General features: G+C 71.3%; 109 protein-coding genes, 4 pseudogenes and 2 riboswitches (2 of these 115 only partly in view). Of the genes and pseudogenes, 56 read left to right on the top strand and 57 right to left on the bottom strand.

Features of this window, described 5'->3' with window-relative positions; genetic code table 11:
* A protein-coding gene (locus tag L942_RS34710) for an acetaldehyde dehydrogenase (acetylating) (RefSeq protein WP_037368365.1) crosses the window boundary here: on the top strand, positions 1 to 122 show its 3' end. Its footprint begins 781 nt before the window's first position; 122 of the gene's 903 nt are visible here — the last part of the coding sequence; the start codon falls outside the window, past its left edge; it ends in the stop codon at positions 120 to 122.
* A complete protein-coding gene (gene dmpG, locus L942_RS34705; RefSeq protein WP_037368363.1) occupies positions 119 to 1,144 on the top strand; it encodes a 4-hydroxy-2-oxovalerate aldolase in 1,026 nt (341 codons plus the stop codon). Before L942_RS34710 ends, dmpG begins: the two co-directional genes overlap by 4 nt.
* On the opposite strand, the gene L942_RS34700 is transcribed toward dmpG, so the two are convergent.
* On the bottom strand, positions 1,138 to 1,743 hold the full coding sequence (locus L942_RS34700) for a TetR/AcrR family transcriptional regulator (RefSeq protein ID WP_037368361.1): 606 nt from the start codon (positions 1,741 to 1,743) through the stop codon (positions 1,138 to 1,140). The genes dmpG and L942_RS34700 overlap by 7 nt on opposite strands.
* Before the next feature lie 91 nt (positions 1,744 to 1,834).
* Here L942_RS34700 and L942_RS34695 point away from each other — a divergent pair, with 91 nt between their 5' ends.
* From L942_RS34695 to L942_RS34680, 4 genes and pseudogenes are all read left to right on the top strand, one after another.
* Positions 1,835 to 2,764 carry an oxygenase MpaB family protein gene (locus tag L942_RS34695; RefSeq protein ID WP_037368360.1) on the top strand — a complete coding sequence of 310 codons (930 nt, stop codon included), beginning with the start codon at positions 1,835 to 1,837 and terminating at the stop codon, positions 2,762 to 2,764.
* Positions 2,765 to 2,821: 57 nt separating this feature from the next.
* Positions 2,822 to 3,847, top strand: a complete 1,026-nt coding sequence (locus tag L942_RS34690; RefSeq protein ID WP_037368358.1) for an LLM class F420-dependent oxidoreductase — start codon at positions 2,822 to 2,824, stop codon at positions 3,845 to 3,847.
* A 174-nt stretch (positions 3,848 to 4,021) separates the two neighbouring features.
* Positions 4,022 to 5,329: an MFS transporter gene (locus L942_RS34685; protein ID WP_037368356.1), complete on the top strand. Its 1,308-nt coding sequence runs from the start codon at positions 4,022 to 4,024 to the stop codon at positions 5,327 to 5,329.
* A gap of 84 nt (positions 5,330 to 5,413) precedes the next feature.
* Positions 5,414 to 6,374, top strand: a pseudogene (locus tag L942_RS34680) (aspartate aminotransferase family protein); the annotation flags it as partial.
* A gap of 48 nt (positions 6,375 to 6,422) precedes the next feature.
* On the opposite strand, the gene L942_RS34675 reads toward L942_RS34680, so the two are convergent.
* Together L942_RS34675 and L942_RS34670 are read right to left on the bottom strand one after the other, a co-directional pair.
* Positions 6,423 to 7,175 (bottom strand): dienelactone hydrolase family protein, encoded by a 753-nt coding sequence (locus tag L942_RS34675; protein ID WP_037368354.1) that lies wholly within the window; start codon positions 7,173 to 7,175, stop codon positions 6,423 to 6,425.
* Positions 7,176 to 7,302: 127 nt separating this feature from the next.
* A complete protein-coding gene (locus L942_RS34670; RefSeq protein WP_200863022.1) occupies positions 7,303 to 9,009 on the bottom strand; it encodes an MFS transporter in 1,707 nt (568 codons plus the stop codon).
* Positions 9,010 to 9,134: 125 nt separating this feature from the next.
* On the opposite strand from L942_RS34670, the gene L942_RS45720 reads away from it, so the two are divergent.
* Complete coding sequence (locus L942_RS45720; protein ID WP_051166455.1) at positions 9,135 to 9,395, top strand: hypothetical protein; 261 nt, start codon at positions 9,135 to 9,137, stop codon at positions 9,393 to 9,395.
* A 605-nt stretch (positions 9,396 to 10,000) separates the two neighbouring features.
* Here L942_RS45720 and L942_RS34660 read toward each other — a convergent pair.
* From L942_RS34660 to mrf, 4 genes are read right to left on the bottom strand one after another with little or no spacing between them, the layout of a single operon-like run.
* Entirely contained in the window at positions 10,001 to 11,095 is a 1,095-nt protein-coding gene (locus tag L942_RS34660; RefSeq protein WP_037368353.1) for a GTP-binding protein, read from the bottom strand.
* On the bottom strand, positions 11,092 to 11,250 hold the full coding sequence (gene rpmF / locus L942_RS34655; protein ID WP_037368350.1) for a 50S ribosomal protein L32: 159 nt from the start codon (positions 11,248 to 11,250) through the stop codon (positions 11,092 to 11,094). The genes L942_RS34660 and rpmF overlap by 4 nt, the downstream gene beginning before the upstream one ends.
* Positions 11,250 to 11,513 (bottom strand): type B 50S ribosomal protein L31, encoded by a 264-nt coding sequence (locus tag L942_RS34650; protein WP_037368348.1) that lies wholly within the window; start codon positions 11,511 to 11,513, stop codon positions 11,250 to 11,252. Before L942_RS34650 ends, rpmF begins: the two co-directional genes overlap by 1 nt.
* Entirely contained in the window at positions 11,510 to 12,760 is a 1,251-nt protein-coding gene (mrf, locus tag L942_RS34645) for a ribosome hibernation factor-recruiting GTPase MRF (RefSeq protein ID WP_037368347.1), read from the bottom strand. Before mrf ends, L942_RS34650 begins: the two co-directional genes overlap by 4 nt.
* A 78-nt stretch (positions 12,761 to 12,838) precedes the next feature.
* On the opposite strand from mrf, the gene rpmB reads away from it, so the two are divergent.
* From rpmB to L942_RS34605, 8 genes are all read left to right on the top strand, one after another.
* Positions 12,839 to 13,075: a 50S ribosomal protein L28 gene (gene rpmB / locus L942_RS34640; RefSeq protein WP_009078885.1), complete on the top strand. Its 237-nt coding sequence runs from the start codon at positions 12,839 to 12,841 to the stop codon at positions 13,073 to 13,075.
* Entirely contained in the window at positions 13,076 to 13,243 is a 168-nt protein-coding gene (gene rpmG, locus L942_RS34635; RefSeq protein ID WP_037368345.1) for a 50S ribosomal protein L33, read from the top strand.
* Positions 13,243 to 13,548, top strand: coding sequence for a 30S ribosomal protein S14 (rpsN, locus tag L942_RS34630; RefSeq protein WP_037368343.1), 306 nt, complete (start codon positions 13,243 to 13,245; stop codon positions 13,546 to 13,548). The genes rpmG and rpsN overlap by 1 nt, the downstream gene beginning before the upstream one ends.
* Positions 13,545 to 13,790 (top strand): 30S ribosomal protein S18, encoded by a 246-nt coding sequence (rpsR, locus tag L942_RS34625; protein WP_037368342.1) that lies wholly within the window; start codon positions 13,545 to 13,547, stop codon positions 13,788 to 13,790. Before rpsN ends, rpsR begins: the two co-directional genes overlap by 4 nt.
* Positions 13,791 to 13,884: 94 nt before the next feature.
* Complete coding sequence (locus L942_RS34620; protein WP_037368339.1) at positions 13,885 to 14,946, top strand: AAA family ATPase; 1,062 nt, start codon at positions 13,885 to 13,887, stop codon at positions 14,944 to 14,946.
* Positions 14,943 to 16,826, top strand: coding sequence for a vWA domain-containing protein (locus L942_RS34615; protein ID WP_037368336.1), 1,884 nt, complete (start codon positions 14,943 to 14,945; stop codon positions 16,824 to 16,826). Before L942_RS34620 ends, L942_RS34615 begins: the two co-directional genes overlap by 4 nt.
* Before the next feature lie 275 nt (positions 16,827 to 17,101).
* Entirely contained in the window at positions 17,102 to 18,328 is a 1,227-nt protein-coding gene (gene cobA / locus L942_RS34610; RefSeq protein ID WP_037368334.1) for a uroporphyrinogen-III C-methyltransferase, read from the top strand.
* Positions 18,329 to 18,365: 37 nt separating this feature from the next.
* Positions 18,366 to 19,124, top strand: a complete 759-nt coding sequence (locus L942_RS34605; RefSeq protein ID WP_037368333.1) for a PIG-L deacetylase family protein — start codon at positions 18,366 to 18,368, stop codon at positions 19,122 to 19,124.
* A 132-nt stretch (positions 19,125 to 19,256) separates the two neighbouring features.
* Here L942_RS34605 and L942_RS34600 read toward each other — a convergent pair whose 3' ends face one another.
* Positions 19,257 to 20,132, bottom strand: a complete 876-nt coding sequence (locus L942_RS34600) for an alpha/beta fold hydrolase (protein WP_037368331.1) — start codon at positions 20,130 to 20,132, stop codon at positions 19,257 to 19,259.
* Positions 20,133 to 20,241: 109 nt separating this feature from the next.
* Between L942_RS34600 and L942_RS34595 the strand changes: the two genes are divergently transcribed.
* Positions 20,242 to 21,084 carry a crotonase/enoyl-CoA hydratase family protein gene (locus L942_RS34595; RefSeq protein WP_037368329.1) on the top strand — a complete coding sequence of 281 codons (843 nt, stop codon included), beginning with the start codon at positions 20,242 to 20,244 and terminating at the stop codon, positions 21,082 to 21,084.
* A gap of 36 nt (positions 21,085 to 21,120) precedes the next feature.
* Positions 21,121 to 22,827, top strand: a complete 1,707-nt coding sequence (locus L942_RS34590) for an AMP-binding protein (RefSeq protein ID WP_037368328.1) — start codon at positions 21,121 to 21,123, stop codon at positions 22,825 to 22,827.
* A gap of 18 nt (positions 22,828 to 22,845) precedes the next feature.
* On the opposite strand, the gene L942_RS45715 is transcribed toward L942_RS34590, so the two are convergent.
* On the bottom strand, positions 22,846 to 23,076 hold the full coding sequence (locus tag L942_RS45715; protein WP_037368326.1) for a hypothetical protein: 231 nt from the start codon (positions 23,074 to 23,076) through the stop codon (positions 22,846 to 22,848).
* 13 nt (positions 23,077 to 23,089) lie between these two features.
* Here L942_RS45715 and L942_RS45710 point away from each other — a divergent pair, with 13 nt between their 5' ends.
* The 7 genes from L942_RS45710 (at position 23,090) to L942_RS34550 (ending at position 27,571) form a co-directional block, all read left to right on the top strand.
* Positions 23,090 to 23,284 carry a hypothetical protein gene (locus L942_RS45710; RefSeq protein WP_037368323.1) on the top strand — a complete coding sequence of 65 codons (195 nt, stop codon included), beginning with the start codon at positions 23,090 to 23,092 and terminating at the stop codon, positions 23,282 to 23,284.
* Positions 23,285 to 23,636: 352 nt separating this feature from the next.
* A complete protein-coding gene (locus tag L942_RS34575) occupies positions 23,637 to 23,870 on the top strand; it encodes a hypothetical protein (RefSeq protein ID WP_037368322.1) in 234 nt (77 codons plus the stop codon).
* Positions 23,871 to 24,495: 625 nt separating this feature from the next.
* A complete protein-coding gene (locus L942_RS34570) occupies positions 24,496 to 25,092 on the top strand; it encodes a CDP-alcohol phosphatidyltransferase family protein (RefSeq protein ID WP_037368320.1) in 597 nt (198 codons plus the stop codon).
* A 46-nt stretch (positions 25,093 to 25,138) separates the two neighbouring features.
* Positions 25,139 to 25,522 carry a glycine cleavage system protein GcvH gene (gcvH, locus tag L942_RS34565; protein ID WP_037368318.1) on the top strand — a complete coding sequence of 128 codons (384 nt, stop codon included), beginning with the start codon at positions 25,139 to 25,141 and terminating at the stop codon, positions 25,520 to 25,522.
* Between the two features lie 125 nt (positions 25,523 to 25,647).
* Entirely contained in the window at positions 25,648 to 26,118 is a 471-nt protein-coding gene (gene garA, locus L942_RS34560) for a glycogen accumulation regulator GarA (RefSeq protein ID WP_009078859.1), read from the top strand.
* Entirely contained in the window at positions 26,115 to 26,885 is a 771-nt protein-coding gene (gene ftsR, locus L942_RS34555) for a transcriptional regulator FtsR (RefSeq protein ID WP_081655355.1), read from the top strand. Before garA ends, ftsR begins: the two co-directional genes overlap by 4 nt.
* Before the next feature lie 212 nt (positions 26,886 to 27,097).
* On the top strand, positions 27,098 to 27,571 hold the full coding sequence (locus L942_RS34550; protein WP_009078856.1) for a bifunctional nuclease family protein: 474 nt from the start codon (positions 27,098 to 27,100) through the stop codon (positions 27,569 to 27,571).
* A gap of 36 nt (positions 27,572 to 27,607) precedes the next feature.
* Here the strand turns inward: L942_RS34550 and L942_RS34545 are convergent, their stop codons facing one another.
* On the bottom strand, positions 27,608 to 28,237 hold the full coding sequence (locus L942_RS34545) for a TetR/AcrR family transcriptional regulator (protein WP_037368316.1): 630 nt from the start codon (positions 28,235 to 28,237) through the stop codon (positions 27,608 to 27,610).
* Between the two features lie 259 nt (positions 28,238 to 28,496).
* Here L942_RS34545 and L942_RS34540 point away from each other — a divergent pair, with 259 nt between their 5' ends.
* Positions 28,497 to 29,078: a MerR family transcriptional regulator gene (locus L942_RS34540; RefSeq protein ID WP_051166453.1), complete on the top strand. Its 582-nt coding sequence runs from the start codon at positions 28,497 to 28,499 to the stop codon at positions 29,076 to 29,078.
* A gap of 33 nt (positions 29,079 to 29,111) precedes the next feature.
* Positions 29,112 to 29,211, top strand: a riboswitch (glycine riboswitch).
* A riboswitch (glycine riboswitch) is annotated at positions 29,212 to 29,331 on the top strand.
* A 100-nt stretch (positions 29,332 to 29,431) separates the two neighbouring features.
* Here L942_RS34540 and L942_RS34535 read toward each other — a convergent pair.
* Positions 29,432 to 29,806 carry a nuclear transport factor 2 family protein gene (locus L942_RS34535; protein ID WP_037368314.1) on the bottom strand — a complete coding sequence of 125 codons (375 nt, stop codon included), beginning with the start codon at positions 29,804 to 29,806 and terminating at the stop codon, positions 29,432 to 29,434.
* Positions 29,807 to 29,970: 164 nt separating this feature from the next.
* On the opposite strand from L942_RS34535, the gene L942_RS34530 reads away from it, so the two are divergent.
* From L942_RS34530 to L942_RS34520, 3 genes are all read left to right on the top strand, one after another.
* Positions 29,971 to 30,516 carry a nucleotidyltransferase family protein gene (locus L942_RS34530; protein ID WP_235079579.1) on the top strand — a complete coding sequence of 182 codons (546 nt, stop codon included), beginning with the start codon at positions 29,971 to 29,973 and terminating at the stop codon, positions 30,514 to 30,516.
* Between the two features lie 128 nt (positions 30,517 to 30,644).
* Positions 30,645 to 31,157: a TetR/AcrR family transcriptional regulator gene (locus tag L942_RS34525; protein WP_235079577.1), complete on the top strand. Its 513-nt coding sequence runs from the start codon at positions 30,645 to 30,647 to the stop codon at positions 31,155 to 31,157.
* On the top strand, positions 31,154 to 31,972 hold the full coding sequence (locus L942_RS34520) for an SDR family oxidoreductase (protein ID WP_037368308.1): 819 nt from the start codon (positions 31,154 to 31,156) through the stop codon (positions 31,970 to 31,972). The genes L942_RS34525 and L942_RS34520 overlap by 4 nt, the downstream gene beginning before the upstream one ends.
* Here L942_RS34520 and L942_RS34515 read toward each other — a convergent pair.
* Positions 31,962 to 32,864 (bottom strand): LysR family transcriptional regulator, encoded by a 903-nt coding sequence (locus L942_RS34515; protein WP_037368307.1) that lies wholly within the window; start codon positions 32,862 to 32,864, stop codon positions 31,962 to 31,964. The genes L942_RS34520 and L942_RS34515 overlap by 11 nt on opposite strands.
* A 70-nt stretch (positions 32,865 to 32,934) precedes the next feature.
* Between L942_RS34515 and L942_RS34510 the strand changes: the two genes are divergently transcribed.
* The 4 genes and pseudogenes from L942_RS34510 to L942_RS34495 all read left to right on the top strand — a co-directional run.
* The gene (locus L942_RS34510) at positions 32,935 to 33,624 is read left to right on the top strand and encodes a nitroreductase family protein (protein WP_037368304.1); all 690 of its coding nucleotides are present in this window, start codon (positions 32,935 to 32,937) and stop codon (positions 33,622 to 33,624) included.
* 36 nt (positions 33,625 to 33,660) lie between these two features.
* Positions 33,661 to 34,458, top strand: coding sequence for a helix-turn-helix domain-containing protein (locus L942_RS34505; RefSeq protein WP_037368302.1), 798 nt, complete (start codon positions 33,661 to 33,663; stop codon positions 34,456 to 34,458).
* A gap of 20 nt (positions 34,459 to 34,478) precedes the next feature.
* On the top strand, positions 34,479 to 35,465 hold the full coding sequence (locus L942_RS34500; protein WP_037368301.1) for a zinc-dependent alcohol dehydrogenase: 987 nt from the start codon (positions 34,479 to 34,481) through the stop codon (positions 35,463 to 35,465).
* A 33-nt stretch (positions 35,466 to 35,498) separates the two neighbouring features.
* Positions 35,499 to 35,999 (top strand): annotated as a pseudogene (locus L942_RS34495) (N-acetyltransferase family protein); the annotation flags it as partial.
* 18 nt (positions 36,000 to 36,017) lie between these two features.
* Here L942_RS34495 and L942_RS34490 read toward each other — a convergent pair.
* The 9 genes from L942_RS34490 to L942_RS34455 all read right to left on the bottom strand — a co-directional run bounded on the left by L942_RS34490 (position 36,018) and on the right by L942_RS34455 (position 41,732).
* Positions 36,018 to 36,458, bottom strand: coding sequence for an SRPBCC family protein (locus tag L942_RS34490; protein WP_037368296.1), 441 nt, complete (start codon positions 36,456 to 36,458; stop codon positions 36,018 to 36,020).
* A 79-nt stretch (positions 36,459 to 36,537) separates the two neighbouring features.
* Positions 36,538 to 36,933, bottom strand: a complete 396-nt coding sequence (locus L942_RS34485) for an STAS domain-containing protein (protein ID WP_051166452.1) — start codon at positions 36,931 to 36,933, stop codon at positions 36,538 to 36,540.
* A 356-nt stretch (positions 36,934 to 37,289) separates the two neighbouring features.
* Positions 37,290 to 37,766: a hypothetical protein gene (locus L942_RS34480; RefSeq protein ID WP_037368294.1), complete on the bottom strand. Its 477-nt coding sequence runs from the start codon at positions 37,764 to 37,766 to the stop codon at positions 37,290 to 37,292.
* Between the two features lie 48 nt (positions 37,767 to 37,814).
* A complete protein-coding gene (locus tag L942_RS34475; protein WP_037368292.1) occupies positions 37,815 to 38,216 on the bottom strand; it encodes an SRPBCC family protein in 402 nt (133 codons plus the stop codon).
* Between the two features lie 9 nt (positions 38,217 to 38,225).
* Positions 38,226 to 38,636, bottom strand: coding sequence for a four-helix bundle copper-binding protein (locus tag L942_RS34470; protein ID WP_037368291.1), 411 nt, complete (start codon positions 38,634 to 38,636; stop codon positions 38,226 to 38,228).
* A gap of 29 nt (positions 38,637 to 38,665) precedes the next feature.
* The gene (locus L942_RS45705) at positions 38,666 to 38,833 is read right to left on the bottom strand and encodes a hypothetical protein (protein WP_235079575.1); all 168 of its coding nucleotides are present in this window, start codon (positions 38,831 to 38,833) and stop codon (positions 38,666 to 38,668) included.
* Positions 38,830 to 39,486: an aldehyde dehydrogenase family protein gene (locus tag L942_RS34465; RefSeq protein ID WP_051166451.1), complete on the bottom strand. Its 657-nt coding sequence runs from the start codon at positions 39,484 to 39,486 to the stop codon at positions 38,830 to 38,832. Before L942_RS34465 ends, L942_RS45705 begins: the two co-directional genes overlap by 4 nt.
* Before the next feature lie 148 nt (positions 39,487 to 39,634).
* Complete coding sequence (locus tag L942_RS34460) at positions 39,635 to 41,017, bottom strand: phenylacetate--CoA ligase family protein (protein ID WP_037368289.1); 1,383 nt, start codon at positions 41,015 to 41,017, stop codon at positions 39,635 to 39,637.
* Entirely contained in the window at positions 41,010 to 41,732 is a 723-nt protein-coding gene (locus tag L942_RS34455) for a TetR/AcrR family transcriptional regulator (RefSeq protein WP_037368287.1), read from the bottom strand. The genes L942_RS34460 and L942_RS34455 overlap by 8 nt, the downstream gene beginning before the upstream one ends.
* A 191-nt stretch (positions 41,733 to 41,923) precedes the next feature.
* On the opposite strand from L942_RS34455, the gene L942_RS34450 reads away from it, so the two are divergent.
* The 3 genes from L942_RS34450 (at position 41,924) to L942_RS45700 (ending at position 46,359) form a co-directional block, all read left to right on the top strand.
* The gene (locus L942_RS34450; protein ID WP_235079573.1) at positions 41,924 to 42,853 is read left to right on the top strand and encodes a sensor histidine kinase; all 930 of its coding nucleotides are present in this window, start codon (positions 41,924 to 41,926) and stop codon (positions 42,851 to 42,853) included.
* Positions 42,854 to 42,921: 68 nt separating this feature from the next.
* The gene (locus tag L942_RS34445) at positions 42,922 to 43,893 is read left to right on the top strand and encodes an L-threonylcarbamoyladenylate synthase (protein WP_037368284.1); all 972 of its coding nucleotides are present in this window, start codon (positions 42,922 to 42,924) and stop codon (positions 43,891 to 43,893) included.
* A gap of 288 nt (positions 43,894 to 44,181) precedes the next feature.
* The gene (locus L942_RS45700; RefSeq protein ID WP_063695835.1) at positions 44,182 to 46,359 is read left to right on the top strand and encodes an ANTAR domain-containing protein; all 2,178 of its coding nucleotides are present in this window, start codon (positions 44,182 to 44,184) and stop codon (positions 46,357 to 46,359) included.
* An 84-nt stretch (positions 46,360 to 46,443) separates the two neighbouring features.
* Here the strand turns inward: L942_RS45700 and L942_RS34430 are convergent, their stop codons facing one another.
* Both L942_RS34430 and L942_RS34425 read right to left on the bottom strand, forming a co-directional pair.
* On the bottom strand, positions 46,444 to 46,620 hold the full coding sequence (locus tag L942_RS34430) for a CsbD family protein (protein ID WP_037368283.1): 177 nt from the start codon (positions 46,618 to 46,620) through the stop codon (positions 46,444 to 46,446).
* Positions 46,621 to 46,729: 109 nt separating this feature from the next.
* Entirely contained in the window at positions 46,730 to 47,221 is a 492-nt protein-coding gene (locus L942_RS34425) for a hypothetical protein (protein WP_037368281.1), read from the bottom strand.
* Between the two features lie 308 nt (positions 47,222 to 47,529).
* Here L942_RS34425 and L942_RS34420 point away from each other — a divergent pair, with 308 nt between their 5' ends.
* Entirely contained in the window at positions 47,530 to 47,964 is a 435-nt protein-coding gene (locus L942_RS34420; RefSeq protein WP_037368280.1) for an ATP-binding protein, read from the top strand.
* 41 nt (positions 47,965 to 48,005) lie between these two features.
* Positions 48,006 to 48,662 carry a hypothetical protein gene (locus tag L942_RS34415; protein ID WP_037368278.1) on the top strand — a complete coding sequence of 219 codons (657 nt, stop codon included), beginning with the start codon at positions 48,006 to 48,008 and terminating at the stop codon, positions 48,660 to 48,662.
* 45 nt (positions 48,663 to 48,707) lie between these two features.
* Here the strand turns inward: L942_RS34415 and L942_RS34410 are convergent, their stop codons facing one another.
* From L942_RS34410 to L942_RS34395, 4 genes are read right to left on the bottom strand one after another with little or no spacing between them, the layout of a single operon-like run.
* Complete coding sequence (locus tag L942_RS34410; protein WP_037368277.1) at positions 48,708 to 50,171, bottom strand: glycoside hydrolase family 3 protein; 1,464 nt, start codon at positions 50,169 to 50,171, stop codon at positions 48,708 to 48,710.
* Positions 50,168 to 50,998, bottom strand: a complete 831-nt coding sequence (locus L942_RS34405; RefSeq protein WP_037368276.1) for a carbohydrate ABC transporter permease — start codon at positions 50,996 to 50,998, stop codon at positions 50,168 to 50,170. The genes L942_RS34410 and L942_RS34405 overlap by 4 nt, the downstream gene beginning before the upstream one ends.
* Positions 50,995 to 51,981 (bottom strand): carbohydrate ABC transporter permease, encoded by a 987-nt coding sequence (locus L942_RS34400; RefSeq protein ID WP_037368275.1) that lies wholly within the window; start codon positions 51,979 to 51,981, stop codon positions 50,995 to 50,997. Before L942_RS34400 ends, L942_RS34405 begins: the two co-directional genes overlap by 4 nt.
* A complete protein-coding gene (locus L942_RS34395; protein ID WP_037368272.1) occupies positions 51,978 to 53,270 on the bottom strand; it encodes a sugar ABC transporter substrate-binding protein in 1,293 nt (430 codons plus the stop codon). Before L942_RS34395 ends, L942_RS34400 begins: the two co-directional genes overlap by 4 nt.
* Before the next feature lie 619 nt (positions 53,271 to 53,889).
* Here L942_RS34395 and L942_RS46065 point away from each other — a divergent pair.
* From L942_RS46065 to L942_RS34380, 3 genes are all read left to right on the top strand, one after another.
* Positions 53,890 to 55,203, top strand: coding sequence for a lysozyme (locus L942_RS46065; protein ID WP_037368270.1), 1,314 nt, complete (start codon positions 53,890 to 53,892; stop codon positions 55,201 to 55,203).
* Between the two features lie 61 nt (positions 55,204 to 55,264).
* Positions 55,265 to 55,630, top strand: coding sequence for a YrdB family protein (locus tag L942_RS34385; RefSeq protein ID WP_037368268.1), 366 nt, complete (start codon positions 55,265 to 55,267; stop codon positions 55,628 to 55,630).
* A gap of 53 nt (positions 55,631 to 55,683) precedes the next feature.
* Positions 55,684 to 56,130: a hypothetical protein gene (locus tag L942_RS34380; protein WP_158684582.1), complete on the top strand. Its 447-nt coding sequence runs from the start codon at positions 55,684 to 55,686 to the stop codon at positions 56,128 to 56,130.
* 4 nt (positions 56,131 to 56,134) lie between these two features.
* On the opposite strand, the gene L942_RS42310 is transcribed toward L942_RS34380, so the two are convergent.
* Positions 56,135 to 58,339, bottom strand: coding sequence for a serine/threonine-protein kinase (locus L942_RS42310; protein ID WP_051166450.1), 2,205 nt, complete (start codon positions 58,337 to 58,339; stop codon positions 56,135 to 56,137).
* An 88-nt stretch (positions 58,340 to 58,427) separates the two neighbouring features.
* Here L942_RS42310 and L942_RS34370 point away from each other — a divergent pair, with 88 nt between their 5' ends.
* Positions 58,428 to 60,023 (top strand): acyl-CoA synthetase, encoded by a 1,596-nt coding sequence (locus L942_RS34370; RefSeq protein WP_037368265.1) that lies wholly within the window; start codon positions 58,428 to 58,430, stop codon positions 60,021 to 60,023.
* A 51-nt stretch (positions 60,024 to 60,074) separates the two neighbouring features.
* Here the strand turns inward: L942_RS34370 and L942_RS34365 are convergent, their stop codons facing one another.
* Positions 60,075 to 60,524 (bottom strand): MarR family winged helix-turn-helix transcriptional regulator, encoded by a 450-nt coding sequence (locus L942_RS34365; RefSeq protein ID WP_037368262.1) that lies wholly within the window; start codon positions 60,522 to 60,524, stop codon positions 60,075 to 60,077.
* Between the two features lie 89 nt (positions 60,525 to 60,613).
* On the opposite strand from L942_RS34365, the gene L942_RS34360 reads away from it, so the two are divergent.
* A complete protein-coding gene (locus L942_RS34360; RefSeq protein WP_158684581.1) occupies positions 60,614 to 62,866 on the top strand; it encodes an FUSC family protein in 2,253 nt (750 codons plus the stop codon).
* 3 nt (positions 62,867 to 62,869) lie between these two features.
* Here the strand turns inward: L942_RS34360 and L942_RS34355 are convergent, their stop codons facing one another.
* Complete coding sequence (locus L942_RS34355; protein WP_037368261.1) at positions 62,870 to 63,511, bottom strand: S1 family peptidase; 642 nt, start codon at positions 63,509 to 63,511, stop codon at positions 62,870 to 62,872.
* A gap of 320 nt (positions 63,512 to 63,831) precedes the next feature.
* Between L942_RS34355 and L942_RS34350 the strand changes: the two genes are divergently transcribed.
* From L942_RS34350 to L942_RS34330, 5 genes are read left to right on the top strand one after another with little or no spacing between them, the layout of a single operon-like run.
* The gene (locus L942_RS34350; RefSeq protein ID WP_037368259.1) at positions 63,832 to 64,773 is read left to right on the top strand and encodes an ABC transporter permease; all 942 of its coding nucleotides are present in this window, start codon (positions 63,832 to 63,834) and stop codon (positions 64,771 to 64,773) included.
* A complete protein-coding gene (locus L942_RS34345) occupies positions 64,770 to 65,771 on the top strand; it encodes an ABC transporter permease (RefSeq protein ID WP_037368257.1) in 1,002 nt (333 codons plus the stop codon). The genes L942_RS34350 and L942_RS34345 overlap by 4 nt, the downstream gene beginning before the upstream one ends.
* 20 nt (positions 65,772 to 65,791) lie before the next feature.
* A complete protein-coding gene (locus L942_RS34340; protein WP_037368256.1) occupies positions 65,792 to 67,480 on the top strand; it encodes an ABC transporter substrate-binding protein in 1,689 nt (562 codons plus the stop codon).
* A gap of 4 nt (positions 67,481 to 67,484) precedes the next feature.
* On the top strand, positions 67,485 to 69,101 hold the full coding sequence (locus tag L942_RS34335) for a dipeptide ABC transporter ATP-binding protein (RefSeq protein WP_037368254.1): 1,617 nt from the start codon (positions 67,485 to 67,487) through the stop codon (positions 69,099 to 69,101).
* Positions 69,102 to 69,161: 60 nt separating this feature from the next.
* Entirely contained in the window at positions 69,162 to 69,683 is a 522-nt protein-coding gene (locus tag L942_RS34330; protein ID WP_037368438.1) for a dihydrofolate reductase family protein, read from the top strand.
* Here the strand turns inward: L942_RS34330 and L942_RS34325 are convergent.
* Positions 69,680 to 70,509 (bottom strand): annotated as a pseudogene (locus tag L942_RS34325) (alpha/beta fold hydrolase). The gene L942_RS34330 and the pseudogene L942_RS34325 overlap by 4 nt on opposite strands.
* 252 nt (positions 70,510 to 70,761) lie before the next feature.
* Here L942_RS34325 and L942_RS34320 point away from each other — a divergent pair.
* Together L942_RS34320 and L942_RS34315 are read left to right on the top strand one after the other, a co-directional pair.
* Positions 70,762 to 71,430 (top strand): hypothetical protein, encoded by a 669-nt coding sequence (locus tag L942_RS34320; RefSeq protein WP_037368252.1) that lies wholly within the window; start codon positions 70,762 to 70,764, stop codon positions 71,428 to 71,430.
* 58 nt (positions 71,431 to 71,488) lie between these two features.
* Complete coding sequence (locus L942_RS34315; protein WP_037368249.1) at positions 71,489 to 72,343, top strand: SAM-dependent methyltransferase; 855 nt, start codon at positions 71,489 to 71,491, stop codon at positions 72,341 to 72,343.
* A 3-nt stretch (positions 72,344 to 72,346) separates the two neighbouring features.
* On the opposite strand, the gene L942_RS34310 is transcribed toward L942_RS34315, so the two are convergent.
* The 6 genes from L942_RS34310 to L942_RS34285 form a co-directional block, all read right to left on the bottom strand.
* On the bottom strand, positions 72,347 to 73,828 hold the full coding sequence (locus L942_RS34310; RefSeq protein WP_037368248.1) for an APC family permease: 1,482 nt from the start codon (positions 73,826 to 73,828) through the stop codon (positions 72,347 to 72,349).
* A 33-nt stretch (positions 73,829 to 73,861) separates the two neighbouring features.
* Complete coding sequence (locus L942_RS34305; RefSeq protein WP_037368246.1) at positions 73,862 to 75,205, bottom strand: MFS transporter; 1,344 nt, start codon at positions 75,203 to 75,205, stop codon at positions 73,862 to 73,864.
* Positions 75,206 to 75,359: 154 nt separating this feature from the next.
* On the bottom strand, positions 75,360 to 76,766 hold the full coding sequence (locus L942_RS34300) for an aspartate ammonia-lyase (RefSeq protein ID WP_037368244.1): 1,407 nt from the start codon (positions 76,764 to 76,766) through the stop codon (positions 75,360 to 75,362).
* Positions 76,767 to 76,789: 23 nt separating this feature from the next.
* A complete protein-coding gene (locus tag L942_RS34295) occupies positions 76,790 to 77,914 on the bottom strand; it encodes a M20 family metallopeptidase (RefSeq protein ID WP_037368242.1) in 1,125 nt (374 codons plus the stop codon).
* On the bottom strand, positions 77,914 to 78,591 hold the full coding sequence (locus tag L942_RS34290; RefSeq protein WP_037368241.1) for a DUF1028 domain-containing protein: 678 nt from the start codon (positions 78,589 to 78,591) through the stop codon (positions 77,914 to 77,916). Before L942_RS34290 ends, L942_RS34295 begins: the two co-directional genes overlap by 1 nt.
* On the bottom strand, positions 78,588 to 79,010 hold the full coding sequence (locus tag L942_RS34285; RefSeq protein WP_037368239.1) for a RidA family protein: 423 nt from the start codon (positions 79,008 to 79,010) through the stop codon (positions 78,588 to 78,590). The genes L942_RS34290 and L942_RS34285 overlap by 4 nt, the downstream gene beginning before the upstream one ends.
* Before the next feature lie 227 nt (positions 79,011 to 79,237).
* Here L942_RS34285 and L942_RS34280 point away from each other — a divergent pair, with 227 nt between their 5' ends.
* Positions 79,238 to 80,479, top strand: a complete 1,242-nt coding sequence (locus tag L942_RS34280) for a flavin-containing monooxygenase (RefSeq protein ID WP_037368237.1) — start codon at positions 79,238 to 79,240, stop codon at positions 80,477 to 80,479.
* A gap of 33 nt (positions 80,480 to 80,512) precedes the next feature.
* Here the strand turns inward: L942_RS34280 and L942_RS34275 are convergent, their stop codons facing one another.
* Positions 80,513 to 81,424, bottom strand: coding sequence for a LysR substrate-binding domain-containing protein (locus L942_RS34275; RefSeq protein WP_037368235.1), 912 nt, complete (start codon positions 81,422 to 81,424; stop codon positions 80,513 to 80,515).
* A gap of 14 nt (positions 81,425 to 81,438) precedes the next feature.
* Positions 81,439 to 83,346: pseudogene (locus L942_RS34270) on the bottom strand (primary-amine oxidase); the annotation flags it as partial.
* A gap of 126 nt (positions 83,347 to 83,472) precedes the next feature.
* On the opposite strand from L942_RS34270, the gene L942_RS34265 reads away from it, so the two are divergent.
* Positions 83,473 to 84,081 carry a TetR/AcrR family transcriptional regulator gene (locus tag L942_RS34265; protein WP_037368232.1) on the top strand — a complete coding sequence of 203 codons (609 nt, stop codon included), beginning with the start codon at positions 83,473 to 83,475 and terminating at the stop codon, positions 84,079 to 84,081.
* Here L942_RS34265 and L942_RS34260 read toward each other — a convergent pair.
* On the bottom strand, positions 84,072 to 85,532 hold the full coding sequence (locus L942_RS34260; protein ID WP_037368230.1) for an aldehyde dehydrogenase family protein: 1,461 nt from the start codon (positions 85,530 to 85,532) through the stop codon (positions 84,072 to 84,074). The genes L942_RS34265 and L942_RS34260 overlap by 10 nt on opposite strands.
* A 102-nt stretch (positions 85,533 to 85,634) precedes the next feature.
* Positions 85,635 to 86,396, bottom strand: a complete 762-nt coding sequence (erm, locus tag L942_RS34255) for a 23S ribosomal RNA methyltransferase Erm (RefSeq protein ID WP_037368229.1) — start codon at positions 86,394 to 86,396, stop codon at positions 85,635 to 85,637.
* A gap of 464 nt (positions 86,397 to 86,860) precedes the next feature.
* On the opposite strand from erm, the gene L942_RS34250 reads away from it, so the two are divergent.
* Positions 86,861 to 87,724: a DUF2382 domain-containing protein gene (locus tag L942_RS34250; protein ID WP_037368228.1), complete on the top strand. Its 864-nt coding sequence runs from the start codon at positions 86,861 to 86,863 to the stop codon at positions 87,722 to 87,724.
* Positions 87,725 to 87,787: 63 nt separating this feature from the next.
* On the opposite strand, the gene L942_RS34245 is transcribed toward L942_RS34250, so the two are convergent.
* Genes L942_RS34245 through L942_RS34235 form a run of 3 tightly spaced genes read right to left on the bottom strand, consistent with a single transcriptional unit; the run spans position 87,788 to position 91,165 of the window.
* Positions 87,788 to 88,531 (bottom strand): succinate dehydrogenase/fumarate reductase iron-sulfur subunit, encoded by a 744-nt coding sequence (locus tag L942_RS34245; protein WP_037368226.1) that lies wholly within the window; start codon positions 88,529 to 88,531, stop codon positions 87,788 to 87,790.
* Positions 88,528 to 90,456 (bottom strand): fumarate reductase/succinate dehydrogenase flavoprotein subunit, encoded by a 1,929-nt coding sequence (locus L942_RS34240; RefSeq protein ID WP_037368225.1) that lies wholly within the window; start codon positions 90,454 to 90,456, stop codon positions 88,528 to 88,530. The genes L942_RS34245 and L942_RS34240 overlap by 4 nt, the downstream gene beginning before the upstream one ends.
* Position 90,457: 1 nt before the next feature.
* Positions 90,458 to 91,165 carry a succinate dehydrogenase cytochrome b subunit gene (locus tag L942_RS34235; RefSeq protein WP_235079571.1) on the bottom strand — a complete coding sequence of 236 codons (708 nt, stop codon included), beginning with the start codon at positions 91,163 to 91,165 and terminating at the stop codon, positions 90,458 to 90,460.
* An 84-nt stretch (positions 91,166 to 91,249) separates the two neighbouring features.
* Here L942_RS34235 and L942_RS34230 point away from each other — a divergent pair, with 84 nt between their 5' ends.
* Positions 91,250 to 92,173: a LysR family transcriptional regulator gene (locus L942_RS34230; protein ID WP_037368436.1), complete on the top strand. Its 924-nt coding sequence runs from the start codon at positions 91,250 to 91,252 to the stop codon at positions 92,171 to 92,173.
* On the opposite strand, the gene L942_RS34225 is transcribed toward L942_RS34230, so the two are convergent.
* Positions 92,163 to 92,723, bottom strand: coding sequence for a TetR/AcrR family transcriptional regulator (locus tag L942_RS34225; RefSeq protein ID WP_037368221.1), 561 nt, complete (start codon positions 92,721 to 92,723; stop codon positions 92,163 to 92,165). The two genes, L942_RS34230 and L942_RS34225, sit on opposite strands and share 11 nt — an antisense overlap.
* Positions 92,724 to 92,814: 91 nt before the next feature.
* Between L942_RS34225 and L942_RS34220 the strand changes: the two genes are divergently transcribed.
* On the top strand, positions 92,815 to 93,627 hold the full coding sequence (locus L942_RS34220) for an SDR family NAD(P)-dependent oxidoreductase (RefSeq protein WP_037368220.1): 813 nt from the start codon (positions 92,815 to 92,817) through the stop codon (positions 93,625 to 93,627).
* Here L942_RS34220 and L942_RS34215 read toward each other — a convergent pair whose 3' ends face one another.
* The 6 genes from L942_RS34215 to L942_RS34190 all read right to left on the bottom strand — a co-directional run bounded on the left by L942_RS34215 (position 93,628) and on the right by L942_RS34190 (position 102,285).
* The gene (locus tag L942_RS34215; RefSeq protein ID WP_037368218.1) at positions 93,628 to 94,008 is read right to left on the bottom strand and encodes a PPOX class F420-dependent oxidoreductase; all 381 of its coding nucleotides are present in this window, start codon (positions 94,006 to 94,008) and stop codon (positions 93,628 to 93,630) included. It lies immediately after the preceding gene.
* A gap of 12 nt (positions 94,009 to 94,020) precedes the next feature.
* A complete protein-coding gene (locus L942_RS34210; RefSeq protein WP_037368215.1) occupies positions 94,021 to 94,623 on the bottom strand; it encodes a dihydrofolate reductase family protein in 603 nt (200 codons plus the stop codon).
* Between the two features lie 19 nt (positions 94,624 to 94,642).
* The gene (locus L942_RS34205) at positions 94,643 to 95,875 is read right to left on the bottom strand and encodes an FAD-binding oxidoreductase (RefSeq protein ID WP_037368434.1); all 1,233 of its coding nucleotides are present in this window, start codon (positions 95,873 to 95,875) and stop codon (positions 94,643 to 94,645) included.
* A gap of 10 nt (positions 95,876 to 95,885) precedes the next feature.
* Positions 95,886 to 96,746 carry a helix-turn-helix transcriptional regulator gene (locus L942_RS34200; protein ID WP_037368213.1) on the bottom strand — a complete coding sequence of 287 codons (861 nt, stop codon included), beginning with the start codon at positions 96,744 to 96,746 and terminating at the stop codon, positions 95,886 to 95,888.
* Positions 96,747 to 97,533: 787 nt separating this feature from the next.
* Complete coding sequence (gene gdhA / locus L942_RS34195; protein ID WP_037368211.1) at positions 97,534 to 98,877, bottom strand: NADP-specific glutamate dehydrogenase; 1,344 nt, start codon at positions 98,875 to 98,877, stop codon at positions 97,534 to 97,536.
* Positions 98,878 to 98,949: 72 nt separating this feature from the next.
* Positions 98,950 to 102,285 carry a molybdopterin-dependent oxidoreductase gene (locus tag L942_RS34190; RefSeq protein ID WP_037368209.1) on the bottom strand — a complete coding sequence of 1,112 codons (3,336 nt, stop codon included), beginning with the start codon at positions 102,283 to 102,285 and terminating at the stop codon, positions 98,950 to 98,952.
* Positions 102,286 to 102,369: 84 nt separating this feature from the next.
* On the opposite strand from L942_RS34190, the gene L942_RS34185 reads away from it, so the two are divergent.
* Entirely contained in the window at positions 102,370 to 103,011 is a 642-nt protein-coding gene (locus L942_RS34185) for a GntR family transcriptional regulator (RefSeq protein ID WP_037368208.1), read from the top strand.
* Between the two features lie 288 nt (positions 103,012 to 103,299).
* Here L942_RS34185 and L942_RS42305 read toward each other — a convergent pair whose 3' ends face one another.
* From L942_RS42305 to L942_RS34155, 6 genes are all read right to left on the bottom strand, one after another.
* Positions 103,300 to 107,112, bottom strand: coding sequence for a beta-propeller fold lactonase family protein (locus L942_RS42305; RefSeq protein ID WP_158684579.1), 3,813 nt, complete (start codon positions 107,110 to 107,112; stop codon positions 103,300 to 103,302).
* Positions 107,113 to 107,421: 309 nt separating this feature from the next.
* Positions 107,422 to 108,615 (bottom strand): TetR/AcrR family transcriptional regulator, encoded by a 1,194-nt coding sequence (locus L942_RS34175; RefSeq protein ID WP_037368207.1) that lies wholly within the window; start codon positions 108,613 to 108,615, stop codon positions 107,422 to 107,424.
* 130 nt (positions 108,616 to 108,745) lie between these two features.
* Positions 108,746 to 109,576 carry an SDR family NAD(P)-dependent oxidoreductase gene (locus tag L942_RS34170; protein WP_037368205.1) on the bottom strand — a complete coding sequence of 277 codons (831 nt, stop codon included), beginning with the start codon at positions 109,574 to 109,576 and terminating at the stop codon, positions 108,746 to 108,748.
* Positions 109,577 to 109,586: 10 nt separating this feature from the next.
* Positions 109,587 to 109,979: a MaoC/PaaZ C-terminal domain-containing protein gene (locus L942_RS34165; RefSeq protein ID WP_037368203.1), complete on the bottom strand. Its 393-nt coding sequence runs from the start codon at positions 109,977 to 109,979 to the stop codon at positions 109,587 to 109,589.
* Positions 109,976 to 110,413 carry an FAS1-like dehydratase domain-containing protein gene (locus tag L942_RS34160; RefSeq protein ID WP_037368201.1) on the bottom strand — a complete coding sequence of 146 codons (438 nt, stop codon included), beginning with the start codon at positions 110,411 to 110,413 and terminating at the stop codon, positions 109,976 to 109,978. The genes L942_RS34165 and L942_RS34160 overlap by 4 nt, the downstream gene beginning before the upstream one ends.
* Positions 110,414 to 110,415: 2 nt before the next feature.
* Complete coding sequence (locus L942_RS34155) at positions 110,416 to 111,600, bottom strand: lipid-transfer protein (RefSeq protein ID WP_037368198.1); 1,185 nt, start codon at positions 111,598 to 111,600, stop codon at positions 110,416 to 110,418.
* A gap of 130 nt (positions 111,601 to 111,730) precedes the next feature.
* Between L942_RS34155 and L942_RS34150 the strand changes: the two genes are divergently transcribed.
* On the top strand, positions 111,731 to 112,108 hold the 5' portion of the coding sequence (locus L942_RS34150) for a long-chain-fatty-acid--CoA ligase (RefSeq protein ID WP_037368196.1). 1,170 nt of this gene lie beyond the right edge of the window; only the first 378 of its 1,548 coding nucleotides appear in the window; its start codon is at positions 111,731 to 111,733; its stop codon lies off the right edge, out of view.

The raw sequence follows: 112,108 nt of genomic DNA, 5'->3' as shown, positions 1-112,108 counted from the left end.
TCTTCCTGGAAGTCGCGGGCAACGGCGACTACCTGCCCAAGTACGCGGGCAACCTCGACATCATGACCGCCGCCGCCGCGCGCGTCGGCGACCTCTTCGCCGCTCAGGAGGTGGCCGCGTGAACAACACCGACGTCCGGCTGGTCGACACCACCCTGCGCGACGGCAGTCACGCCATGGCGCACCAGTTCACCGAAAAGCAGGTGCGCGACACCGTCCGCGCGCTCGACGACGCGGGCGTCTCGCTGATCGAGGTGACCCACGGCGACGGCCTCGGCGGCTCCACCTTCAACTACGGCTTTTCCTTGGTGGACGAGCGAAAGCTGATCGCCGCCGCGGTCGACGAGGCGAAGCAGGCGAAGATCGCCGTGCTTCTCCTGCCCGGCCTCGGCACGGTCACCGACCTCCGCGCGGCGGCCGATCTCGGCGCGGGCGCGGTGCGGATCGCGACGCACTGCACCGAAGCTGACGTGTCCATCCAGCACTTCGGCGCGGCGCGCGACCTCGGCCTGGAAACTGTCGGATTCCTGATGCTGTCGCACATGTCGACGCCGGAGGACTTGGCGAAGCAGGCCCGGATCATGGTCGACGCGGGCTGCCAGTGCGTGTACGTCGTGGACTCCGCGGGCGCGCTGATCCTCGAGGACGCGTCGGAGCGCGTCGCCGCGCTCGTCGCGGAACTCGGCGACGAAGCCCAGGTCGGTTACCACGGGCACCAGAACCTGAGCTTCGGCGTCGCCAACTCGGTGCTCGCGTACCGCGCCGGGGCCCGGCAGATCGACGGCTCGCTCGCCGCGCTCGGGGCCGGCGCGGGCAACTCGCCGACCGAGGTCCTCGCCGCCACGTTCGACCGGCTCGGCATCAAAACCGGCGTGGACAAAGACGTCCTGATGGAAGCCGCGGAGAACGTGGTGAAGAAGTACCTGACCCGGCTGCCGGTGATGGACCGGTCGTCGATCGTCCAGGGCTACGCCGGGGTGTACTCGAGCTTCCTGCTGCACGCCGAACGCGCCGCCGAGCGGTACGGCGTCCCGGCGCACGAAATCCTGTACCAGGTAGGCAAGGAACGCTACGTCGGCGGCCAGGAGGACATGATCATCGACATCGCGCTTCGGCTGCGCGACGAGCGGGCAGCCGCTCAGTGAGCCTCCGAGTCGAAAGCGTCCGCGCCGAGCACCAGCTGCACGCAGTGCTCGACGAGACGCTCGCGGCTCACCCTCAGCGTGCCGTCGAGGTAAGCGATGAACACGTTGCTGAGCGCGCCGACGAGACCGATCGCCACGAGCTGGCGGCCGGTCTCGTCGCCGCGCGACAGCTGTTCGCCGACGAGCGTGGTGAACGCCGGGAGGAGGTGCAGGCCGCGCTGGGTCAGCGCCGGATCGGTCAGCGGCGCGAGCAGCAGCACCCGGCCCTTGCGCGGGTCGTCGAGCATCAGCTCCACGAACGCGGTGACGGCGCGTTCGGCGCGGCGGCTCGGCTCGGCCTCGCCGGACACCGCGTCGGCCAGTGCTTGCCGGGCCTGGTTCCCGACGTCCTCGTAGACCGCGGCGACCAGGCTTTCCCGGTCGGCGAAGCTTTCGTAGAAGTACCGCTCGGTCAGCTTCGCGGACCGGCACACCGCGCGCACGCTCACCGCCGCGCTGCCCTGCGTGCCGAGCAGTTCGAGCCCGGCGGCGAGCAGCTGCGCGCGGCGCTGGGCCTTGCGGTCGTCCAGCGTCGTGCCCGCCCACGTGCGGCCCGGCATACCCGCTCCCGTCCCGAGTTGACCACAGATGTTGTCACATCCTAACCTGACAACAGCTGTAGTCACTTCGCCGACCCGCCGAGGAGCCGCGATGAGCAGGGAAGCCCCCGAACCTCTCGGACCGGACTCGCTGACCTGGAAGTACTTCGGCGACTGGCGCGGGCTGCTGATCGCGCTGTGGGCCGGGTCGATGCAGAACATGCACCCGGGTCTCGGCGCGGGCGTCGAGCAGCATTCGAAGTTCTTCGAAGAACGGTGGCAGCGGCTGTTCCGCTCGCTGTACCCGATCGGCGGGGTGGTCTACGACGGCCCGCTCGCGCACCGCACCGCGCTGGAGGTGCGCGGCTACCACGACCGGATCAAGGGCGTCGACGCGAAAGGCCGCCGCTACCACGCGCTCGACCCGGACACGTATTACTGGGCGCATTCGACGTTCTTCGTCAGCACCATCCTGATCGCCGACAATTTCATGGGCGGCATCGGCGAAGAGGAAAAGCGCGTCCTGTTCGACGAGCACGTGCGCTGGTGGCGGATGTACGACATGACGATGCGGCCGGTGCCGGAGTCGTGGGAGGACTTCCAGCGGTACTGGAAGCACATGTGCGCCGAGGTGCTGGAGGACAACCAGGCCACTCGCGACGTCCTCGACCTGCGCGGGATCGCGAAACCGCCGTTCCTCCCGTGGCTGCCCGATCCGCTGTGGAAACCGGTCGCGAAGATGATCGCGAAACAGTTCGTGTGGCTGACCGTCGGGATGTACGACCCGGAGGTGCGGGAGCTGCTCGGCTTCCGCTGGACCGAGCGGGACGCCCGCCGGCACCGCCGCGTCGGCAAGCTGATCAACGCGGTGTTTTCGCTGGTTCCGCACGATCGCCGCTACCATCCGCGGGCACGGGCGGGCTGGCGGCGCGAACGCGGCGAGCTGGCCCCGGGGACGCCGCCGGTCGAAACCCCGCGCCGCAATCTTCCCCCGCTCGCCGAGCGCGGGAAACCGGAGCACTACTCGCCGGACGTGCCGTGAGCGCCGCGGGAAGCTGATTCCCGCGCCGCGCACGGGCTTCGAGATCAGGAGGGCTGGATGAAGCTGGGCTTTCACCTCGGGTACTGGGGGAGCGGGCCGATCCCGGGCGCGCAGGAGACCGTGCTCGAAGCCGAGCGGCTCGGGTTCGACTCGGTGTGGTCGGCCGAGGCGTACGGGTCGGACGCGTTCACGCCGCTGGCCTGGGTCGGCGCGGCGACCAGCCGGATCAAGCTCGGCACCAACATCGTGCAGATGTCCGCGCGCACCCCGACCGCGACCGCGATGAGCGCGCTGACCATGGACCACCTGTCCGGCGGCCGGTTCGTGCTCGGGCTCGGCGCGTCCGGGCCGCAGGTGGTGGAGGGCTGGTACGGCCAGCCGTACCCGAAGCCGCTGGCGCGCACGCGCGAGTACGTCGAGATCGTGCGCAAGGTGCTGGCCCGCGAGGAACCGGTGACCATCGACGGGCAGTTCTTCCAGCTGCCGCTCAAGGGCGGGACCGGGCTGGGCAAACCGCTCAAGCCGACGGTGCACCCGCTGCGCGCCGACCTGCCGATCTATCTGGCCGCCGAAGGCCCGAAGAACGTCGCGCTGGCCGCGGAGATCTGCGACGGCTGGCTGCCGCTGTTCTTCTCGCCCAAGTCGGACGGGTTCTACCGGGCCGCGCTGGAGGAGGGGTTCGCCCGACCGGGCGCGCGGCGGAGCCTTTCCGATTTCGAGGTGGCCGCGTCGGTGCCGGTGATCGTGCACGACGACGTCGAGGAAGCGGCGAGCTTCATCAAGCCGGCGCTCTCGCTGTACATCGGCGGGATGGGCGCGAAGAGCGTGAACTTCCACCACGACGTCTTCGCCCGGCTCGGCTATGCGGATGTCGCGGACAAGGTGCAGGAGCTGTACCTGGCCGGACGCAAGGAAGAAGCGGTCAAGGCGATCCCGACGTCGCTGGTCGAGGACACCTCGCTGATCGGCCCGGCGGAGAAGATCCGCGAGGAACTGTCGGCGTGGGAAGAGACGGTGGTGACGACGCTGCTGCTGCGCGGGGACGCGGGGTCGCTGGCGAAGGCCGCGAAAGCGCTGTCCTGAAGGAGAGTCGTGAGCGGCGATGCCGGTTAGAACCGGCGTTGCCGCGCACGAGGGCGTAGTCGGCCCGGTACGGCCGGTGCATCACGACGGTGGCACGATTCCTCCCGACCACTACCGGGGACCGGCGAAGATCCATTAGGCATGCGTTCGTCGTTCCGCCTTCGAGGAGGACCTTTGGCGTCGCTGTCCCGCCGCACGAGATTCCGCTACTCGCTCGGCTCCTTCGTCACCGGCGGGTTCGGCACCGTGCCGGGGCTGCTCCTGCTGCCGTACCTCACCGACACCATGGCGGTGCCCGCCGCGGCGGCCGGGATCATCGTCTTCGTGCCCAAGGCGTGGGACGTGCTCTTCAACCCGGTCGCCGGCCGGCTGTCCGACGCCGATCTCGCGCGCACCGGCAGCAGGCGGCGGTTCCTGCTGCGCGGCGGGATCGGCGTCGCGGTCCTCTTCTTCGCGCTGTTCGCGCATCCCGGCTTCGGCACGCCGTTCTGGGACGCGACCTACGTCGTGGTGATGTTCTTCCTGTGCGCCACCGCGTACGCGTTCTTCCAGGTGCCGTTCAACGCGCTGCCGGCCGAGCTGACCGATTCCGCCGAGGAACGCACGAAACTCACCAGCGTCCGGATCGGCGTGCTGGCGGTCGCGGTGCTGGTGTCCGGCGGCGGCGCCCCGGCGATCACCGACCTGCTGCCCGGGGTGGCGGGCTACCGGGTGATGGGCTTGGTGATGGCGGTGATCATCCTGGCCGCGACGCTCGGGGTCTACTTCGGGCTGAAGGGCGCGCCGGTCGGCTCGCTGCGGCCGAACACGGTGCGGCTCAAGGAATTGACGCGCACCATCGCGCAGTGGCGGTCGTTCCGGTGGCTGCTGGGCGTCTACTTCATCCAGGCGCTCGGCATCGGCACCGTGCTGGCCGCGATCCCGTACTTCGCCCAGCACGTCCTCGGCGACCCGAGCTACCGCACTTACCTCTTCGTCGGCTTCGTCGGGCCCGCGCTGGTCACCATGCCGCTGTGGCCGCGGCTGGGCGCGCGCTGGGGCAAGCTCGCCGGCTTCCGGGTCGCCACCACGTCGTTCTTCGTCGGCCTGGTGGCGATGTACTTCGCCGACCAGCTGCCGTTCGCCGCGACGCTGGTGTTCGTCGCGCTCGCCGGCGTCGGCTACGCGGGCATTTCGGTGTTCCCGCTGGCGATCCTGCCGGACCTGATCAGCGCCGAGGAGGAGCGGACCGGCGAAACCCGGGCGGGCGTCACGGCCGGGGTGTGGACCGCGTCCGAGACGCTCGGGCTCGCGCTCGGGCCGGGCCTGTTCGGACTGGTGCTGCAGGCCGGGAGCTACGTGTCGAGCACCGGCGGGACCGCCGTCCCGCAGCCGTCCTCGGCGATCACCGCGATCGTCATCGGCGCGTCGGTGCTGCCCGCGGTGCTGATCGCGCTCGGCATCCCGCTGCTGCGCCGTTCGGTGCTGGAGAAGCAGCCGTGACTGTGTTTGATGGCACCGACTTCGTCGGCGCGATCCCGGGTTGGGTCCGGTTAGCACCGCGATCCCGCGTAGGGGCCCGATCGCACGGTGACCTCCGGCGGCACCGAATCGTGCCTGCTGGCGGTCCTCGCCGCGCGCGACTCCCGACCGGAGATTGCTTCGCCGTCGATCGTGCTGCCGGAAACCGCGCACGCCGCGTTCCACAAGGCAGCGCACCTGCTCGGCGTGCGAAAGGTCGTGGTGCCGGTCGATCCGGGCACCTTCCGCCGTTCGACTTCCGCGTTCCGGGAGTCACCAGCATTTCGGTCGACCTGCACAAATACGCCTACTGCGCCAAGGGCGTCTCGGTGCTGCTGCACGCTTCGGCGGAACTCCGGCGGACGCGCCTCTTCGCGAGCGCGGCCTGGCCCGGATACCCGATGCTCAACCCGACGCTGCAGAGTACCCGCTCCGGCGGTCCGCTCGCCGCCGCGTGGGCCGTCGTCCACCACCTCGGCGAGGACGGTTATCTGCAGCTGGCGTCGCGGGCGAGGGACGCGGTGGCCCGGATTCGCGCGGGGGTGGCTTCGATTCCGGGCTTGCGCGTGCTGGGCGATCCGGTGTCGACGCTGGTCGCGTTCACCGGCTCGGACGGTTTCGATCTCTTCACTGTCGCCGACGAGATGAAGGCGCGCGGCTGGTACGTCCAGCCGCGGTTCGCGCACGGGACTTCTCCGCTGAACCTGCACCTCACCGTCACCGCCGCGAACCACGGCAGCGAACCGGAATTCCTGGCCGATCCGGCGGCCTCTGTCGCGGCGGCGCGGGAGGAAGGCCCGGTGCGGGTCGATCCGGACGTCGCCGCGTTCGCGGCCGCGCTCGACCCGGAAACCCTGACCTCCGGACAGTTCGGCGGTTTGCTCGCCGCGGCGGGCCTGACCGGCGGCGACGGGCTCCCGGCGCGGATGGCGCCGATCAACGCGTTGCTGGCGGCGCGCCGGAACCCCTGCGAGAACGGCTGCTGGTCGAGTTCCTCGGCGCGCTGTACACGCCGTCGCCGGAGTAGCGCAACCGAACGGCCGGTGGGGCTCGGCCGTTCGGTCGGTCTGCGGGATCAGCTGAACAAGTGTGTGCGGGAACCTCCGAGGGCGCGACCCAGGAGCGGCAGCAGCCGTTCCCAATGACGGCGCAGACCGGCGGGATTGAACGCGTCAGTGTCCGCCATGGTGAAACCGTGGAGCGTGCCGGGATAGATCTCGGAGGTGCAGCTGACTCCTGCCGCAGCGAGAGCCTGGTTGAGGTCGTCGAGAGTATCCGGGGTCAGGTCGGATGCGGCATGGCCGAAGTGCGCCTCGGCAGTGATCCGCGAGAGACACCCGGGTCCCGCCGCACCCACCGGCGCGTGGAATCCGGCGACCGCCGCCACCCGGTCCGGATGTGCCGCGGCGGTGCGGACCGCGTGGAGGCCGCCGATGCAGTAACCGGTCACCCCGACCGGTCCGGTCTCGACTTCCGGTTGGGCGGCGAGGAATCCGAGGTAGGCGTCGGCGTCTCGCCGGACCAGCTCGGGAGTGTGCGCTTCGATCATCGGCAGCACCTGCGCGAAGACCCCGGGACGCTCGTCTTCGCCGATGAACTCGGGAAGTTCCAGCACCGGCGCGGGGCCGTGCCGGAAGAAGAAGTTGGGCACGAGGACGTAATAGCCGTGCGAGGCCAGCTCTCGGGCCAGGTCGCGCACCACGGGCCGGAGGCCGAAGCCGTCGGAGTACATCAGCACGCCGGGGTGCTGCTCGCCGTCGTCCGGGAACGCGGCGAACGCGTCGGCCAGTCCGTCGGCGGTGGGGATCTGCAGAGTCTTGTCGGGCATCGATTCTCCTGTCGTCGTGGAAATGCCTGGGATCACGACGAAGGAGGCGGGGCCCGCGCGGCGCTCAGAAGAGCACCGGGTAGCCGATCCGTGAGTGGCGCGAAGCCGTCCCGGTAGTCATCGCCGCCTACCCTATCCCACCGGGCTGGTCCTGATGGAAGTACCGTTTCCCGCGGGACGCCGACGCCAGCGCCGCGACCAAGGCCATCACCGCGGCCGCGACGAACACGGTGACCAGTCCGCGGTGGAACGGCCCGGAGATCAGGTTCGGGAAGAACTCCTTGCCGGTCAGCGCGGCGGAATCGGCGGGGGAGAGCCGGCCGAGCACACCGGGACCGACCAGATGCGCCACCGGGTTGCTGCCCAGGAACGCGGCGAAGAGGGTGCTCACCGGCGGGAGCTGGGCGATGTTCGCGGCGACGTCGGCCGGGACGCCGTGTGCCTGCAGCCCGCCGGTCAGCGTCGCGGGCAGGGAACCGGCCAGTCCGGCGATCATCAGCGAGAAGAACACGCCGATGGACAGCGACGTCCCGGAATTCTGGAACGTCGAGCGCATGCCGGACGCGACGCCGCGCTGGTGGTCCGGCACGCTGCTCATGATCGCCGAGGTGTTGGGCGCGGAGAACATGCCCTGTCCGATCCCGCTCAGCAGGAGCAGCAGCGCGAACGCCGGGTAGCTGAAGTCCACCGGCAGCGCGAGCAGGCCGAGGAACGACCCGGCGACCAGCAGCAGCCCGCCGGTGGAGAACAGCCGCGCGCCGAACCGGTCGGAGAGGAAGCCGGACACCGGCCCGGCGATCAGGAATCCGGCGGTCAGCGGAAGAAGGTAGATCCCGGCCCACAGCGGGGTTTGCTCGTAGTCGTATCCGTGCAGCGGAAGCCAGATCCCCTGCAGCCAGATGATCAGCATGAACTGCATCCCGCCGCGCGCGATCGCGGTGAGCAGGGCGGCGAGGTTCCCGGCGGTGAACGCGCGGATGCGGAACAGCGACAGCTGGAACATCGGGGCCGCCACTCTGGTTTCGATCACGCAGAACCCGGCCAGCAGCGCGATTCCGGCGCCGAGCCCGCCGAGCACCCACGGATTGCCCCAGCCGGTCGCCGCGCCGCCGTGGGGCTGGATGCCGTAGGTGATCGAGGCGAGGATGACCGCGGTGCCGAGCGCGAAGGTGACGTTGCCGCCCCAGTCGATTCGCGACCGTTGCGGCTTGCTGATCTCGCGCAGGCTGCGAATCGACCAGACCGTGCCGAAAACGCCGAACGGCACGCTCACCCAGAACACCGCGCGCCAGTCGAGTTCGGCCAGCAGCCCGCCCGCGACCAGGCCGAGGAACTGCCCGGCCAGCGCGGTGATCTGGTTGACGCCCAACGCCATTCCGCGCTGCTCGCGCGGGAACGCGTCGGTGAGGATCGCCGCTGAGTTCGCGGTGAGCATCGCGCCGCCGACGGCCTGCACCACCCGCCAGCCGATCAGCCACAGCGCGCCGCCGCCGGCGCGGAACGGGTCGAACGACAGCGCCACCGAGGCGACGCTGAACACCACGAATCCGACGTTGTACATCCGGACGCGGCCGAACATGTCGCCCAGCCGGCCGAGCGTCACCACCAGGACCGCGGACACCAGCAGGTAGCCGAGGATCATCCACAGCAGGTAGCCGATGTTGGCCGGGGCCAGCGGGTCGAGCCCGATGCCGCGGAAGATCGCCGGCAGCGAGATGATCACGATCGACCCGTCCAGCGCCGACATCAGCACGCCGAGCGTCGTGTTGGAGAGCGCGACCCATTTGTAGCGCCCGCCGCGGCGCGTCTGGGAGTCGATCGTCCGGTTCGCCACAATCAACAGCCTAGACTGTTCAACCTAGCCTGTTCAACTCGTGCGAAACGGGCGAATCATCCTGGTAGCGGCGGACTCCTGGTTGCCCCCGGGCCGACGATGGGAGCGGGGCGAAGGAGGAGCCGGTGAAGGCTGTCGTGCTGAGGGAGTTCGGGCGCCCGCTGGCGGTCGAGGAGGTCGCGGAACCGGAGCCCGGCACGGGGGAAACGGTCGTGGATGTCGTCGCGGCGCCGGTACCGCACTACACCGCCGAGATGGTCAGCGGCACCCGGAGGTACTCGCTCGGCCTGCCCGGACGCGACGAAACTCAGCCCGGGCGACTTCGTCCGCTGCGACCCGACGGTCCGCTCCCGCGACGACGCTGGACATCGTCCTGCAGGGCTTGACCGCCCGCGGCGACGGGGTTTGGCGCTGCAGCGGCATTTCCGGGACGGCGGGTTCGCCGAGCAGATCATGGTCCCGACCGAGAAAGCGGCTCCGCTGGGCGAAATCGACGAGGCCGACGCGGGCCGGTGGGCTGCGCTCGGCAGGTGCCTGGTGCCCTGCGGCGGCCTGCTCGACGGTGGCTTGCAGCCCTGGGGAGACGGTGCTGGTCAGCGGTGCGACCGGCGCCTACGGCGGCGCGGCGGTCGCGGTGGCGATCGCGATGGGCGAGGTGATCGCGCCGGGCCGGAACCGGACGGCGCTGGCCGATCTGGAGCGGCGCTTCGGCCGTCGAGTCCGACCGGTCGCGTTGTCCGGCAACGAAGACGAGGACCGAGCGGCCATGCTGTCCGTCGCGGGACCAGTGGACCTGACGGTGCGCGGCCGGTGGATGTACCCGCGCGACGCGGTGCCGAAGCTGATCGCCGTGGCGCGGTGCGGACTGCTGGACTTGTCGCAGTTCGAGGTGGACGAGTTCGCGTTGTCCGAGGCGGGCGCGGCGGTGGAGCACGCAGCGGAGGCGGGCGGTTCCGGCTCACGGTGTTGCGGCCGTGAGCCGGAACTGTCCTCAATGGACATGGACCGGTTCCCATTCGGGGAACGGGTCGTCGGTCGCGACCGTGTCGGAAAGGCAGGTTTCGAGCGCGGCGCGCAGTGCGGCGGGTTCGAGGCCCACGCCGATGAACACCAGTTCCTGCCGGGGTTCGTCGACGACTCCCTGCGGTTCGAACCGCGCGACAGTGCCCGCCTGCGACCACAAGCCCAGCGTCCCCGGGCGGGTGCTGAGGCTGAAGAACCCCTTCGACCGCAGCACCGTGCCGAACTCGCCGGAGTCGAGCCGCGTGGTCACGAACTCCCACAACCGCACCGGGTCGAACGCGCGCGCGGAGCGGAACACGACGCTGGAAATGCCGTACTCCTCGGTCTCCGGCACGTGGTCGCCGTTCAGCTCCGCGACCCAGCCCGGCGCTTGCTGCGCGCGTTCGGCGTCGTAGCGCCCGGTGCCGAAGACCCGCTCCAGCGGCACCCGGCCGAACTCGCCGGACACGACGTCGGCGGCCGGATTGAGCCGGCGCAGCGAGGCGGCCAACCGGTCCTGTTCGGACGGCGAAACCAGATCGACCTTGTTCAGCAGCAGCACGTCGGCGAACTCGACCTGGTCCATCAGCAGGTCGCTGACCGTCCGCTCGTCGCCCTCGTACTGGTCCAGCCCGCGCTCGGCGAGGCTGTCCCCGCGGGCCAGTTCCCGGGCGAAATTCGCCGCGTCCACCACGGTCACCATCGTGTCGAGCCGCGCCGACGACAGCACCGGGGAGCCGTCGCCGGCCGGGAAGGAGAACGTCGCGGCCACCGGCATCGGTTCGGAGATCCCGCTGGACTCGATGAGCAGATGGTCGAACCGCCCGTCCTCGCACAGCCGGGCGACCTCGTCGAGCAGATCCTCGCGCAGGGTGCAGCAGATGCACCCGTTCGTCATCTCGACCAGCCGCTCCTCGGTCCGCGACACGCTGTCCCGCACGAGCGCGGCGTCGATGTTGACCTCGCTCATGTCGTTCACGATCACCGCGACGCGCAGGCCTTCGCGATTGGCCAGGATCCGGTTGAGCAGCGTGGTTTTCCCGGCCCCGAGGAATCCGGAAAGGACGGTGACCGGGACGCTCACCGCTCGAGCCGCTGGAAGTGCTTGATCAGCTTGCGCGGCACCAGTTTCCGCTCGCCGTCCACGACGATCGGCACCAGGTCCGGCGCCGCGGCCTTCCACTGCGAGCGCCGGGCACGGGTGTTGCTGCGCGACATTTTCCGCTTCGGGACGGCCATCAGCGGGCGCCTCCGCTCTTGCGCTGCCCGTACCGGCGGTGGAACTTCTCGACCTGGCCTGCCGAGTCGAGGATCCGCTGGGTGCCGGTCCAGAACGGATGCGACCACGCGCTGATGTCGACCACCACGAGCGGGTAGGTGTTCCCGTCCGACCATTCGATCGTCCGGTCGGACGTGGCGGTGGAGCGGGTCAGGAACGCGTCGCCGGTCGACGAGTCCTTGAAGACCACCGGGTGGTAGTCGGGGTGGATGCCGGGCTTCATCGGGTTTCGTCCTTCTGGTTGGCGGCGCTTGCGTGCCGGTCGGTTTCTTCGGTTTCTTCGCAGGGGTCTTCGTGCCAGTTCCCGAACGGGTCGGGGTACTCGCGCCAGGCCGCTTCCCCTTCGGCCAGCTCGGCGTCGGTGAGCAGGGCGGCTTGCAGCGCGGCCTCGATCTCCGCCGGAGCCGCCTGGTCGGTGACGAGCACCAGCTCCTGCGCGCGGTCGCCGTGCACCGGGTCCCAGCGCAGCGAGGCGAGCGTGCGGCGTTCGGGGGAGACGTCGGCCCAGTCCGGCCCGTTCGGCGACGCCAGCCACGGGCCGGCGTGCCCGATGCCGAGCCCGCCGCCGGCCGATTCGATCCAGAACGCGACGTCCGGCTGACTCGCCACCCAGGCCCGGCCGCGGGTGCGGACCACGCCGTCGAGCAGCAGGTCGATCGCCTCGTGCAGCCGCTCGGGATGGAACGGCCGCTGCGCGGTGAACCGCAGCAGTTCGATGCCGCAGTCCGGGTGCAGCGGCGGCGCGCCGCGCAGCAACGCGCCGTGCAGGTCGGTGACCTCGCCGCGGCGGGCGTCGGCCGGGACCGCGGCGAACAGCCCGGCGGCGTCGGTGCGGGCCAGTTCGACGCGTGGGACGGACGGCGCGACCCGGTCCAGCACCGCGGCGGACTTGGCCGCGCACCAGGCGTCCGGCGCGGCTCCGGCCAGCACGAGCACGTCCGCGGATTCCACTTGGGACAGTGCGACCTGGGCGACCGTCCGCTCGTCCTCGGGGCTGCCGTGCAGTCCGCGCTCGGCGAGCAGGTCGTCGCCGGTGACGTCGGCGAGCCACGTCTCGCAGTCCAGCACGGTGAACACCGCTTCGAGTTCGACGTCTTCGCTCACCGGGCGGTCGCCGACCAGGACGTTGCGGATCGCCCAGCTGACCGGTTCGGGCTCCATCGCCTCGTCCAGCCGCACCACGATGCGGTCGACCTGCGGCATCTGAGCCAGCCGGCGCAGCAGCGGCAGCAGGTCCTCGCGCAGCGTGCAGTTGACGCACCCGTGCGCGAGCTCGAGCGGCGTCAGCTCGTCGCGGCCGCGCAGCAGGATCCGGCGGCGGACGACGCCGGAGCCGATGTCGCGCAGATCGTGGTGGACGACGGCGGTGCCGGGGCTCGCTCGGAGCAGGAGCGCGGCGAGGGCATCGGCTTGCGTGGTGCGGGCGATCCCGCTGCACAGCACGAGCGGGACACGCGGACGTTGGGGCACTGGATCTCCAGACGACGGGACGGGGTACGGTGACGAGCGTAGTTGAACATGAATGTCACTATCAACTTGGGAGGGTCCGTGTCAGCCGTGTGCCAGGTCACCGGCCGCAAGCCGGGCTACGGCAAGCAGGTCTCGCATTCGCATCGCCGCACGTCGCGCCGGTGGGAGCCGAACCTGCAGACGCGCCGCTACTACGTGCCGAGCCTCGGCCGCACCGTGCGGCTCAAGGTGTCGGCGAAGGGCATGAAAACGATCGACAAACGCGGCATCGACGCCGTCGTCGCCGACCTCGTCGCGAAGGGAGCGAAGTTCTAGATGGCGAAAAGCACCGACCTGCGGCCGATCATCAAACTGCGGTCGACCGCGGGCACCGGCTACACGTATGTCACCAAGAAAAACCGCCGCAACGACCCGGACCGGATGGTGTTGCGCAAATACGACCCGGTCGCGCGCAAGCACGTCGAATTCAAGGAAGAACGCTGATGGCGAAAAAGTCGAAAATCGCGAAGAACGAGCAGCGGAAGGTGATCGCCGCGCGGTATGCGGAACGCCGGCGCGCGCTCAAGGCGCTGATCGCGTCCCCGTCCTCCTCGCCGGCGGAAAAGGCCGACGCGGTGGTGGCGCTGCAGCGGATGCCGCGCGACGCGAGCCGCACGCGCATCCGCAACCGCGACGCCGCCGACGGCCGCCCGCGCGGATACCTGCGCAAATTCGGCGTGTCCCGGGTGCGCATGCGGCAGATGGCGCACAACGGGGAACTGCCCGGCGTTTCGAAGTCGAGCTGGTGAGCGCGATGCCTAAACCCGATCGCGCGCCGCGCCGCCGCCCGAACCCCTTCCACACGGCCGGAATCACCGCGGTGGACTGGAAAGACGTCGATCTGCTGCGGAAATTCATCTCCGACCGCGGCAAGATCCGGGCCCGCCGGGTCACCGGGTTGACGCCGCAGCAACAGAAACAGGTGGCGACGGCGATCAAGAACGCGAGGGAAATGGCGCTGCTGCCGTACCCGACGGCGGCGCGGAGCTGAAAAACCGGATGCGGGCAGCGGGCCGGGCGCGAGACCATGACGGCACGAAACGGGCGTCGCACGAGGATGTCCCGACACCGGAGAGGTCCACGTTTTGCACGCCCAGCTCACCGTCACGCCTGCCCAGCTGCCCGACATCCTGCTCACGACCGCCGTCGTCCGGCCGGTCTTCCTCTGGGGCGCGCCTGGGATCGGGAAGTCGTCGCTGGTCCGGGAGTTCGCGGCGGCGCTCGGCCTCGAGTGCGTCTCGCTGCTCGGTACCCAGCTTGCGCCCGAGGACCTGATCGGCGTCCCGCAGATCGCCGACGGGCGCAGCCGGTTCTGCCCGCCCGAGCAGATCGCCCGCGACGAGCCGTACTGCCTGTTCCTGGACGAGCTGAACGCCGCCTCGCCGGACGTGCAGAAGGCGTTCTATTCGCTGATCCTCGACCGGCGCATCGGCTCCTACGAGCTGCCGCCCGGTTCGGTGGTGATCGGGGCCGGCAACCGCGCGACCGACCAGGCGCTCGCCCGGCCGATGGCCTCGGCGCTGGTGAACCGGCTGGTGCACCTGCACCTGCGCGCGTCGGCGGGCGACTGGCTGGCCTGGGCGGCGGGCCACGGCATCCACCCGGCGGTGGTCGAGTACCTCACCCAGCGCCCGGACCACCTGTGGAGCCAGCCGCCGAAGACCGAGGAACCGTTCTCCACGCCCCGGTCCTGGCACATGCTGTCCGACCTGCTGCATTCCGCGGGCGACCCGCTCGACGACGAGACGGTCGGGCTGTTCGCGTACGCCACGCTCACCCCGCAGCACGCGGGCGCGTTCCGGTCCTATCTGAAGGTCGCCCGGCACGCCTTCGATCTGGAAGCCATCCTCAAGGGCGACGCGCGCTGGCCCGCCGAGCCGGGCGAGCGCGACCTGCTCTACTTCCTCGCCGAGACGTTCCGCGTCCGGCTCTCCCGCGACCTGCCCGCGGACAAGCGGCACGCGTCGGCGGCGGTGCGGCAGTTCGCGTTCCGCGCGAAGAGCCTGCTGGTCGAACTGGCGGAGATCTCGCTGGAGATGGCGCAGCTGGTGATCGCGGACGACGAGGCGGGCAACCCGCGCTTGCCGTCCTGGTTCCTGGTCGAGGCCGCGCGCGACCTGCCGCGCCTGGTGGCGGCTCGGGCATGAGCTCCGACGCGCGCCATCGCGAACGCCGGAACAAGGCGATCGACGCGGGCTGGGCGCTGGTCCGCGCGAACACTGTTTTGAAACGGCTCGCGGAGCGCGCGAGCCTGGACCGCACCAGCCTGACCGGGCCCGAGGCGTGGGCAGTCGTCGCCGACAGCGGCCTGATCACCGCGAACCGCGCCCGCGACGCCGAACCGGCCGAGTGGGCCTGGGTGTTCGCGCATCTGCTGCTGCACCTCGGCCTCGGCCACCTGGACGAGGAACAGCTTGCCGAGGCGGACGCGATCACCGCGGACCGGCACGTGGACGCGAGCTACAGCGCGGCGTGCTGCGTCGCGGTGCACCGGTTCGCGGAGGCGGTACGGGTCGGCGCCCCGCTGACGCTCTTGCCCGAGCTTCCCGGGACGGACGAGCTTTCCCTCGCCCGCGCTTGGCGCGAAACCGGCGTGCCCGAGGTCTTCCGTGCGCTGGGCACCGGCGGCGATCGGCCGTGTCTCGCGCTCGCGGAGCCGCCGAGCCGCTGGCACGTGCGGTACCACGGGAAATCCGCGCCGTGGACCGAGCGGTTCGCGCACGGCCTGATCGCTTCGGCCACCGAGGCGATGGAGCAGGCCGCCGACGCGCGCGGTCAGACCCGGCACCGCCGGAGCCTGGGGGAGTGGGACCGCGCGCTGGGCTGGTTCGCGTCGTCGTTCCCGCTGCTCGGCGCGGTCGCCGCCGGGTTCACCCTGGTCGCCGACCCGGAAGTGGTCCGCGCCTGGGACATCTCGGTCGCCGCGGTCGACGCCGAGCACGGCGAGATCTACGTGAACCCGAACGCCGCGCTGAGCGCCGAGGAATGGCGGTTCGTGCTCGCCCACGAGATGCTGCACGCCGCGCTCCGGCACGACCGCCGGGCACTGGGCCGCGACCCGTATCTGTGGAACGTCGCCTGCGATTACGTGATCAACGGCTGGCTGGTCGCCCTCGGCGTCGGCGAGTTGCCCGGCGACGGCCTGCACGATCCGCGGCTCGCCGGGCTGTCGGCGGAATCGGTGTACGACACGCTGACCACCGACCTGCGCCGCGCCCGCAAACTGCGCACGCTGGGCGGTCGCGAAGCGGGCGACGTGCTGGGCGGCTGGCTGTCCGAACCGGACGCCGCCGCCCGCCGTTCCTCGCGCCGGAGCGAGTCCAAGCCGCTCCCGTGGCGCGACGGCGACCGGACCGGCGGTGTCGACCTGGACGAGTTCTATCGCCGCGCGCTCAGCCAAGGCCTCGTCTACCACCAGGCACAGGGCCGCGGCCTGCTGCCGCTCGGGCTGGAGCAGGAGATCCGCGCGCTCGACCATCCGCCGCTGCCGTGGGACGCGCGGCTGGCCCAGTGGTTCGACGAGCACGTCCGCGCGGAGCAGCCGGTGCGCAGCTACGCACGGGCGTCGCGGCGCCAGTCGGCGACCCCGGACATCCCGCGCCCGGGCCGGGTCCGTCCGGAAAGGACCGAACGCCGGGCCACCTTCGGCGTCGTGCTGGACACGTCCGGCTCGATGAACGCGGAACTGCTGGGCAAAGCGCTCGGCGCGATCGCGTCGTACGCGCGGGCGCGCGACGTCCCGGCGGCCCGGGTGGTTTTCTGCGACGCGGCCGCCTACGACGCCGGATACCTTGCGGTGGAAGACATCGCGGGCCGGGTGAAGGTCCGCGGCCGCGGCGGCACCCGCCTGCAGCCCGGAGTGGACCTGCTGCGCCGCGCCCCGGACTTCCCGGCGGACGGCCCGGTCCTGATCATCACCGACGCGCAGTGCGACCACGTCCGTCCAGGGCGGGCACACGCGTTCCTGGTCCCGCGCGGCACCCGGTTGCCGTTCCCGCCGCGCGGTCCGGTTTTCCGGGTGGAGTGATCGGCCGCCTGCCCGGATTTCCGGCCACCGCGTGCGTTGGTGCCGAGTGGGGTCAGCACTCCCGACCGGCATTCCCGCCGGCGGGGATCCGCTCCGCCCGGCAGGACCCGGAATCGCGAGACTCCGCGAAGCCTCACCGCGGTCCCGTTCGAGGCGAACCCGCGAGGGCGCCGTCGATCATTGACCGCCCGCGCCGTCCGGTCCGGGGCGTGGCATGACCCACGCTCGGCGTGCAAAGCGGCGGAGGCGGTTCGCTCCGCTGTTAGATTCCCAGCATGGACGACCCGCACTACCTTTCCGGCCTGAACCTGACCGGCCGCCGCGTCGTGGTGTTCGGCGGCGGTTCCGTGGCCCAGCGCCGGCTGCCCCGGCTGATCAGCGCGGGCGCCCGCGTCGAACTGGTGTCGCCGCACACGACGCCGTCGGTGCAGGGGATGGCGGACGCGGGCGAGCTGGTGTGGCATCAGCGCCGTTACGCCGAGGGCGATCTGCGCGCCGCGTGGTACGCGCTGGCCTGCACGAACGACCCGGAGACCAACGCGGCGATCTGTGCCGAGGCGGAGCGGGAACGCGTCTTCTGCGTCCGCGCGGACGAGGGCGAGTCCGGTTCGGCGGTGACCCCGGCGACCGGACGGCACGGCGGTCTCCTGTTCGGCGTCCTGTCCGGCGGCGAGCCGCTCCGCTCGGCCGCGGTCCGCGATTCGATGCTGGACGGCCTGCACGCGGGTGCCATCGAGGACGGCCGCCAGCCGCATCCGGACGGTGCCCTGCCCGGGGTCGCGCTGGTCGGCGGCGGGCCAGGTGACCCGGACCTGATCACCGTCCGCGCCCGGCGGCTGCTGTCGCGCGCCGACGTCGTGGTGGTCGACCGGCTCGGCCCGCGCGATCTGCTGGACGAACTCGCGCCGGAAGTCGAGGTGATCGACGCGGCGAAGATCCCGTACGGGCGCGCGGCGAGCCAGGACGTGATCAACCGGACGCTCGTCGAGAAGGCCAAGGAAGGCAAGTTCGTCGTCCGGCTCAAGGGCGGCGACCCGTACCTGTTCGGCCGCGGCTTCGAAGAGGTCCAGGCCTGCGCCGAAGCCGGTGTCCCGGTGACCATGGTCCCGGGCATCACCTCGGCGTTCGCGGTGCCCGCGGTGGCGGACGTGCCGGTGACGCACCGCGGGGTCGCGCACGAGGTGGTCGTCGTGTCCGGGCACGTCGCGCCGGGAGACGAGCGGTCGCTGGTCGACTGGTCGCTGCTGGCCCGGATGCGCGGGACGATCGTGCTGATGATGGGCGTCGAACGGCTGCCGAAGTTCGCCGCCGCCCTGCTCGAAGGCGGCCGGCCGGGCGACACGCCGGTCGCGGTGATCGAGGACGGGACGATGCGGACCCAGCGGGTGCTGCGGTCCACGCTCGCCTCGGTGGCCGAGGAGGCGGCGGCCGCCGGGGTCCGGCCGCCCGCGGTGATCGTGTTCGGCCCGGTCGCCGGACTGGACCGGAATCAGGCCGGATAACGCAGACAGCGGGCCGCCGGAGCGCGAAGATGGCCGCATGACCCTGCCTGCTTTGCCCGAAGAGTCGTTCCGGCGGGTGCTCTGCGTCGTCGCGCACCCGGACGACATGGAGTACGGCACGTCCGCGGCCGTCGCGCGCTGGACCGCGCGCGGCATCGAGGTCGGCTACCTCCTGCTCACCCGCGGCGAGGCGGGCATGCCGAACCCGCCGGAGGAGACGGCCCGGCTGCGCGTCGCCGAGCAGCGCACCGCGTGCGCCGCGGTCGGCGTCGAGCACCTGACGATCCTCGAGCATCCGGACGGCGTGCTCGTCTACGGCCTCGACCTGCGCCGGGACATCGCCCGCGAGATCCGCCGGTTCCAGCCCGACGTCGTGCTCGGCTGCGGCTTCGACGTCGAAACGCCCTACGGCTTCGACCAGGCCGACCACCGCGCGGCCGGCCTCGAGACCCTCGACGCGATCCGCGACGCGGGCAACCGGTGGGTCTTCCCGGAGCAGATCGACGACGAGGGCCTGGCCCCGCATTCGGCGCGCTGGTATCTCGTGCCCGGCCTCCCGGGTTCCGGCGCGACCCATGGCGTCGACGTCACCGGCGAGCCGCTGCGGCGCGGCGTGGCGTCCCTGGAGGCGCACGCCGCGTACCTGGCCGCGCTTCCGGACCATCCGGCGCCGGCGGACTTCATCCCGCAGTTCGCGGCGATGAGCGGGAAGGCGATGGGGGTCGAGCACGCGGTCTTGTTCCGCGCCCACGACCTGCAGGCTCCGCCGCAGTTCCCGGATCCCGACGAGGACTGACCTGGGCGGCGTCCGCACGGGGACCCGCACGGCCAGTCGCGCGGCGTGCGGCACCAGCGCAGCCGCCGTCCTGCCGGTGCACCGCGGCTGCATTCGGCTTCGCCTGTTCCCGCCGGAGCGAGTCCGCGCGGCTCAGGCCGGATAGCGCCGGAAGGCGAAGTCCCGGATCGCCGCACTCAGCCGCTTCGGGTCGAACCGCAGCTCGACCGGGCTGCGGGCCTGCACGAACTCGGCGTTCGGCAGGTCCTCGGCCAGGCTGCCCGCGTCGCCGAACGGGTGGATCGGGTCGCCCTCGTGCCCGATCACCAGGGTCGGCGCGGTGATCGTGCCGCGGATCGACTTGGGCGGCGCGATCCGGCCGAACAGCACGCCGTGCAGCAGCGCGGCCATCGGGGCCGGTTCCTGGCTCAGGGTGTCCGTGATCACGTCCACCCACTGGTTCCCGTGCGGCACCAGGTGTGCGGCCAGCGCCACCCCGCGCACCGTCGCGGGCAGGAAGCGCGCGGCGAACAGCAGCGGCGCGAAGGTCAGCAGCCCGGCGATGATCGCGTTGTCCAGCACCGGCATTTCGACCACCAGCCCGCGCACCCGCGAAGGGGCGGCCACCGCCACCTCCAGCGCCACGTTCGCGCCCAGCGACGTGCCGCCGACCACCGCGTCCTCGATCTCCAGATGGTCGAGCAGCGCGACGGCCTGCTCGCCGAACGCGGGCATCGAATAGCGCCACGACTGCGTCGGCCGGTCCGAATCGCCGTGGCCGAGCAGGTCGAGGGTCACCACGCGGAATCCGGCGCGGGCGAGCCGCCGGGCCAGCGGCGCGTGCATCCGGCGGGTGAACATGATCCCGTGCATCAGCACCACGACGCGGTCGCCGCTGCCGTATTCGGTGTAGCACAGGCGCTGGCCCTCGTGCCGGAACGAGCCGGACAGCTCGATCGGCCGGGTCCTGCGGGCCGTCGCGGGTTCCGCCGGCGGGGCGTCGGCGACGGGCACGGGTGCCGGGTCCATACCGGTGCCTCCTCTCCACCTCGGGTCTCCAGGAAAGCATCTCGCGGCCGCGTTGGCACAGTGTCAACTCCGATGAGCTGGGGTCGCCGCGATGAGCAAAGATGACCGCATGACCGAACCAGTAGCCGCCCTGCCCGAACTCGCCTCGCTCCGCGTCGCCCTCGACGGACCGGTCGCCGAGGTGACCCTGCTCGGCCCCGGCAAGGGCAACGCCATGGGCCCCGACTTCTGGCGCGAGCTGCCGCTGGTGTTCGCCGCCCTCGACGCCGACGCGCGCGTGCGCGCCGTCGTGCTGTCCGGCAGCGGCAAGCACTTCTCCTACGGGCTTGACCTCCCGGCGATGATGGGCGGCTGGGCCCCGCTGCTGGCCGGCGACGCGCTGGCCGGGCCGCGCACCGAGTTCCACCGCGAGATCCAGCGGCTGCAGCAGGCGGTCAGCTCGATCGCCGAATGCCGCAAACCGGTCGTCGCGGCCGTGTCCGGCTGGTGCATCGGCGGCGGCGTGGACGTCATCACCGCCGCCGACATCCGCCTGGCCAGCGCGGACGCCAAGTTCAGCGTCCGCGAGGTCAAGGTCGCGATCGTGGCCGACATCGGCAGCCTGCAGCGGCTCGCGCCGATCATCGGCGAGGGCCACGTCCGCGAACTCGCCCTGACCGGCAAGGACGTCGACGCCGCGCGGGCGGAGAAGATCGGCCTGGTCAACGACGTGTACCCGGACCAGGAGACGCTGCTGGCCAAGGCCCGCGAACTGGCCGCGGAGATCGCCGCGAACCCGCCGCTGGTCGTCCAGGGCACCAAGCAGGTGCTGTCCGCGAACACCGAACGCCAGGTCGCCGAGGGCCTGCGCTACGTCGCCGCCTGGAACTCCGCGTTCCTGCCGAGCAAGGACCTCCAGGAGGCCGTGCAGGCCTTCATGGAGCGACGAGCGCCGGAGTTCAAGGGCGAGTAAAACAGGCACGGGGAAAGCGAGCACGAGGAGTACGACGTGAGCAACGGCGCTGAGGTCACCGGCTACCGGGCATTCCGCGCGGCGCGGGATTATCTGCTGGCCCACCGCGAGGACTACGAAACCGCCTACCGCGAGTTCGCGTGGCCGCAGCTGGACGAGTTCAACTGGGCCACGGACTGGTTCGACCGGATCGCGGCCGACCCGGCGAACGCGCAGCGGTACGCGTTGTGGATCGTCGAAGAGGACGGCGCCGAGAACCGCTGGACGTTCCCGGAGATGTCGGCCCGGTCCAACCAGGTCGCGAACTGGCTGCGCGGCCTCGGCGTCTCGCGCGGCGACCGGGTGATCGTCATGCTCGGCAACCAGGGCGAACTGTGGGAGACCATCCTCGCGGCGATCAAGCTGGGCGCGGTCGTGATCCCGGCGTCCACGCTGCTCGGCCCGGCCGACCTGGCGGACCGGGTGGAGCGCGGCAACGCGAAGCACGTGATCGTGCGTTCGGCCGACACGGAGAAGTTCGCCGAGGTCGCGGGCGACTACACGCGGATCGCGGTCGGCGAACCGGTTTCCGGCTGGCACGCCTTCGAAACCGCGTACGCCTCGGCCGCCGAATTCACCCCGGACGGGGTCACCCGCGCCGAGGACCCGCTGCTGCTCTACTTCACCTCGGGCACTACCGCGAAGCCGAAACTCGTGCAGCACACGCACGTTTCGTACCCGGTCGGCCATCTGTCCACAATGTACTGGATCGGGCTGGAGCCGGGCGACGTCCACCTCAACATCTCGTCGCCGGGCTGGGCCAAGCACGCGTGGAGCAACTTCTTCGCGCCGTGGAACGCCGAAGCGACCGTGTTCCTGTACAACTACTCGCGGTTCGACGCGGCCGCTCTGATGGCGCAGATGGACCGCTGCGGGATCACCAGCTTCTGCGCGCCGCCGACGGTGTGGCGGATGCTGATCCAGGCCGACCTGAGCGTGCTGCGGACGCCGCCGAAGAAGGTCGTGGGCGCGGGGGAGCCGCTCAACCCCGAGGTGATCGAGCAGGTCGAGAAGGCGTGGGGCGTCACCATCCGGGACGGCTTCGGGCAGACCGAGACCAGCGTCCAGGTCGCGAACACGCCGGGCCAGGACGTCGTGGCCGGTTCGATGGGCCGTCCGCTGCCCGGCTTCGTCGTCGCCCTGGTCGACCCGGTCACCGGCGAGCGCGCGAGCGAGGGCGAGATCTGCCTCGACCTCGCGCACCGGCCGGTCGGCCTGATGGCGGGCTACGCGGACGACGACGAACGCACGTCGGCGGCCTTCGCGAACGGCTACTACCACACCGGCGACGTCGGGTCGATCGACGAACGCGGCTACATCACCTACGTCGGCCGCACCGACGACGTCTTCAAGGCGTCGGACTACCGGATCTCGCCGTTCGAGCTGGAGAGCGTCCTGCTGGAGCACGAGGCGGTCGCCGAGGCGGCCGTGGTGCCCGCTCCGGACCCGATCCGGCTGGCCGTGCCCAAGGCGTACGTCGTGCTCGCTTCCGGGCACGAGCCGAACGCCGACACCGCCCGGGAGATCCTCGCGTACGCGCGGGAGCATCTCGCGCCGTACAAGCGGATCCGGCGGCTGCAGTTCGCGGACCTGCCGAAGACCATCTCGGGCAAGATCCGCCGGGTCGAACTGCGCGGCCGCGAGGGCGGCGAGCGGCCCGAGGGCGAGTTCCGCGAGGACGACTTCCCGGACCTCAAGTCCTGAGCCGCGGTGGTGCCGGCCTCACTCGGCCGGCACCACCGCCGCCAGCACGGTCTGCTCGCCCTTGCTGCACGTGGTGCCGCCCTGCGCGGCGGGCGGGCCGGAAACGCACAGCCAGCCGTCGACGGTCGCGTTGACCGGGTTGTTCGAGCCCGCCGCCTGCCGGCCGTTGATCGCCTGGTGGAACTTCTTGACCAGCGCCATCGCGTCCGCGCACGGGATGGCCTTGCTGTCGTAGACGTACAAGGTCATCCCGCTCGCCGCGGTGACCGTGCCGCAGGTGCCCGGAGCGGACGGCGGCGCCTGCTTCGACGGCTTCGGCGCGGCCGGAGCGCTGCTGGGCGGCGCGGGCGGACTGCTCGGGCTCCCGGTCTGCGGCAGCGGCGGGGGAGCGTGCGTGCTCGGCGCGGCCGAGGCGATCGCGGAGGGCGCCGACGAGGCGGCAGCCGGTGGCGCTTGATCCCCCGAACAGGCGGTGAGCGTGGGCAAAACCACCACAGCCGCGCACAGCGGCCCGTACACGGTTTTCGACGGGAGCACCGCGATCCTTTCTCCGGGGTCGCGCCCATTCTGGCCCCTCGCGCCCCCGCTGAGCGGCACCGACACACCGGAGCGGACGGTGTCGAGTCTATTGTGGACGGTGGGTTTCGGGTTCCGGACTGGGAAATCCGCATCGCCGGGACGCATCGTTCGGAGGAATCCGGCCCGGGGCGGTTAACGCCCGGCGGCCCCGCGCCGACGTAGAGGACAGGCGCCCCGCGCGTTCCAGGTCCCCGAAGCCCCGACGCCAGAGAGCACGAGTCACCGAGAGCATGAGCACCGAAACCGCCCCCGCAGCCGAGAACGACGCCCCGACCGACCCGCCGACCGAACCCTGCAGCGTGGTGTGGTGCGGCGGCCGCCCCTACGTCCTCGAAGCCGGCGGCATGCGCCCGCGCTGGGTGGGCACCGACGGCCGCGGCCGCCCGGAAACGCTGAGCACCGCGCAGCTGCGCCGCCGCGGATGGAGCCACCGCCGCGCGGCCTCCCGGCGGCACACCCGCTGAGCCGTCCGCCGGACGGCGGCCGGTCCCGGGGAGGGATTCCGGTCCGCCGTCCGGCGGATTCGCGTTTCCCTTCGCCCGCGCCGACGTTTCCCTTCGCCCGCACCGAATCGCCCGGTTGCCTGGCTTGGCGGCGGTGCGGAGTCGGCTGGTTGCCCGGCTTGCTGGCGGTGTGGAGGCGACCGGTCGCCCGGCTTGGCGGCGGTGTGGAGTCGGCTGGTTGTCTTGCTTGGCGGCGGTGCGAAAGCGACCGGTCGCCCGGCTTGCTCGGGGCGGCGACTCGCCTCGGTTGCCCGGCTCGCTCGCCGCGTCGGCTCGGCCGGAGGCCCGGCTCGCTCGCCCCGCCGATGCACCCGCCGCAGCGGCTCGTTCGCTGCTCCGCCGGAATCGTTCCAGTGCGGGGCCGACCGAATCCAGCCGAGCCATTCGCCGAGTGCTCGCGCGCAAGCGAAGCCAGGCGGCCCGGTCCGCCAGCCGGTGCTCCGCACGGCCCCGACGAGCGCCGCAGCCCCGAGAAGTCATTCCGGTAGCGCCGAGCGAGCCCCGCTCCCGGACCGGCGATCACCGCGGCGCCCGTTTCACCCCGCCAGGACACACCTCGCGAGCCCGTCCGCTCTAGGCTGACCGCGTGACGACGGTCCCCGACGAGCCCACGACCGAGCCCTCCCTCTGGCGGCAGGCGCTCAACGTGCCCAACCTGCTTTCCCTGCTGCGCCTGGCCGGCGTCCCGGTCTTCCTCTGGCTGCTGCTCGGCCCGAAAGAAGACGGCTGGGCGCTCGCGGTCCTCGTCTTCTCCGCGCTCACCGACTGGCTCGACGGGAAACTCGCCCGCTGGCTGGACCAGATGTCGCGGCTCGGGCAGCTGCTCGACCCCGCCGCGGACCGGCTCTACATCCTCGCCACGCTCGTCGCTTTCCTGATCCGCGACATCGTCCCGTGGTGGGTGGTCGCCCCGCTGGTGCTGCGCGAAGCGGTCCTCGGCGTCTGCGTGCTGCTGCTGCGCCGCGGCGGGTTCGCGCCGCCCGAGGTCACTTACATCGGCAAGGGCGCGACCTTCGTCCTCATGTACGCCTTCCCGTTCCTGCTGCTCACGCAGGGCGGCTCGGACGTCGCCGCGGTCGCCCGGCCGATCGCGTACGCGTTCATGGTCTGGGGCGGCGTCCTGTATGTCTGGTCCGGCGCGCTCTACGTCGTGCAGGCGGCTCGCGCGCTGCGCACCCGGTGATGGAAGATTGTCGGCAGGAAAGCCAGCACCAGGAAGGGGAGCGGCGTTGACCACTCCGGAAGAACTGCGCTACACCGAGGAGCACGAGTGGGTCGCGACCCGCGAGGGTTCGCTCGTGCGGGTGGGCATCACCGAATACGCGCAGGACCAGCTCGGCGACGTCGTGTTCGTCGACCTGCCCGAGGTCGGCAAGCAGGTCGGGGCGGGCGACCCGTTCGGCGAGGTCGAGTCCACGAAGAGCGTCTCGGAGCTGTTCGCGCCGGTCGACGGCGAGATCGTCGCGGTCAACGACGCGGTCGCCGAGTCGCCGGAGCTCATCAACTCCGATCCCTACGGCGAGGGCTGGCTCGTGGAGATCCGGCTCGACGACCCGGCCGGTCTCGAGGCGCTGCTCGAGGCCGAGGCGTACCAGGCGCTCATCAAGGGCTGAGCCGCCCGGCCCGGCGCCCGGGGCCGCAAGGGGAGCCCCAGGCTCCCGGGCCGGTCGGGCACGGTACGTTGACAGCTACACGTTCTTGGTCGATGACAACACATCATGCGTAGAGGAGAGCTCAGGTGAGCACGAACGACGGGCCCGGCGTTCCCCCGGAGCAGTCTCCGGAGCGGACCTCTGTCTTCCGGGCCGATTTCCTGGCCGACATGGAAGGCCAGCAGGAGTCCGCGCCGGCCGCCGAGGCACCGGTGCAGGGCGTCGACGCCCTCCCGCCGGGTTCCGCCCTCCTGGTCGTGAAGCGCGGGCCCAACGCGGGCTCCCGCTTCCTGCTCGACCGCGACACCACCAGCGCGGGACGGCACCCCGACAGCGACATCTTCCTCGACGACGTCACGGTTTCCCGCCGGCACGCGGAATTCCGGCGCGAGGGCGGGGAGTTCGTCGTGATCGACGTCGGCAGCCTGAACGGCACCTACGTCAACCGCGAGCCGGTCGACCAGGCCGTCCTCGCCGGGGGCGACGAGGTGCAGATCGGCAAGTTCCGCCTGGTCTTCCTGACCGGCCCGGGGCACGGGGGCCAGGGGGCGCAGTGACGGCGGCCGGGCAGCCCGGTCGTCAGGAGGCCCGGCGGGACGGGTTGAGCATCGGGGCGGTGCTCGCGCAGCTGCGCGGGGACTTCCCCGATGTCACGATTTCCAAGATCCGCTTCCTCGAGGCGGAAGGCCTGGTCCGCCCGGGCCGCACGCCCTCGGGGTACCGGCAGTTCTCGCCGGCGGACGTGGAGCGCCTGCGGTACGTGCTGTCCGCGCAGCGCGACCACTACCTCCCGCTCAAGGTCATCAAGGAGCAGCTCGACGCGGCCGACGCGGGCGTGCCGCCGCCCGCGCCGGTCCCGGCGGCCCCTCAGCTGCCGCGGCGGCTCGTGCCGCTCGGCGACGGGTGCGATCCGGCGGGACTGCCCGCGGCGGCGGACTTCGAGACCGGGCCGGACGTCCGGCTCACCCAGGAAGACCTGCTGGCCCAGGCGGGCATCGACGACGCGATGCTCGCCGAGCTGTGCCAGTACGGCCTGCTGCGCCCCGGCGCGGCGGGTTTTTTCGGCCCGGAGTCGGTGCTGATCGCGCGCACCGTCAAGGCGATGACCGAATTCGGGCTGGAACCACGGCATCTGCGCGCGTTCCGCGCCGCGGCCGACCGCGAGGTCGGCCTGCTGGAGCAGATCGTGACCCCGGCGTACCGGCATCGTGACGCGGACGCGAAGGCGCGCGCGGACGAGGTCGTGCGCGAACTGGCCGCGCTGTCGGTCACGCTGCACACCTTGCTCGTCAAGGCCGGGATCCGCGGCGTCGCCGGCGACTGACCCGGATTCCCGAGACGCGTCGTCCGTCACTTGTCAATGACTGAACCTCAGCGCCGGGATGCCGTACCGTGAGAGACGGTTCGCGAGACCACGAACCGAGAATGTCCGCTGCGAGCGAGCACAGCGCCCGGATGACGGGTAGCGTCGGAGACAACGGTCGTCAGCCGTCGCGAGCGCTGCGGCCCGTGTGCACGAGAGGGAGGCGAAGCCCGATGAGCGAGATGCGCGTCGTCGGCGTGCGGGTGGAACTGCCTGCCAATCAGCCGATCTTGTTGCTGCGGGAGACCGAGGGCGAGCGGTACCTGCCGATCTGGATCGGCTCGGTCGAAGCCACCGCGATCGCCCTGGAACAGCAAGGCGTCCGGCCCGCCCGGCCGCTGACCCACGATCTGCTCAAAGAGGTCATCGGCGCGCTCGGCCGCGAGCTCGAGCAGGTCGTGATCACCGACCTCAAGGAAGGCACGTTCTTCGCCGAGCTGGTCTTCGACGGCGACATCCGGGTCTCGGCCCGCCCGAGCGACTCGGTCGCGCTGGCGCTGCGGATCGGCGTCCCGATCCACGCGGTCGACGCGGTGCTCGAGGAGGCCGGGCTGATCATCCCGGACGAGCAGGAGGACGAGGTCGAGAAGTTCCGCGAGTTCCTCGACTCCGTGTCCCCGGAAGACTTCCGCGGCGCCGACACCTGAGCGGCCCGGCCCGGCGGTTTCCCGCCGGGCAAGCGCTCACCGTGCCGTGGCGCGGGCGAACAGGTCGGCCAGCTCCCGGCCGTACCGGTCCAGGTCGATCCCCGGATCGGCGGCGTAGGCGGCCGCCACCCCGTCGATGGCCTGCGCGATCGACAGCGCCACGATCTCCGGCGAGATGTCGCCGAAGGCCCCCTCCGCGCGGCCCTGTTCCAGCTGCCGTCGCAGCGCGCCGGTGCGCAGCTGCCCGACCATGACGCCGGTCATCGCCCAGCCGTCGCGGTCGTCGGCGTGCGCGGCCATCTCGACCAGCACCCGCTCGCATTGCGGGTAGTCGCGCAGGAACGCGACCGAAGTTTCGATGTACGCGCGCAGGTTCCCCGGCCGGTCCGCCGGGTCGACGCCCTCGCTGCGCTTGCGCAGGTATTCCGATTTGGTCTCGGACACCGTGCTCAGCACCGCCTGCATGAGGCCGGCCTTGTTCGTGAAGTGGTACGAGATCAGCCGGGTGCTGCTGAGCCCGGCCCGTTCCTTGATGCGCGCGAAGGTGGTGCGCGCGTACCCGTGGTCGGCGATCGTGGCGATGGTCGCGCCGATGATCTGCGCCCGGGTGGTGGCCTCGGTGACGCTGAGGCCGAGTTCGGCTTGCGTGTCAATGCTTACTTGCATGAGTAACAAGTTACTCGACTGAGTAAAAAATGGCAATCCCGTACGGCGAACGGGCCAAAGCCTCGACACGGCCTTGAGGTCCGCCGCGCGTCGCGTTGACCGGTTCGCGGCGCAGCCTTACCGTCAAAGGCGGTAAATCGCCACGATGTGATTCGCCGACCCGGCGCGCTCGTGGCAGTTTTCCCCGGCCGAACCCGATCCTGGGCTCGACCGGCCTGTCGAACGCCCCGCCGCGAGGCCGGGCGAGGGGAGGCTTGCGGTGGTCGAGGCTGGTCGTCCGGAGATACCTGCCGGACCTGTCGCCGACGGCGAGCAGGGCGAGCTGTTCCCCGACGCCTCGCTGCCCGACGAGCTGGTCGGCTACCGCGGTCCCGCGGCCTGCCAGATCGCCGGGATCACCTACCGCCAGCTGGACTACTGGGCGCGCACGAAGCTGGTCGCGCCCAGCATCCGGACGGCGCACGGTTCGGGGTCGCAGCGGCTGTACTCGTTCAAGGACATCCTGGTCCTCAAGGTCGTGAAGCGCCTGCTGGACACCGGGGTCTCGCTGCAGAACATCCGCGTGGCGGTGGACCACCTGCGCGTGCGCGGGGTGCGCGACCTGGCGAAGGTCACGCTGTTCTCCGACGGCGCCACGGTGTACGAATGCACGTCGCCGGAGGAGATCGTGGATCTGCTCCAGGGCGGCCAGGGCGTGTTCGGCATCGCGGTCAGCGGGGCGATGCAGGAGATCAGCGGCACGATCCACGAGTTCCCGGCCGAGCGCGCGGACGGCGGAGTGGTCGAGACCGCCGTGCCGGACGAGCTGACCCAGCGCCGCAACGCCCGCCGCACCGGCTGATCTTGGCGCGCGCTAGACTGAGCGCGCGATCGACGAACCCGCGCGGGAGAGACCGAACCGGCATCCCCGGTCCGGCGCCGAAGGAGCAAGTCCTCCCCGGAACCTCTCAGGCACCCTGGACCGCGCGGACGAGACGCCTCTGGAAAGCGCATCGGCAGGAGACCACCAGCCGATGCCGCCGACGGTGCAAGCCCGGCTATCCACGCGGGTGAAACTCTCAGGCGCCTCGCGGGGTACGGACAGAGTGGGGAGGACCACGCCTTCGCGCGTGGGCGCGCCGGTGAGGTTCAGACCTCCCGGGTGGTCTGAACCTCCGCGCTGTGGTCAAGACCACATCCCTGGTTTTCGGCGCGTCAGCCCGGGATCTTGTCCAGGAAGCCGTGCACCTTGGCGATCCGGCCGTCCGCGATCTCGATCACGTCGAACCCGATCGCGACGGGTTCCGGAGCGCCCGGAGCCGAGAGGTGCCACTGGAACCGCGCGAGGTCGTGGTGCGCGTCCGGGTCCGCGGGCAGGCTGAAGACCAGTCCGGCGAACTGCTCCTGCGCGCCGCCGATGAACCCGTCGATCTCGTCCTGCCCGGCGACGGCGCCGAGCGGATCGGTGTAGGTCGCGCCCGGGGCGAAGACCTCCGAGACGAGCCGGCGCCGCCGCTGCGGGTCGGTCTCGTTCCAGACCTCGACGTAACGGCGGGCGAGGTCGGTCGCGGTCGGTGCGGTGGTGGTCATTTCGGGGTTCTCCTTGTGTCGTCCCGTTTTCGGTAGGGCCAAGCCTGGCCGACGATCGGCGGCTGGTCGATCACGCGGGAGGTAATCGGTTCGCCGTGCTAAACCGGGGCATGGACTGCGGCCGCCTGCCGATCGATGGGCAACTCCGGAAATTCCGCGAGATCGTGACTCGCAACGACCTGGTGCCGGAAGTGCTGGCGCGGGCGGCGGAGCTGAATCTTCCCGGCTGGTACCTGACCGCGGGCTGCCTGTGCCAGACCGTGTGGAACGCGGTGACCGGACGCCCGCCCGCCGAGGGCGTCAAGGACTACGACCTGTTCTATTTCGACGACTCGGATCTCAGCTGGGAAGCGGAGAACGCGGTCATCGAGGAGGGGAAGCGGAGATTCGGGGATCTCCCGGTCATGGCGGAAATCCGCAACGAGGCGCGAGTGCATCTCTGGTACGAGGCCCGCTTCGGCGTGCCGTGCGCGCCGTACCCGTCGACCGAGGCGGCCATCGACTCGTTCCCGTCCACGACGTCCTGCCTCGGGATCCGGCTGGACGACCGAGGGGAGTGGCAGGTCTATGCTCCGCACGGGTTCGCTGATGTGTTCAACCTGGTCGTACGGCCCAATCCCGGACGCGCGCCGCGAAGCAGTTACGAGGCGAAAGCCCGGCGCTGGCAGGAACAGTGGCCGGAGCTGACCGTGCTGCCGTGGCCCAGTTGACGCGAGCCCCGGCTGCGGCGTAGTTTCGATACGAAACGGTAGCGTAGCGAAATGGGGGGCCGGTGGAAACCTCAGGCGTGGGCAGGCCGCGTGATGCGCGAAGGGATGCCGCGATTCACGAGGCAGCCGTGGCCCTGCTGACTGACGTGGGTTACGACCAGCTGTCCATCGAGTCCGTCGCCGCGCGGGCGGGCGTGGCCAAGACGACGATTTACCGCCGGTACCGCGACAAAGCGGCCCTCGTCGCGGCAGCGGTGGAGCAGCGGCAGGCTCCGGCTCCGCCCGCGCCGGGGTCCGGTGGGCTCCGGGAGAACCTGCTGGCGGTCGTGCGGTGGCTGGCGCGCGAGATCGCCGAGCAGGAACTCGGAGTGCTCGGTGCGCTGTTCGCGGGAATGCGCGGTGATTCCCGGCTCGCCGACGAGATGCGCCGGATCCTGCGCCGCGACGGAGCGGCGATGACGGAGTCGTTGCGGGGCGGGGAAACAGCGCCGGGCGCGGCGGCGCTGTTCGCCGAGGTCGCACCGGCGGTGATCGTGCACCGGATCGTTTTCGTCGGAGAGCCGTGCGACGACCGGTTTCTGCGGCATCTCGTGGACGACATCCTGCTGCCTTTGCTGGAACAGAAGGAGTTTCGGAGATGATCGTGATCACGGGAGCCACCGGCGCGCTCAACGGGGCGACGGTGGAGCACCTGCTCAAGCGCGTGCCGGCGGGGGAGGTCGGCGTCAGCGTCCGGGAGGTGGCCAAGGCACGGCACTTCGCGGAGCGCGGGGTACGGGTGCGCCAAGGGTCCTATGAGGACCCGAAGGCGTTGAGGAAGTCGTTTGAGGGGGCGGAAAAAGTTCTGCTGGTGTCCTCGAACGATCCGCGCGCGGACGGGGTGGGCTTGCATCGCGCAGGCATCGAGGCCGCGGTAGAGGCCGGGGCGCAACGGATCGTGTACACCAGTCATCAGAACTCCCGGATGGACACTCCGTTCCCGCCAGGGCCGGACCACGCGGCGACCGAGCGGATCCTCGCCGGGTGCGGCGTCGCGTGGACGGCGCTGCGCAACGGGTTCTACGCGCACAGCATCGGCTGGCTGCTCGGGAACTGGCGGGAGGACGGGGTGATCAAGGCCCCGGTGGACGGGCCGGTCTCCTGGACCGAGCGGGCCGACGTCGCCGAAGCGGCGGCGGTGATCCTGGCCGGGGACCAAGCATTCGACGGGCCGGTGACGCTGACCGCGCCACAGGCGGTGACGTTCGACGACGTCGCCGAACTCGCCTCGCGGGCCAGCGGAAAAAAGGTGGAGCGGGCCGTCGTGGCGGACGACGAGTGGATCGCGGGCGAACCGGAGGAGGTCGCGCGCATGAAGCTCACCTTCTTCCAGGCGGCCCGCCAAGGCCACTTCGCCGGGACAAGTCCGCTGCTGGCCGAGCTTCTCGGGCGCGAACCGCGCGGCATTACGCTCTAGACCCGAAGAACTCCCGGCAGAAGGCGCGGAACGTTTCGGCACGGCGGGTCAGCCGGGCGCCCTCCGCGCGGGCCAGCACCACGGGCGTAGTCGGGACTCGCTCGCGCAACGGGCGCACCGCGAATGGTGTGCCCTCGACGGAAAGTTCCAGCGGCGGGCGCTGCACCGACAGCGTGTAGCCGAGTCCTCGGGCGACCAACGCGCGCGCGAGCTCGAAGCTCGTCGTGCGGTGCGCGACCGGCATGGGCAGGCCGACCGACGCGAAGACGTCCCGGAAATAGCGCTCCGACGGCGGTACGTCCAGGAGGATGAACGGCTCGTCGGCCAAGGCGGGCAACGAAACCGTCTTCCGGCGAGCCAGAGGATGCGCGACCGGAAGGAGCACGCTTGGCGGCTGGTCGTACAGCTGGTCCACCGCGATCCCGGGCACGAGGTCTTGCCGGTACAGCACGGCGAGGTCGCAGCGTCCCTCCAGCAGGAGGTGCTGCAGGTCCGGCAAGGTGCCTTCGACGAAGCTGACCTCGACTTCCGGATGCTGGGTGCGGAAGGTCGCGAGCGCAGCGGGCACGTGCAGCGGTGCGAGGGGCGTGTAGCAGCCGAAGTTCAGGTGTCCGGCGAGGTCTTGGCCGTAGTCGCGGGCGAGGGTGCCGAGTTCGGCGACCGAGGTGAGCACCGCGCGGGCCTCGCCGACGACCTGGCGCCCGGCGTCGGTGAGCGCGGTCGTCCGGCCGGGGCCGCGCAGGATGAGCTGCACGCCCAAAGTCCGTTCCAGCGAAGCGAGCGCCAGCGACACCGCCGACTGCGACACGTGGCAGCTTTCCGCAGCCGAGGTGAGCCCGCCGGTGTCCGCGACCGCGACCAGATACTCGAGCTGGCGCAACGAGGGAGACATCAGCTCAGCTTATGTCCTTCACCAGATATGCGAACTGGACCGATGACCGCCGACGCGGCAGGGTCGGAGCATGACCCGGCACCAGCACCCGTTCGTCCCGTACGCGCCGCCGCGGCTGTCACCCGAGGAGAGCCTCGCGCGCGGGCAAGAGCTGTACCGGCTGCTCGACCGGCGCCGGTCGGTCCGCTGGTTCTCCCCGGACCCGGTGCCGCTCGAAGCGATCGAGACCGCGGTCCGGATCGCGAACACCGCGCCGAGCGGGGCGCACCACCAGCCGTGGACGTTCGTCGCGACCGCCGATCCGGACGTGAAGCGCGCGGTCCGGGAAGCGGCCGAGGTCGAGGAGCGGAAGTTCTACCGGGAGCGCAGCGCGCCGGACTGGCACGCCGCGCTCGCCCGGCTCGAGACCGACGAGCACAAGGAGTTCCTCGAGATCGCGCCGTGGCTGGTGGTCGCGTTCGCGCAGAAGAGCACTCCGCGGCCGGACGGTTCGCTGCGGAAGAACTACTACGTCAACGAAAGCGTCGGCATCGCGTGCGGCATGTTCATCACCGCGCTGCACACGATGGGCCTGGCGACGCTCACCCACACCCCCAACCCGATGGGCTTCCTCAACGAGGTCTTCGAGCGCCCGGCGACCGAGCGGGCGTACATCCTGTTCCCAGTCGGCTATCCGGCGCCGGACTGCGAGGTGCCGGACCTCGAACGCAAACCGCTCGCCGAGGCGCTGGTGGTGCACTCGCCGTTACCTCGGGGGTAATGGTCTCGCGCCCGGCGACGCCGTAGCGTCGGGCGGGTGACGACCACGGTGAAGGCCCCGATCGGCGAACTGCTCCGGGAATGGCGCGACCGCCGCCGCATCAGCCAGCTCGACCTCGCGATCTCCGCGGACATCTCCACCCGCCACCTGAGCTTCGTGGAGACCGGCCGGTCCAAGCCGAGCCGCGACATGGTGCTGCGGCTGGGCGAGCACCTCGACATCCCGCTGCGCGAACGCAACCGCCTGCTGCTCGCCGCGGGCTACGCGCCGGCTTACGGCGAGTCCGACCTCGGAGCGCCGGAAATGACCGTGATCCGGGAGGCGGTCCGGCGGCTGCTCGCCGGGCACGACCCGTACCCGGCGGCGGTGGTCGACCGCGGCTGGAATCTCGTCGACGCGAACCTCAGCCTCGGCGTGCTCACCGAAGGCATCTCGCCGGAGCTGCTGACCGGTCCGGTGAACGTCCTGCGCGCGACGCTGCATCCGGACGGGATGGCGCCGCGGGTGCTGAATCTGGGGGAGTGGCGGGCCCATCTGCTGGGCCGGTTGCGCCGCCAGGTCGAGCAGACCGCCGACGCGGGGCTGGCCGAGCTGCTGGAAGAACTGCGCGGGTATCCCTGCGACGACGAGGTCCCGGAAGTCGAGATCCCCGGTCCGGGCGACATCTTCGTGCCGTTGCGCTACCGGCACGGGGAGCTGGAGCTGACGTTCTTCAGCACAGTCGCGACCTTCGGGACTCCGCTGGACGTGACGCTCGCCGAGCTGGTGATCGAGTCGTTCTACCCGGCCGATCCGGCGACGGCGGCGTTCTTGCGCGAACGCGTGACCGGCTGAGCGACGCTACGATCGGGCCCATGCGGGCGTTCGTGGTGACCGGACCGGGGGAGGCCGGTCCGGCCGAGGTGCCGGAGCCGGTCGCCGGGGTCGGCGAAGTCGTCGTGGACGTCGAGCGGGCCGGAGTGTGCGGCACCGACGTCGAGTTCTTCACCGGCGAAATGCAGTACCTCGCCGACGGGCACGCCCGCTACCCGATGCGGCTCGGCCACGAATGGTGCGGCCGGGTCTCCGAGGCAGGCCCGGGCGTGCATCCGGCGTGGGTCGGCCGCCGCGTCACCGGAGACACGATGCTCGGATGCGGGGACTGCCGCCGCTGCCGGGCCGGGCGCCAGCACGTCTGCGCGGACCGGCAGGAGGTCGGCATCCGCGGCGGCCGGGCGGGGGCGCTCGCCGAACGCCTCGCGGTGCCGGTGCGCTCGCTGCACGAACTGCCGGACACGCTGGATCCGGCCGCGGGCGCGCTGGTCGAACCGGGCGGCAACGCCTGCCGCGCGGCGCGAGCGGCCGCGGGCGAGCGGGTGCTGGTGCTCGGGCCGGGGACCATCGGACTGCTCACCGCGCTGTTCCTCCGCGCCGCGGGCAGCGAGGTGCATCTGGTCGGTGCGACGCCGTGGTCGGTGGAATTCGCGCGCGGCTTGGGGTTTTCCGCCGGGACGAGCGTTCCGGAGCCGCCGTTCGACGCGGTGGTCGACGCGACCGGCGATCCCGAGGCGCCCGCCCTCGCGGCCGAGGTGGTCGAACCGGCGGGGCGGATCGTCTGCATCGGACTGGCCGGGCGGCCGAGCCTGCTCGACACGCGGACGTTGGCGTTGAAGGACGTCACCGCGATCGGCGTGCTGAGCGGTTCGCCGGGCTTGGCGCAGGCGATCGACGCGTACGCGTCCGGCGAAGTGGACCCGCGGCCGCTGGTGGCGGCGACGGTCGGGCTGGGCGAGGTCGCGGCGGTGCTCGGCGGACAGCGGCCTGCCGGCGCGCCGAAAATCCACGTCGACCCGCGGCGATAACCGGTTGCCCGGCGGGAGCGAAGGCGAAAGGGTCAGGGCATGAGCGCCGACCTGACTTTCCGCCAGCCGACCGAAGAAGACCACCCGCGCGTGCTCGCCGCGCTCGGGCCGTGGTGGGGCGGGTTGAAGGGCGAGGCCGGTGCGCGGGAGCGGGCATCGCTGGTGCCGCGCCTGTATTTCCAGCACTTCACCACGACGAGCCGGCTGGCGGAACGCCCGGACGGGACGCTGGCGGCCTTCCTGATCGGCTTCGTCTCGCAGACCGACCCGGAGACCGCCTACATCCACTTCGTCGGCGTCGATCCGGAGCTGCACGGGCGGGGGCTCGGCCGGTCCCTGTACGAGTGGTTCTTCGCGCAGGTGCGGAAAGCGGGCGTGCGGACGGTGAAGTGCGTCACCAGTCCGCAGAACACCGCTTCGCAGGCCTACCACGCCCGGCTCGGGTTCGAGGTTTCCGACGTGCTCCCGGACTACGACGGGCCAGGGCTGGACCGGGTCGCGTTCACTCGCCGCCTGGCCGACGACCCGGCCTGACCCGGCGCCCGGTAAGCGTCAGCGGGCCTCGATGACCGTCTGGAACTGTTCGGCGGCCCGCTCGACCTTCTTCTGCGGGTCGGCCAGCAGCGACGCGACCGCCTCGCCCAGTTTGCCCGCCGGGGGCTGGTATTCCAGCGAAATCTCGACGCCGGTGCGGCTGTGGCCCTTGTCCTCGAACCGGACCACGCCGGAGTTGCGCACGTCCGGATCGGCGTCGTCCACCGTGGTCCAGGCGATTTTCCGCGGCGGCGCGTCCTCGACGATCCGGGCCTCCCATTCCACTGTGGACCCGGCCGGGCCGTCGACCTTCCAGCGGGTGCGCGTCCCGTCGCCGTCCAGGGCCTCGACCGACTGGACGTCGGAGAACAGCTCCGGCAGCCGGGTCAGCGGACGCCACCAGTCGTAGCACGCCTGCGCGGGAGCGTTGACCTCGACGTAATGCGCTGCAGCAGCCATGAGCACCTTTCCTCGGAGTTCAGCGAGTCTTGCCGGACTCCTCGGCTACCCGGCGGGCCGGCCGGGCAAACGCCGCCGGCTACGAGATTTCCTTGCGGGGCAGGGGAACGAGGCCGGTGCCGACGCGCAGGTCGAGGGCCCGGTCGAGGCCGAGCAGCCGGAGCGGGCGGAGCACCGCGCGCTGGTGCGCGATCACGGTGAAGGGCACTTCCGCGCGGCGAGTCGCGCGTTCGGCCGCCATCAGCGCGGACAGCCCGCGGCAGCTGCAGAAGGTCACCGCTCCCAAATCGGCGATCACCCCGGCGGGCGAGCGGGGGATCGCCGCGGCAGTTCGCTCGAGGAATGCCTCCGCGCTGGAAGAATCGAGGTCTCCGGACACGGCGACGACCGTGTGGTCTCCGGCGGTGCGGACGGTGATGTCCGCGAGCGGCACCGAGCGGGCGGGCGAGGTGGGGGAACGGACGGGGCGAGTCATCGCGGGGGCCTCCTGCGGACCGGCGGAGGCGGACCGGCGCTGGACTGCCTCGCTGTGCTGGGCGGGCGGCTGCTGGCTGAACCGTGCTGCCGCCACGGTAACTCCGCCGCGGGATCCCGACAACCAGATCGCCGGTCGCGGGGGAGTCAGCCGTCGCGAGCAGGGCCGGGGCCGCGGCTGCGGGCGAATTCCCCGCCCGTGCACTGGACATGGCACGCGGACACGGTGCTGGCCGCAGGCACCGGGGCGGCGGCGCGGCGATCCGGCCGGGACTGTGCCCTAGCGCCTCGATCGCCCACAGCAGTGTCGGCACGAGGCGGGCCGACCGGTCGTCGTCCTCGCAGAAGTCGATGCGTTCACGCGAACGCCTCCGCGCCCGCCCGCACCCGCGCCGGCTCCAGCAGCGAGCGTTGCCGGTCCGCGCGGACGAGCAGGGCGCCGAAATCCACGTCGGCCAGCCGGTTTCCGAGGTTCGCCGCGTCGCGCAGCGTGGTCCAGAGGATCTTCTTGCCTTCGATGCCCATGGCCAGCGCTTCGAGTTCCCAGAACCGGCTCAGCGGCGAGTACGACGCGATCCTGCCGTTCGGCTTGAACCGGCTCAGCCGTTCGGCCGCGACGGCGAGCCCGGCCTTCAGCGGGTTCGCGCGCACCGGCACTGCCCGCATGACTCCGCGGAACGTGCGCACGTCCTCCGCGATCGCCGAGGCCGCTTCCCGAAGCGGCACCTCGAATTCCGTGCCGCGGTGGCGGCGGGCGGCCCGGCGGGCCAGTTCGCGCCACGCCAGTCCCATCGCCAGCTGGTCGTTGAGGTAAATGCCGAGCAACGTGTCCATCCGGCCGAGGTACCCGGCCCGGCCTCGGGCAACCGGGAAAGCGGCTGCTCAGCCCTCGACCAGTGCGGCCAGCCGGTCGAGGGATTCGCGCAGCTGCCGGTCGACGTGCTCGGCCGGTTCGCCGCCGTGGTTGCGCGGATCGTCGCCGAGGAACGACAGGTGCAGCGTCGCGTAGCTGGTGCCGCCCTCGGCGGAGGCCACCTGGAGCCAGCCGCTGTAGTCCGGGCTGCCCCGCCGTCCCCATTCGAGCCGGAACTGGTCGCGGCGTTCCCGCAGCAGGCCGGGTTCGCCGGTGGCGCCGGCCACGTCGACGTCGACGCCGGGCGGTTCGGCCGGGTGGACCGACACGGTGCCGGGCAGCCAGCGGTCCAAAGTGGACCGGTCCGCGGCGGTGCGGAACACGGTGCCCGCGTCGGCGGCGATTCGTCGTTCGCATTCGAATTCGGCCATGGCCGCGGATCACTTCCCGGTGCCGACGAGATGGGCGCTCAGTTGCTGGCAAGCGTCCGCGCAACTGCGGCAGGCTTCCTCGCACAGCGCGCAATGCCGGTGGTGCGCGGCGTGCCGGCCGCATTCGTCGGCGCAAGTCCGGCACGCCTGTTCGCAGGCCCGCAGCAGCGCGTCCAGTACGCCGTTCGTCCCGGTCCGGCGGGACAGCACGCGAGCCGTCGTGGCGCAGAGGTCCGCGCAGTCGAGGTCGGTGCGGATGCAGTGGACGAGGCTGGCCGGGTCTCGTTCGGACAGGCAGGCGTCGGCGCACCCGGTGCACGTGCGGGAGCAGGCGAGGCATTCGTCGACGCAGTTCGCGATGGCGGTCGGGTCGAGACCGCCCAGCTGTTCCGGGTGGCTTTCGATCAGGGGCAGCGTCATGGCGTGTTTCTCCTTTCGCGGGGCCGGGTTCAGAGCCGGGGGCGGCTTTGCTCGTCCCGGACCGTCACCCATTGCCAGCGGGTGAACTCGTCGAGGTTGACGAAGGAGCCGAACCGGCTGCTCCCGCCGGAATCGCCGATCCCGCCGAACGGCGCGAGGGTTTCGTCGTTCACGGTCTGGTCGTTGACGTGGGTCATGACGGCTTCGATCCGGTCGGCCTGGCCGGAGTCGACGACCGGGCCCAGATCGACGTCCTCGCGGGAATCGCCGACTCGCAGGCCGTCGGCGAGGCGGGCAATACGCCCGAGGGCAGCCCGGCCTCCTCGAAGAGCCGCGCGATGACCACGCCGCAGCAGATCGTCGTGTCGCTGGCGGTCTTGAGGACGACCGCGTTGCCGGTCGCGAGCGCCGGGGCGACCGAGCGCAGGGCCAGGACGAGCGGGAAGTTCCCCGGTGCCATCACCGCGACCACGCCGAAGGGGACGCGCCGGGCAATGCTGGTGCGGCCTTCCTGGGTGGTGGGCAGCAGCGTGCCCCACGGCGCGCTCGCCAGCGCCGCGGCTGCGTGCAGTTCGTCGAGGGCGAGGTCCAGTTCGAGTTCGACCGCCGAGGCGGTCTTTCCGGCCTCCCGGGCGATCCAGCCGGCGATCTCGTCGCGGTGGCGGCCGAACAGGGCGGCGCGGGACGCGGGCGCGCTCGCGGTAGTCGGCGTGGGCCCAGGCCTGCCCGCGGTCGGCCGCCGCGGCTGCGGAACGGGCGAGGTAGTCGGCGGCGGGCCGTGTCGACCTGGCCGAGTTCGTCGCCGGTGGCGGGTTCGGTCGAGGGCGCGGCGCCGCCGGTGTGCGTCCACTCGCCGGTGAACACCCGGCCGGACCAGCGGCCCCGGTCGTCGAGCAGTCCCACGTGCCGTCCTTTCGTCCGGATACGCGGGGTCGGCTACCCGGGTGCGGCGCAGGCAAACGCCGACGGCGGGCGTCGGGGCGCAGCCGGTCCCGCTGTCAGCGGTACGGGACGACCGCCCGGTACTTGCCCCCGCCGGGTTCCTGCCGCGGCGGTTCCTCGGCCCGTTCCAGGGCGACGGAGCGGAGCCCGTTGTCGGCGAGCAGCCCTTCCGCCTCGGACCGGATCCGCTGCCACACCTGCTCGGGTTCGGTGCCGTCGGCGAGCAGCAGGCGAATCCGCAGCGTCGTCGGGGCGGTCTGCTCGACCTGGAACAGTTCCACCCCCGGAATCCGGTCGAACAGCGTGCTGAACACCATCGGCGCGAGCGCGACGGATTCGCCGCGCCCGCTGGGGAAAGACAGGATGTCGCCCGCCCGGCCGTGCACGCGGACCGCCGGGAGCGGGTTGCCGCACGGACACGGGTCGGGGCGCGGCAGGACGGAGTCGCCGAGGTTGTAGCGCAGGAACGGCTGGACCCGGTTGGCGAGATTGGTCAGCAGCACGGTGTGCGAAACCTGCCCGGGCGGTGTCGGCCGGAACTCGGCGTCGACCGGTTCCAGCACCGCCCAGTCGCTGTTGACGTGGTACCAGCCGTGGGCGCAGCCGTTGCTGAGGTAGGTGCACTCGGTGCACGAGTAGATCGGGCGGACGGCGGTCCGGAACGCGGCCGCGATGCGCTCGGTGTCCGCGGTGGTCATCGCGTCGCCGGCCGGTTGCACCAGCGCCGGCCTGATCCGCAGCCGGCCGGCTTCCTGCTCGGCGGCCAGCAGCCGGATGACGCTGGCGTACCCGATGACGGCGGCGGGCCGGTAGGCGTTGAGCCGGGCGACGAGCTCCGGCATCGGCAGGTGCACCGAGAAAGCCCGCAGAATCCTTCTGCGCCAAGCGCTTTCCCGGGTCGCCTGGGTGTACCCGGCGAAACTGACGTAGTGGCCGCCGGTCGCGCCCACCAGCGCGAGCCGGAAACCCCGGGCCAGCATCCCGGCGATCGGGCCCGCGCCGAGCGAGGCGTACGCGACGAGCCCCAGCGCGCCGGCGACGTTCTGGTACCGCTCGTCGAGCGCGAACACGCCGCGGTGGCCGCTGGTGCCCGACGTCGTCGCGATCGAGTACTTGCCGAGGAACCGCCTTCCGATCCGGTCCGGGTCGTCGACGAAGGCGGTCACGGCGGAGAAGGTGACGTCGCGGTCGGTCACCCAGTCGTCGAAATGCCGGGTCAACGTCGTCTTGTCGGTGACCGGCAGCAATGCCGGATCGTCCACTCGGTCCGGCAACCCCTGGTACAGCTTCGCGTAGTAGGGCGACTGGGCGCGCGCGTACGCGACGAGGTCGGCCAGCCGCTCCCGCTGCCGCTGGGCGAGCGGGGCCGTTCCGGATGCCCGCGCTTCCTTGCGAGCCCGCCGGGCGTCGCGCCTCAGCCACGAGATCTTTTCAGTCATTCTCGTCCGCACCCCCGTGCTCGTTCGTCCGGTGGTTTCGAGGCGCGAACCCGGCCCGGGCTTTGTCCAGCCCCTCGACCAGGATCGCCTTGCCCGCGGCGAGATCCGCCCCGGGCGGGGTCAGCGTGCGGTCGAGCAGGTCGACCAGCGTTTCCAGCACCTGCTCCCACGACGGCTGCTCCGGGTCCGCGGGAGCGTCGCCGCCGCGGAGGAAGGCGCGCCGGACGGCCGGGGTCAGCGCATCGGTGAGGAAAGCCATGGCGCGGGTGTCGACCTCGGGACGGAGCACGCCCGCGTCGCGCATCGCGTCGAGGAATTCCCGGGTCCGCGCCGCCGGGGGCTGCCGCTGGAAATGGCTCCCGGGCTTGCGGAGGTATTTGCCGAAGACCTCCTCGTCCCGGGCGACGATCGCCGCGGCGAGCGGCAACGTCTTCAGCGCGCCCAGCATGGCCCGGGCCATGCTCCCGACGCTGCCGCCTTCGGGGTCGGCCTCCAGCCGCTCGCGCCACGCCGTCGCGTACCGGTCGAGTTCGCGGGCGACCACGGCGTCGACGAGGTCGTCCTTCGACTTGAAGCACAGATAGACCAGGCCGCGGTGGAGATCGACGGCGCCGGCGACATCGCCCATCGTCAGCTTCGCGTAGCCGAACCGGAGCAACAGCCCGGCCGCCGCGTCGAGGATCGCCTGTTCCCGCTCGGTCTCGTTCACGCTCACCAGTACAGGTTTGACGATTTGAAGAAAGTTGTCAATGTGTCAGAGCAAGGTTCGGCGCGCTGGCGATGCATGGCCTCGCCCAAGCTGGGTAGCCTGGCCGGGCAAGGTGAACCGAGCCGTCCGGCGGACGGCAGAGCCGAGGTAGTGATCGTGGTGCCCGCGGAGAAGCGGCGGTTTCCGGCGGGGTGTCTGTGACGTACGCGGACCAGGCGTTTCTGCATCCAGCGCTGTTCTACCGGAGCGACGGCGAATTCGTGGCCGGGGTGAGCTCGTTCGTGCGCGAGGGGCTCGCCGCGGACGAACCGGTCGCGGTCGCCGCGCCGCCGGAGCACGTGCGCCTCGTGCGGGCCGAGCTGGGCGCCGACGCCGAGCGGGTGCTGCTGGTCGACATGACCGAGGCGGGCCGCAATCCGGGGCGGATCATCCCGGGCGTGCTGCGCGCGTTCGCCGACGGGCATCCGGACCGGCACGTGCGGATCGTCGGGGAGCCGGTCTGGGCGGGCCGCTCCGCGGCGGAGTACCCGGCGTGCGCCCAGCACGAAGCGTTGATCAATGTGGCGTTCGAGGGCCGCTGGGCGACCATTCTGTGCCCGTACGACGCCGAAGCGCTGGGCGCGACCGAACTGTCGGATGCGCTGCGGACGCATCCGTGGCTGATCGACGGCGCGGGGGAGTGGCACGCGAGCGGCGACTACGCCCCGGACGCCGTGGTCGCCGACTACAACCGCGCACTGCCGCCCCCGCCTGGCGCCCAGTCGTGGGTCGTCGCGGAACCCGACCTGGTCGAGCTCCGCCGGGTGACCGCCGAGACGGCGCGGCGGCACGGTCTCGCCGAGGACCGGGTCGAGGACGTGGTGATGGCGGTGTCGGAGCTGGCGGTCAACAGCGTGGAGCACGGCAGCGGGGCCGCGCTGGTGCGGCTGGGGTTCGCCGACGGCGACCTGGTGTGCCAGGTCCGGGACGAGGGGTGGCTCGCGGATCCGATGGCCGGCCGCCTCCCGGCGGCGCCGGACCAGGTCCGGGGCCGCGGACTGCTGCTGGTCAACCATCTCGCGGACCTGGTGCGGATCCATGCGGACCCGGCCGGGTCGACGCTGGAGGCGAGGTTCGCCGCCGGGTGAAGCGCCCCGGCGCGCGCGGCTTACGCTGGTAGGCGAGAAAGCTATCCGTCTGGCAGGAAAGGGCGAGCGTGACCGCGGCAGCTGGCGACATCGAGAAGGCGGCCGGGGTGCTGCGCGGAGGGGGCCTGGTGGCCTTCCCGACCGAGACGGTCTACGGCCTCGGCGCCGACGCCTCGGATCCGGCCGCCGTCGCCCGCATCTTCCAGGCGAAAGGCCGCCCGCCCACGCATCCGCTGATCGTGCACGTGGCCGGCGCCGAGTATCTGGACGGCTGGGTCGAGAAGGTGCCCGAGCCCGCCCGGCTGCTGGCCGAGCGGTTCTGGCCGGGGCCGCTGACCTTGGTGCTGCGGCGCGGCCCGCGGGTCTCGTCGGCGGCGACCGGCGGCCTGGAGACGGTGGGGGTGCGCGTTCCGGGCCATCCGGTGGCGCTGGAGCTGCTGACGGCGTTCGGCGGCGGCGCCGCGGCCCCCTCGGCCAACCGGTTCGGCTCGGTCAGCCCGACCACGGCCGACCACGTCCGCGCGGAGCTGGGCGACGCGGTCGATTTCGTGCTCGACGGCGGGCCCTGCCAGGTCGGCGTCGAGTCCACCATCGTCGACGCCACCGGCGACACCCTCAGCGTGCTGCGTCCCGGCGGCGTGCCCCGGGAGGACCTCGAGGCGGTGCTCGGCGGCTCGCTCGAGGTGCCGTCGGTGAGCCCGATCCGGGTGCCTGGCCAGCATCCGTCGCATTACGCGCCGCGGGCGAGGGTTGTTCTCGTCGAGCCCGGCCAGGTGGTCGCCGAAGCCGAGAGCGCGCGGGAACGCGGGCATCAAGTGGGCGTCTTCCTGCCGCCTTCGCACAACGGTGCGGCGCCGCAGGTCCGGGCCGTGGTCGAGGTTCCGGCTTCGCCGGCCGAGTACGCCCGCGGCCTTTACGGCTTCCTTCGCGAGCTGGACCGGCAGGGCTGCGACCTGATCGTCGCGTCGCTCCCGGAGGAAACGGGCCTCGGCCTCGCGATCGCGAACCGCCTCCGCCGGGCCGCGGGGCCGCGCGGCTGAGCTTCCCGGCGGTCGGCGGCGGAGCTGGTCAGTCCACAGTGAACAGTCCGGTGTTCGCTCCGGCGTGCCCCGCTCCGGCCGGAGATCGTGCCCAGTAAGCTCTTTCGTTGGTGCGTTAAGCAGGCAGCGTCCACGACCCCCTGGCTGAGGTGCGCCCCGCGCCCGGTCAGGCCCGCTCCTAGGAGTGCGAGTGGCGACCGCCGAGTGCCGAGAATCCCGTTGCGCGCGCAGCCGCGCAGACCAGCCCGCCCCGGGCGGCTTCGCGCGAAACGGGGCCGTGCGGCTGTCGTGACCGAGCTGAAGATCACGCCTCGGCAGTTCGGGAAGGCCGTGGTGCTGACCCTGCCGGACCGGCTCGCGACGACCCACTCGGCCGAAGTCGTCGAGGCCCTGCACGCGGCGGACCGCACCCTCGCGCCGGGTACGCGCGTGGTGGTCGACCTGCGAGCTGCCAGTCCGCTGCCCGCCCAGCTGGCCCGCGCGCTGGTCTCGTTCGCCCGCGACCGCGACTGCGTGCTGGTGGCGGCGCTGGACCAGGCCACGACCGCGGTGCTGGACGAGGCCGATCCCGGCGCGGCAGTCCGGCGGGCCTCGTCGCTGGGGGAGGCGCTGGCCGAGGCCGCGGAGGTCCCGCCGCCGTTCGCGACCGGCGAAGCGGTGCGGTCGCTCGCCTTCGACAGCGACGATCTCGGCCGCACCGAGGCGTTCCTGAGCAGCGCGTACGCCCCGATGCGGATCGGCAGCGACACCGGACACGCGGGCACGCACCTCAGCCGGCACGCGGTGAGCGGGCTGAGCGCCGACCGGCTCGACCTGTCGTTCGAGATGAGCTACGACGTCGAGCCGCTGGGCATGATCTGCCTGTGCGACGTCGAGTCGGGCACGATCGAGGATCACCGCGTCGACGGCTGGGCGGAAGCCGAGACGTACGGCCCCGGGGAGCTGGTGTCTTTCTCGCCGCCGGACCGGCCCTGCACCGGACGGGTCGCGCGCGCCAAGTACAGCATCACCTTGCTCGATCCGGTCCTGCTGAGCCAGGCCGCGGGCGTCGAGCGGCCGGTGCGGCTGCTCGACCACCGGCCGGTCGACGCCACCGCCGCCCAGCACCTGCGGTCGGCGGTCGCGCATCTGCGCGACGACGTGCTCGGCGTGCCCGGGGTCGGGGAGAATCCGCTGGCCGTGGCGACGGTGGCGCGCTACCTCGCGGTGGCCGTGCTGAATACGTTCCCGCACACGGCGTCGGCCGAGCAGCCCGGGGATGGGCTCGACGCCCATTCGCGGACGCTTCGCCGCGCGATCTCGTTCATCGAAGCCAATCTGCACCGGCCCCTCGACATCGCGGAGATCGCCGCGGTGGCCCGGGTTTCGGCCCGCGCGGTCCAGCTGGCGTTCCGCCGGCACCTCGGCACGACCCCGATGGCCTACCTGCGCCGGGCCCGCCTGGACCGCGCCCGGGCGGAACTGCGCGCCGCCGTGCCGGAGCAGGACAGCGTCGCCCGGATCGCCGCCCGGTGGGGCTACGCGCCGAGCGTGTTCGCCGCCCACTACCGGGCCGCCTACGGCGAGTCGCCGTCGGCGACGCTGCACCGGGACACCGTGCCGGAGGTTCGTTTTCCCGGCAGCCGGAGTTTCGTTCGGACCGCCGTCGCGCTGAAGACCGAACCCGGTGCGGCGGAACCGAACGCGCGGACGGCCGGCCGCGCCACGGCGACGGGCGGCCTGGTGCGGCCCGGCGATCCGGGCCGGGCCGAGCCGGACGCCGCGGGCCGGTTCGAGTCGCTGAGCAAGGCGCTGCTGTCCGCGACTTCGGTCGCGGAGGTGTTGCGACTGGTCGTGGAAGCGACCGCGACGGCGGTTGCCGGGGCGGACTGGGTCAGCGTCACGGTGCTGGATGCCGGCGGTCGCTTCTCCACCGCCGCCCGGACCGGAAAGACCGCTGCCGACCTCGACCGGATCCAGTACCGCGCCGGCGAAGGCCCCTGCGTGGAGGCGGCGCGCCCGGACGGCCCCGGCTACGTCGCGAGCGCGGACCTGGCGCTCGAGACCCGGTGGCCCCGGTTCGCCGCCGCCGCGCGCGAACACGGCTGCCGCGCGGCGTTTTCCACCGAACTCCCGGCGGCGCCCGGCCTCGACCGGGCGGCGGGCGCGCTCACCGTGTACTCCCGCCGTCCAGAGCCCCTGTCCGAGACCGATCGCCGCATCGCGCTGCTGCTGGCGACGCACGCGTCGCTGGCACTGGCGAACACCCACCTGCGCAAGACCGCCGAACGGCGGCACGCCGAGTTCCGCCGGGCCGTCGACAGCCGGGACGTCATCGGCCAGGCGAAGGGCATCCTGATGAACCGGGAGGGCCTCACCGCCGACGAGGCGTTCGACCTGCTGCGCCGGACTTCGCAGGACCTGAACGTGAAACTGGTCGAGCTGGCCCGCACCATCACGCGCCGGCACGGGGAACTCGACCAGTGAGGCGGCGGGAACCGCGGTGCGGCCGCCCGGAGGGCACGAAGCGGCGGCCGGAACCGAAGTCCCGGCCGCCGATCGGTGGTGCAGTCAGTCTTTCACGCCTTTCACGGCGTCCTTGACTTTTTCTCCCGCTTGCTTGAGCGCGCCTTTGGCCTGCTCGGTTTTCCCTTCGGCCTGCCACTGTTCGTTCCCGGTGGCATTGCCGAGCGCTTCCTTGGCCTTGCCCTTGAGTTCCTCGGCCTTGTGTCCGGCGGTGTCGCTCATGTCGATACCTCTCTTGTGTCCGGGGTTTTCTTCGTCCGCGGCGGAACCGGAAACGCGATCTTCGCGATGATCGCGGGTTACCCGGCCGGAGATGCGCGCAAACCGCCGTTCAGTGCCGCGCCTTCGCGGCGGCGACGTACTGATTGGCTTCCGGGAGAAAGGACAGGACCACGCCGAGCACGGCCAGCGCGGTGCTGACGTAGCCGATGACGGTGCCCTGCCCGGCCAGCAGGGAGACGACCTGGAGCGCGGTGAGCACAGTGAGCACGATCCTCGCCCAGTTGCGCCCGGCGCGGAGTTTGAACGCGAACAGCAGGCGCAGCAAGGCGATCGCGACGGCGATCACGGCTCCGACGGCGATGCCGATGGTGACCGCCTGGTCGATCTGGGCGTCGGTGAGGCGGGCGGCGTTCTGCCCGTTCGCTCTTCGCATCGCGTCGGTCAGCGCGTCTCGCGCGAAGAACAAGAACACCGCGCCGACGAGGCCGACGAGCGTCGCGGCGACGAACGCCCAGAACGCTCCGGTGATCGCCGCGGGGCGCGGCGGCGTTTCGGCGGGAGTTCCGGCGGAAGAGGACGGGTAAGGAGGGATGTCAGTCATGGAAAAACGGTGGCACAGCGCGGGAATGCGCGCACCGCAAGAGCGAAACTGCGGCCGAAAGACCGTGCCGTGAGCTAGTTCGCACTCCGGTGCCCGGCTTTTCGGTTTGACGTCTCCGGGCCGCGGGTATCCGGCGTCCGGGGAACTGCCAGGAAATCGCGGCGGAACGCGCAGGGGAACCGCTCGCGGCGAGGGGAGTGCTGGGGAGTTATGCCGCGGTGGGAGTGGACCGGCATGCGCGCGGGTACCTTCTGCTTGCCGCGGGTGCCCGCGGACCGGCGCACCCCCGGCCGAGGAGGAGGTCAAGCGTGAGTGTGGACGAATTCCAGCGCAGCCGCTTGCCCGCGCGCGACGCGTCGCCGGACGGCGCGGGGCCTCGGCTGGACGTGGTGCTCGAGCAGAATCCGACCACGCTGCGCCGGATCCGGGACCAGGCGACCGCGTTCGTGTCCGGCCATCGCCCGCACGCCGACCCGGACGCGGTGGCCGACGTGCGCCTGGTGCTCGACGAGATGGCCAGCAACGCGATGCGGCACGCGCGCCCGCCGTACGGGCTGGCCCTGTCCTTGCGCGGAGACCGGCTCCTCATCGAGGTGTCCGACTCGCTGCCGGAACCCGCCCGGTACCGGGAAGGCTACGAGGGCGGAGGCCGCGGGCTGGCCCTGATCGACGCGATCGCCGCCCGCTGGGGCCAGACGCCGCGCGAAGACGGGAAGACGGTCTGGGCCGAGCTGGCTCTCTGAGACGCGGTCGGCGCGGACTGCCGATCCGATAGGTTGCGGCAGTGGAGATCCAGGTGGTGGAGGGCGCGCTGACCGAAGCGCCGACGGCGGCGGTCACCGGAATGGACCGGAGGGCCTTCGGGGAGTTCGTGGGGCCGCGGGGAGAACTGGCCTCGTACGCGTTCGGCTGGACGACCGGCTCGGACCCGCACGTCGCCCGGCTGTCGGTCGGGATCGGCGCGGGCAATCCCGGCGGCGGGACTTTTCACGCGGTCGTCTTCGAGAACGGCAACGGGCACGCGTTTTCGCTGACCGACGATCCGTTCGAGCGGGTGCCCGAAGGCGGTCCGGACCTGACCGCGGACCAGGCGCGGGCGCACCCGGATCTGCCGTTCGTCTGGGCGGTCGCCGATCTGGTCTTCCAGCGCGACCGCCGGGCGTGGTGGATGCTGCACTGGCTGCTGCGGACGCCGGGTGTGCAGACCGCCGAGGTGTTCGAGCGCCAGGAGCCGATCCTGCACGTGCGGCACGACGCGGGCGACGGGGTCTGGCACCTCTCGGGCGCCTCCCGCGCGGACCGCGGCACCGCCAAGGCCGGGCACCTGAACCACGCCATCGACGAGGACCCGAGCCTGCTTGCCGTGCTCGACCTGGCACCCGGGGGCAGCGCGACGAGAACGGGCGCCGGCTCCCCGTGGAGCGGGCGCTTTCCGGCGTAGGAAGGTCCGGGCGGGGAACCGGTCGGGTTCCCCGCCCGGAGGGCCTCAGGCGCGGGCCAGGTGCTCCGCCGCGGCCCGCAGGCTCACGTACGAACCGCTGAACGTGTCGATCCGCGGCCGGTCGCCGGTTTCCGGCCCGGGCACCCCGGTTTCGACCCGGATGTAGTCCACAGTGGACAAACCGGCCAGGAATTCCCGCACCGCCGGGTGCCGGTGCGCTCCCCGGGTCACGACCACGACGCTCTCCGCCGACGCGGCCTCGGCCACCACCGTCGCGACGTCGTCCGGCGAAACCGAGAGCGTCCGGGTGCCCGGGGCCAGTTCCGCCAGATGCGCCCCGAGGCCCCACGGCATCGGCCCGGCGGCGATGCCCGGCTCGGTCTGCACGTCCACCACCAGGGCCGGTCCGGTGAGCTTGGGCGCACCGGTGATCCGCAAGGCGGCTCGCGCGGCGGAAAGGCCGAGCGGGTAGTCCACCGGCCGGACCGTCGCCGGAGCCGGCGAGGTGCCCAGCGAAGCGGTCCGGGCAGCGGCGTCAGCCAGCCGCTCCACCGAAAGCCGCCCCTCAGTCACCGCCGCGACGATCGCCTCGGCAGTCCGGTCCAGGGTCTCCGTATCGAACGCGGCCCCGCCGAGGCACAGCGCGTCCGCGCCGCCCAGCAGCGCCCGGACCGACGCCTCGCCGAGACCGTCGTGCCGTCCGTACGCCCCGGAGATCGCTCCCATTTCCAGCGCGTCGGTGATGACCGCGCCGGTGAACCCCAGCTCGCCGCGCAGCACGTCGACGAGCGCGGTCCGGTTGAACGTTGCCGGTTCCTCGCCCCACTCCCGCACGACGAGGTGCCCGGACATGACCGCCCGGACGCCCGCCCCGATCGCGGCGGCGAACGGCACCAGCTCGACTTCCCGGAGCTCGGCCGCCGTCCGCGGCAGCACCGGCAGCGAGAGGTGCGAATCCTCGGTCGCCGCGCCGTGCCCGGGGAAGTGCTTCGCGCACGCGGCGACGCCGTACTTCTGCATCCCGGTCACGTACGCCGCGACGTGCGGCGAAGCCGCGTCCGGAGCCGAACCGAACGCCCGCACGCCGATGCCCGGATCCTCCGCCGCGAGCGTGAGATCCGCGCACGGCGCGAGATTGACCGTGATTCCGCACGCGGCCAGCCGCTCGCCGAGCGCGGCCGCGACGGACGCGGTCAGCTCCGGATCCCCGGCCGCGCCCAGCGCGAGCGGGCCGGGCACGAACGAGCCCGTGCCGACGTCGAGACGGGTGACGTCGCCGCCCTCCTCGTCGATCCCGACCACCACGTCGTCCCGCGCGGACCGCAGCGCGGCGGAGAGCGCGGCGACCTGCTCGTCGTCGACCACGTTGCGCCCGAACAGGATCACGCCGCCCAGGCCCTCGGCGAGGCGCCGACGGACCCAGTCCGGCGCGGTGGTCCCGGCGAATCCGGGCAGCAGCACGGCTTCGGCCAGCCGGCGGGGGTCGTCGGACAGGTCAGCCACCGTCATCCCTTCACCGCGCCGGCGGTCATGCCGGACACGAGTTTCCGTTGCACGATCAGGAAGAAGACCACCGCGGGGATCGCGTAGACCACGGACGCGGCCATGACGCCGCCCCAGTCGATCGAGAACGCCGTCTTGAACGACGAGAGCCACACCGGCAGCGTCTGCTTCGTCTGGTCCCGCATGAACACCAGGGCGAACAGGAACTCGTTCCACGCCGTGATGAAGCTGAACACCGACGTGGTCACCAGCCCCGGGCCGAGCAGCGGCAGCGTGACCCGGCGGAACGCGCCGACCCGGCTGCAGCCATCGATCATCGCCGCCTCTTCGAGGTCGTACGGGATGCCGTTGACGAACCCGTAGAGCATCCACACGGTGAACGGCAGCGACGTCGCGAAGTACACCAGCAGCAGCGACGGCAGCGTGTTCAGCAGCCCGATGTCGCGCATCAGCAGGTACATCGGGATGAACAGCGCCGAGAGCGGGGCCAGCTGCGCGACCAGGATCAGCAGCAGGAACCCCTTGCGGCCGCGGAAGCGGAAGCGCGCCAGCGGGATCGCCGCGAGCACGCCCACGACCAGCGCGGCGAGCACCGCGCCGAGCGTCACGATCAGGCTGTTGGCCAGGTACGTGACGAACCCGGGCTTGGTCAGCGCCGACGCGAAGTTCGACAGCGTCGCCGACGTCGGGATCAGGTCGTACTTCGGCGACAGCACGTCGCCCGGCGTCTTCAGCGACGTCGTGAACATCCAGTACGTCGGGAACAGGAACAGCAGCCCCACGAGAAGGCCGGCGGCCGACACCAGCACGCGGGCGGGCAGGGACTTCCTCATGCGATCTCCCCGTCCTTGGTCCGGACCAGCAGCTGCACGTACCGGCCGGTGACCAGCAAAAGCAGCACCAGCATGATGGTGGCGATGGCCGCGGCGGAGCCGAAGTGGCTGCCCGCGATGCCCTTGAGGTACTGCAGGATCGCCAGGGTCGTGCTCGCGCCGTCCGGGCCGCCCTGGCGGATGGCCCACACCTGGGCGAACATGTTGAAGTCCCACAGGACCGACAGGAACGTCACCATCGTCAGGATCGGCCGGATCGCCGGCCAGCTGACCGCGCGGAACGTCTGCCACGGCCCGGCGCCGTCGATGCCGGCCGCCTCGTACTGCTCGCGCGGCACGCCGATGAGGCCCGCGTAGAGCGTGAACGCGACGAACGGCACGGCCTGCCACAGCACCAGCAGCCCGATCACCACGAGCGTGCTCGTGCCGGTGGAGAACCACGAGTAGCCGATGAACGAATGGAAGCCCAGCCGGTCCAGCGTCTTGTTGAGAATGCCGTACTGCTGGTCGAAGATCCACTGGAACACCGTGGTGGTGGCGATGACCGGCACCGCCCACGCGAGCACCAGGGAAATCTGCACGAAGATCCGCAGCGCTGGGTGCAGATGCCGCATCAGCACCGCGATCAGCAGCGCCACGAGCAGCGTTCCGGCGACGAGGGCTCCGGTGAAGAGGACCGTGCGGACCGCGACTGCCCAGAACTCGGGATCGGACAGCACGTCGGTGTAGTTCTTGAAGCCGATCCACGCCATCTTGCCGGTCACCAGCTCGCGCAGGTCGAGCCTGCGGAGGCTGATGCCGAGCATCTGGACGGTGGGCCAGCCGAGCAGCACCAGCACGGCGGCGAGCGCGGGCAGGATCAGCAGGTACGGCACGAGCCGTTCGCTGAACCAGCCGCTGCCTCGCCGGCGCGCCGCACCGGCGTGCGCCGGTGCCGGCGGGGTCGCCCCCGCCGGCACCGGCTTGTCCTTCGTCGCGGTCATCCGCCGATGATCTTGTCGAGGGCCGTGTTCGCGTCGGCCGCGGCCTGGTCCAGGGGCTTCTTCCCGGTCAGGTAGGCGGTCAGCATGTCCTTCAGCGGGTTCTGGCCGGATTCGACCTCGCCCCACTTCGGGCTGGCCGGCATCGCGCGGCCGTTCTTCGACGCCTTCGCCATCACCGAGCCCAGCGGGTCCTTGTCGAGCGCGCTGACGTCGGCGGAGGTGCCCGGCACGTAGCCGGCCGCGGCGAGCTGCGTCATGTACTTGGTGCTGGTGAGCAGCTTCAGGTAGTCCTTGGCGAGGTCCTGGTGCTTGCTGTTGAGCGGGACGACCAGGTTCGAGCCGCCGAGGAACACCGGCGCGGTCTGGCCCGCGTTCTTCGACGGGATCGGGAACGCGCCGGTCTTGGCGGTGATGCCCGGGTCGGTCTTGGCCGCGGTCGCCACCTCGTTCGGGGTGCCGATGAACATCGCGACCTTGCCCCCGCCGTAGATGCCCGCCTGCTGCGGCGTGGCCTCGTCGTTGTCCTTCGGCGCGGTGGTGCCCGAGGAGTCCACGAGCTTCTTGTAGAACTCGAGGCCCGCCTTGGCCTCCGGCGTGTTCAGCGTCGACTTGAAGGACTTGCCCTCGGCCTTGGCGATGTCGCCGCCGTTGTCCCAGATGAACGACGACAGCGCGTACCAGTTCTGGCCCGGCAGGTACAGCGGCTGGAACTGCGGGTCGCTGCCGAACTTCGTCTTCAGCTTCGCGATGTCGGCGAGCCATTCGTCGTTCGAGGCCGGCGGCTGGGCGATGCCGGCCTGCTCGAACATGTCCTTGCGGTACATGACGACGCGGTTGGCGGCGTAGAACGGCACTCCGACGGTCTTGCCGTCGTACTGGCCGGACGCCTTGAGCCCGGCGAGCCACTGCCCGCCGTTGAGGTTGCCGACGTCGCCGGAGAGGTCGGCCAGCACGCCCTGCGCGGCGAACGCGGGCGTCTGCGTGTTGCCGACCTCGATGACGTCCGGCGGGGTGTCGCTCGCCAGCGCGGTGGTCAGCTTCTGCTGGATGCCGTTCCACGGCTGGATCTGGTAGTCGACCTTGACGCCGGGGTGGGCGGCCTCGAATTCCTTGTTCAGGGCGGCGGTCAGGCTGTCCGGCGCGGAGCCGGTCATCAGCCACACCGTCAGCTTGCCGTCCTGCGCGCCCCCAGCGCTCGAGGCGTTCTCACTCCCGCCGGAGCCGGCGCACCCGGCCGTGGCGAGCGTGATGGCGGCGGCTCCCGCCGCCAGCTTGAGCCAGCGCTTCACGTGTCTCGTCCTTTCGGTGCCCGGTCGTCGGCGACCGGGGCTGAATGACAAATGGTGTAGACCAATGTCCAGCAGAGTGGTCCGGACCACAGCCGGTGTCAAGCCGGTTGCCAAGATGTTGCGAAGACGGCCGCCGGGTTGACGCTGCGTGTCCGGGCGATTACCGATGTCGCGGCGAAAAGCGCTGGCGGCGGCCGGTTTCGGCAGTGCGGGCAAGGGTTTCCGGTGCGGGGGAGTTGTTCGTGAACGCCTCGCCGGGCCCGGGGCGCCGGAGGCGGCGCGCGGGTCTCCGGCGGACCCGCGCGAACGACTTTCGGCCCTGGCGCGAGGACGGAACGGTCTTGCTCGCGCGTGCTGATCACTCACCGCGACCGGTGGCGAATTGGCCGCCGGCAGTGACCCGGGGTGGGTGAGTTTCGTCCCGGCCGGAGACCGTCGTACCCCCGGTGACCTCGGAAAACCTCCTGTGTACCACGAGTCACATCACTCCCAGTGGTTTACAGGCGTCCCGCGTGTCGCACACACTGGGGCTCGCCCAGGTGATCCGGTGCCGCTCTTGGGGAAGAGAAGCGGACGGCCGGAGCGCTCCCCGGGCGGGAAAAAGACGAGGGAGTAGAGGATGACGGGCTCCGGGCGGATAGCGGCTCGGGCGGGTGCGGTCGTCGCGGCGGCAGCGGTGGCCGCGGTCGGAGCGCTGGGGCTGCTGCACGCGCCCCGCGCGGCGGCGGCGCCTGCCGAGGTGCCGGGCATGGACGTGTCCGGCCATCAGGGCAATGTGGACTGGAAAGCGGCTTGGAACGCCGGCGCGCGCTTCGCGTACGTCAAGGCGACCGAGGGCACTGGGTACCGAAACCCGTATTTCGCGCAGCAGTACGACGGCTCTTACGACGTCGGGATGATCCGCGGCGCGTACCACTTCGCGCGTCCGGACGTGTCCGACGGCGCGACGCAGGCGGACTACTTCGTCGCGCACGGCGGAGGCTGGTCGGCGGACGGCCGCACCATGCCGCCGATGCTGGACATCGAGTACAACCCGTACGGCTCCACCTGCTTCGGCCTGTCGCAGTCCGCGATGGTGTCGTGGGTGCGGTCGTTCTCCGAGCGGGTGCACGCGAAAACGTCGCGCTGGCCGATGCTCTACACCACCACCGACTGGTGGAAGACCTGCACCGGTGACTCCGCAGCGTTCGGCGACACGCATCCGCTGTTCATCGCCCGGTACGCGCAGAGCGCGGGGCCGCTGCCCTCGGGCTGGCGCTACTACACGATCTGGCAGTACTCGGACTCCGGCAACAAACCCGGCGACCAGGATTCGTTCAACGGCTCGATGGAGCAGCTGATCAAGCTCGCCGGCGGCGACGCCCCGAAGAGCGAGGCCCCGGCGCCGCCGAAACCGACCACCTCGACGAAGCCGCCGACGTCGGCCACGCCGACCACGAGCGCGCCGCCGACCTCCTCGGCGACCAAGACGCCGACGAAGACGCCGACCAGTTCGGCCACGACCTCGCCGACGACGACCACGAAGGCGAGCCCGACGACGTCCAGCAGCCCGACGTCCAGCAGCCCGACGTCCTCGGCGACGAAGCCGCCGGCGTCCACCTCGTCGCCCGCGGCGAAGAAGGACATCAGCGGTCTCGTCTGGGCCGGCGGCATGCAGGCGAACCCGCCCGGCTCGCTGTCGGACGCCACGCACGCCGGCTCGCTCACCGCCCGCGTGCACGAGGTCGCGAAGGTGACGCCGAAGGCCTCGGCCCCGCAGGAGGTCGCGACCAGCCAGCCGGCGCAGACCTCCGCGCCGGAGGCCAGCCAGCCGAAGCAGCAGGCACTGGCGAAAACCGGCGTGAGCACCCCGCGGCTCGCGGTGTTCGGGGCGGCGCTGCTGGTGTTCGGGGCGATCCTGATGACGCTCTCCCGGATGGTCGCCCGGCGCTAGCTTCCGGCCGGGTCCGCGACTCCGCGCACGGAGCGCGGGCCCGGCCGTTAGGCTTCCCGGCGTGACCACGACTCGACCCGAATTGCGCGGTTTCCCCGGCGCGGTGCTCGTTCTCCGCTTCCTGACCGAACTGGCGCTGCTGGCCGGGCTCGCGGTCGCCGGTGCGCGGCTCGGCGGGAGCACGTTCCTCGACATCCTGTCCGCGGTGCTGTGGCCGGCGCTCGCCGGGGCGATCTGGTGGCTGGTGATCGCGCCGAAGGCGAAACGGCGCAGTCCGGAGCCGACCCGGTTCTTCCTCGAGGTCGGGCTGTTCGCGGTGGCCGCGCTCGGGTTGATCGCCTCCGGACTGCTGGTCGCCGGGATCGTGCTCGGCACCGCCGGGATCGCCGTCGCGGCGGCCGTGCGGGTGTGGGCGAAGGACGGCTGAGCGGATTTCCCGGGCCGGGACCGGTCCCGGCGATCGCTCAGTACGGTGCGCGCATGGACTTTCGCACCTCGGCCCGGACGGCCTTCGTGCCGGTCGCGTTCCTCGCCGCGGCGACCGCGTGCTCGGGCAGCCCGGCCTCGCCTCCCGCACCCGCGCCGCCTTCTTCCTCGGCCGCGCCGGTGAGGGAACAGGTGCCGGACCGCGAGCCGCACACGCTCGTGCTGAACGCGACCGGTTCCGGTTCGCTGAAACAGGTCTCCTACACCCTGGACGGCGCGGCCAAGGAAACCGGGCCGGTGAAGATGCCGTGGCGGCAGTCGCTCACCGTGCCCGCGGACGGGAAACCGCACCAGTGGACGTTGGAGATCACCTACTCCGGCGCGAGCGGACACGTGGAGATGTACTCCGTCGTGGACGGCAAGGAATCCGTGCACACCGCGAGCGGCGGGTCCGGGAACGTCACCGGGTCGGCCTCGATCGGCGGCTCGGTGCAGGGCTGAGCGCTCAGGACGGGCCCGCGTCGTGAGTCCACCAGTCGATCATCGCGAACGGCTCGGCGCCGCGATGCGCGATCGCTAGGATGTCCGACTGGTCGTCCGTCCACTTCAGAATGCGCTCGCCGCCGGGCGTGAGGGTCGCGCAGGCGAGCCGTCCGGTGCGGCCGCCGCGCGAGTACGGGCGGTCGGCGGCGAAGTCCGGCGGCTGGTCGGTGCACGCCTTTTCGGTGGTCTGGGTGCTGTTGAAGACCTGCTTCATCGTGGCCGCGTCGGGCAGTTGGTAGTAGACGACCAGTCCGGCCCCGCTGGTGCGTCCGCAGGCGACGGCCGCGCCGGCCGGCGCCACGCCGATGTCCTGCCATCGCTGGTCCGCAGACGGGCGCACGCAGTTGAGCCGGGACGCGGCGGGAATCCGTTGCAGCAGAGCGTTTTCCGCCGGATTCGGGAACGCGGCGTCGCGGTTGACCTGCGCGACGATCTGGCTCAGCGGCGCGAGGTGCCACTGCGACCACCATCCGCCGACAGTTGCCGGGACAGTGCCGGCGACGTGGCCGATGACGCGGAGGGGTTCGAGGCTCCAGTCGATCGCGACGGTGCTTTCCTGGCCCGGATGGCAGAGCACCTGTCCGAGGTCGACGCTCAGCCAGTCGAAGCGGGTCGTGCTCAGGAAAGAACCCGGGCAAGGTCCGCCGCTCGGGGCCTTCGCGGCGGCGACCAGACTGTCGAAGCTCTTGCGCACTGCCGCGGCGTCAGCGAAACGGTAGTAGGAGACGTCGCGAGCGCCGGTGCCGCTCGGCGTGCAGGAGACCCCGGCGACGGCGCCGGGGTAGCCGCTGAGGTCCCCAGGTGTCGCGCGGCGGCACTGGTTCCCGGCGCCGAGGCTGATGAGCGCGGTTTCGTCCGGGGTCGGGAAAGCCGGTGCGCCGGTCCAGCCGACCCAGGCCGCCCGCAACGCGGCGTCGTCGTTCGCCGAGGTGTGGGCGGTGGTGACGGTGCGGGCGGCGTCGTCCTTCCAGACCAGCAGGGACAGGGAGGGCCCGGCCCAGCAGAAGACGCGGCCGAGGGCGGGTCCGGTTGCCGGGTAACGGTGTTCGGCCCCGGCGGCCGACGCGCAGTCTCCCTGCCCGGGTGACACCCCGGTGCGGGACAGCGCGGCCGAGTAGGCGTCGTCGGCCTGTTTCTGGTCGGCGTACAGCGCGGTCGTGGCGGCGCGGCCGGACGGGTCGCGACAGGTGACGGTCGCGGTCGCGCCGGAAACCGCCGAGTCTGCTGGGGAGCAGTCCGCGCGGAGCGCCGCGGGCAGTCGGGCGAGGGTGGCGTCGTCGATTCCGGACGGGTTCGCGACGATCAGCCCGGCGAGGAGCAGCGCCGCGCCGGCGACCGCCGGGATTCCCGCGCGCAGCGCCCGCCGCCTCCGCCGGTCCCGGCGTTCGGCCGCGACCAGGTCCTCGACCAATGCGGTGCACGTCGGATGCCGCGCGTCCGGGTCGGTGCTGAGCGACCGGCGAAGCGCGGAGAACCCGGGCCGGTCGAGGTCGGCGGGGTGGCCCGGGGGAGCGCCGGTCAGGCATTCGCAGAGCACGCAGGCGAGCGAGTACACGTCGGCGGCCGGTCCGGCCGGTTTGCCCTGGCGTTGTTCGGGCGCGGCGTAGCCGACTGTGCCGAGGAACGCCCCGGTCGCGGTGAGCTGGGTCAGGTCGAGCTGGCGGGCGATGCCGAAGTCGCACAGGTATGCCCGGCCGTCGGCGTCGAGCAGGATGTTGCCGGGTTTGACGTCCCGGTGCACGAGCCGGCGTTCGTGCGCCGCGTCGAGAGCGGCCGCGATCCCGCGTCCGATTTCGACAGTCTCCGGAAAAGACAGCGGACCGCGGTCGGCGAGCAGCCGGGCGAGGTTCGTGCCGCGGACGTACTCCATCGCCAGGTAGCCCAGGTAGCCGTCGTCGGTGAACCCGGCGTCCAGCACCGGGACGACGTTCGGGTGCACGAGGTCGCGCGCGATCCGCGTTTCGCGTTCGAACCGGGTACGGAAACCGGGCACCGCCATGAACTCCGGGCCGACGACCTTGAGCGCCACCGCGCGGTCTTCCGCCGTGTCGAGCGCCTCGAAGACCTCGCTCATCCTGGTGCGCGCGAGCTGGCGGACGAGCCGGTACCGGGGCAGCCGGGCGCTGATGTCCGGCCGGTCCAGCGTCGGTGCTTCGGTTTCGTCCACGCGCCTCTCCCCAGGTGTGCCGAAAGCCTACCGAGACCGGCCGCCGGCCCTGCTTGCGCGCGCCGCGCCGGTGGATGAGACTCCCGCTATGCCGAGCCCGTTCAGCGCCGAAACGGCGGAAGCGATCCAGCACGCCCGCCAGCATTCCGTCGGGGATCTCCTGCGGCGCACCGCGTTGCGCCTCCCGGACAAGCTCGCGATCGTCTCCGGCGAGCGCCGGGCGACCTACCGCGAGTTCGACGCGGCGGTCAACCGCTGCGCGCACCGGCTCGCCGAACGCGGCCTCGCCAAGGGCGACCGGCTCGCGCTGCTCAGCCGCAACTGCTGGGAGTACGCGGTGCTCGTGTTCGCCACGGCCAAGCTGGGCGTGGTGCTCGTGCCGGTGAACTTCATGCTCGGCGCGGAGGAGGTCGCGTTCATCCTCGGGCACGCCGGGGTGTCCGGGCTGATCGCCGAGGACGCGCTGCTCGACACCGCGGCGGAGGCCTTGGCCCGCTCCGGCCGCACCGGCGCCCTGCGCGCGCGGATCGGCGGCAGCGGCGGCGGATGGGAGAGCGTCGCGGACTGGATCGACCAGCCCGGCGACGAAACCGCGCCCGCGGTGCCGGTGGCGGACGACGATCCGCTGCGGCTGATGTACACCTCCGGAACCGAATCGCGGCCGAAGGGCGTGCTGCTGTCGAGCCGGTCGCTGATCGCGCAGTACGTCTCGTGCGCGATCGACGGCAGCATGACCGGCGACGACATCGAGGTGCATTCCCTGCCGCTCTACCACTGCGCGCAGCTGGACTGTTTCCTGTCGGTCGACGTCTACCTCGGCGCGACGAGCGTGATCCTGCCCGGTCCGGACCCGGCGGCGCTGCTGGCCGCGGTGGAACGGGAACGGGCGACGAAGCTGTTCGCGCCGCCGACGGTGTGGATTTCGCTGCTGCGCCACCCGGCGTTCGACACGACGGACCTGTCCAGCCTGCGCAAGGGCTACTACGGCGCGTCGCCGATGCCCGCCGAGGTGCTGCGCGAACTCGCGCGCCGGCTGCCGGACGTGCAGCTGTGGAACTTCTACGGCCAGACCGAAATGGCCCCGCTCGCCACGATCCTGCGCCCGCACGAACAACTCGCGAAGGCGGGTTCGGCGGGCCGGGCCTCGATCAACGTCGAGACCCGGATCGTGGACGAGGACGGCCGCGAACTGCCGCCCGGCGAGGTCGGCGAGATCGTGCACCGCAGCCCGCACGCGACGCTCGGCTACTACGAGGACGAGGAGAAAACCGCCGCGGCCTTCGCCGGCGGCTGGTTCCACTCCGGCGACCTCGGCGTGCTCGACGAAGAGGGTTACCTCTCGGTGGTCGACCGGAAGAAGGACATGATCAAGACCGGCGGCGAGAACGTCGCGAGCCGCGAGGTCGAGGAAGCGCTGTACCTGCACGACGGCATCGCCGAGGTCGCCGTGTTCGGCGTCGCGCACCCGCACTGGATCGAGGCGGTGACCGCGGCGGTCGTGCCCCGCGAGGGCGTCACGCTCACCGCGGACGAGGTGCTCGCGCACGCCCGCAAGCACCTGGCCGGGTACAAGTGCCCGAAGTACGTGGTGTTCGTGGACGCGCTGCCGAAGAACCCGAGCGGGAAGATCGTCAAGCGCGCGCTTCGGGAGGGGCACGCCAACCTGGCGCGGGACGCCTCGTGAGCGGCGGACTGGTGCTCGCTGCCTGCTGAGTCGGCGCCGCACCCGAGACCGTCAGGCGCGCAGGTACTTGCGGGCGACGGCGGCGTTGTAGCGGTCGAGGAATCCGGCGAAGGCGCGGACCTCGTCCGGTGTCCAATCGTCCAGCAGGTCGCCGACCGACGAGCGGCGCCGCGCGCGCGTCAGGTGCATGAGCTCCCGGCCGCGCTCGGTGGGAGTGATCACACAGCGGCGGCGATCGTCGCTGGCGTGGCTGCGTTCGACGAGGTCCTTGCCGAGCAGGGCCGACACTTGCCGTCCGGCGGTGGACGGGTCCAGGCCCAGCGCGCCGGCGAGCGTGCCGATGTCGGCCGAGCCCAGGCCGTCGAGGGTGCGCAGGAGCAGGTACTCCGCCTGGTCCAGTTCGGCGTACACGTCCGTGCGGCGGCGCAGCAGCTCGAAGTTGCGCACCAGCACCGCGGTGGCGCGTTCCAGCACGTCGAGCGCCTCGCTGGTCTGCTCCATGCCCAGGTCCTCCGATGAGCCGAAGAAGCGTCGCGGAAATACCGGTATCATACCGATGATTGGCGCGCGGCGGATCGGAAGGCGGGTGGATGCTGTCCAGGGGCACGGAGATCCGGGACCGCGTCGTCTCGTCGGATCCGGGGCTGAGCAGGCTGCGCTCGGCGCTCGCGGCGACCGTCTCGATGGCCACCGCGCTGGGCGTCGAGTACCTGCTGGCCCATCTCACCGGCGCGGATGCGAAGGGCGCGCTGGTCGGGATGCTGCTCGGCGCGGTGGTCGCGATGATGGGATCGATGGCCCTCGGCGACGCGGGCGCGTGGGCGAAGGTCAAGACCGCGGTGTTCTTCCCGGTCGCGTTCGCGGCCGGGATGGCTCCGGGCGCGGCGGTCGGCGCGCATCCGGACCTGATGCTCGTCGTCTTCGTCGTGGTGATGTTCCTGGCGGTGTTCGTCCGCCGCTTCGGACCGGCGTTCTTCTTCTACGGCTTCATGGCCTGGATGGGCTACTTCTTCGCGTCCTTCCTGCACGCGACCATGGCGGCGCTGCCCGCGATGCTGCTGGCCGTCACGGTCGCGTCCGCGTGGGTGCTGCTGCTTTCGCTGACGTTGCTGCGCACCAATCCGAAACGGACCCTCGGCCAGGTGGTCCGCTCGTTCGACGCGCGCGGCCGGTCGCTCGCGCGCGCCTGCGCCGACCTGCTGGCCAACCGGGACCCGCGGCAGGAAACCCGGCTGCGGCGGCGGGTCCAGGCGCACCAGGCGAGGATCGCCGAAGCGGCGCTGATGATCGAGGCCTGGTCGGCGCAGCCCGGCGCGGTCCCGGCCGGGTTCTCCGCAGCAGCGCTCCGCCGGGCGATGGTGGACGCGCATCACCTGCTGGACCAGCTGGCCACCGCCGCGTGCGCACTGGTCGACAGCGGGTCCGGGCTCGCCGTGCCGGCCGCCGAGGCGGCGGACCGGCTGGCGCGGCACGACGACCGGGGCGCGGCGGAGGTCGCGTATCGGCTGGCTGCGCTGGCCGAACGCGCGGGCGGCACGGCGGGCGGCTGGTGGCCCGCGCGGCACTTCGCGGCGGCCGCGCTGGAAATCGCGCCGGTGCTGGAGCGCGCGCGGAAGCCGGGCGCGGCTGGCGCCGAGCCGGTCGACGACTTCGAACCGGCGGTCGGGCTGGTCTTCGGCGCGCTGCCGGGTTCCGCCGCCGCCGCGGGCGAGGTGCCAGCGCGGCACGCGCGGTGGAACCCGTTGTCGCGCTTGGACTTCGTCTCCCGGCAAGCGGTGCAGGGCGCGATCGCCGGCACGCTGGCCATCGTTGCCGGGAAACAGCTGTCGGACGCCCGCTACTACTGGGCGGTGCTGGCCGCGTTCATCATGTTCACCGGCACCGCGACCCGCACCGAAACGTTCCTCAAAGGCTTCAACCGGGTGCTCGGCACTCTGGTCGGACTGGCCGCGTCGATCGGGCTGGCCGAGCTGACCGCGGGCAGCACCGCCGCGGTGCTCGGGGTGATCTGCGGGAGCATGTTCCTCGGCTTCTACCTGATCCGGCTCTCGTACGCGTACATGATCTTCTTCATCACCATCATGGTCGGCCAGCTCTATAGCGTGCTGCACGAGTTCTCGCCCGGCTTGCTCCTGCTGCGCCTGGAGGAGACCGCGATCGGCGCGGCGGTCGGCTTGGTGGTGGCGATGCTGGTCACCCCGCTGTCCACTCGCGACACTGTGCGCACGGTGCGGAACAACCTGCTCGAAGCGCTGCGCGAAGTGCTGACCGCGGCCGCCGCCCGGCTGGAACAGCAGCACTCCGATCCGCCGCCGGACTTCGACGCGCTCGCCCGTGTTCTGGACCACCGGCTTTACCAGCTCGCGCTGGTCGCCCGGCCGCTCACCCGCCCGGTGCTGGGCGGCACCACCTCCCCGCGGCTGCGGCACCGGTTGTCGCTCTACGCCGCGCTGACGACGCACGGTCGCGCGCTCGCCGTCGCGATGCGGACGCCACCAGGTTCGTGCGCCCGGCACCCGGACGGCCCGGCGGCGGCGTGCGCCGCGCTTGCCGAAGCGGTCGAGGAACTGACCGCGGCGCCGCCGGGCACCGGCCGTCCGGCTGCCGAGGGCTCGCTGGCCCGTGCGGACGTGGCGTTGTTCGCCTACACTCCGGCCGCTCCCGGCGACCGGGCGAACGACCCGGCGCTGCGCGCGTTGAGCCACCTGTACCACGTGCTGTGCGATCTCGCGGCGACCGGACCGGCGGGTCCGCGCCGGCTGCGCGCCCTGCCCGCGCCGACCGTGCCCCGGCTGTATCGGCAGGTCCGCGCGGGCGTGCCGGGGGAGCGTTCGGCCGGGTGACGGTCAGGCGAGCGTGGCCCCGTACGCGGCCAGCACCGCGGGCAGCGGCTGGAAGAAGCTGACCTGGTTGTTCCCGCCGGACAGCACGCCGTAGCCGACCCCGGCGTAGAACAACGGCCCGCCGCTGTCGCCGGCCCCGACCGGGATGTCGGTGGCGATGGTGCCGACGACCTGTTTGCCGTTGCCGTAGTTCACAGTCTGGTTGAGGCCGAGGACATCCCCGCAGGTTTTCTTCGTGGTCATGCCGCTTTTGCAGCCGACCTGGCCGACCTGCGGGGTGCCTGCGCGCAGGATCGGCTGGGTGCTGCCGTCGTACCGGTCGACGCGGCTGTGCCCGGATCCGGAAAGGTCCTCGACGCGGCCGTAGTCGGTCACCGGGAAATGGCTGTCGACGTTGCGGCCGATGTCTTTCCAGTCGAGTCCGTGCTCAGTGCAGTGCCCGGCGGTAAGGAGGTATCGGACGCCCTTGACGAGGATCGCGAACCCGGCGGAGCAGTAGTACGGCTCGCGGCCGGGCCCCGGGGAGACGGTGTACATCGCGTCGCCGCCGTGCACCGCCGCACCGGCGGCCGAGGCGGGCGGGCTCGCCGCCACGGCGGCTGCGGTCAGGGAAAGCAGCACTCCGGCCAGAGAGCGGCGAAACATCGGCGGGTCCTTCCGTCCACAGGAGACTGGCTGCGTGCGCCCAGTCCAGTGCCGGGTCGGCGGCGGCACAAACGGACTCAGCCGACCGTCCCGGGAGTGCCTCCGAACGGGTGACAACAACGCGCGCCTGGCCGCTGTGCGCGCGGCGCGTGAGCCGGGCCGCCGAACCGCCGGTGACCTGCGTGAACGTCGTGGATCTCCGGGGAGCCGCGACGGCGGCGGCGTCTCACGATCCGGAACGGGCGCCGCCGTCGTGGTGAATTTCCTTCGGGTTCTCTACTGTCACGTCGTCAAGTAACGCTGATCTGCATAGGGAACCGTTGTCCGACATCCTGTCGCCGGGCGGCGCTGGGGTCCCGGCGGCCGCTCCGGCCTCCCGGAACCTGTGGCGCGCGCTGCGGCACGACCGCTGGGCCCAGGCCAGCGCGGTCGTCATCGTGCTGGTGATCGTCACCGCTCTGGCGGCTCCTCTGCTCGCCCTGATCGAGGGCCAGGATCCGTACACCTACCACACCGAACTGCTGAATCCGGCCGACGGAACCGGCGCGGGATTCCTCGGCGGGATCAGCGGCGGCCACTGGTTCGGCGTCGAACCGCTGACCGGACGGGACCTCTTCGCGGTCGTCGCGTACGGCGCGCGCACGTCGTTCCTGATCGGGCTCGCCGCGACCGCGGTTTCGGTGCTTCTGGGCGTGCTGCTCGGGGCGAGCGCCGGGTACGCCGGCGGCTGGTGGGACACCGTGGTGAGCCGGGTGACCGACGTGCTGCTCGGGTTCCCGCAGCTGATCTTCATGATCGCGCTCGGCGCGGTCGCTCCGCAGTCGATTCCGCGCCCGCTGCTGCTGATCGCGGTGATCGGCCTGTTCAGCTGGCCGCGCGTGGCCCGGGTGGTCCGCGCGCAGACGCTGAGCCTGCGCAACCGCGACTTCGTCAAGGCCGCGCGGGCGCTCGGCGCGGGCGGCGGGCACGTGTTCCGCCGCGAGCTGCTGCCGAACCTGTGGGCGCCGATCATCGTGCTGGCGACGGTGAGCATCCCGGCCAACATCGGGCTGGAGGCCGCGCTGTCGTTCCTCGGCGTCGGCATCCCGCCGCCCACGCCGAGCTGGGGCCGATCCATCAGCGACGCGATCAACTGGGTGCAGACCGATCCGATGTTCCTCATTTTCCCGGGCGCCGCGCTGTTCGTCGCGACGCTCGCGTTCAACATGCTCGGCGACGGGCTCCGCGACGCGCTCGACCCGAAGACGGCGGTGCGCCGGTGAACCGCACCCTGCGCTTCGTGGGCATCCGCCTGCTGGGCATGCTCGGCGTGCTGCTCGTCGTCAGCTTCGGCACCTTCGCGGTGTTCTACCTGCTGCCCACCGACCCGGCGTACATGTCCTGCGGCAAGCCGTGCACGCCGGAGAACCTGGCGCTGGCCCGGGAGTTCATGGGCTTCGACAAACCGTGGATCCAGCAGTACTTCGACTTCCTCGGCGGCATCTTCACCGGACGCACGTTCGGCGCCGGCGTGACCGCGATCGTCTGCTCCGCGCCGTGCTTCGGCTATTCGTTCCAGCAGAGCGAACCGGTGCTGACGCTGATCGGGGACCGGTTGCCGATCACCGTGTCGCTGGCCGTCGGCGCGTCGGTGATCTGGCTGGCCGCCGGCGTCGCGACCGGCGTGTTCTCCGCGCTGCGCCGCGGGAAGTTCGCCGACCGGGCGGCGATGACCGTGACGCTCGCCGGGGTGTCCGCGCCCGCGTATCTGGTGGGGCTGCTGGGAATCCTGCTGTTCGGCTTCACGCTCGACGTGGTGCCGGTGAGCGGCTACGTGGAGTTCGCGCAAAGCCCGGTCGACTGGGCGTGGCACCTCGTGCTGCCGTGGCTGGTGCTGGCGTTCATCAACGCCGCGGTGTACGCCCGGCTCTCGCGCGGGCAGATGCTCGAGATCATGGGCGAGGACTTCATCCGCACCGCGCGGGCGGTCGGCCTGCCGGAGCGGACCGTCGTCGGGAAATACGCGCTGCGCAACGTGTTGCTGCCGGTCGTCACGGTATTCGCGGTCGACCTCGGCGCGCTGCTCGGCGGCGCGGTGATCACCGAGCGGGTGTTCGCGCTGCCCGGGCTCGGCGGGCTGCTCGTCGACGCGGTGCACCAGGTGGACCTGCCGGTGCTGATGGGCGTCAGCCTGTTCGCCGCCTTCTTCGTCGTCCTCGCGAACTTCGCGGTGGACGTGCTCTACGGGGTCCTCGACCCCCGCGCTCGGCTCGGTTCTTGAGAAAGGGAACGGAAAAAACCATGGATCGCAGGGACTTCCTGAAGGCGCTGGGCATCACCGCGACGGTCACCGGGGCCGGGGCGTTCCTCGCCGCGTGCAACGCGAACGAGCAGTCCGGCGGCGGGGGTTCGGTCGCGGTGTCGTCCGGCGGGACGCTGTACATCCTGAGCGACACCACGACGCAGCACCTCGACCCGGCGAAGAGCCAGAACCTGGCGATCACCACGATCAGCCTGATCCACCGGCGGCTCACCGCGTGGAAGACCTCCGCGGACGGCCCGGCCACCGTGGTCCCGGACCTCGCCACCGACACCGGCCGGGCGAGCGCGGACGGGAAGACCTGGACCTACACGCTCAAGGACGGCCTGAAGATGGCCGACGGCACGCCGATCACCAGCGCCGAGATCAAGTACGGCATCGAGCGGTCGTTCGATTCGGCGTTCTCCGGCGGCCTCGGCTACCACAAGAACCTGCTCGCCGGCGGCCCGGGCTACAAGGGCCCGTTCAAGGGCGGCGAACTGGCGTCGATCGAGACTCCGGACCCGAAGACGATCGTGTTCCGCCTCGCCCGCCCGTACGGCGACTGGCCGTGGATCGCGAGCATGCCCGCGTTCGCCCCGGTGCCGAAGGGCAAGGGCACCGACGCGACCTACGACACGAAGCCGGTCGCGTCCGGCCCGTACCAGGTCGAGTCGTACCAGAAGGGCGTGCAGGTCAAGTTCGTCCGGAACCCGAACTGGGACGCCAAGACCGACCTCGCGCGCACCGGGCTGCCGGACGCGGTCGTGATCCAGATGGGCCAGGACACCGGCGTCGTCGCGAAGCGGCTGCTGGCCAGCCAGGGCAACGACGCGTTCGCGTTCGGCTCGTCCTTCGTGAACCCCGCGCAGCTGGCGCAGATCCGCACGAACCCGGCGGCGAAGAACCAGCTCGTCACGTCGAAGTCCGGCGCGCTGGCCTACCTCGCGCTGAACACCAAACGCGGCCCGCTGGCCAATCCCAAGGTGCGCCAGGCCTTCCAGTACGCCGTGGACAAGACCGCCTACCAGGTCGCCGCCGCGGGCAGCGCGGACCTGGCCGGGCCGATCGCCACCACGCTGATCACCGAGGGCATCGCCGGGCGCGAGGTGTACGACCTGTACCCGGCGCCGCCTTCCGGAGATGTCGCGAAGGCCAAGCAGCTGCTCGCCGAGGCGGGTTTCCCGAACGGCATCGACAACCTGGACTTCCCGGTGTCGACGGCGAACAACGAGGCGGACAAGGCGCAGGCGATCCAGGCCGCGCTGCAGCGCGCCGGCATCCGCACCAAGCTGCGCCCGCTCGACGACGAGGCCTGGACCACGCTGGTCACCGGCAACGACGGCAACTACGACCTGACCCTGGGTTCGTGGCAGCCGGACTTCCCGAGCGCCAACGCCAACATCGAGCCGCTGTTCGGCACGTCGGAGATCGGCAACGGCGGCTACAACGAGTCGCGCTACTCGGTGCCTGAGGTGGACGCGCTGATCGCGGAAGCGCAGGGCACGGTCGACCCGGTCGCGGCCGGGAAGCTGTGGGCGAAGGCGGACAAGCGGATCATGCAGGACTCTCCGGTGGTGCCGCTGATCTACACGCGCAACTCGTTCCTGCACGGCGCGAAGGTCGGCAATTTCGCGATCGGCGCGTTCCCGGCGTACCCGAACTACCTCCAGATGGGCCTGGCGAAGTAATCCCGTGACCGAGCAGCTGCTGTCCCTGCGCGACGTCTCGATCCGGTTCGGCGACACCGCCGCCGTTCGAGAGGTGAGCTTCGAGGTGCGCCCCGGCGAGGTCGTCGCCCTCGTCGGGGAATCCGGTTCCGGCAAGTCGGTCACCGCGTTGTCGCTGCTCGGCCTTCTGCCGGACACCGCGACGGTGACCGGTTCCGCGGTGCTCGACGGCCGTGATCTGTACACAGTGGACGGTCCGGCGCTGCGCGCGGTGCGCGGCGGCGAAATCGGCATGGTGTTCCAGGAGCCGATGAGCGCGCTGAACCCGGTGTTCCGGATCGGCACGCAGCTCGTGGACGCGGTCCGGGCGCACCGGAAGGTGTCGCGGGCCGCGGCGCGCGAGCGGGCCCGCGAACTGCTGGACCTCGTGGAACTGGACGCACGCCGCGTGTTGCGCGCGTACCCGCACGAGCTGTCCGGCGGGCAGCTGCAGCGGGTGGTGATCGCGCTCGCGCTGCTCCACGACCCGAAGCTGCTGATCGCGGACGAGCCGACGACGGCGCTCGACGTCACGGTGCAAGCCGGGATCCTGCAGCTGCTGCGGTCGCTGCGGGACCGGCTCGGCACGGCGATTCTGCTGGTGACGCACGACATGGGCGTGGTCGCGGACGTCGCGGACCGGGTGGTGGTGCTGCGCGACGGCGAGGTCGTCGAGCAGAACACGGCGGCGGGGCTGTTCGCCTCGCCGGGCGCGGACTACACGCGGGAACTGCTGGATTCGGTGCTGTCGCTGGGTGCCGAGCCGGGCGGCGCGGCGCCGAAGACGTCCGCGCCGCTCGTGGCGGTGACGGATCTGGCGGTGACTTACCGGGTCGGCGGCGGCGCTCCGCCGGTGCGCGCGGTCGACGGCGTGTCGCTGACGATCGGGACCGACGAGGTGCTCGGTCTCGTCGGCGAATCCGGCTCCGGCAAAAGCACGATCTCGTCGGTGCTGACCGGCTTGGTCGCGCCGTCGGCGGGTGCGGTGCGGATCGACGGCGTGGACCTCGCGCGGGCGTCGGCCCGGCAGCGGCGGGAGCTCCGGCGGCAGATCGGGATCGTGTTCCAGAACCCGGCCTCCGCGCTCAACCCGCGCGCGACGATCGGCGCGAGCATCGCCGAGCCCTTGGTGGTGCACGGCGAACGCGGCCAGCACCGGGAGCGGGTCGCGGAACTGCTCGCCGCGGTGCGCCTGGACCCCGGCTGGAGCGGCCGGTACCCGCACGAGCTGTCCGGCGGCCAGCGGCAGCGGGTCGGGATCGCCCGGGCGCTGGCCCTGCGGCCGCGGCTGCTGATCGCCGACGAACCGACGAGCGCGCTCGACGTGTCGGTGCAGGCCTCGGTGCTGGACCTCCTGGCGGACCTCCAGCGGGAACTGGCTTTCGCGTGCCTGTTCATCAGCCACGACCTGGCGGTGGTGGAGCGCGTCGCGGACCGGGTCGTCGTGCTGCATCACGGCCGCGTGGTCGAGGAGGGCCCGGTGGCGACGGTGCTGGGCTCGCCGCGGGAGGACTACACGCGAAGGCTGGTCGCCGCGGCGCCGGCGGCGGATCCGGAACGGCAGCGGGAACGCCGGGAGGCTTGGCGGGCGCTGTCGGGGTGACCGATGAGTTTTCCGTTCGTGCGGAGTCGGTACGGACAACCGACTGTGGAGGTGCACGAAGTGGGAAAGCTGCTGTATTCGGCCGCGATGTCGCTGGACGGGTTCATCGCCGGGCCCGGCGGGGACATGGGCTGGCTCGCGTCGTACACCGGGGACGCCTCGGCGGAGGACTTGGCCGCGGAGGTCGGCGCGCTGCTGGTCGGCCGCCGGACCTTCTCCGGCGATGATCCGTACCGCGGCACCGAGGGCGAGGGCAAGGCGTTCGGCGGCGGATGGGACGGGCCGCAGGTGGTGCTGACCCGGGGAAGCGCTCCGACAGTGCCCGGGGTGACGTTCTGTTCGTCGCTGGAGGAAGGGGTCGCGGCGGCGCGGGCGGCGGCGGGGGACAAGACGGTGAACGTGCTGGGCGCTTCAGTGGGGCGGGCCTGCGTGGAGGCCGGTCTGCTCGACGAGGTCGAGGTGCTCGTGATGCCGGTGCTGCTCGGCGCCGGGGTGCGGCTGTTCGAGCGGCCGGGCCCGCCGGTGCGGCTGGAATTGCTGGCGCAGCGCGGAACGAGCCTCCGCTACCGCGTGCTGCGCTAGGGCTCCTCGAAGCGGGCGATCGCCTCCAGCACCGCCGTCCCCATCGACGGGCTCCCGGTGTGCCCCGCGTCGTCGATCACGACCAGCTCGGCGTCCGGCCACGCCTGAGCGAGCTGCCACGCTTTCCGCAATGGCGCGCTCAGGTCGGCCCGGCCGTGGATCAGCACCGCCGGAATGCCGTGCAGCAGATGGATGTCGCGCAGCAGCTGGTCGTCCTCGAGCCAGGCGTGGTGGCCGTAGTAGTGCGCGCACAGGCGGGCGAGCGTGAGCAGTTCGTCGTCCGTGCCCGCGCTGAACTGGCCGCTGTCCCGTTCGTGCGGGATGACCGCGTCTTCCCAAGCGCACCAGTCGCGTGCGGCGCGGAGCCGCACCTCGCGGTCGGGGCTCGCGAGCAGCCGCGAGTACCCGGCGAGGAGGTCGCCGTCCGGGTCGGGCGCGCCCGCGCGGAACGCTTCCCACTGCGCGGGCAGCAGCCGCCGGACCCCGCGGTAGAGCCAGTCGATCTCGTCCGGCGACGAGGTGAACGTGGCGACCAGCACGAGTCCGCTGACCCGTTCCGGATGCCGCTGCGCGTAGGCGAGCGCCAGCGTCGTGCCCCAAGACCCGCCGTAGAGCAGCCATTTTCCGACGCCGAGTGGACGCGCAGCTTCTCCATGTCGGCGATCAGGTGCTCGGTGGTCTGGTGCTCCAGGCTCACCGCCGGGTCCGCGACGCTCGGCGTGCTCCGCCCGCAGCCGCGCTGGTCGAACACCACGACCCGGAACTTCTCCGGGTCGAACCCGCTGCGGCCGAAGCTGCTCCCTCCGCCGCCCGGGCCGCCGTGCACGCACAGCACCGGCCGGCCGGCCGGCGCCGCTGGCGTCCCAGTAGATCCGCTGTCCGTCGCCGGCGTCGAGCATGCCGGTCGCGTCGGGTTCGACCGAAAACGGCCGCATCGCGGGCCTCCTCCCCAGGCGGGCAGGGCCTCGAGCGTAGTGGATCACGGTCGAGGCGGGTTTACAGCTCGGACCGGGGGTCCCTAGGATCTGGCGCGCCGGAAGCGCCGCGGACGCGCGGCCCCGGCGGGGTGGAGGTCTGGATGGGGAACCCGGAGTCCGGCAGCGACCTCGAATCGGTCGCGAAGCTCGTGCGGCTGTCCGAGACGGCGCCGATGCCCCGGATCGACGGCAGCGAACCCCCGCCGCTGGTGCGTCCCCGGCCGGCCCTGGCGGACGACACGACGTCCGCGTTCGGCGGGGTCCTCGACGTCTCGACCGGCTCCCCGGCCGAACAGCTCGCCAAACGCGGCCCGGCACCCGCCGCCGCCCCGCCCGCGCCGCCCGCCGAGACCGCGCCGCCGGCGCAGCGGAGGCCGGCGCGCTACGGCGTCTTCGCCGGCGCGGCCGTGCTGGTGTGCGCCGGCCTGGGTGCCTGGGCGTTGTGGCCCTCGGCCTCCGGCGGGACCGATCCGCAGCCCGCGCCGCCGCCCCCTCCGGTCCGCTCCACGTCGTCCGCACCGCCCGCGGTGAGCACGCTGAGCGCGTCCCCGGCCCCGGCCAGCGACCAGGTGCGGGACACGGTGATCCGCGCCAGCAGCCGTCCCGCGACGACCGCGCCGCCGCCCGTCCAGCCGACGCAGGCCCCGCGGCAGGACAGCCAGGACCAGCCCCGCGACCCGATGGGAGACGCGTTCCGCTCGGCGGTGAGCTCGTATCTCGAGCAATGGGGCGAGGACGACGGCTACCGGCCGCGCCGCTGGCACGGCTGAGCGGCGGCAGTACTACTCTGCGTAGGTCTCTGTCGACCGACTGCTTCGCGAGGTGTCCATGACCGGCTCGTCGTCCCCGTTGTCGCCCAGCCAGGTGCCGGTGGGGGTGGACCCGAACCGCCCGAGCATCGCGCGGATCTACGACGGGTTCCTCGGCGGCAGCCACCACTACGAGGTGGACCGCGCGGTGATGGAGAAGATCAGCTCGGCGGTCCCCGAGGCGGTGGACATCGCCCGCGGCAACCGCGGGTTCCACAACCGCGTGCTGCGGATGCTGGCCAGCCAGACCGACATCCGGCAGTTCCTCGACTGCGGCTCCGGGCTGCCGACCGCGGAGAACACCCATCAGATCGTGCAGCGCTACCACCGCGACGCGCACGTGGTGTACGTCGACAACGACCCGGTGGTGCTCGCGCACGGCCGCGCGCTGCTGGAGGACAACGACTTCACGCACATGGTCGAGGCCGACATCTTCGAACCGCGGGCGGTGCTGCAGCACGAAACGGTGCGCGAGTACCTCGACTTCTCGGAGCCGGTCGCGCTCCTGCACATCGGCACGATGCACCACTACGAAGGCGACGGCGCGGTCGACATCATGCGCGAGTACATCGACGCCCTCGCGCCCGGTTCGTACGTCGCCCTGGCGCACTTCTACGACCCCGAGGTGCCGGAGCTGACCGCGGTGGCGAAGCGGATCGAGGACATCCTCGTGTCCGGACCGCTGGGAGCCGGGCGGTTCCGGACGCGCGCGGAGATCGAGGCGATGCTGCCCGGCCTGGAGCTGCTCCCGCCGAGCCGCACGGACGGTCCCGGCCTGTCGGTGGCCGACGAGTGGTGGCAGGACGGTCCGCGCTTGAAGCCGCTGAGCGATGCCGCGAAGTGCGTCGCGGGCGTGGTGGGCCGGAAGGTCTGACCGTCAGGTCGCGGCCGGCTGCGGGATTTCCGCCGCCGGCGCGGGCTGCCTGCGTGCGATGAGGTAGCCGGCGAACCCGAACCCGATCAGCACGGCCAGCGTCCCGGCGGTGAACAGCTCGAAGGTCAGCCGCGACACGCCCCAGGCGCCCTCGAAGTCGTAGTGCGCGCCGAGAGCCTGGTCGAGCACCCCGGGTACCACTGTCTGCCACGCACCGAGCAGGATCCACGCGTAGATCAGCACCGAGCTGACCCACAGCCCGACGCGTCCGCCCGGCACCCGGAACGGGCGATCGGCGGCCGGGTATTTCCGCCGCAGCACCAGGATCGTCGGGAAGATCAGCAGGTACGACAGCAGCAGCGTGCTCACCGCGATGTTGAGCACGACCGCGAACACGGCCGACGCCGAACTGCTCTGCACGATCGTCGCCACGACGGTGAACGCGGTCGCGACCACGCCGGAGAGCAGGTTGACCCGCAGCGGGGTGTTCAGCTTCGGGTGGAAAGCGCCGAACCAGCGCGGGAAGGCGCCGTCGACGGCGGCCATCGCCTGGATGCGGTCCGAGGCGATCATCCACGAGCAGCCCTGGTTCAGCAGGACGAAGACGAACACGACGGCGGCGAGCGTCAGCATCGCGCCCGATGCGCCGCCGTAGACGGAGAACACCTGGCGAACCGCGTCGAGGAAGCCGCCGAGGCCGTTGATCTTGTCCGCCGGCATCACGAGCACGATGCCGAAGACCGGCACCAGATAGCACAACGCCGACACGAGACCGGAGACGCCGACGGTGACCGGGACGTCCCGCCGCGGATTGTGCATCTCCTCCGCGGCGCCGTTGGGAGCTTCGAACCCGACCAGGGCGAACATCAGAACCGGGACCACGGCGAGGAATCCGCCGATCGTCGGGGAGAAGGCCAGCGAGCCGTGCACGCCGTTGCGGGCCGCGTAGATCGCCGCGGTGACGGCGAAAAGCACCACGAGACCGACTTTGAGCACGGCTCCGGCGGCGACGAACCATTTGCCGTAGCGCAGGCTCACCACCGCGCCGAGGATCGCCAGCCAGATGAACCCGAGCTTGAACGCGTAGTCCGCGAACCCGCCCGGCGCGGCCGGAACGAGGTACTGCTGCCAGGTCGCCGCGGCGAGGAAGGTGATCGAGCCGCCCAGCCACACCGGGTTGGTGATCCAGTACAGCAGCGTGCCGAGCGCGGCGGGCAGCCTCCCGAACGCGAGCCGCAGCCAGACGAACGGCCCGCCCTCCGCCGGGAACGCGCTGCCGAGTTCGGCCATGACCAGCCCGTACGGGAACAGGAACAGCACCAGGAGCACGGCGGTCCAGGTGACCGCCTCGGCCCCCGACGTCGCGATCTGGCCGATGGTGTCCACCGAGATGATGGCCGCGACCGCGAGGAAGATCGAGTCGATCCGGCGCAGATTCCGGCGCAGGTTTCCGGATTCGCTGTTGACGAAGGTGGGTTCGGACACGCTTCACCGCCTTTGGTGAATCGAGGGGAGGGGTCAGGCTTCGGGGTGCTCCAGGTCTTCCTTGTGCAGCAACGGGGTTCCGGCGGTCTCGCGCATGGAGAACGCGGCGAGGAGACCGACGGCCGCCGCGACCATGAGGTACGGACCGGGCACGAGAGTGCTGCCGGTCGCGGAAATCAAAACAGTCATCAGGTACGGCACGGTGCCGGCGAACAGCGCGGCGGTGAGGTTGTACGCGATCGAGAGCCCGCTCTGCCGGGTGCGGGTCGGGAAGATCTCCGCGGACCAGACCGCGTAGGTTCCGAGGATCGCCGCCAGGATCGCGCCGAGGGCCAGCCCGCCGATCCAGGTGCCGACCAGTCCGGTGCGCATCAGCAGGTACGCGGGGATGGCGAGGACGAACAGCGCGCCGCCCGCGCCGATCAGGACCGGCCGGCGGCCGACGCGGTCGGAGAGGCGGCCGAAGAACGGCACGAGCACCAGGCCGACGAGCGAGATCACAGTGGACAGTGCCGCCGCGCTGCCGGACGAGTGGCCGAGGTAGTCGGTCTCGTAGGTGACGAGATAGGTGAGCACGGCGTAGAACGGCACGTGCATCATCGTCATCAGCCCGGCCGCCTGGAGCAGCTGCTTCTTGTTGCGGCGGAACAGTTCCCGGACCGGGCTGCGCGGCACGTTGTCGGTCGCTTCGAGGGCGCGGTACTCCGGGGTGTCCTCGATCTTGCTGCGGATGACGAACCCGATGACGCCGAGCGGCGCGGCGATGAGGAACGGGACGCGCCAGCCCCACGACGCCAGCTGCGCGCCGGTCAGGCCGATCGACAGCAGCAGGAACACGAACGAACCGGCGAGGGAGCCCAGCAGCGAACCGACTTCCAGCCAGCTGACGCCGAACCCGCGGCGCCGCCGCGGCGCGTACTCGGCGAGGAAGCTCGCCGCGCTGCCGAATTCGCCGCCCGCGGCGAGGCCCTGCAGCAGGCGCAGCAGCACCAGCAGGATCGGGGCCGCGATGCCGATCGTGGAGTAGCCGGGCAGCAGCCCGATCACGAGGGTGGCCCCGGACATCACGAAGATGACCACCGAGAGCGTGCGCTTGCGGCCTATCTTGTCGCCCAGCGGCCCGAAGATCAGCGCGCCGATCGGCCGGATCCCGAACGACACCGCGAAGACGCCGAACACCGCGAGCAGTCCGGCGGTCGAGTCGCCCGCCGGGAAGAACACCGAGGCGATGGTGCCGGCGAGGTAGGCGTAGGCGGCCCAGTCGAACCAGTGCACGAAGACGCCGACGGCGCCGGCGGCGACGCTGCGGCGCAAGGCCGCGGGATCGGCGTGCTGTTCGACGAGCTCGGGCGCCGGGGAAGCGTCGGATGCGGTCATGGGTGGCCTCCTTGGACCGGTTCTCCGGGAGGACGCTAAGAGCGGCCCGCGGCATCTAACAAGAAGTAATAAGCAAAGCAAGGCATCTGTTCGGGTTATGCAGAGGCGCTGAGCTGTATCGACACGAAGGTCTGACGGCGGGGAAACACAGCGTTCACGGGCGGGACGGCCCGCCGGTGAGGGCTTGCGGGGCGAGCAGCGCGCCCATCTGGTCTTCGGGCAGCAGCCGCCGCTCCCGTACGAGTTCCAGCGCGGGACGGCCGGTTCGGTGCGCTTCCCGGGCGAGCGTGCACGCGGTCTCGTAGCCGAGCGCCGGACTCAGCGCGGTGACCAGCCCGGTCGAGGTCGCGACGAGATCAGCCAGGTGTTCCCGGCGTGCGGTGATGCCGCGAACGCAGTGTTCGGCCAGCACTCGCGCACCGGCCGTGAGGTGGTCGAGCCCGGCGGTCAGCGCACGCGCGATGATCGGTTCGAAGGCGTTGAGCTGCAGCTGCCCGCCCTCGGCGGCGAGGGTGACGGTGACGTCGTGGCCGATGATCTCGAAGGCGATCTGGTTGACCGCCTCCGGGATCACCGGGTTGACCTTGCCCGGCATGATCGACGATCCGGCCTGCCGCGCCGGCAGTTCGATCTCGCCGAGCCCGGCCTGCGGGCCGGAGGAGAGCAGCCGGAGATCGTTGCAGATCTTGGACAATTTGACCGCCACGCGTTTCAGCACGCCGGACAGCTGCACGAACACGCCGACGTCCTGGGTCGCCTCGATCAGGTCGGGCGCGGAGACGAGCGTGGCGATGCCCGTCAGTTCGCGCAGGCGCGCGACCGCCCGCTCGCGATACCCGGGACGCGCGTTGAGGCCGGTGCCGATTGCCGTGCCGCCGAGGTTCAGCTCGTGCAGCAGCAACCGGGCTTCGGCGAGGCGTTGTTCGTCCTCGCCGAGCGTGGCGGCGAACGCGGCGAACTCCTGGCCCAGCGTCATCGGCACGGCGTCCTGCAGCTGGGTGCGGCCCATCTTGAGGACGTCGGCGAACTCGGCCGCCTTGTCCGCGAAGGCTTCCCGCAGTCCGGAGAGCGCGGCGAGAAGTTCGGCGAGATGGCGGTCGAGGGCGAGTTTGACCGCGGTGGGGTAGACGTCGTTGGTGCTCTGGCCCAGGTTGACGTGGTCGAGCGGATGCAGTGCGGCGTAGTCGCCGCGCGCGCGGCCGAGCAGTTCCAGGGCTCGGTTGGCGATGACCTCGTTGGCGTTCATGTTCGTCGAGGTGCCGGCACCGCCTTGGATCAGGTCGACGACGAACTGGTCGTGCCACTGCCCGGCCCGGATCTCCGCACACGCCTGCTCGATCGCCGCGGCTCGCTCCGGCGAAAGCGCACCGACCTCCGCGTTGGCGCGCGCGGCGGCTTCCTTGACGGTGGCCAGCGCGGCGACGAGGTGCGGCCGGTCGGCGAGGGTCTCGCCGGTGATGGGGAAATTGACCAGCGCACGGGCGGTGTGCGCGCCGTAGCGGGCATCGGCGGGCACGCTGATCTCGCCGAGCATGTCGTGTTCGGAGCGGGTGCGGGACATCGGTGTCCTTCCCGGAGAGGGGGTCAGGAGGCTCGGTCGACGCCGGTCCACGCCAGCGCGATCGCGCCGTCGAGCAAGGCCCGTTCGGCGGTGCCGCCGACGCAGTGCGCGGCGAACCCGCGCTGGTGGTTGATCGCGGGCAGCGAGCCGATGCCGATATACGGATGGATCGCGGGAACGACCTGCGACACATTGCCCATGTCGGTGGAGGCGCGGTTCATCCGGGACGCGGTGCCGTCCGGTGCGAACTCGCGGCCGAGTTCGAGCGCGTTGGCGCGGTAGGCGGCCAACGCGGTTTCGTCGGCGCGGAATTCGGCGTAGGGCTTGCTTTCCGGCTCGACGCTCAGCTCGCAGCCGGTGGCCAGCGCCCCGGCCTCGAAGGCCCGCAGGACGCGCGGCTCCACTTCGGACAGTTCCGCCAGCGTCTCGGCCCGCACGTACCACCGGCCGGACGCGTGTTCGGGGATCGCGTTGGGGGCGTCCCCGGCTCGCGTCACGATCCCGTGCACGCGCACCGACGCCGGAAGCTGCTGCCGCAGCAGGCCGATCGCGACCTGGGCGACGGTGAACGCGTCGGCCGCGTTGACCCCGGCTTCGGGATACGCGGCGGCGTGCGCGGATTTGCCGGTGTAGGAAATCTTCGAATGGCTGACCGCGAACGGCCGGGCTTCGGCGACGTCGACCGGGGCCGGATGGACCATCATCGCGAGATCGGCACCCCGGAAAGCGCCGCGTTCCAGCAGTTCGATCTTCCCGCCGCCGCCCTCTTCGGCCGGCGTCCCGTAGACCTCGACGGTGATTCCGAGGTCGTCGGCGACTTCGGCGAGCCCGAGCGCGGCCCCGACGGAGCTGGCCGCGATGAGGTTGTGCCCGCACGCGTGACCGAGGCCGGGCAGTGCGTCGTATTCGGCGCACAGCGCGATCCGCCTCGGCCCGGAGCCGAAACTCGCGTGGAACGCGGTGTCCAGGCCGAGGTACTTCGGCGTGATGGCGAACCCGGCCCGGTCCAGCAGCTCCGGCACCGCGGCCGCCGCGCGGTGTTCCTCCCATGCCGTTTCCGGGTCGGCGTGCAGCCGCTCGGAAAGCTGGATCAGCCCGTCGGCGTGCTTTTCGACCGCGGCGCGGGCGGCCGCTTTGCTCGCGCCCATCACTCGTCTCCCGGCACGCCGTAGGACGGCGCGGCCGCCGGGTCGAGGCCGCGGGCGACGTAGTCGTCGCGCTGGGGGAGCCAGACCTCGAGGAGCCCGGCGAGCTGCTCGATCGGCTCGTCCGCCCAGTCCACGCGCAGATCCGTGACGGGCCACTCCGCGTCGGACACCACGACGAGCCCGGCGGACCGCACCGGTCCCTCCTCGCCGCCAGCCGCGAGCCCGGCCCGCATCGCCGCGACGAGACGCTGTTCCAGTTCGCCGGTCGCGGCGGCGAAAGCGTCCACCATGGACTGCGGAATGCGGGCACCGGCCAGCATGTTGCCCGCGGCGACCACGCCGTCCGCCGTCGCCGACGCGTGGGTGCCGAGGGTTTTCGAACCGCTGTAAGCGAAACCTGGTCCAGCCGCGCCGAGCACGGTGAGCTGCCGGTACTCGATGTTCTCCGCCGCCGACGTGACCTCGGCCAGCGCCTTCTCCGGGTCCCCGTGCTCGGCGAGCCGGTCCAGCAGCCGCCCGCCGAGTCTCGGGTCGGTGATGTTCTGCGAGGCCGCCGCGCCGAGGCCCGGGCGCAGGTGCGCGACGCGGGCGACGACCGCCGGACTGGACGAGCTGGCCGCGACGCCGAACCGGACGGCGCCGCCGGACGTGTCGCGGGCGACGATCGAAAAGGTCACTTCTCCTCCTCCGGGATGACCGCGATCGCGTCGATCTCGCACAGCCATTCCGGCCGGGCGAGCGCGGACACGACCACGCCGGTCGAGATCGGGTGCACGCCCTTGGTCCAGCGCCCGACGGTGCGGTAGACCGCCTCGCGGTAACGCGGGTCGACCAGGTAGATGGTGAGCTTGACCAGGTGCTCCATCCGGCTGCCCGCTTCTTCGAGCAGCATCTTGATGTTCGCCATCGCCCGCTCGGCCTGCGCGGCGACGTCGCCGATCCCGACCGACTCGCTCGTGTCGAGGTCCTGCCCGATCTGGCCGCGGACGTAGACCGTTCCGCCCGCGACGACGGCCTGGCAGAGATCGTTGTCGAGGTTCTGCTCCGGGTAGGTGTCCCGCGTGTTGAACGGGCGGATGCGACGGTGGACAGTCACTGCGTGGCCTTCCGTGCGGCGGTGGTCGGACGCCTCAGCCTGACCGCGCGGCCGAGGTTCTGTCCAGTAGATGTTTTCGGACCAATGCATCGTTTTCGCTGATGCAGATCTGCATCGACAAAACAGATCTTGAGTGCCGGAAACATCTGTTGGACACGGGCAGCACGGGCCGTGAGGATCCGGGGAAACGGCGCTGAACCGCGCCGAAGCCGGAGCGGAGGTCTGGGATGTCGAGCGAACAGGTGGAGGCCCTCGTCGTGGGCGGGGGGCAGGCCGGCCTGGCGATGAGCGAGCACCTGAGCGAATGCGGCGTGCCGCACCTCGTCCTGGAACGGAACCGGATCGCCGAACGCTGGCGGACGGAGCGGTGGGACTCGCTCGTCGCGAACGGCCCCGCGTGGCACGACCGCTTCCCCGGTCTCGAGTTCCCCGACGTGGCACCGCACGAATTCGCGTCCAAGGACCAGATCGCGGCCTATTTCGAGGCGTACGCGGAGAAAATCGCCGCCCCGGTCCGCACCGGGGTCGAGGTCACGGCGGTGCGGCGGCACGAGGGCAGGCCCGGATTCCGGGTCGAGACCTCGGAAGGAACCCTCGACGCCCGGTACGTGATCGCCGCGACCGGCCCGTTCCAGCGCCCGGCGATCCCGCCGATCGTGCCCGCGGACGCCGGTCCGCTGCAGCTGCACTCCAGCGGCTACCGGAACCCGGAGCAGCTCCCCGAAGGCGCGGTGCTGGTCGTCGGCGCGGGCTCGTCGGGCGTGCAGATCGCCGAGGAACTCCGCCGGGCCGGACGCGAGGTGTACCTGTCGGTCGGCCCGCACGACCGCCCGCCGCGCAGCTACCGCGACCGCGACTTCTGCTGGTGGCTCGGCGTCCTGGGCAAGTGGGACGCCGAAACGCCGCCCGCCGGGGCCGAACACGTGACCATCGCGGTCAGCGGCGCGCGCGGCGGGCACACGGTGGATTTCCGCGCGCTGGCCGGGCTCGGCATCACGCTCGTCGGCATGACCGGCGGGTACGCCGACGGCAAGCTCGCCTTCGCGCCCGACCTGGGGAAGAACATCGCGGCGGGCGACGAGAATTACCTCGCCTTGCTTGCCGAAGCCGATGCCTACGTGGCCCGCAACGGCCTCGACCTGCCCGAGGAGCCGTCCGCCCGGGAGCTGGGCCCGGCCCCGGCGTGCGTCACCGATCCGGTGCTGGAGCTGGATCTGGCCGCGGCCGGGGTGACCTCGATCGTGTGGGCCACGGGTTACGCCGTCGACTACAGCTGGCTGCGGGTCGACGCGTTCGACGAGAACGGACGGCCCCGGCACCGCCGCGGAGTGTCCGCGGAACCGGGCGTGTACTTCATCGGCCTGCCGTGGCTGGCGCGGCGCGGGTCGAGCTTCATCTGGGGGGTGTGGCACGACGCGAAGTTCGTCGCCGATCACATCGCGATCCAGCGCGGGTACCAGAGCTGCTGATCGCGCGGGCGGCGCGGGGGTTCGCCCGCGCCGCTATCGCGAGTACATCGCGCGGCACAGCTCCCGGAACTCTTGTGCCCGCCGGGTGAGCCGCACTCCGCGCATCGTCGCGAGCACGATCTCCAGCGACGGGACATCGTCGGTCAGCGCAAGCGGCACGACGCTGGCGCCCGCGTAAGTCGTGTCGTTGGGCGGCCGCTGGTTGAGCAACGCGAACCCGTGTCCGGAAGCCACCAGCGCCCGCACCGTCTCGTATCCGCTCGTCCGGTGCCGGACGCGCGGGGAAACCCCGGCATCGCTCAGGATCGACTGCAGGTACTCCCGGCTGTGCGGCAGATCGAGCAGCACCATCGGCTCGTCCGCCAGCTCCCGCAGCGACACCTTGCGGCTCTTCCGCCGAGCGAGCCGGTGGTCCTCGGAGACGAGAGCGTACGGCGCGGCGGTGCCTACCGCTTCGCGGTCGATGTCGTCGTCGAGGTCGTAGCCGTAGAGCATCGCCAGCTCGGTCTCCCCGGCCCGCAAAGCGGCTTTGAGCGCCTTGTGCTCGCCCTCGCGCAGGGACACGTGCACGCGCGGATGCCGGGTTTCGAACTCGGCGAGCAGGCTCGGCAGGCGGAACGGCGCGAGCGTGGTGAAGCAGCCGACGGTGAGCGTGCCGACCAGGTCGGTGCCGGATTGCCGGGCCGTTTCGACCAGTTCCGCGCCGTGCGCGAGGAAGTCCAGCACCCGCTTGTAGAACTCCTCGCCGGCCGTGGTCAGGCTGAGCCCGCGGGCGTGGTGGCGAAGCAGGAACTGCACGCCCATTTCCTTCTCCAGCTGCGCGATCGCCGTCGAAACGGCCGACTGCGACACCATCAGCTCCTTCGACGCGGCCGTCATGCTCAGGTGCCGCGCCGCCGCCTCGAAGTAGCGCAGCTGCACGAGGGTGAAGGAAGGCTCGCTCATGCGGACATCCTGCCTCAGCGGCAGCAACCGGGATGCTGCGGTTTCGGCGCGGGCGTGTCCAGCGCGGGATTGGCGTCGAAGAATCCGCTCGGCTTGAGCGTGAAGCCGGTGCGGTCGACAGGCATGATCGGCCAGTCCTCGGTGCGCGGGTAGTGGGTGAGCCCGAAGGTGTGCCACACGACGAGGTCGGCGCCGTCGAGGTCGCGGTCGGCCTGGATCCAGGTGTCGATGCCGGTCTTGCCGTCGTTCTGGTTCACGTACTCGCCGGCCGGGAAGCGCTCGTCCTCGGCGTACGCGGTGACCCAGAGGTGCTTGCGAGTGAACGCGGCGCGGCGGGCGATGGAGGACGCGTCGTCGGCCAGCAGGGGCGGCAGGCCTTCCGGATGCAAGGTGTAGCCGACCGGGCGGCCGAGTGCGTTGCGGGACCCGGGATTGCTGATCCGCCAGGTGCGGCCGAGGTTCCCATCGGCGAGCCGGGCGGCCTCGGATTCCTTGGCCAGCCGGGTGATCTTCCGGGTGAAGGCGTTGCCGTACGGGTTGCCCGGGCCGATCGGGACGCGCTGCACGTCGATCTCGTCGACGGCGTTGGCGAGGCCGTCGACCATCATGTCCAGGCGCGCGGAGAACAGGTGCTGATGAAACGGCGCGCCGACGCCGGGGGCGATTTCGGCGGCCCAGGGGTACTCCGGATCGCCGGCCGGGAAGGCGGAAGCGAAGACGATGCCGGTGGCCTTGCACTCGAGTTCGATCGTGCCGTCGAGGTAGAGGTACCAGTAGAAGCCGTAGTCGTAATTGCCGACTGTCACGAAGAACGAGATGACCAGCCGCCGCTGCCGGCGGGTGGAAACACTGCCGTTGTAATGGTCTGTGTGCTTCCACAGCACGCCGGCGTCTTCCTCGTGCATGCAGATCGCGTTCGCGATGGTGTGCGGCCGGCCGTCGTCGTGCAGGACAGCGTCGAAATAGCGGATCTCGCCGAGGCAATCGCAGCCCAGGGTGAGCGAATTGGCTTCCTTGCCGAGCGAGTACTCGCCGGCGTCGAAATAGTTCTGCCAGAACCGGACCGGGCTGGGATCGCCGTACGGCACGACCATTTCGGCGACCGAAGCGCGGTACACGACCGGACGCAGCCGATCGCCGTCCTGGAAGCCGATTTGGTGCAGGGTAAGGCCTTCGACCGCGTTGAAGCCGATCCGGAACTGCCACTTCTCCCAGGTGACGACATCGTCCTCGACGGTGAAACTCGGCCCCTCGGGCTGGGTGATCACGATGGGCTTCTGCGTGTCCCGGGCCGGACGGTCGAGGTGGTAGTCGTAGGCGGTGCGCGGGATGTCCGCCGGGCCGTCGTCGACGAGGTCGTGCACGCGGCCGGCGATGAGGTCGACGTAGGCCACGACGCCGTCGACCGGGTGCGCCCAGAGGTTGTCGTCCTGGTTCAACTGCAGGAACGCCAAGCAGCGCACGAGCCGCCGTCCGGTCTCGCCGGGGAGGTCGAAGCACCCGGCGCTCAGCGCGGAGATCCGGACCGAACGGGGCTCGTCGACGCCGCGGCGGCGCATCGCCGCGTTCCACGCCTCGTCTTTCCAGAGGATCTCCTCGACCAGGTCGAATTCCTCGTGCAGGATCGGCGGCTGCCCCTCGGCGACGACGTCCACCGCCCGGTCGGCCACGACCTCGCCGCTGGCCAGTGACACGACCGTTTCGCGCACGGCGCCGGTCTTCCGGTCGAGAAGCAGCGACCGGACGCGGCGGTCGACCGGGTCGCCCGGCCGCCAGGCCAGCACGGCAGCCTTGGCCGGTTCGAGCAGCGAGACGAGCGCGAACCGGGTGCTCTCGGTCGCGATCCCGGCGCCGGTCAGCAGCGCGCGGTTGCGGGCGACCTCGTCTTCGGTCAGGCGCGAGAGGGGGTGGGCCATGCGCGTCTCCTCATTCTTTGCGGTTCAGCGCAAAGAATGCGCGCTGTCCGCCCGGGAAGCAAGGCCCTGGGCGGTCTGGCTCGCCGGAACCGGTACTGGGTTTTTCGATGCATGTCATCAATAATCCTGGACGTGGCACGACCGAAGGACCAGGCGAAGCGGCGCGACGAGCTGGTGGCGGCGGCCGCCCGCGCGATCCGGAAGCGGGGGCTGGCCGGGCTCCGCGTGCGCGACGTCGCCGAAGAGGCCGGGCTGTCGGCGGGCTCGGTCAGCTACTACTACCCGGACCTCGACGACCTGCTGTTCGAGCTGCACCGCGACGCCGTCGATCGCTTCTACTGGGCACGGGCGCGCGCGGCGGAGGCCGAGGACGATCCGGTCCGGCGGCTGGTGCGGCTGGCCGACGCGGGACTCCCGGCCGCGGAAGGAGATCCGCTGAGCAGGGTGCTGTACGAAATGCACGTCCACGCGGCCCGCAACCCGGCGCATGCGGTGTTGATGACCGCGCTGTGGGATCGCGAGGTGTCGCTGTACTCGGCTGCGCTCGCGCACGGCAAGGACACCGGGGCGTTCGAGCTGCGCTCGCCCGCGGCGGACATCGCGGCGAACGCGGTGGCGCTGGAAGACGCCTACGGCCTGCATCTCGCCGGGCGCAACACCAGCCTGTCCGCGGCCAGGGCGCGGGAGCTGCTGCTCGGCTACCTGGCCGCGGAAACGGGACGAGACCTCGCTCAGGCGTAGGCCGTCCACACCGTCTTGAGACCGGTGTATTTGTCGAACGAATGCAGGGAAAGGTCGCGCCCGAATCCGGACTGCTTGAACCCGCCGAACGGGGTCGCGGTGCTGAGTGCGTCCACTGTGTTCACCGAGACCGTGCCGGCGTGGATGCCGTCCGAGACGCGGTGCGCGCGGGCGAGGTCGCGAGTCCAGACTGACGCGGCGAGGCCGTACGGCGTGTCGTTCGCCAGCCGGATCGCCTCCGCCTCCGAGTCGAACGAGAGCGCGGCGAGCACCGGCCCGAACAGTTCTTCGGTGACCAGCGGGTCGTCGGCGGCCAGGCCGGTCACGACGGTCGGGTCCAGGAACGCGCCCTGGCGGGTGCCGCCGACGAGGACGGTCCCGCTGCTGGCTTCGACGGCGGCCAGCACCCGCGCCGCCGCGGCCTCGTCGATCATCGGGCCCAGTTTCGTGGCCGGGTCCAGCGGATCGCCGGGCACCCACTCGGCGACCTTCTCCAGCAACCGGGCGAGGAATTCGCCGGCCGCCGGCGCCTCGACGAGCAGCCGGGTGGTCGCCGAGCAGACCTGGCCGGAGTTCGCGCAGAAACCGAACGCGACCAGCTCCGCGGCGGCGTCGAGGTCCGCGTCGGCGAACACCACGACCGGGCTCTTGCCGCCGCATTCGAGCCAGACCTGCTTGAGGTTCGACTCCCCGGCGTAGCGCAGGAACAGCCCGCCCACCGGCGTCGACCCGGTGAAGGCGAGCACGTCGACGTCCGGATGCCGGCCCAGCGCCTGGCCCGCGGTCTCGCCGAAGCCCGGCACGACGTTCAGCACGCCGTCCGGAATTCCCGCCTCGGCCGCCAGCTCTCCCAGCCGCAGCGCCGAGAGCGGCGATTGTTCGGCGGGTTTGAGGACGACGCTGTTGCCCGCGGCGAGCGCGGGGGCGAGTTTCCACCCCGCGATGTCGAGCGGGAAGTTCCACGGCACGACCGCGCCCACCACTCCGAGCGGCACGCGCCGGATCGCGGCGAAATTGCCCGGAGGGGCGGGCGCGACCTCGTCGTAGCGTTTGTCGAGCGCCTCGGCGTGCCAGGCGAAGCACTCGGCGGTCGCGGGCACGTCCTGGCCGGAGGTGTCCGAGATCGGACGGCCGACGTCGAGGGTGTCGCAGAGCGCCAGCTCCCGGCCGTGCGCCCGGATGAGGCCGGCCAGCTTCAGCAGGCGGTTTTTGCGCTCGGCCGCGGCGAGCCGCGACCAGCGGCCGTCCTCGAAGGCCCGGCGCGCGGCGGCGACCGCGAGGTCGATCTCGTCCTGGCCGCCTTCGGCCACGTGCGCGACCGGGTGCCCGGTGGCCGGGTTGACGTCGGCGAAAGTCTTGCCCGACTTGGCTTCCAGCCAGTCACCGTCCACAAAGGCCGCGGTGCGCGGGCGCAGTCGCGCGGCCTCGAGCACCCAGTCGCCGTGGTTCATTCCGGGAACCGCCTTTCGTCGTATCCGTTCACTATCGCCAGGCGCCGGGAAACGGGAAAGCAGAGCTTTTCGCTGCCCTGCATCGGGCGAGCCGATGCAGGGTCACCGCACCAGCTCCCACAGCGCCGCCCACTGTCCGGCGGTCAGGTCGCGCGGGAGCGCTTGCGGCGACAGGCGGTTCCGGGCGAGCCACGCGCGTGCCGCACGCGCGCTGACCCGGCCCGTCCGGGGCAGGATCCCGGCGAGCCCGCGACCGCGTCCGGTGAAGACTTCGCGCACGAACTCCTGGTACTCCGCCCGGTCGGCGACCAGCGGCGTGCGTCGGCGGGTGATCACGAGGATCCCGGCGTCCACTGCCGGGCGGGGGCGGAACGCGTGCGCCGGGACCCGTGCGGGGACGGCGAACTCGAACCACGGCCACCACGCGGCGGTCATCTGGGACGCGCCGCCGATTCCGGCCCGGCGGCGGGCGACTTCCCATTGCACCAGCAGCACCGCGAGTTCCCAGTGCGGCTGCCGGAACAGCCGGCGCAGGGTGGCGGTGGTGAGGTGGAAGGGGAGGTTGCCGACGACGGTGTGCGGAACGTCGGGCAGCCGGTGCCGGAGCAGGTCGCCGTGCACCACCTGGACGTGGTCGCCGGTTCGCCGGGCCAGGCGGCGGGCGCGGCGGGGATCGAGTTCGACCGCGGTCAGCGGGCGGCCGGTGCGGCTGAGCGGGATGGTGAGGGCGCCATCGCCCGCGGCCAGTTCGACGAGGGGGCCGGCGGTGCGGTCGGCGGCGGCGCAGACAGCGGCGATGACGGCGGGGTCGGCCAGGAAATTCTGGCCGAGCTCGTGCCGTCCGCCGTAAGGCTGGACAGACATACAGGTGCGGACTCCGCGCATGAGGAGGCGACCCGAGCGCCAGGACAGGCAGCCCGGACGGACAACGGGGAAGAGCGCGGCGGAGCGGTGTGCTTCCGGCGCTCAGACGTTGCGCAGGCGAGTCACTGCGTACGCGGCGAATGCGGCACCCATGGGCCCGAGCCTAGCCGACTGGCGCGGGCGAGCGCATCCGGGTTTGCGCGCAGGAATCGCTGCCGGGCCGCGCGGCGCTTCCCGAATTCGCCGGCCGCCTTTCTTGCCCGGCAGATGAACAATTTTCGGCAATTCCCGGATCGTCTCGCCGGACGGACCGGTTGCGACGGAAGTACCCGCTGATTCCGGCCCGCAAACTGACACGAAACGGGGTCGCTCGCTTGAGGGGTGCGGTGCTTGCGCTGCACTTTGCCCAGCCGGACAGTGGGAACCGAAGCGCATATTCCGATTCGGGGAAATGGAGTGGATCCATGGTACGCGCAATCCAGCCGCAGGAACTCGTCGACAGCACCGTGATGGACAATTCCGGCAGCAAGATCGGCAAGGTGGGCACGGTATATCTCGCCGACGACACGAGGCGGCCGGAGTGGGTGACGGTGAAAACCGGCCTGTTCGGGCAGAAGGAGAGCTTCGTGCCGCTGCAGGGCGCCGGGATGGAGAACGACGGCCTGCACGTCCAGGTCGCGAAGGACCAGGTCTCCGACGCGCCGCGGATCGACGCCGGCGGGCATCTGTCCGAAAAGGAAAGCGTCGAGCTGTACAAGTACTACGGCTTGCCCGCTCCGCGCGCCGGGGACGGTGAGAAAGCCGGGAACCGCGGACGCGACGCGGCGGCAGGCGGTGCCGCGGGCGGCGCGGCAGGAGGTGCCGCGGGCCGGGGCCGCGAGGCCGCGATGGGCGGCACTGCGGGCCGGGGCCACGCGACCGGCCAGGAGACGGGCGGACGACACGAGGCGTCCGGCACCGGTGACGTCGTGCGGTCCGAAGAACGCCTGCGGGTCGGCACCGAAGAGGTCGAAACCGGCCGCGTCCGGCTGCGCAAGTACGTGGTGACCGAGGACGAGCAGGTGACCGTGCCGGTCACGCACGAGGAAGTGCGCGTCGAGCGGGAGCCGATCACCGACGCCAAGGCGGCCGGCAAGGCCGAGATCGGCGAGGCCGAGCAGGACGTCGTGCTGCACGCCGAGAAGCCGGTGGTGCAGAAGGAAACCGTGCCGGTGGAGCGCGTGCGCCTCGGCACCGAGCAGGTCACCGAAGAGCAGACCGTCCAGGGGAAGGTCCGCAAGGAGCAGATCGACATCGACGACGACACCAAGCGGGGCAAGAAGTCCTGACCCTGCCCGCGCTGCTGCTGTCTCCCGCCGGACCGGTTCCGGCCGGGAGACAGCGCGCGCCGGCTACCGCCGCGAGCGGCTGGCCTTCAGGAACTCCCGGTTGAGGTTGGCGATGCTGGTCAGCGGGATGCCCTTGGGACACGACGCGACGCATTCGCCGGTGTTCGTGCAGCCGCCGAAGTCGGCCGCGTCCATGGCTTCGACCATGTCGAGCACCCGCTGGGCGCGTTCCGGCTGGCCCTGCGGCAGGGAGTTCAGGTGGGCCACCTTCGCCGAGGCGAACAGCATCGCGGACCCGTTCGGACAGGCCGCGACGCAGGCGCCGCAGCCGATACAGGTGGCGTTGTCGAAGGCGAGATCGGCGTCCGGCTTCGGCACCGGCGTCGCGTGCGCTTCGGGGGCGCTGCCGGTCGGGGCGGTGATGTAGCCGCCCGCCTCGATGATCCGGTCGAACGCCGACCGGTCGACCACGAGATCCTTGATCACCGGAAAACCCTTGGCGCGCCACGGTTCCACGTCGAGCACGTCGCCGTCCCGGAAGGACCGCAGGTGCAGCTGGCAGGTCGTGGTGCGTTCGGGGCCGTGCGCCCGCCCGTTGATCACGACGCCGCACGAGCCGCAGATGCCCTCGCGGCAGTCGTGGTCGAACGCGATCGGCTCGGCGCCGTCCTCGATGAGGTGCTGGTTGAGGACGTCGAGCAGTTCCAGGAAGGACATGTCCGGGCTCGCGTCGTCGACCGGGTAGTCGACCAGCCTGCCGTCGTCGTCCGGGCCGGACTGGCGCCAGACCCGCAGGGTGAGTTTCACGTGTAGCTCCGCTGGGTGGGGTGGACGTGCTCGAAGTTCAGGAATTCCCGGTGCAGCACCGGCTTCTCGCCGTGCTCCCAGGCCGAGACATAGGAGAACCGCTCGTCGTCGCGCTGCGCCTCGCCGTCCGCGGTCTGGTGTTCCTCGCGGAAATGGCCGCCGCACGATTCTTCGCGGACCAGGGCGTCGAGCAGCAGCAGTTCGGCGAGCTCGAGAAAATCGGCGACGCGACCGGCTTTCTCCAGTTCCTGGTTCAGCTCGGCGCCGGCGCCCGGAATGCGGACGTCCCGCCAGAATTCGGCCCGCAGCTCCGGAACGCGGTCGAGCGCTTTCCGCAGGCCCTCGGCGGAACGGGACATGCCGCAGTAGTCCCACATCAGGTGGCCCAGCTCGCGGTGGAACGAGTCGACGCTGCGGGTGCCGCGCACGGACAGCAGCCGCTCCAGCCGGGCGCGGACCGCGGCCTCCGCCTCCGCGATCGCCGGATCCGCCGCGTCCAGCGCGGGGAAGCCGCCGCGGGCGATGTAGTCGTTGAGCGTGGCCGGGAGCACGAAGTAGCCGTCGGCGAGGCCCTGCATCAGCGCGGACGCGCCGAGCCGGTTCGCGCCGTGGTCGGAGAAGTTGGCCTCGCCGATCACGAACAGGCCGGGCACGGTGCTCTGCAGGTCGTAGTCGACCCACAAACCGCCCATCGTGTAGTGGATCGCCGGGTAGATCCGCATCGGGACCTCGTACGGGTTCTCCGCGGTGATCCGCTCGTACATCTCGAACAGGTTGCCGTACTTGGCTTCCACCGCCGGACGGCCCATCCGCTCGATCGCGTCCGCGAAGTCGAGGTACACGCCGAGCCCGCCCGGGCCGACGCCGAGCCCCGCGTCGCAGACGTTCTTCGCGGCCCGGGAGGCGATGTCGCGCGGCACCAGGTTGCCGAAGCTCGGGTACATCCGTTCCAGGTAGTAATCCCGTTCGGACTCCGGGATTTCCCGCGGCGGCCGCGGGTCGCGGGGCTGCTTCGGCACCCAGATCCGCCCGTCGTTGCGCAGCGATTCGCTCATCAGCGTCAGCTTCGACTGGTGCTCGCCCGAGCGCGGGATGCAGGTCGGGTGGATCTGCGTGAAGCACGGGTTGGCGAAGTACGCGCCGCGTTTGTGCGCGCGCCAGATCGCGGTGGCGTTGGAGCCTTTCGCGTTGGTGGACAGGTAAAAGACGTTGCCGTAGCCGCCGGTCGCGAGCACGACGGCGTCCGCGAGATGGGTGGTCACCTCGCCGGTCACCAGGTCGCGGGCGACGATCCCGCGCGCTTTGCCGTCGGACACGATCAGGTCCAGCATTTCGGTCCGCGGATGCATCTCGACGCCGCCCGCGTCGATCTGCCGCGCCAGCGCCTGGTACGCGCCGAGCAGCAGCTGCTGACCGGTTTGGCCGCGGGCGTAGAACGTGCGCTGCACCTGGACGCCGCCGAACGAGCGGGTGTCGAGGAGCCCGCCGTACTCCCGGGCGAACGGCACGCCTTGCGCGACCGCCTGGTCGATGATCTGCGTGGACACCTGAGCCAGCCGGTACACATTGGACTCGCGGGACCGGAAGTCGCCGCCCTTCACCGTGTCGTAGAAGAGCCGGTAGACCGAATCGCCGTCGTTGCGGTAGTTCTTCGCGGCGTTGATGCCGCCCTGCGCGGCGACCGAATGCGCGCGCCGCGGCGAATCCTGGAAGCAGAACTGGACCACGTGGTAACCCTGTTCGGCGAGCGTCGCTCCGGCGGACGCTCCGGCGAGCCCGGTGCCGACCACGATCACCCGGTGCCGCCTCCGGTTGGCCGGGTTGACCAGCTTCGCGCCGAAGCGGCGGCGGTCCCAGCGGTCCTCGATGGGACCGGTCGGGGCTTGCGTGTCGGCGATCGGCTCGCCGACCGTGTAGTCGCTCATGTCAAGCCACCCATCCCGCCATCACGGCGATCGGCACGATCAGGAAGCCGCCGGTGATCACGACGGCGAGCACGGTCCCCACGGTCTTGAGCGCGCGGTCGCGGGCTTTGCTGGTGATGCCGAGGGTCTGCGCCGCGCTCCAGAAGCCGTGGTTGATGTGCAGGCCGAGCATCAGCAGCGCGACGATGTAGATCAGGTTGACCCACCAGACCTGGAAATCCGCGACGACGTTGTGGTACGGCTGTCCGTCCCGGAAGTCCTGGTTGGCCACGCCGACCGTGAGGTCCAGGATGTGCCACACGAGGTAGAGCGCGAGTGTCGCGCCGCCCCAGCGCATGGTGTGCGTCGCGAAACTGGCCTTGCGCCGCTGGCCGTGCGCGTATTTCACCGGGCGGGCCTGCCGGTCCCGTTTGGACAGTTGCACGGCCGCGACCACGTGCAGCACCAACGCGATCAGCAGCACGACCCGCTGGATCGAAAGGTACCAGGCGTTCTGCAGCACGGGTTCGCCGATGGTGCGCAGCCAGGCCGCGTAGTCGTCGAAATGCCGCGGTCCCAGGAAAACCTTCAGGTTCCCGACCATGTGCACGAACAGGAACGCGACGAACATCAGCCCGGTGACGGCCATGACGACTTTCTTGCCGATGGTCGAACGCCAGAACATCACGATCGCCGGGCGCCGGCGGGGCGGAGCGGGTGCGAGTGCCACGCCAACGACGGTAAGTCGGCGGCTAACGAGAGGGCAAACACATGATTTCTCTCGAAACGATAGCCAGTGTCTATCATGGTGGTCATGCAGTTCCAGCAGCTGGCGTATTTCCTGGCCGTGGCCGAGACGCGGCACTTCACCCGGGCCGCCGAGCAGGTGCGGGTGGCGCAGCCCTCGCTGTCGCAGCAGATCCGCGCGCTGGAACGGGACGTCGGCGCGGCGCTGTTCCATCGGATCCGCGGGAACGTCACGCTCACCGAGGCGGGGGAGACGCTGCTGCCGATCGCGCGCCGGATCCTCGCCGAGACGGAAACCGCGTACCGGGCGATCCGCGAACTGGACGAACTGGGCCGCGGCCGGGTGCGGCTCGGCGCGACCCCGAGCCTCTGCACCGGCCTGCTGCCCGCGATGCTCGCCGCGTTCCGCCGGGACTACCCGGGGATCGAGCTGGTGCTGCACGAAAGCGGGTCCCGCGACCTGCAGACCGCGCTGTCGGAAGGCGGGCTGGACCTGGCGATGATCGTGGACAGCCGGGTGCACGACGATTCCCGGCTGTCCAGCCGCGCGCTGTTCGTCGAGGACCTGGTGGTGATCTCGCCGAAGGACGCGCCCGCACCGGTGCGCGGCCGGATGCCGATCGCCGCGCTGCGGGACCGGCCGCTGGTGATGTTCCGGCAGGGCTACGACCTGCGCGAGGCGACCGTGGCCGCCTGCCGCGCCGAGGGCTTCGACCCGCTCTTCGCGATCGAAGGCGGCGAGATGGACGCGGTGCTGGAGCTGGTCCAGGCCGGGCTGGGCCTGGCGGTGGTGCCGAGCACCGTGGTCGGCGACCGGTTCCGCCGCACGCGGTTCACCGAGCCCGGCTTGAGCCGCGTGGTGCGGCTGGCGTATCGGCGGGATGTCGAGCAGCCGCGTGCGGTGCGGGCGCTGCAGGAGGCGGTGGTGCGGTACCTGGGCGGCGGGGTGGCGCGGCTGCCGCCGGGCACGCGTCCGCTGGTCAGGGGGTGAGCGCGGCCAGCACCAGGCCGATCAACCGCTGTGCTTGCGGTTTTTCGCAGTGCTGCGCGGAGTAGGCGAGCCCGCCGATCAGGACCAAGACGTCGTCGGCGGACACGTCGGCGCGGAGCGTGCCGTCCTCCGCGCCCGCGGAGAGCAGTTCGCCGACGGCGTCGACGAGCATCTTCTTGCTGTCGGAGTAAGGGTCGACGCCGGACGCGATGACCGCGTTGAGCGCCTCGGACATCCCGTGTTTCGCGCTCACGTAGCCGAGGAAGTGCGTCAGCCACTCCCGCAGCGCTTGCCCGGCCGGGTGCTGCGCGAGAAGCGTCGGGGCCTGCTCGCAGACCAGCGCGAGCTGATGCCGGTAAGCGGCGTCGATCAGGGCTTCGCGGGTCGGGAAGTGCCGGTAGAGCGTCCCGACGCCGACGCCGGCCTGCTTGGCGATCGCCGCCGGCGCCGCGTCGAGGCCTTCCTCGGCGAAAGTCCGCGCGGCGACCTCCAGCAGCCGGGCGCGGTTCTCGAGCGCGTCTCGCCGGATGCGGCGCGGGGCGTCGGGCATCGGGTTCCCTCCGGAGTTGCTAACCGGAATGGATTCCGGATAACGTAGCGGAACACATTCCGGTTAACCTTACCTCCGGGAGGACCCCGTCATGTCCGCACGGCATTGGTTCGTCACCGGCGCGTCCGGCGGTATGGGCCGGCATCTGGTCGAGGAGGCGCTGCGGCGGGGCGAGCACGTCACCGCGACAGTCCGGCGGCCGGACGCGCTGCCGGATTCGCCGCGCCTGACCGTGGAACGGCTCGATCTCACGCGCCCGGACGACGTCGCCGCGGCGGTCGAACGGACGCTCCGGCGGAGGCCGGTGGACGTGGTCGTGAACAACGCGGGCTATGCCCTTGTCGGCGCGGCCGAGGAAATGACGCCCGAGCAGATCCGGGAGCAGATCGAGGTGCTGCTGCTCGCCCCGATCCTGATCACCCGTGCGTTCCTCGGCCCGATGCGCCGGCAGGGCGGCGGCCGGATCGTCCAGATCTCCAGCATGGGCGGGCAGATCGGTTCTCCGACGCACAGCGCGTACCACGCGGGCAAATGGGGACTGGAGGGGTACACCGAGAGCGTCCGCCGGGAGGTCGCCGATTTCGGCATCCACCTGACGCTGGCCCAGCTCGGCGGGACCCGGACCGGCTTCGCGTCCGCGCTCCGGTACACCGCCGAAACGGCTCCCTACCGGGACAATGCGGTCGGCCGGACCCGGCGTCGCCTGGAGTCGCTCGACGACCGCGATCTTCCCGGCGACCCGGCGAAAATCGCCGCGCTGCTCTACGAGACGACGCTCCAGCCGAACCCGCCGCTGCGCCTCTCGCTGGGCCTGGACACCTACGACGCCGTCCACCATGCACTCACCGAGCGACTGAACATGCTCGAGTCGCAACGGGAACTGGCCGCGTCGATCGCTTTCTGACTACATCCCCACCGATTGCGTTTCCGGCTCGATCAGGCCGACGATCCGAACCTGCTCGCGGGTATAGGGCTGGCCGATGTACTTCTTGGCGACCTCGTCGATGATCTCCCACGCCGGATCTCCCTCGATCCACTCGGCCACCCGGCCGCGGATGACGACCGGCTCGAACGGATTGTCCGGCGGGGTAAGGGAAATCGCCACGCGCGGGTCGCGGCGGAGGTTGCGGGCCTTGCGGCTGTCCGGCCCGGTCAGGAACACGATCCGGTCGCCGCGCGTGCCGATCCACACCGGGACTACGTGCGGCGACCCATCCGGGAGCACGGTCGCGAGGTGGGCGATCGGGGTGCCGTCGAGGACCCGGCGGACATCGGGGTTCAGCATCGGAATTTCCTTTCAGCGGAGGATTTCGTAGTGAAGATGGGTTACGCCAGGTGCCGGGACGGCCTCGACCAGCCGCAGCCGCACGTGCTCCGGCAGCTCGCCGAAGAAGCGCCGCCCGCCGCCCAGCAGGATCGGGACCTGGTGCAAGACGACCTCGTCGACCAGTCCGGCCTTGATCGCCTCGGTGACGAGAACGCCGCCCATGAGCGCGACGTCCTTGCCGCCGGCCGCGGCCCGCGCGCCGGCGACGGCCTCTTCGACGCTGGTCGCCTGGGTCTGCGCCGCGCTCAGCTCCGCTACTGGCTGGTGGCTGACCACGAACAACGGTGCCGTCGGATGCGGACCACTACCGCCGAAGTGGCTTGAATGGTCGTAGGTGGCGTGCCCGACCACAGTCGCCCCTACGCGGGCCGCGAGCGCGTCGAAAACCCGCGCGCTGGGCCCAGCGAGCTTGAATCCGTCGAAGACTTCGCTGGGCGTTTCGCCGGTGAAATACCAGTCGAACAGCTCCCCGGCGTCGCCGAGTCCGCTCCCGACGTCGTCGGCCCCCTCCGGGCGGCGGCCGCTGATGTAGCCGTCGACCGAGACGGAGAGGGCGCTGAACACTTTGGTCATGACGCTCCTTGGTAGTCGCTCAGAGGGCCTGAGGAAAGTCGAAAACCCGATCCGGGTCGTAGCTTTTCTTGAGCGCGGCGAGCCGGGCGTGATTGCCCGCGTAGTACGCCGTGGCGGGATCCTCGAGCGCGAGGTCCGGGAAGTTCGGGTACACCCGGCCGGACCCCTCCGCGTGCGCCGCGTGCCATGCCTCGTCCACCCACGGATCGTCGGGGTCGCCAGTCTCCTCCAGCAGAAACCGCTGCCCGCGATGGGCGAACGCGGTAGCGTCCTCCGCGGTCCGGCGGTAGGCCCCGCCCATGGCGGTGAACGCCAGCCGCCGGTTGCCCGTGAGCCGCTGGAGGAGCTCGCCGGTGGTCCGCTCCGAGACCGGACGAGCGAAGAACTCCGACCGGACCCGGCGGCGCGTCCCGGCCTGGTCGGTCCCGCGGAATGTCGGCTTCACCATGCTGTAGGGAACATCCCGTCGGATGCCTATTGCATACAAAACACCGGCCCGAGCAGCGAAGTCCCTGAGCAGGCCTTCGGTTTCCGCCGGATGGAGCGTGGAAGCGCCGAAAAGGGTGATCCGTCGCGGTTGGACGGTGAGGTTCACGGTCATCCCGTCCGGTGCGTCGGGTGCCCAGTCCTGCCAGGCCGGGACGAGGTTTCCTTCCGGCCAGTTCCCTTCGATCCGGCAGACCGACGGCTCCGGAACGGTCGCGAACCGCAACTCGGTGACGATGCCGAACTGGCCGCCACCCGCGCCGCGCAACGCCCAGAACAGGTCGGCTTCCGAGTGTTCGTCGCACTCGACGACGCTCCGGTCGGCGAGCACCGCCTGCGCGCCGACGAGCCGGTCGCAGGTCAGCCCGTACTGACGGCCGAGCAGCCCGATCCCGCCGCCGAGCGTCAGCCCTGCGATGCCGACAGTGTCGCCGCAACCAGCCGGAATCGTGCGGCCCGAGGCGTGCAACGCCGCGTACACCGCCCCCAGTCGCGCCCCGGCGCCGACCGTCGCCACGCCGCTGTCGTCGACCGTGATCCGGTTGAGCCCGGACAGGTCCACCACGATCCCGTCGGCCGGGCACCGGTCCACAAAGCAATGCCCGCCGCCGCGCGGCATGATGCGCGCGCCGGTCGCGTCCGCGTAGGACAGGACCTGAACGACGTCCGAAACCGAGTGGCAGCGGACCACCAGCCTCGCTCGGGGACTGGCCTCGTACCCCGGCGAACCGGGGGAGAGGACGTCGAGCGCGGCGAGTTCGGGCATGGCGCAGACGCTACGGAGGTCCGGCGCGCCGTTCTTGAACAAAACGCGCACGCGACGCGCTTGGCGGCTGTCGCCGGGCAGCGAGGAACGGCGCGTACGAAGCGGAATGGTCGTGCCCGCACGCGCACCGGTCGAGGTCGCCGCCGAGCAGTTGTCGCGGCGTAACCCCGGTCAGCCGAAGACATTCGCGGCTCAGATGCGCCTGGTCCGCATAACCGGCGTCGACGGCCAATCTCGCCATCCCGTCCGCACCCCGCCGCGCGATCGCTCCCGCCTGGGCGAGCGCGAGAAACCCTTGAAACCGCAACGTCCGCTGCAGCACCTTCGGACTCATGCCCACCGCGTGCAGACACCGTCGACGCAGCTGACTAGCGGAAAGCGCCAAATGCGCGGCGACCGCGTCCACCCCGACCGGGTCCCACGGCATCAGCACCCGCACCGCTTCCCCGAGCAGCGGATCCGCCCCGCCGGCGAGCCGGAATTCCCGCACGAGGTGCGCCTGCAACGCAGCGAGCCCCAGCTCCGGCGTCGCGGTGACAGTCTCCACCAGCCGCTCCACCGCCCCACCCCACAGTTCGGCCAGCCCGACGTGCTGATCAGCCAACTCGTCGAGCCCGACCGGCAGGGGAGGCGCGGCCCCCGGCCGGAACCGCACGCCGACGACCGTCGTACGCGCCGGAATGACCTCGATCCGAGGCCCGGTCAACGGCCCGAGCAACCGCGGCCGCCCGCCGGCCGGAACGTGGATCTCGACCCCGCCGGTCGGCAGATGCCGCTGCACGTAGGGCACGTCGCCGGTGTGCTGGATCCACACCGTGCGTACGACCCCCGCCAGCTCCGGTACCGGCGGACGCTCGACATACGCGGTCATCCCCGTACCGAAGCGTTCCGCCGGGGCCGCGTCAAGCGCCGTCGCTCTTGCGGACGGGAAGCGCGGTGATCGTTAGTCGCGAGGGTTGGATGGCAGGCACCTTGCGCCGGCGCCCAATCCGGGTGCGCGCGCCGCGGGAACCGCAACCCGGGTTTCTGAGAGCCGCAAGGCAGGCACCAGCCGGTGCTTCGAGCGAGCCGCGACAATCCGTGGTCCTTTCTTGACCGGTACACCCGGCACCGCAAACCCCAATCGCTCCGCCGCCGAAACTGCTCCGGCGCCCCTACCCCCGGATGGCCCACCCCCCCCGGTGCCCCAGCGGGCCCGACACTGCCCCAGCGGGCCCGACACTGCCCCAGCGGGCCTGACACTGCCCCAGCGGGCCTGACACTGCCCCAGCGGGCCTGACACCCCAGCTAGCCCAATAACCCAACCGCTCCGGCTGCCCAACTCCCGGTGCCCAACCGCCAGGCACGCCAACCGCTCCGGGCCTCAACCGCTCCGGCGGCCCAGTCACCAGCACCCCGGCCGCCCCGGCACCTCGAACGCCGCGAAGAATCCGGCCCGCAGCCCGCAGCCCGCAGCCCGCAGCCCGCAGCCCGCAGCCCGCAGCCCGCAGCCCGCAGCCCGCAGCCCGCAGCCCGCAGCCCGCAGCCCACAACCCACAACCCACAACCCACAACCCACAACCCACAGCCGACAGCATCCAGCACTCAGCCGACCAGCACACCACCGACCAAATACTGCATACAAAATCCCCGACCGAAGACCGTCCACCCGGACCGGCTCAGATGTACCCGCACGCGTCCATCGCGGCGGCCACCTTGCGGAATCCGGCGATGTTCGCCCCGCTCATGTAGTCCCCGGCGACTCCGTGCTCGTCGGCGGTTTCGAGGCACGTCCGGTGGATGTCGGCCATGATCTCGCGCAGAGTCCGGTCGGTGCGCTCGAACGTCCACCGCTCGCGTGCCGCGTTCTGCTGCATTTCCAGTGCGGACACCGCTACCCCGCCGGCGTTCGCGGCTTTGCCCGGGCCGACCGCCACGCCTGCCTCTCGGAAGATCTGCAGCGAACCCGGCGTGCACGGCATGTTCGCGCCCTCGGCCACCGCGCGGACGTTGTTCTTCACCAACCGCAACGCGGACTGCTCGTCCAGTTCGTTCTGCGTCGCGCACGGAAGCGCGAGGTCGCACGGCACGTCCCAGGGCGTGCCGTCAGCGACGTACTTCGCCGACGGCACCTGCGAGACGTATTCCGAAAGCCGCCCGCGCCGCGCGATCTTCAGCTCGTGCAGCACTTCCAGGTCGATTCCGCGCGGATCGTGGATGTACCCGCCGGAATCCGAGCACGCGACCGGCTTCGCGCCGAGTTCGCGGAGTTTCGCGATCGCGTGGTAAGCGACGTTCCCGGAGCCGGACACGACTGCGGTACGGCCGGACAGCGATTCGTCGCGCGCGCCGAGCATCGCTTCGAGGAAGTACACCGTCCCGTGCCCGGTGGCCTCCGGACGCGCCGGAATGCCGCCCAGCAGCGGGCTCTTGCCGGTGATCGTGCCCGCGTCATAGCGGTTGGTGAGCCGCTTGTACTGGCCGAACAGGTACCCGATCTCGCGCCCGCCGACGCCGATGTCGCCCGCGGGCACGTCGGTCTCCGGGCCGATGTGCCGCACGAGCTCGGTCATGAACGCCTGGCAGAACCGCATGATCTCGCCGTCGCTGCGGCCTGCCGGGTCGAAGTCGGACCCGCCCTTGCCCGCGCCGATGCCGAGCCCGGTGAGCGCGTTCTTGAAGACCTGCTCGAAGGCGAGGAACTTGACCGTGCCGAGCGTGACGTCGCCGCGGAAGCGCAGCCCGCCCTTGTACGGCCCGAGCGCCGAGCTGAACCCGACGCGGAAGCCGCGGTTGACGTGCACCGCGCCCGCGTCGTCGGTCCAGACCACCCGGAACATCGCCTGTCGCTCCGGCTCGCACAGCCGCTCCAGCATCGCGGCGTCGCACAGGTCCGGATCCCGCTGGAGGGCGGGCCGGATCGCTTCGAGCACCTCGTACACGGCCTGGTGGAACTCCGGCTCCGCCGGGTTCTTCGAGACGATGTCGTCGTACACCGCGCGCGATTTCGGGTCGAGTGCCATCCGCCGATGATGCCGCCCGGATGCCGGATTTCGCACCCCTGACCGGGTTTGCGCGGTTAGGGGTGACCAGGCTCACGCATCGAGCACTACATCCGTAGTGGGTACCGCCTGGCAGGAGAGGCACTGGCCGGCGGGCAGGTCGTCGGCGACCGCGACCAGGTGCGCGACCCGCCCCTCCAGAAGGGGCACCGCGCAGCTTTCGCACTGCCCGAGCCGACACCCGCTGGGCAGCGCGATCCCGGAAGCCTCGGCGAACCGCAGCAGGTCCCCGTCACCAGCGCGCCACCGGACCTCGCGGCCGGACCGCGCGAACCGCACGGTGGCCGTGGCGTCGTCCGGGATCCGGACCGGGGCGGGCGCGGCGTGGAACCTCTCGGCGAAGATGTCGAAGCGCGGCACGCCTCGTTCGACCAGTCCGGCGGTCAGTTCGTCCAGCATGCTTCCGGGGCCGCACAGGTAGAACCGGGCCCGCCGGCGGATCAGGCGGGCGTCAACGCGGTCGGCGCTGATCCGGCCGGCGAAGTCGCCGGGCTCATTCGGACCAGGACGGCTGTAGTGGTCCACAATCCGGACGGTCGGCAGCCGGGCCGCCAGCTCGGCGATCCGCTCCCGGAACGCGTGCCGCGAGCGGTCACGGCTGCCGTGATGCAGCACGATCTCCGGCGCGGACGCGGGATCGAGCGACTCCAGATAGCCGAGGAACGGCGTGATCCCGATCCCGGCGGCCAGCAGCACGATCGGTCGCGAATGGACAGTCGGGAGCGCGAACCCGCCCGACGGGGCGGTGACGAGCAATCGCGTCCCTGGCCGAAGCCGGTCATGGACGGCGGGCGAGAACTGCCCGCCCGGCACCCGGCGCACCGCGATCGCGTACCCGCCGTCCGGTGCTCCCGCCGCCCCGATGAGCGAATAACTCCGGGTCAGCCCGGGTGCGTCCGGCCAGGCGACGGTGATGTGCTGCCCGGCGCGGAATCCCGGCACCGGCCCGCCGTCCGCCGGCTCGAGCCGCACCGACCGGATGTCGTCGGTCTCGAACTCCGCCCGCTCCACCGCGAACTCCCGCTGCCCGGTCCACGGCTCCGGCTCGTCCGGCCAGACGTTGCAGAAGGTGGAGCGCAACGGCACCGATCCGCTGACCGGATCACGAGCGTCGTCGCCGATCAGCAGGTTGTAGTTGGTCCCGCCGTCGTCGAGCGGGTCCGAACCGGGCAACGCGAGGTCGGGGGCAGGCTGCCACCAGCCGTACTCCGCCACGACGACGTCCGGGTGCAGCGCGGGATCGATCCGCGCGCGCATCCGGACGTCCGCGGCGACAGTCGTGATGCGGACCCACTGTCCGTCCACGATCCCGCGCTCGGCGGCGAGTTCCGCGCTCAGGTCGACCGTCGGCTCCGGAGCGCGCTTCCGCAGCGACGAAATCCCGCGATGCTGACTGTGGCAGAAGTAGCCGTTCTTCGCGCAGGTCAGCACCAGCGGATGCCGAGCGTCCGGGGCCGGCGGCTCAGCGTCCGGGACCGCGGGCTGGCCATGCTCGGCGAGCCGCTCGGAATACAGCTCGACGCGCCGGGTCGGCGTCGCGAACCCAGTCACCACACCGGTTTCCGCCCGCTCGGCATATTTGCGGTACTCGGTTCGCAACGGCAGATCGGCGCCGCCGGGTCGTTCCCGCAACTGCGCGGCAGTGAGGCCGAGCGGGGCCAGCTGGTGATCCCAGCCGTCCTCGATGCGGCCGTCGAAGAACTCCGCACCCAACCCGAGCCGGCTGGCCAGCTCGAACACGACCTCGGTGTCCGAACGCGACTCGCCGATCGGCTCGGTCATCCGCGGCCGCAGCTGCACGCGTTCCTGGGCTGCCTGGCTGATTTCGAAACCCGCCTTGACCGCTTCGTGCTCCCACGGAGTCTGAACCGGCAGCAGGAGATCGGCGAACCGCGCGGTCGGATTCTCGAACAAGTCGAGATGCACCGCGAATTCCAACCGCCGCAACGCTTCTGCCGTGCGTCGAGGATCTGGCTGCGACAAGAGCAGATTCCCACCAAAGGAGACTAGCGCCCGTACCGGATAGGGCTTTTCCTCGAGAACCGCGCGGCACAAATTGCGCGCGGTCACCCACCCTTGTGCTGGCGGACCCAGCGGAAACTCCCGCAGTCCAAGAGCTTTCGCGCGTTGCGCGGGCGCGAGCTGATCCGGCGACGTGACCGGCGCGATCGGCAGCTTCGGCAGGACGACGTTCCCGCCGGGGGAGTCGTAGCTGCCGGTGAGCGCGTAGAGCGTGGCGATCGCGCGCTCAGTCTGCGTCGCGTTCGCATGCTGGCCAACGCCCGACCAAGCCGCGTACGTCACCGACTTCGCTTCAGCAAGATCAGCCGCGAATGCTTCGACCGCCGATGCCTCGACGGTCGTCACCGCTTCGGTCCGATCGAGCGGCCAGGCGGAACAGGCCTGCTGATAATGCTCGAACGCGGGAACGCACTCCACCGGACCGGCCAGGGTGTGTACCCGGCGTTTTCCGTGCAGCGCAAACCTTTCCGGCCCGCTCGCTGGATATTCAGTGTCATACGGCTCGGCCCGGCCGGCGACCTCGTCCCAAACCGCGAAACCGGTCGCGGCGGAATCGATTTCCGCGGCGCGCAGAAACCGGCCGGTATCCGCCCGGACCAGCAACGGAGCGTTCGTCCACGAACGCACGAACTCCTCGTCGTGCCCGCGCCGTTCGAGCAACGCCCGCGCGACGCCGAGCGCGAGTGCGCCATCGGTGCCGGGCCGGACCCGGAGCCAGTGCTCGGCCCGCACCGCACTGGCCGTCCGCCGGGGATCGACGACAGCCAGTTTCGGCGGGCGGGCCCCGGCCAGCGCGGCGGACTGCGCGAGCCACGCCTTGGCTGGATTGTGCCCCCACAGCACCGCGAGTTCCGTCCCCGCGTAATCCGGAGCGGGCAAGCCGGAGCCGAAGGTGAACGCGTGCGCGAAGTCCTTGTGCCAGTTGCAGATTTCGGTCGCGTACACGATGTTGGGGCTGCCGAAGAGCCGGATGAACCGCTCGACCCAGTCGATCGAGTCGGACATCGGAGTGCCGCTGGGGGAGGTGACCGAGAAGGCGACGGCCTCGGCGCCGCTGGTCGCGCGGATGCCGCCGAGTCGCTCGGCGACCTCGGACAACGCCTCGTCCCAGCTGATCTCGCGCCAACGCGGATCCGGGTCGGACTTCGGCGTCGTCCGGCGCAACGGCCGGCGGAGCCGTTCCGGGGAGTGCACCAGTTCCGGTGCGGCCCGGCCCTTCGGGCACAACGCCGTGCCGGTCGGATGCGCCGGATCCGGCCGGACAGCGCGCAGCGCGCCGTTCTCGACCGTGTAGACCGCGCCGCAGCGCGACCGGCACAACGTGCAGTAACCCCGGACCTCAGGCATCAGTTACTCCTTAGTAACCGGCTACCGGTTACTCGGGTACGATGCGGGACGGCAGCGGGGGAAGTCAAGGCGGAGGACCAGCGGATGGCGCAGCTGCAGCGCACGAACCTGCGCGAGCAAGTGCTCGAAGTGGTGCGGCAGGCCATGGTGTCCGGCGAACTGCGCCCCGGCGACATTTTTTCGGCGGCCGCGCTCGCGACGCGCCTGGGCGTGTCGAGCAGCCCGGTGCGCGAGGCGTTGCTGACGCTGGTCAACCAGGGGCTGCTGGAGCCGGTCCGCAACCGCGGCTACCGGGTCGTCGCGATGACCGAACGCGACCTGGACGAAATCTACGAAATGCGGCTGCTGCTGGAGGTCCCGGCGACGCTCTCCGCCGGGGTCGCCGCGGCTCCCGACGACCTCGCCCGGCTGGACCGCCTGGCCGCCGAGATCGAGTCCGCCGCGGAGGCGGGCGACGTCGCGCGTTTCCTGGAGGCGGACCGCCGCTTCCATCTTGACCTGCTGGCCCTCGCCGGGAACGGGCGGCTGACCGAGGCCATCGCGACGCTGCGCGACCAGACGCGGTTGTACGGCTTGGAAAAGCTGGCCGAGCACGGCCGGCTGACCGCTTCGGCGCGCGAACACCGCGAGATGCTGGCGACGATCGCGGACCGGGATTGGGCGCGGCTGGAGGGCCAGATCCGGGCGCATCTGAAACACATCCGGGCGGACTGGGCGCAGGGCTGAGCACAGCCGTGAGGTTCGCCGGGTCGTTCGGCCCGCGCTTTCCCGGCGTGCTCGACGCGGTGCCATGGGCAGGCCCGATCGGATTCGCGCGGAGGCGTTCGCCCGGCACCGGCTTCGTCCAATTCGGACAGCAGCGGGTCTCCCGGCCGCCGGGACGGGAGAAAGACGAGCCGAGTGTCTCCTGTGGACAGATGCGGTGGGGCAGCGGCGCCGAACGGCCGACGAGCGAAGCGGAAACGCCGAGGTCCCGGCGGGCGGCCGAGGCTGTCCGCCGGGACCTCGAGAGGATCAGCCGTCTCCGTCGGCTTCGGTGTTCGCTGCCGGCGGTGCCTCGTAGAGGTGGTGCTGCGGTGCGGGCATCGGGCTGCGGTCTCCGCGGGCGCCTTGCCAGATCTCCTCGTTGAGCCGCTGCGCGTCCGCCCGGTCCGGGTCGCCCGCCATGTCCTTTTCGGACATGACCAGCGAGCGGTTCAGCCCGGGGGTGGTGCTCGGGCTGGTCATCGTGACCGCGCGCGACGCCGCGGCGGACGGCGTGCCCGCCGGAGGCGCGACGGCGACCGAAATCGGATAGCTGCCGACCGGGATGGCCGGTCCGGCCTGACCGGTGGCCGCCGCGAGCGGAATCAGCTGCCCCGCGCCGGAGGCGGCCGCGTAGACGGTCGAACCGTCCGGCGAAACCGCCACCCCGCTGGTGGAGGCACCCGCGGTCATCGCGGGCCGCGCGGCCCCGGTGGCGACGTCGATCGGGGTGACGGTGTTCCCGCCCGAATTCGCGACGAACAGGGTCGCGCCGTCCGGGGAGAGGGCGACGTTGAACGGACCCGGACCGGCCGGGACGGGCTTCTTGGCGGTCGCGGTCGCGAGGTCGATCGGGGTGACGTCGTTCGAGCCGAGGTCGGACACGAAGCCGGTCTTGCCGTCGGCCGTGATCGCGATGCCGAACGGCTGGGCGCCCACCGGGATCGCGGGCTGGGCGGTGCGGGCGGCGGTGCTCACCGGCGTGACCGTGTTGCTCCCCTTGTTCGCGACGTAGAGGGTGCTGCCGTCCGGGGCGAGCGCGACGTTCTCCGGCCCGGTGCCGACCGGGATCAGCGCGCCCGCCGTGCCCGACGCGACGTCGACCGGCTGCACGGCGTTGTCACCGTAGGCCGCGACCCAGAGCGTCCGGTTGTCCGGGCTGACCGCGAGTCCTGCCGGGACCTTCCCGGTCGGGATCGTCGCGACCACCGCGTCGGAAGCGACGTCGATGACGCTGACGGTGTTCGCGTTCTGGTTGGCGACGTAGGCGCGCTGGTGGTCCGGGCTGACGACGACGGTGCCGGGGGACGCGCCGACCGGGATGTCCGCCTTGGCCTTGCCGGTCGAGAGGTCGACCGCGGTCACCGTGTTGGCGGAGAAGTTCGCGACGAACGCCTGCGGGATCTTCGCGGTGTTCGGGTCGGGCACGACGGTGGCGATCACGGCCGATTGCGAGGCCGTCATCCGGCCGTTGACCGGATAGTCCGCGCTGACGGTGAACTTCTGCTGCCCCGGCGCGGCATCGGCGGGCGGCGTGACTGTCCACTGTGTACTTGCGCTGGCTCCCGGGGCGACTGTGCTCAGCGGTGTGCCGCCGCCGGACGGCGTGACCGCCCATCCGTTGGGGGAGCCGAGGCGGACGCTGGTGCCGGAGAGCGGGTTCGAACCGGTGTTGGTCACCGTCCCGGTGATGGTGAACGGCTGTCCGGGTCGCGTGATCGTGGTCGACGCGGTCGCAGCGACCTTCGGCGGCGCCACTGCGGAGTACGGCGCGAAGTTCGGCTTGTCGGTGAAGGAATAGATCATCGGCAGCGCTGCGGCGTCGAACTGCGACATCGGCTGGACGCCGAGGAAGAGTTCCATCGTGCGCAGCATCGACACCTGGCTGTAGAAGTGCGAATCCACCTTGCCGGTCTGCGTGTACGGGCTGATCACGCTGGCGATGGTGCGATGCGCGTCGACGTGGTCGGGACCGGCCTGGGCGTCGTCCTCCACCACGAAGATCGCGGTGTCCTTCCAGTATTTCGAGTGGGAGACGGTGTCCACCAGCTTGCCCAGTGCGACGTCGTTGTCCGCCACGAGCTGCTTCGCCGTGCCTCCGCCCGCGGTGTGGTCGCGGGGGAGGTCGATGAACTGCATCGCGGGCAGGTCGCCCCGGGCGACGTAGCCGTCGAACTCCGACTTCCACAGGTCGTACCGGTGCTGGTCGCTCACCCCCATGTCGAACCAGGGGTAGTCGTGGTCGGTGGCCGCGTCCAGCAGCGGATCGTGGGCGCAGAACTTGCCGGGCGCGCACTTGACCGGCTCGCCCGCGCCGATTTCGCCGGCCGGCACGACGAACTGGCCGTAGTTGCGGAACCCGATCTTGCGGTCGGCCAGCTTGTCCCAGAGGTAAGCGTGCGCCGGGTCGGCGCTTCCGGCGGCGACGTCGGGGTGGTAGCCCTCGGAGTCGTACTCGGAGCCGTTGCCGGCGTAGCCCTGCGCGGTCGCGGTCTCGTTGTAGGGGTTCGAGCTCGCCTGCGTCGCCCACTGCCAGCCGTTCTGGCTGACCTCTCCGTTGACGTAGAAGTTGTCGAGGGTGACGAACTGGTCGGCGAGCTTGTGGTGGTTGGGCGTCACGTCCTTGCCGAAGACGGCCTGCGCCGGGTCGCCGTTGCCCTTGCCGAGGTCGCCAAGCACCTGGTCGTAGGTCCGGTTCTCCTTGACCACGTAGATGACGTGCTTGATCGGCGAGTTGTCGCCGACGTGCCGGGGCACGACGGTGCCCTGGCCGCCGGGGTCGTCGCCTTCGTGTTTGTCGAAGCGGTTGTTCTCGCGCACCTGCTGCGTGTATTTCGCGAGCTGGCCCCGGTCCGGGACCGGAAGGAGGGACAGGTAGCCCTGCAGCTGCCGCTCGACGTACGGGTGATTGTCCGGATTGGACGGATCGGTTCCCGTGTTGGGCCCGGTGCCGAGCCCCTTGGCGCTGACGATCAGCAGATTCTTGCCGTCCGGGGTGACCTGCGCGCCGGTCGGGTACCACCCGGTCGGGATCAGTCCCCGGACCGTGCCGAACTCGTCGCGGCCGACGTTCACGACGGCGACGTCGTTGTTGCCGCCGTTGGTGACGTACAGGGTCGTGCCGTCGGGGCTGAGAGCCAGGTTGGTCGGCTGTGTCCCGGCGTGCGCGCCCGGGAACGGCGCGAGCGAGATCGTGTTCGCGACCCGGTTGCTCGCCGTGTCGAGCACCGAGACCGTGTCGCTGTCCCCGTTGGCGACGAACAGCCGATGCCGCTTGGCGTCGAGCAGCATCGCATTGGGGTGCGTGCCGACGCGCACCGCGGGCCGCGGGGTCAGCGTGCGACCGTCCACAGTGAACACCGAAACGGTGTCGGCGCCCTGGTTGCTCACATACGCGGTGCGGCCGTCCTCGGAAAGCGTTACGCCGTAGGGGTAAGCGCTTACCGGTGCCTGCTCGGCCTGCCCGGAGGCGACGTCGACCGCGAGCAGCTTCCGAGAGTACTGCCCGGCGGTGTAGACGGTCTTGTCGTCCGGCGAAACGGCGACTGTCTGCGGATACGAACCGCTCGGCAGCGGCAGCGCGCGCTGGACCGACAGCCGGTGCGCGCCGGCGTCCCAGCCGAGGACCAGAACGGAGTTCATGTTCGCGGTCGCGAGAAACACCTGTTTCCCGCTGTGGCTGAAGGAAAGCCCGGGCGCGACACCCTGCGGGACGGCCTTGTTCCCGGTGTCCAGTTCGAGTTCCTGCAGCGACGCGCCGCTGCGGGAATCCATCACCTGGACGGTTTGCTTGCCGTTCTTGTTCCGCACGACGTTCGGCACCAGCAGCGCGCTGCCGTCCGGGGACAGTACCGCGTTGGCGGGGAAGAAGCCCGCGGGCTTCTGCTCGCCGGCCGGCGTGACTTTCCAGCCCGCCGGGGTGTAGGCGGTGCCGTCGCCCTGCGGACCGGCGTGCGGTGCGCCGCCGATCGCCACCGCGAGTCCGCCGCCCACCGCGAGCAGCCCCGCGGTCACGGCCAGCGCGACCGTGGTGCGCGGCCCTCTCCTGCGTTTTGCTTTCGCCTTGCCCAACCCAGAGTTCACCAGTCGACCCTTCGCGAAGCGTGCCGCGGCACCGGCGGTTTCCCTGCCGTGCCAACGGGATTCGAAGTTCCCGGACTCGTCTCCGGGAAGCCGGGCCCGAGTATTGCCAGGCCGGTGAACCACGCGATGAACGGGCCGTGAAGGTTCGTACCTGTTATCAAGTCGAGATAATGGGCGGAAAAGAACGACCTGCGGCTTTACCGTGCACTAACGTCCGTCGCGTGGGTGCGGCGTTTGCTGCCGCACGGCAACGGGGTTCCGGCTAGCGCGCCTGAGCCGGTCCGCCGAGGGTTCCGGGCCGTCTTGGGACTACCGTGCGGGCTCGGGCAGCCGGAGCAGCCGCGCCGCCAGGGTTTCCAGCGCCGCCGGGAGATCCGGGTTGCGGCGCAGGTGCGGGGTGCGAACCGCGCTGTTGACGACGTCGATCGCGGCGTCCACCCGGAGCCGCGCGGCGGCGCGGTCGAGTCCGGGGTGGACTTGCCGGAGCAGATGGGTCCATTCGGCGAGGTAATCGCGCTGTGCCTGCCGGCGGCGCTCGCGTTCGTCGGCGGGCAGGTGGCTGATCTCGGTGACGAGCAGGCCGAGCAGATCGTGGTGGGCGCGGCCGAACGCGACGTAGGACCGGATGAGCGTGCGCAGGGCGTCCTCGGCGCTCGTCGCGGTGGTGTAAGCCGCCGAGACGTCGGTGAAGAGCGCGGCGGTGCCGCGGTGGAACGCGATCGTCAGCATGTCCAGTTTGCTGGGGTAGTGGTTGTACACGCTGGGGCCGCTGATCCCGACGGCGGCGCCGATGTCCTCGACCCCGACGTCGCGGTATCCGTGTGCGGCGAACATGCGCACGGCTTGGTCGAGCAGGGCTTCGCGGCGGGAAGCCGGGGTGAGCCCGGCGGCCGGGGGCGCGGGCGGCGCGGTGGCGAACGCGGCGGGCGGGTCGGTGTCGAGCACGGTCGCCAGCAGCTCGGCGAGGAGGTGGTCGTGTCGCGGCCGCGGCAGGTCGATGCGGTGGAACGAGGGGCTGGAGAGGACCGCGATCATCGACCAGGCGAGCAGGTCGGCGGCAGCCGGGCCGAGCGCCGGACGGACGGCCTGGACGCGCTCGGCGAGCACGCGGCCGATCCGGCGGAGCTGCGCGCGCAGGCGAACGCGGTCGTCGTCGGCGAGGTGCCGGGCTTCGCGTTGCCACAGCACGCCGAGATGGCGCTGGTCGAGGGTGAGCGCGGCGAGCCGGGGGAGCGCGGCCGCCCGGTCGCCGAGGTCGAGCGCGTCGACCAGCTCCTGCGCCGGGGACAGCCCGGCGGTGACGACCTCGGCGAGGAGCTGCTGTTTGCCGGGGAAATGCCGGTACACCGCGGACGGGCCGATGGCGACCGCGGCCGCGATGTCGCTCATCGTGGTCTGGTCGTAGCCGTCGCGGGCGAACAGGTCGGAGGCGGCGGCGACGATCAGCGCGCGGCGGTTGCGCGGCCGTTTCCCCGCGGCGGGGGCGGCGGGTGCGGTCGTCATGCCCGGTCCTCTCGGTCGGTCCTCAGCCTGCCCGCGGCGAGCGGCCGCCTTCATCATCTCAGCGGAGCCCGGGCGACGGCGGCGGGCCGGGGAACCGCCACCGTCGGTGTGCACGGGCCAGGAGAACTCGTCACATGAAGAACCCGCCGCCGCAGACCAGGGTCTGCGCGCTGATGTAGTCGGACTCCGGCGTGCACAGCAGGTACACCGCCCCGGCGGCCTCGGCGGGCGTTCCGGCGCGGCCGAGCGGAATCTGCTGTTCCATCGTGGCGAGCAGATCGGGGTTGACGCCGACCTTGATTTCGCGGCCCGCCACGTCGATCGTGCTTCCGCCGCCGGCCGGGGCCTCGGTCAGCCGGGTCTTGATCAGTCCGAACGCGACAGTGTTGACGGTGACGTGGTAGCGGCCCCACTCCTTGGCCATCGTCTTGGTGAGCCCGGTGACGCCCGCTTTCGCGGCGGCGTAGTTGGCCTGTCCGGCGTTGCCGCCCAGCCCGGCGATCGAGGAGATGTTGACGACTTTGCGGCACGGCACCGGTTCCCCGTTCGCTCGCGCGGATTTGACCGCCGCGGACAGCACCGGCTGGGCGGCTCGCAGAATCCGGAACGGCGCCTTGAGATGCACGTCGAGGATCGCGTCCCACTGCTCGTCGGTCATCTTCTGGACGACCCCGTCCCAGGTGTAGCCCGCGTTGTTCACGATGATGTCCAGCCCGCCGAAGGACTCGGTCGCCGCCCGCACGAACCGTTCGGCGAACCCGTCCTCGGTGACGCTGCCCGCGCACGCCACGGCCTGGCCGCCGGCGGACTGGATGTCGGCCGCGGTCTGCTTGGCCGGAGCGTCGTCGAGGTCGTTGACCACGACGGCGGCTCCTTCCGAGGCGAGTTTGAGCGCGATCTCCCGGCCGATGCCGCGGCCGGAGCCGGAGACGATGGCGGTCTTGCCGTCCAGCTTGCCCATGGATGTCCTTTCAGAGAGCGACGATCGCTTCGCCGGTGAGCGTGGTCGTGCCGTCCGCGAGCGTGACGGCGAGTTCGAGCGTGGCCAGGCCGTCCTCTGCCGAGACGACCCGGCCGGTGCACGTGGGCCTGCCGCGGACCGGGGTGACGGCGGCGAAGCGCACCCGGAACGACCGAATGCGCTCCTGCGGCGCCCAGCCGGTCAGCAGCCGCCCGAGGTAGGCCATGGAGAGCATGCCGTGGGCGAAGACGTCCTCGAGCCCGGCCGACCGGGCGACGTCGAGATCGAGGTGGATCGGGTTGTGGTCGCCGGAAGCGCCGGCGAACAGCGCGAGGTCGGTCCGGGAGATCTCCGGCAGTTCGAGCGGCGGCAGTGCGGTCCCCGCCGTGACGTCCGCGGTCATCGGGCGGCCTCCGGATCCCGGACGACGAGGACGCTTTCGAGATCGGCGACCGGGGTGCCGTCGTCGCGGGCGACGGCGGTGTGTTTGACCACGAACTGGAGCGCTCCGCCCTTTTTCGCGTAGATGTCGGCGATCCGCGGGGACGCGACGAGCGTGTCGCCCGCGTAGGCCATCGAGTGGTAAGTGAACGACTGCTCGCCGTGCAGCACGTGGCGCAGGTCCACGCCGATCCCGGCGAGCCAGGCGAACGGATCGGGCTGCTCCAGTTCGATGCCGAACAGGAACGTCGGCGGCACCGGCAGCCGGCCGTCCGGCGGGCAAGAGCGCGGATCGCCCTGTCCGATCGCCTTGGCGAAGAACGCGAGCCGTCCGGCCTCCACGGTCATGGCGACCGGCGGCAAGGACCGGCCCTTGGCGGACGCGTCGATCGGCATGCTCACCGTGCCTTCTCGTACAGCGTCACGACCGCGGCCCCGCCGAGCCCGATGTTGTGCTGCAGCGCCACGGTGACGTCGTCGACCTGGCGCGGTCCCGCCTCGCCGCGCAGCTGCCAAGTGAGTTCGGCGCACTGGGCAAGTCCGGTCGCGCCCAGCGGATGCCCCTTGCACAGCAGCCCGCCGGACGGGTTCGTGACCACGCGGCCGCCGTAGGTGTTGTCGCCGTCGGCGATGAACTTCTCCGCGGTGCCCTCGCCGGTCAGCCCGAGCGCTTCGTAGCTGATCAGTTCGTTGGAAGTGAAGCAGTCGTGCAGCTCGGCGACGCGGATGTCCTCCGGCCCGATCCCGGCGGCCTCGTACACCTGCCGCGCCGCGGCCTTGGCCATGTCGTACCCGACCAGTTTCATCGGATCGCCGTCGAACGAGCTTTCCGTGTCGGTGGTCATCGCCTGCGCGGCGATCGCCACGTCGGTGCGGAGCCCGTGCGCTCGGGCGAAATCCTCGCTGGCGATGACCGCGGCGGCGGCGCCGCAGGTCGGCGGGCAGCACTGCAGCCTGGTCAGCGGGCCGTAAATGTGCGGTGCGGCAAGCACCTCCTCGACCGTGACGGGCTCGCGAAACACCGCGTAGGGATTGTTCGCCGCGTGCCGCCGCGCCTTGACCGAGATGGCGGCAAAGGTCTCCGGCGCGGTGCCGTACCGCTCGGCGTAGGCCGCGCCGGCCCCGCCGAAGTACCGCGGCGCCATCGGCACGCCATCCGCGGGGCCTTGCGCTTTCTCCAGCACTTCGTCGAAGCGGTGGAAGGGGTCCGGCCGGTCGTCCCAGTGCGCCTTGAGCGCGCCTCGCTGCATCTGCTCGAACCCGAAGGCCAGCACGCAATCGGCGGCGCCGGACGCGACTGCTTGCCGGGCGAGGAACAGCGCCGAGGAACCAGTGGAGCAGTTGTTGTTCACGTTCACCACCGGCACGCCGGTCATCCCGACCCGGTACAGCGCGTGCTGCCCGCAGGTCGAATCGCCGTACACATAGCCGGCGTAGGCCTGCTGCACGGAAGCCAGGCCGATCCCGGCGTCGGCCAGCGCCGCCTTGACCGCGCGCTCGGCCAGCACGTCGTAGGGCTCGCTCTTGCTGGGTGTCGCGAAGGGCGCCATGCCCACGCCCGCCACCCGGACCCGTTGCTTCATCCCACCTACCCAAGACTAGTCGCTATTCACTTCGAAGGGTGTCTTCCTTGACAGTCCATTGTCAAGGGGTCATTGTGTGTCGAGGTGCGCTAGCTGAAGTTCACAACGCGAGTGGACGGAGCCGACGAAGATGTATTTGACGCAGGGGCTGCACCGGTCCGTGCAGCAAACTCCCGACGCTCCGTCCACGGTCTTCGGCGAGCGCGAGCGGACTTTCGCCGAGACTGCCGAGCGGGTCGCCCGCCTCGCCGGGGCGCTTCGGGAAGCCGGGGTGCGGCAAGGGGATCGCGTCGCGATTCTCGCCCTGAACTCGGACCGTTACGCCGAATTCCTGCTCGCGGTTCCCTGGGCGGACGCGGTGTTCGTGCCGGTGAACATTCGCTGGGCGGTGCCGGAGATCAGCGGCTCGCTCGTCGAGTGCGACGCCCGGGTGTTGTTCGTCGACGAGAAATTCGCCCCGATGGTCCCGGCGTTGCGGCAGGAACATCCCGGGCTGACGACGGTGGTC

This window comes from Amycolatopsis orientalis DSM 43388 (assembly GCF_000411975.1).
Classification (GTDB): Bacteria; Actinomycetota; Actinomycetes; order Mycobacteriales; family Pseudonocardiaceae; genus Amycolatopsis; species Amycolatopsis orientalis_D.
The sequence above is the reverse complement of the archived record's forward strand: the minus strand, read 5'-3'. Positions and strand labels throughout refer to the sequence as shown.

Excerpts from the sequence above, each read along its gene's own strand:
- L942_RS34215 (WP_037368218.1), bottom strand. The coding sequence starts at position 94,008 with ATGCTGAACCCCGATGTCCGCCGGGTCCTCGACGGCACCCCGATCGCC.
- L942_RS34320 (WP_037368252.1), top strand. The coding sequence starts at position 70,762 with ATGGGGAACCCGGAGTCCGGCAGCGACCTCGAATCGGTCGCGAAGCTC.
- L942_RS34360 (WP_158684581.1), top strand. The coding sequence starts at position 60,614 with ATGCTGTCCAGGGGCACGGAGATCCGGGACCGCGTCGTCTCGTCGGAT.
- L942_RS46065 (WP_037368270.1), top strand. The coding sequence starts at position 53,890 with ATGACGGGCTCCGGGCGGATAGCGGCTCGGGCGGGTGCGGTCGTCGCG.
- L942_RS34425 (WP_037368281.1), bottom strand. The coding sequence starts at position 47,221 with ATGACTGACATCCCTCCTTACCCGTCCTCTTCCGCCGGAACTCCCGCC.
- L942_RS34260 (WP_037368230.1), bottom strand. The coding sequence starts at position 85,532 with ATGAACCACGGCGACTGGGTGCTCGAGGCCGCGCGACTGCGCCCGCGC.
- L942_RS45715 (WP_037368326.1), bottom strand. The coding sequence starts at position 23,076 with ATGACCTTGTACGTCTACGACAGCAAGGCCATCCCGTGCGCGGACGCG.
- L942_RS34460 (WP_037368289.1), bottom strand. The coding sequence starts at position 41,017 with ATGACTGAAAAGATCTCGTGGCTGAGGCGCGACGCCCGGCGGGCTCGC.
- L942_RS34545 (WP_037368316.1), bottom strand. The coding sequence starts at position 28,237 with ATGCAAGTAAGCATTGACACGCAAGCCGAACTCGGCCTCAGCGTCACC.
- L942_RS34550 (WP_009078856.1), top strand. The coding sequence starts at position 27,098 with ATGAGCGAGATGCGCGTCGTCGGCGTGCGGGTGGAACTGCCTGCCAAT.
- L942_RS34600 (WP_037368331.1), bottom strand. The coding sequence starts at position 20,132 with ATGGACCCGGCACCCGTGCCCGTCGCCGACGCCCCGCCGGCGGAACCC.
- L942_RS34240 (WP_037368225.1), bottom strand. The coding sequence starts at position 90,456 with ATGAGCGACTACACGGTCGGCGAGCCGATCGCCGACACGCAAGCCCCG.
- L942_RS34210 (WP_037368215.1), bottom strand. The coding sequence starts at position 94,623 with ATGACCAAAGTGTTCAGCGCCCTCTCCGTCTCGGTCGACGGCTACATC.
- L942_RS34175 (WP_037368207.1), bottom strand. The coding sequence starts at position 108,615 with ATGACGACCGCACCCGCCGCCCCCGCCGCGGGGAAACGGCCGCGCAAC.
- L942_RS34250 (WP_037368228.1), top strand. The coding sequence starts at position 86,861 with ATGGTACGCGCAATCCAGCCGCAGGAACTCGTCGACAGCACCGTGATG.
- L942_RS34690 (WP_037368358.1), top strand. The coding sequence starts at position 2,822 with ATGAAGCTGGGCTTTCACCTCGGGTACTGGGGGAGCGGGCCGATCCCG.
- L942_RS34400 (WP_037368275.1), bottom strand. The coding sequence starts at position 51,981 with ATGACCGCGACGAAGGACAAGCCGGTGCCGGCGGGGGCGACCCCGCCG.
- L942_RS34700 (WP_037368361.1), bottom strand. The coding sequence starts at position 1,743 with ATGCCGGGCCGCACGTGGGCGGGCACGACGCTGGACGACCGCAAGGCC.
- L942_RS34595 (WP_037368329.1), top strand. The coding sequence starts at position 20,242 with ATGACCGAACCAGTAGCCGCCCTGCCCGAACTCGCCTCGCTCCGCGTC.
- L942_RS34165 (WP_037368203.1), bottom strand. The coding sequence starts at position 109,979 with ATGACCGCGGACGTCACGGCGGGGACCGCACTGCCGCCGCTCGAACTG.
- L942_RS34405 (WP_037368276.1), bottom strand. The coding sequence starts at position 50,998 with ATGAGGAAGTCCCTGCCCGCCCGCGTGCTGGTGTCGGCCGCCGGCCTT.
- L942_RS45705 (WP_235079575.1), bottom strand. The coding sequence starts at position 38,833 with ATGACCCACGTCAACGACCAGACCGTGAACGACGAAACCCTCGCGCCG.
- L942_RS34575 (WP_037368322.1), top strand. The coding sequence starts at position 23,637 with ATGAGCACCGAAACCGCCCCCGCAGCCGAGAACGACGCCCCGACCGAC.
- L942_RS34275 (WP_037368235.1), bottom strand. The coding sequence starts at position 81,424 with ATGAGCGAGCCTTCCTTCACCCTCGTGCAGCTGCGCTACTTCGAGGCG.
- L942_RS34605 (WP_037368333.1), top strand. The coding sequence starts at position 18,366 with ATGACCCTGCCTGCTTTGCCCGAAGAGTCGTTCCGGCGGGTGCTCTGC.
- L942_RS34510 (WP_037368304.1), top strand. The coding sequence starts at position 32,935 with ATGACCCGGCACCAGCACCCGTTCGTCCCGTACGCGCCGCCGCGGCTG.
- L942_RS34160 (WP_037368201.1), bottom strand. The coding sequence starts at position 110,413 with ATGCCGATCGACGCGTCCGCCAAGGGCCGGTCCTTGCCGCCGGTCGCC.
- L942_RS34410 (WP_037368277.1), bottom strand. The coding sequence starts at position 50,171 with ATGACGGTGGCTGACCTGTCCGACGACCCCCGCCGGCTGGCCGAAGCC.
- L942_RS34365 (WP_037368262.1), bottom strand. The coding sequence starts at position 60,524 with ATGGAGCAGACCAGCGAGGCGCTCGACGTGCTGGAACGCGCCACCGCG.
- L942_RS34295 (WP_037368242.1), bottom strand. The coding sequence starts at position 77,914 with ATGGGCGCGAGCAAAGCGGCCGCCCGCGCCGCGGTCGAAAAGCACGCC.
- L942_RS34220 (WP_037368220.1), top strand. The coding sequence starts at position 92,815 with ATGTCCGCACGGCATTGGTTCGTCACCGGCGCGTCCGGCGGTATGGGC.
- L942_RS34190 (WP_037368209.1), bottom strand. The coding sequence starts at position 102,285 with ATGCCTGAGGTCCGGGGTTACTGCACGTTGTGCCGGTCGCGCTGCGGC.
- L942_RS34500 (WP_037368301.1), top strand. The coding sequence starts at position 34,479 with ATGCGGGCGTTCGTGGTGACCGGACCGGGGGAGGCCGGTCCGGCCGAG.
- L942_RS34200 (WP_037368213.1), bottom strand. The coding sequence starts at position 96,746 with ATGACCGCGTATGTCGAGCGTCCGCCGGTACCGGAGCTGGCGGGGGTC.
- L942_RS34490 (WP_037368296.1), bottom strand. The coding sequence starts at position 36,458 with ATGGCTGCTGCAGCGCATTACGTCGAGGTCAACGCTCCCGCGCAGGCG.
- rpmF (WP_037368350.1), bottom strand. The coding sequence starts at position 11,250 with ATGGCCGTCCCGAAGCGGAAAATGTCGCGCAGCAACACCCGTGCCCGG.
- L942_RS34185 (WP_037368208.1), top strand. The coding sequence starts at position 102,370 with ATGGCGCAGCTGCAGCGCACGAACCTGCGCGAGCAAGTGCTCGAAGTG.
- L942_RS34380 (WP_158684582.1), top strand. The coding sequence starts at position 55,684 with ATGGACTTTCGCACCTCGGCCCGGACGGCCTTCGTGCCGGTCGCGTTC.
- L942_RS34430 (WP_037368283.1), bottom strand. The coding sequence starts at position 46,620 with ATGAGCGACACCGCCGGACACAAGGCCGAGGAACTCAAGGGCAAGGCC.
- L942_RS34480 (WP_037368294.1), bottom strand. The coding sequence starts at position 37,766 with ATGGACACGTTGCTCGGCATTTACCTCAACGACCAGCTGGCGATGGGA.
- L942_RS34300 (WP_037368244.1), bottom strand. The coding sequence starts at position 76,766 with ATGTCCCGCACCCGCTCCGAACACGACATGCTCGGCGAGATCAGCGTG.
- L942_RS34155 (WP_037368198.1), bottom strand. The coding sequence starts at position 111,600 with ATGAAGCAACGGGTCCGGGTGGCGGGCGTGGGCATGGCGCCCTTCGCG.
- L942_RS34355 (WP_037368261.1), bottom strand. The coding sequence starts at position 63,511 with ATGTTTCGCCGCTCTCTGGCCGGAGTGCTGCTTTCCCTGACCGCAGCC.
- rpmG (WP_037368345.1), top strand. The coding sequence starts at position 13,076 with ATGGCGAAAAGCACCGACCTGCGGCCGATCATCAAACTGCGGTCGACC.
- L942_RS34370 (WP_037368265.1), top strand. The coding sequence starts at position 58,428 with ATGCCGAGCCCGTTCAGCGCCGAAACGGCGGAAGCGATCCAGCACGCC.
- L942_RS34535 (WP_037368314.1), bottom strand. The coding sequence starts at position 29,806 with ATGACCACCACCGCACCGACCGCGACCGACCTCGCCCGCCGTTACGTC.
- rpsN (WP_037368343.1), top strand. The coding sequence starts at position 13,243 with ATGGCGAAAAAGTCGAAAATCGCGAAGAACGAGCAGCGGAAGGTGATC.
- L942_RS34695 (WP_037368360.1), top strand. The coding sequence starts at position 1,835 with ATGAGCAGGGAAGCCCCCGAACCTCTCGGACCGGACTCGCTGACCTGG.
- L942_RS34170 (WP_037368205.1), bottom strand. The coding sequence starts at position 109,576 with ATGGGCAAGCTGGACGGCAAGACCGCCATCGTCTCCGGCTCCGGCCGC.
- L942_RS34225 (WP_037368221.1), bottom strand. The coding sequence starts at position 92,723 with ATGCCCGACGCCCCGCGCCGCATCCGGCGAGACGCGCTCGAGAACCGC.
- L942_RS34675 (WP_037368354.1), bottom strand. The coding sequence starts at position 7,175 with ATGCCCGACAAGACTCTGCAGATCCCCACCGCCGACGGACTGGCCGAC.
- L942_RS34315 (WP_037368249.1), top strand. The coding sequence starts at position 71,489 with ATGACCGGCTCGTCGTCCCCGTTGTCGCCCAGCCAGGTGCCGGTGGGG.
- L942_RS34340 (WP_037368256.1), top strand. The coding sequence starts at position 65,792 with ATGGATCGCAGGGACTTCCTGAAGGCGCTGGGCATCACCGCGACGGTC.
- L942_RS34205 (WP_037368434.1), bottom strand. The coding sequence starts at position 95,875 with ATGCCCGAACTCGCCGCGCTCGACGTCCTCTCCCCCGGTTCGCCGGGG.
- gdhA (WP_037368211.1), bottom strand. The coding sequence starts at position 98,877 with ATGGCACTCGACCCGAAATCGCGCGCGGTGTACGACGACATCGTCTCG.
- L942_RS34470 (WP_037368291.1), bottom strand. The coding sequence starts at position 38,636 with ATGACGCTGCCCCTGATCGAAAGCCACCCGGAACAGCTGGGCGGTCTC.
- L942_RS34305 (WP_037368246.1), bottom strand. The coding sequence starts at position 75,205 with ATGACCGCATCCGACGCTTCCCCGGCGCCCGAGCTCGTCGAACAGCAC.
- L942_RS34280 (WP_037368237.1), top strand. The coding sequence starts at position 79,238 with ATGTCGAGCGAACAGGTGGAGGCCCTCGTCGTGGGCGGGGGGCAGGCC.
- L942_RS34515 (WP_037368307.1), bottom strand. The coding sequence starts at position 32,864 with ATGTCTCCCTCGTTGCGCCAGCTCGAGTATCTGGTCGCGGTCGCGGAC.
- L942_RS34475 (WP_037368292.1), bottom strand. The coding sequence starts at position 38,216 with ATGGCCGAATTCGAATGCGAACGACGAATCGCCGCCGACGCGGGCACC.
- L942_RS34615 (WP_037368336.1), top strand. The coding sequence starts at position 14,943 with ATGAGCTCCGACGCGCGCCATCGCGAACGCCGGAACAAGGCGATCGAC.
- erm (WP_037368229.1), bottom strand. The coding sequence starts at position 86,396 with ATGTCTGTCCAGCCTTACGGCGGACGGCACGAGCTCGGCCAGAATTTC.
- L942_RS34230 (WP_037368436.1), top strand. The coding sequence starts at position 91,250 with ATGCAGTTCCAGCAGCTGGCGTATTTCCTGGCCGTGGCCGAGACGCGG.
- L942_RS34650 (WP_037368348.1), bottom strand. The coding sequence starts at position 11,513 with ATGAAGCCCGGCATCCACCCCGACTACCACCCGGTGGTCTTCAAGGAC.
- L942_RS34485 (WP_051166452.1), bottom strand. The coding sequence starts at position 36,933 with ATGACTCGCCCCGTCCGTTCCCCCACCTCGCCCGCCCGCTCGGTGCCG.
- L942_RS34520 (WP_037368308.1), top strand. The coding sequence starts at position 31,154 with ATGATCGTGATCACGGGAGCCACCGGCGCGCTCAACGGGGCGACGGTG.
- cobA (WP_037368334.1), top strand. The coding sequence starts at position 17,102 with ATGGACGACCCGCACTACCTTTCCGGCCTGAACCTGACCGGCCGCCGC.